Source organism: Rhodococcoides corynebacterioides NBRC 14404, assembly GCF_001894765.1.
Classification (GTDB): domain Bacteria; phylum Actinomycetota; class Actinomycetes; order Mycobacteriales; family Mycobacteriaceae; genus Rhodococcoides; species Rhodococcoides corynebacterioides.
Window position 1 is genome coordinate 1 of sequence record NZ_BCWV01000001.1, and the last position, 115343, is coordinate 115343.

At 69.8% G+C, this 115343-nt stretch carries 110 protein-coding genes and 1 riboswitch; of the genes, 72 read left to right on the forward strand and 38 right to left on the reverse strand.

What is annotated here, in order from left to right; all coding sequences use genetic code 11:
- Nucleotides 1-6: 6 nt before the first annotated feature.
- Nucleotides 7-156 (reverse strand): helix-turn-helix domain-containing protein, encoded by a 150-nt coding sequence (locus tag RC2_RS19325; RefSeq protein ID WP_083529642.1) that lies wholly within the window; start codon nt 154-156, stop codon nt 7-9.
- A gap of 113 nt (nt 157-269) precedes the next feature.
- Nucleotides 270-557, reverse strand: a complete 288-nt coding sequence (locus RC2_RS00010; protein ID WP_068151775.1) for a transposase — start codon at nt 555-557, stop codon at nt 270-272.
- Between the two features lie 86 nt (nt 558-643).
- Here RC2_RS00010 and RC2_RS19330 point away from each other — a divergent pair, with 86 nt between their 5' ends.
- The 6 genes from RC2_RS19330 to RC2_RS19455 all read left to right on the forward strand — a co-directional run bounded on the left by RC2_RS19330 (nt 644) and on the right by RC2_RS19455 (nt 9644).
- Nucleotides 644-1000: a hypothetical protein gene (locus RC2_RS19330; RefSeq protein WP_072680869.1), complete on the forward strand. Its 357-nt coding sequence runs from the start codon at nt 644-646 to the stop codon at nt 998-1000.
- Between the two features lie 82 nt (nt 1001-1082).
- The gene (locus RC2_RS18490; RefSeq protein ID WP_139277199.1) at nt 1083-1595 is read left to right on the forward strand and encodes a hypothetical protein; all 513 of its coding nucleotides are present in this window, start codon (nt 1083-1085) and stop codon (nt 1593-1595) included.
- 2241 nt (nt 1596-3836) lie between these two features.
- Nucleotides 3837-4916 carry a YiiX/YebB-like N1pC/P60 family cysteine hydrolase gene (locus RC2_RS18500; protein WP_281250835.1) on the forward strand — a complete coding sequence of 360 codons (1080 nt, stop codon included), beginning with the start codon at nt 3837-3839 and terminating at the stop codon, nt 4914-4916.
- Nucleotides 4917-5013: 97 nt separating this feature from the next.
- Complete coding sequence (locus RC2_RS18505; RefSeq protein ID WP_139277201.1) at nt 5014-6168, forward strand: hypothetical protein; 1155 nt, start codon at nt 5014-5016, stop codon at nt 6166-6168.
- Between the two features lie 1187 nt (nt 6169-7355).
- On the forward strand, nt 7356-7625 hold the full coding sequence (locus tag RC2_RS19335) for a hypothetical protein (protein ID WP_369406102.1): 270 nt from the start codon (nt 7356-7358) through the stop codon (nt 7623-7625).
- A 24-nt stretch (nt 7626-7649) separates the two neighbouring features.
- Entirely contained in the window at nt 7650-9644 is a 1995-nt protein-coding gene (locus tag RC2_RS19455) for a NucA/NucB deoxyribonuclease domain-containing protein (RefSeq protein WP_082895548.1), read from the forward strand.
- Nucleotides 9645-9699: 55 nt separating this feature from the next.
- Here the strand turns inward: RC2_RS19455 and RC2_RS18520 are convergent, their stop codons facing one another.
- Together RC2_RS18520 and RC2_RS00045 are read right to left on the reverse strand one after the other, a co-directional pair.
- Nucleotides 9700-10230 (reverse strand): hypothetical protein, encoded by a 531-nt coding sequence (locus RC2_RS18520; RefSeq protein WP_139277203.1) that lies wholly within the window; start codon nt 10228-10230, stop codon nt 9700-9702.
- 783 nt (nt 10231-11013) lie between these two features.
- Nucleotides 11014-12678 (reverse strand): relaxase/mobilization nuclease domain-containing protein, encoded by a 1665-nt coding sequence (locus tag RC2_RS00045; RefSeq protein WP_174552276.1) that lies wholly within the window; start codon nt 12676-12678, stop codon nt 11014-11016.
- Nucleotides 12679-12977: 299 nt separating this feature from the next.
- Between RC2_RS00045 and RC2_RS00050 the strand changes: the two genes are divergently transcribed.
- Entirely contained in the window at nt 12978-13184 is a 207-nt protein-coding gene (locus RC2_RS00050; RefSeq protein ID WP_068149356.1) for a hypothetical protein, read from the forward strand.
- Between the two features lie 117 nt (nt 13185-13301).
- On the opposite strand, the gene RC2_RS00055 is transcribed toward RC2_RS00050, so the two are convergent.
- Nucleotides 13302-13658, reverse strand: a complete 357-nt coding sequence (locus tag RC2_RS00055) for a hypothetical protein (protein WP_139277204.1) — start codon at nt 13656-13658, stop codon at nt 13302-13304.
- 136 nt (nt 13659-13794) lie between these two features.
- On the reverse strand, nt 13795-14412 hold the full coding sequence (locus RC2_RS00060; protein WP_068149353.1) for a pyridoxamine 5'-phosphate oxidase family protein: 618 nt from the start codon (nt 14410-14412) through the stop codon (nt 13795-13797).
- A 92-nt stretch (nt 14413-14504) separates the two neighbouring features.
- On the opposite strand from RC2_RS00060, the gene RC2_RS19245 reads away from it, so the two are divergent.
- The 6 genes from RC2_RS19245 to RC2_RS00085 all read left to right on the forward strand — a co-directional run bounded on the left by RC2_RS19245 (nt 14505) and on the right by RC2_RS00085 (nt 22014).
- A complete protein-coding gene (locus RC2_RS19245) occupies nt 14505-14636 on the forward strand; it encodes a hypothetical protein (RefSeq protein ID WP_261773604.1) in 132 nt (43 codons plus the stop codon).
- A gap of 272 nt (nt 14637-14908) precedes the next feature.
- Nucleotides 14909-15007 (forward strand): K(+)-transporting ATPase subunit F, encoded by a 99-nt coding sequence (gene kdpF, locus RC2_RS00065; protein WP_068149352.1) that lies wholly within the window; start codon nt 14909-14911, stop codon nt 15005-15007.
- Nucleotides 15007-16779, forward strand: a complete 1773-nt coding sequence (kdpA, locus tag RC2_RS00070; RefSeq protein WP_068149350.1) for a potassium-transporting ATPase subunit KdpA — start codon at nt 15007-15009, stop codon at nt 16777-16779. Before kdpF ends, kdpA begins: the two co-directional genes overlap by 1 nt.
- A complete protein-coding gene (kdpB, locus tag RC2_RS00075) occupies nt 16776-18860 on the forward strand; it encodes a potassium-transporting ATPase subunit KdpB (protein WP_068149348.1) in 2085 nt (694 codons plus the stop codon). The genes kdpA and kdpB overlap by 4 nt, the downstream gene beginning before the upstream one ends.
- 2 nt (nt 18861-18862) lie before the next feature.
- Nucleotides 18863-19501, forward strand: coding sequence for a potassium-transporting ATPase subunit C (locus tag RC2_RS00080; RefSeq protein WP_068149344.1), 639 nt, complete (start codon nt 18863-18865; stop codon nt 19499-19501).
- A gap of 23 nt (nt 19502-19524) precedes the next feature.
- Nucleotides 19525-22014: a sensor histidine kinase gene (locus RC2_RS00085; RefSeq protein ID WP_068149341.1), complete on the forward strand. Its 2490-nt coding sequence runs from the start codon at nt 19525-19527 to the stop codon at nt 22012-22014.
- Between the two features lie 4 nt (nt 22015-22018).
- On the opposite strand, the gene RC2_RS00090 is transcribed toward RC2_RS00085, so the two are convergent.
- Together RC2_RS00090 and RC2_RS00095 are read right to left on the reverse strand one after the other, a co-directional pair.
- A complete protein-coding gene (locus RC2_RS00090) occupies nt 22019-22735 on the reverse strand; it encodes an aquaporin (protein WP_068149338.1) in 717 nt (238 codons plus the stop codon).
- Nucleotides 22732-23133: an Asp23/Gls24 family envelope stress response protein gene (locus RC2_RS00095; protein ID WP_072680877.1), complete on the reverse strand. Its 402-nt coding sequence runs from the start codon at nt 23131-23133 to the stop codon at nt 22732-22734. The genes RC2_RS00090 and RC2_RS00095 overlap by 4 nt, the downstream gene beginning before the upstream one ends.
- Nucleotides 23134-23343: 210 nt before the next feature.
- Here RC2_RS00095 and RC2_RS00100 point away from each other — a divergent pair, with 210 nt between their 5' ends.
- Genes RC2_RS00100 through RC2_RS00110 form a run of 3 tightly spaced genes read left to right on the forward strand, consistent with a single transcriptional unit; the run spans nt 23344 to nt 25082 of the window.
- Entirely contained in the window at nt 23344-23985 is a 642-nt protein-coding gene (locus RC2_RS00100) for an RNA polymerase sigma factor (RefSeq protein ID WP_245810890.1), read from the forward strand.
- Entirely contained in the window at nt 23982-24392 is a 411-nt protein-coding gene (locus tag RC2_RS00105) for a hypothetical protein (RefSeq protein WP_068149335.1), read from the forward strand. Before RC2_RS00100 ends, RC2_RS00105 begins: the two co-directional genes overlap by 4 nt.
- A gap of 45 nt (nt 24393-24437) precedes the next feature.
- On the forward strand, nt 24438-25082 hold the full coding sequence (locus RC2_RS00110; protein ID WP_068149333.1) for a GAF domain-containing protein: 645 nt from the start codon (nt 24438-24440) through the stop codon (nt 25080-25082).
- An 89-nt stretch (nt 25083-25171) separates the two neighbouring features.
- Here the strand turns inward: RC2_RS00110 and RC2_RS00115 are convergent, their stop codons facing one another.
- The gene (locus RC2_RS00115; protein ID WP_068149331.1) at nt 25172-25594 is read right to left on the reverse strand and encodes a VOC family protein; all 423 of its coding nucleotides are present in this window, start codon (nt 25592-25594) and stop codon (nt 25172-25174) included.
- Nucleotides 25595-25736: 142 nt separating this feature from the next.
- On the opposite strand from RC2_RS00115, the gene RC2_RS00120 reads away from it, so the two are divergent.
- Both RC2_RS00120 and RC2_RS00125 read left to right on the forward strand, forming a co-directional pair.
- Nucleotides 25737-26312 carry a hypothetical protein gene (locus RC2_RS00120; RefSeq protein ID WP_068149325.1) on the forward strand — a complete coding sequence of 192 codons (576 nt, stop codon included), beginning with the start codon at nt 25737-25739 and terminating at the stop codon, nt 26310-26312.
- Between the two features lies 1 nt (nt 26313).
- Nucleotides 26314-27189, forward strand: coding sequence for a polysaccharide deacetylase family protein (locus RC2_RS00125; RefSeq protein ID WP_068149384.1), 876 nt, complete (start codon nt 26314-26316; stop codon nt 27187-27189).
- Nucleotides 27190-27199: 10 nt separating this feature from the next.
- Here the strand turns inward: RC2_RS00125 and RC2_RS00130 are convergent, their stop codons facing one another.
- Nucleotides 27200-27763, reverse strand: a complete 564-nt coding sequence (locus tag RC2_RS00130) for a DUF2231 domain-containing protein (RefSeq protein ID WP_068149321.1) — start codon at nt 27761-27763, stop codon at nt 27200-27202.
- A gap of 110 nt (nt 27764-27873) precedes the next feature.
- Between RC2_RS00130 and RC2_RS00135 the strand changes: the two genes are divergently transcribed.
- Complete coding sequence (locus RC2_RS00135) at nt 27874-28647, forward strand: 3-hydroxybutyrate dehydrogenase (protein WP_068149318.1); 774 nt, start codon at nt 27874-27876, stop codon at nt 28645-28647.
- Nucleotides 28648-28699: 52 nt separating this feature from the next.
- A complete protein-coding gene (locus RC2_RS00140; RefSeq protein ID WP_068149315.1) occupies nt 28700-29422 on the forward strand; it encodes an SGNH/GDSL hydrolase family protein in 723 nt (240 codons plus the stop codon).
- A gap of 17 nt (nt 29423-29439) precedes the next feature.
- Here RC2_RS00140 and RC2_RS00145 read toward each other — a convergent pair whose 3' ends face one another.
- The gene (locus RC2_RS00145; protein WP_068149313.1) at nt 29440-30216 is read right to left on the reverse strand and encodes a GAF and ANTAR domain-containing protein; all 777 of its coding nucleotides are present in this window, start codon (nt 30214-30216) and stop codon (nt 29440-29442) included.
- Between the two features lie 82 nt (nt 30217-30298).
- On the opposite strand from RC2_RS00145, the gene RC2_RS00150 reads away from it, so the two are divergent.
- From RC2_RS00150 to RC2_RS00165, 4 genes are all read left to right on the forward strand, one after another.
- Nucleotides 30299-31135 carry a M23 family metallopeptidase gene (locus RC2_RS00150; RefSeq protein ID WP_068149301.1) on the forward strand — a complete coding sequence of 279 codons (837 nt, stop codon included), beginning with the start codon at nt 30299-30301 and terminating at the stop codon, nt 31133-31135.
- A 32-nt stretch (nt 31136-31167) separates the two neighbouring features.
- The gene (locus tag RC2_RS00155) at nt 31168-32958 is read left to right on the forward strand and encodes an acyl-CoA dehydrogenase (protein ID WP_068149381.1); all 1791 of its coding nucleotides are present in this window, start codon (nt 31168-31170) and stop codon (nt 32956-32958) included.
- Between the two features lie 171 nt (nt 32959-33129).
- Nucleotides 33130-33786, forward strand: a complete 657-nt coding sequence (locus RC2_RS00160) for a GntR family transcriptional regulator (RefSeq protein ID WP_068149299.1) — start codon at nt 33130-33132, stop codon at nt 33784-33786.
- On the forward strand, nt 33783-34997 hold the full coding sequence (locus RC2_RS00165; protein WP_068149297.1) for an MFS transporter: 1215 nt from the start codon (nt 33783-33785) through the stop codon (nt 34995-34997). The genes RC2_RS00160 and RC2_RS00165 overlap by 4 nt, the downstream gene beginning before the upstream one ends.
- 79 nt (nt 34998-35076) lie before the next feature.
- Here the strand turns inward: RC2_RS00165 and RC2_RS00170 are convergent, their stop codons facing one another.
- Nucleotides 35077-36396 carry a M1 family metallopeptidase gene (locus RC2_RS00170; protein WP_068149379.1) on the reverse strand — a complete coding sequence of 440 codons (1320 nt, stop codon included), beginning with the start codon at nt 36394-36396 and terminating at the stop codon, nt 35077-35079.
- Nucleotides 36396-40265: a Pls/PosA family non-ribosomal peptide synthetase gene (locus RC2_RS00175; protein WP_068149294.1), complete on the reverse strand. Its 3870-nt coding sequence runs from the start codon at nt 40263-40265 to the stop codon at nt 36396-36398. The genes RC2_RS00170 and RC2_RS00175 overlap by 1 nt, the downstream gene beginning before the upstream one ends.
- Before the next feature lie 174 nt (nt 40266-40439).
- A riboswitch (SAM riboswitch) is annotated at nt 40440-40554 on the forward strand.
- Nucleotides 40555-40618: 64 nt separating this feature from the next.
- Here RC2_RS00175 and RC2_RS00180 point away from each other — a divergent pair.
- Genes RC2_RS00180 through RC2_RS00185 form a run of 3 tightly spaced genes read left to right on the forward strand, consistent with a single transcriptional unit; the run spans nt 40619 to nt 42419 of the window.
- On the forward strand, nt 40619-41848 hold the full coding sequence (locus RC2_RS00180; RefSeq protein ID WP_068149291.1) for an aminotransferase class V-fold PLP-dependent enzyme: 1230 nt from the start codon (nt 40619-40621) through the stop codon (nt 41846-41848).
- 20 nt (nt 41849-41868) lie between these two features.
- Nucleotides 41869-41943: a putative leader peptide gene (locus tag RC2_RS19345; RefSeq protein WP_369406103.1), complete on the forward strand. Its 75-nt coding sequence runs from the start codon at nt 41869-41871 to the stop codon at nt 41941-41943.
- A 41-nt stretch (nt 41944-41984) separates the two neighbouring features.
- The gene (locus RC2_RS00185) at nt 41985-42419 is read left to right on the forward strand and encodes a hypothetical protein (protein WP_068149288.1); all 435 of its coding nucleotides are present in this window, start codon (nt 41985-41987) and stop codon (nt 42417-42419) included.
- Between the two features lie 9 nt (nt 42420-42428).
- On the opposite strand, the gene RC2_RS00190 is transcribed toward RC2_RS00185, so the two are convergent.
- Nucleotides 42429-42905 (reverse strand): YbaK/EbsC family protein, encoded by a 477-nt coding sequence (locus RC2_RS00190; RefSeq protein WP_068149284.1) that lies wholly within the window; start codon nt 42903-42905, stop codon nt 42429-42431.
- Between the two features lie 62 nt (nt 42906-42967).
- Here RC2_RS00190 and RC2_RS00195 point away from each other — a divergent pair, with 62 nt between their 5' ends.
- Nucleotides 42968-43816 carry a crotonase/enoyl-CoA hydratase family protein gene (locus RC2_RS00195; RefSeq protein WP_068149280.1) on the forward strand — a complete coding sequence of 283 codons (849 nt, stop codon included), beginning with the start codon at nt 42968-42970 and terminating at the stop codon, nt 43814-43816.
- Between the two features lie 36 nt (nt 43817-43852).
- Here RC2_RS00195 and RC2_RS00200 read toward each other — a convergent pair whose 3' ends face one another.
- Both RC2_RS00200 and RC2_RS00205 read right to left on the reverse strand, forming a co-directional pair.
- Complete coding sequence (locus RC2_RS00200; protein ID WP_068103665.1) at nt 43853-44305, reverse strand: nitrogen regulation protein NR(II); 453 nt, start codon at nt 44303-44305, stop codon at nt 43853-43855.
- 144 nt (nt 44306-44449) lie between these two features.
- The gene (locus tag RC2_RS00205) at nt 44450-44941 is read right to left on the reverse strand and encodes an inorganic diphosphatase (RefSeq protein WP_068149376.1); all 492 of its coding nucleotides are present in this window, start codon (nt 44939-44941) and stop codon (nt 44450-44452) included.
- Nucleotides 44942-45080: 139 nt separating this feature from the next.
- On the opposite strand from RC2_RS00205, the gene dacB reads away from it, so the two are divergent.
- The 24 genes from dacB (at nt 45081) to RC2_RS00325 (ending at nt 68784) form a co-directional block, all read left to right on the forward strand.
- On the forward strand, nt 45081-46481 hold the full coding sequence (dacB, locus tag RC2_RS00210) for a D-alanyl-D-alanine carboxypeptidase/D-alanyl-D-alanine endopeptidase (RefSeq protein WP_068149373.1): 1401 nt from the start codon (nt 45081-45083) through the stop codon (nt 46479-46481).
- 53 nt (nt 46482-46534) lie between these two features.
- Nucleotides 46535-47563, forward strand: coding sequence for an Rv3626c family coenzyme F420 biosynthesis-associated protein (locus RC2_RS00215; protein WP_068149278.1), 1029 nt, complete (start codon nt 46535-46537; stop codon nt 47561-47563).
- Nucleotides 47560-48591 (forward strand): tRNA lysidine(34) synthetase TilS, encoded by a 1032-nt coding sequence (gene tilS / locus RC2_RS00220; protein WP_082895554.1) that lies wholly within the window; start codon nt 47560-47562, stop codon nt 48589-48591. The genes RC2_RS00215 and tilS overlap by 4 nt, the downstream gene beginning before the upstream one ends.
- Nucleotides 48592-48617: 26 nt before the next feature.
- Nucleotides 48618-49172, forward strand: a complete 555-nt coding sequence (gene hpt, locus RC2_RS00225) for a hypoxanthine phosphoribosyltransferase (protein ID WP_068149273.1) — start codon at nt 48618-48620, stop codon at nt 49170-49172.
- Nucleotide 49173: 1 nt separating this feature from the next.
- Complete coding sequence (locus RC2_RS00230) at nt 49174-50505, forward strand: amidase (protein WP_068149270.1); 1332 nt, start codon at nt 49174-49176, stop codon at nt 50503-50505.
- 19 nt (nt 50506-50524) lie between these two features.
- Entirely contained in the window at nt 50525-51019 is a 495-nt protein-coding gene (locus RC2_RS00235) for a DUF6328 family protein (RefSeq protein WP_068149269.1), read from the forward strand.
- A 186-nt stretch (nt 51020-51205) separates the two neighbouring features.
- Complete coding sequence (gene ftsH / locus RC2_RS00240) at nt 51206-53878, forward strand: ATP-dependent zinc metalloprotease FtsH (protein WP_068149268.1); 2673 nt, start codon at nt 51206-51208, stop codon at nt 53876-53878.
- 185 nt (nt 53879-54063) lie between these two features.
- Complete coding sequence (folE, locus tag RC2_RS00245) at nt 54064-54651, forward strand: GTP cyclohydrolase I FolE (RefSeq protein WP_245810891.1); 588 nt, start codon at nt 54064-54066, stop codon at nt 54649-54651.
- Between the two features lie 61 nt (nt 54652-54712).
- The gene (gene folP, locus RC2_RS00250; protein WP_068149369.1) at nt 54713-55540 is read left to right on the forward strand and encodes a dihydropteroate synthase; all 828 of its coding nucleotides are present in this window, start codon (nt 54713-54715) and stop codon (nt 55538-55540) included.
- Complete coding sequence (folB, locus tag RC2_RS00255) at nt 55537-55899, forward strand: dihydroneopterin aldolase (RefSeq protein ID WP_068149266.1); 363 nt, start codon at nt 55537-55539, stop codon at nt 55897-55899. The genes folP and folB overlap by 4 nt, the downstream gene beginning before the upstream one ends.
- Nucleotides 55896-56381 carry a 2-amino-4-hydroxy-6-hydroxymethyldihydropteridine diphosphokinase gene (gene folK, locus RC2_RS00260; RefSeq protein ID WP_068149262.1) on the forward strand — a complete coding sequence of 162 codons (486 nt, stop codon included), beginning with the start codon at nt 55896-55898 and terminating at the stop codon, nt 56379-56381. The genes folB and folK overlap by 4 nt, the downstream gene beginning before the upstream one ends.
- Entirely contained in the window at nt 56378-56848 is a 471-nt protein-coding gene (locus tag RC2_RS00265) for a DUF3180 family protein (protein ID WP_068149261.1), read from the forward strand. The genes folK and RC2_RS00265 overlap by 4 nt, the downstream gene beginning before the upstream one ends.
- Nucleotides 56849-56910: 62 nt before the next feature.
- Nucleotides 56911-57951 (forward strand): DUF6779 domain-containing protein, encoded by a 1041-nt coding sequence (locus RC2_RS00270; RefSeq protein ID WP_068149260.1) that lies wholly within the window; start codon nt 56911-56913, stop codon nt 57949-57951.
- A 185-nt stretch (nt 57952-58136) separates the two neighbouring features.
- Complete coding sequence (locus tag RC2_RS00275) at nt 58137-59045, forward strand: Rossmann-like and DUF2520 domain-containing protein (protein WP_068149259.1); 909 nt, start codon at nt 58137-58139, stop codon at nt 59043-59045.
- A 14-nt stretch (nt 59046-59059) separates the two neighbouring features.
- Nucleotides 59060-59953, forward strand: coding sequence for a pantoate--beta-alanine ligase (gene panC / locus RC2_RS00280; protein ID WP_068149368.1), 894 nt, complete (start codon nt 59060-59062; stop codon nt 59951-59953).
- Between the two features lie 32 nt (nt 59954-59985).
- Nucleotides 59986-60420, forward strand: a complete 435-nt coding sequence (panD, locus tag RC2_RS00285; protein ID WP_068149258.1) for an aspartate 1-decarboxylase — start codon at nt 59986-59988, stop codon at nt 60418-60420.
- A complete protein-coding gene (locus tag RC2_RS00290) occupies nt 60420-61217 on the forward strand; it encodes a type III pantothenate kinase (RefSeq protein WP_068149257.1) in 798 nt (265 codons plus the stop codon). The genes panD and RC2_RS00290 overlap by 1 nt, the downstream gene beginning before the upstream one ends.
- 266 nt (nt 61218-61483) lie before the next feature.
- A complete protein-coding gene (locus RC2_RS00295; protein WP_068149255.1) occupies nt 61484-62011 on the forward strand; it encodes a cysteine dioxygenase in 528 nt (175 codons plus the stop codon).
- Nucleotides 62011-62433 carry a rhodanese-like domain-containing protein gene (locus RC2_RS00300; RefSeq protein ID WP_068149253.1) on the forward strand — a complete coding sequence of 141 codons (423 nt, stop codon included), beginning with the start codon at nt 62011-62013 and terminating at the stop codon, nt 62431-62433. The genes RC2_RS00295 and RC2_RS00300 overlap by 1 nt, the downstream gene beginning before the upstream one ends.
- A gap of 32 nt (nt 62434-62465) precedes the next feature.
- Complete coding sequence (gene lysS / locus RC2_RS00305; protein ID WP_068149251.1) at nt 62466-63986, forward strand: lysine--tRNA ligase; 1521 nt, start codon at nt 62466-62468, stop codon at nt 63984-63986.
- A gap of 109 nt (nt 63987-64095) precedes the next feature.
- Nucleotides 64096-64449: a histone-like nucleoid-structuring protein Lsr2 gene (locus RC2_RS00310; protein WP_068149249.1), complete on the forward strand. Its 354-nt coding sequence runs from the start codon at nt 64096-64098 to the stop codon at nt 64447-64449.
- Nucleotides 64450-64832: 383 nt separating this feature from the next.
- On the forward strand, nt 64833-67370 hold the full coding sequence (locus RC2_RS00315) for an ATP-dependent Clp protease ATP-binding subunit (protein WP_068149245.1): 2538 nt from the start codon (nt 64833-64835) through the stop codon (nt 67368-67370).
- Between the two features lie 127 nt (nt 67371-67497).
- Nucleotides 67498-68256 carry a VOC family protein gene (locus RC2_RS00320; protein WP_068149243.1) on the forward strand — a complete coding sequence of 253 codons (759 nt, stop codon included), beginning with the start codon at nt 67498-67500 and terminating at the stop codon, nt 68254-68256.
- A gap of 93 nt (nt 68257-68349) precedes the next feature.
- The gene (locus RC2_RS00325; protein ID WP_068149241.1) at nt 68350-68784 is read left to right on the forward strand and encodes an OsmC family peroxiredoxin; all 435 of its coding nucleotides are present in this window, start codon (nt 68350-68352) and stop codon (nt 68782-68784) included.
- A 66-nt stretch (nt 68785-68850) separates the two neighbouring features.
- On the opposite strand, the gene RC2_RS00330 is transcribed toward RC2_RS00325, so the two are convergent.
- Together RC2_RS00330 and mhuD are read right to left on the reverse strand one after the other, a co-directional pair.
- Entirely contained in the window at nt 68851-70269 is a 1419-nt protein-coding gene (locus RC2_RS00330) for a serine hydrolase (RefSeq protein ID WP_068149239.1), read from the reverse strand.
- Nucleotides 70270-70380: 111 nt separating this feature from the next.
- Nucleotides 70381-70707 carry a mycobilin-forming heme oxygenase MhuD gene (gene mhuD / locus RC2_RS00335; RefSeq protein ID WP_068149236.1) on the reverse strand — a complete coding sequence of 109 codons (327 nt, stop codon included), beginning with the start codon at nt 70705-70707 and terminating at the stop codon, nt 70381-70383.
- 42 nt (nt 70708-70749) lie between these two features.
- Here mhuD and RC2_RS00340 point away from each other — a divergent pair, with 42 nt between their 5' ends.
- Nucleotides 70750-71499, forward strand: coding sequence for an alpha/beta fold hydrolase (locus RC2_RS00340; protein WP_072680924.1), 750 nt, complete (start codon nt 70750-70752; stop codon nt 71497-71499).
- 13 nt (nt 71500-71512) lie between these two features.
- Here the strand turns inward: RC2_RS00340 and RC2_RS00345 are convergent, their stop codons facing one another.
- The gene (locus tag RC2_RS00345) at nt 71513-72412 is read right to left on the reverse strand and encodes an HhH-GPD family protein (RefSeq protein ID WP_068149228.1); all 900 of its coding nucleotides are present in this window, start codon (nt 72410-72412) and stop codon (nt 71513-71515) included.
- An 84-nt stretch (nt 72413-72496) separates the two neighbouring features.
- Between RC2_RS00345 and RC2_RS00350 the strand changes: the two genes are divergently transcribed.
- Nucleotides 72497-73156 carry a carbonic anhydrase gene (locus RC2_RS00350; RefSeq protein WP_068149227.1) on the forward strand — a complete coding sequence of 220 codons (660 nt, stop codon included), beginning with the start codon at nt 72497-72499 and terminating at the stop codon, nt 73154-73156.
- A gap of 71 nt (nt 73157-73227) precedes the next feature.
- Entirely contained in the window at nt 73228-73950 is a 723-nt protein-coding gene (locus RC2_RS00355; protein ID WP_068149226.1) for a hypothetical protein, read from the forward strand.
- A gap of 88 nt (nt 73951-74038) precedes the next feature.
- Here the strand turns inward: RC2_RS00355 and disA are convergent, their stop codons facing one another.
- The 3 genes from disA to RC2_RS00370 all read right to left on the reverse strand — a co-directional run bounded on the left by disA (nt 74039) and on the right by RC2_RS00370 (nt 77302).
- Nucleotides 74039-75109, reverse strand: coding sequence for a DNA integrity scanning diadenylate cyclase DisA (gene disA, locus RC2_RS00360; RefSeq protein ID WP_068149366.1), 1071 nt, complete (start codon nt 75107-75109; stop codon nt 74039-74041).
- A 92-nt stretch (nt 75110-75201) separates the two neighbouring features.
- Nucleotides 75202-76692, reverse strand: coding sequence for a DNA repair protein RadA (radA, locus tag RC2_RS00365; protein WP_082895551.1), 1491 nt, complete (start codon nt 76690-76692; stop codon nt 75202-75204).
- Nucleotides 76693-76744: 52 nt separating this feature from the next.
- Nucleotides 76745-77302 carry a copper chaperone PCu(A)C domain-containing protein gene (locus RC2_RS00370; protein ID WP_068149225.1) on the reverse strand — a complete coding sequence of 186 codons (558 nt, stop codon included), beginning with the start codon at nt 77300-77302 and terminating at the stop codon, nt 76745-76747.
- Nucleotides 77303-77555: 253 nt separating this feature from the next.
- On the opposite strand from RC2_RS00370, the gene carD reads away from it, so the two are divergent.
- The 7 genes from carD (at nt 77556) to RC2_RS00405 (ending at nt 82931) form a co-directional block, all read left to right on the forward strand.
- Nucleotides 77556-78044 (forward strand): RNA polymerase-binding transcription factor CarD, encoded by a 489-nt coding sequence (gene carD, locus RC2_RS00375; protein WP_068103613.1) that lies wholly within the window; start codon nt 77556-77558, stop codon nt 78042-78044.
- Between the two features lie 25 nt (nt 78045-78069).
- Complete coding sequence (gene ispD, locus RC2_RS00380; RefSeq protein ID WP_068149223.1) at nt 78070-78768, forward strand: 2-C-methyl-D-erythritol 4-phosphate cytidylyltransferase; 699 nt, start codon at nt 78070-78072, stop codon at nt 78766-78768.
- Between the two features lies 1 nt (nt 78769).
- Entirely contained in the window at nt 78770-79246 is a 477-nt protein-coding gene (gene ispF, locus RC2_RS00385) for a 2-C-methyl-D-erythritol 2,4-cyclodiphosphate synthase (protein WP_068149220.1), read from the forward strand.
- 11 nt (nt 79247-79257) lie between these two features.
- Nucleotides 79258-80661: a cysteine--tRNA ligase gene (gene cysS / locus RC2_RS00390; protein ID WP_068149218.1), complete on the forward strand. Its 1404-nt coding sequence runs from the start codon at nt 79258-79260 to the stop codon at nt 80659-80661.
- Nucleotides 80661-81632 carry a 23S rRNA (guanosine(2251)-2'-O)-methyltransferase RlmB gene (rlmB, locus tag RC2_RS00395; protein ID WP_068149215.1) on the forward strand — a complete coding sequence of 324 codons (972 nt, stop codon included), beginning with the start codon at nt 80661-80663 and terminating at the stop codon, nt 81630-81632. Before cysS ends, rlmB begins: the two co-directional genes overlap by 1 nt.
- A 33-nt stretch (nt 81633-81665) precedes the next feature.
- Nucleotides 81666-82199 (forward strand): dihydrofolate reductase family protein, encoded by a 534-nt coding sequence (locus RC2_RS00400; RefSeq protein WP_068149213.1) that lies wholly within the window; start codon nt 81666-81668, stop codon nt 82197-82199.
- 102 nt (nt 82200-82301) lie between these two features.
- Nucleotides 82302-82931, forward strand: coding sequence for an SOUL family heme-binding protein (locus RC2_RS00405; RefSeq protein WP_068149365.1), 630 nt, complete (start codon nt 82302-82304; stop codon nt 82929-82931).
- Between the two features lie 64 nt (nt 82932-82995).
- Here the strand turns inward: RC2_RS00405 and RC2_RS00410 are convergent, their stop codons facing one another.
- From RC2_RS00410 to RC2_RS00435, 6 genes are all read right to left on the reverse strand, one after another.
- Entirely contained in the window at nt 82996-83844 is an 849-nt protein-coding gene (locus RC2_RS00410; RefSeq protein ID WP_068149210.1) for a 5-oxoprolinase subunit C family protein, read from the reverse strand.
- A 1-nt stretch (nt 83845) separates the two neighbouring features.
- A complete protein-coding gene (locus RC2_RS00415) occupies nt 83846-84439 on the reverse strand; it encodes a 5-oxoprolinase subunit B family protein (protein WP_068149207.1) in 594 nt (197 codons plus the stop codon).
- Nucleotides 84436-85188, reverse strand: coding sequence for a LamB/YcsF family protein (locus RC2_RS00420; RefSeq protein ID WP_068149205.1), 753 nt, complete (start codon nt 85186-85188; stop codon nt 84436-84438). Before RC2_RS00420 ends, RC2_RS00415 begins: the two co-directional genes overlap by 4 nt.
- A gap of 115 nt (nt 85189-85303) precedes the next feature.
- Entirely contained in the window at nt 85304-86173 is an 870-nt protein-coding gene (locus RC2_RS00425) for a metal ABC transporter permease (RefSeq protein WP_068149202.1), read from the reverse strand.
- Nucleotide 86174: 1 nt separating this feature from the next.
- A complete protein-coding gene (locus RC2_RS00430; RefSeq protein ID WP_068149357.1) occupies nt 86175-86975 on the reverse strand; it encodes a metal ABC transporter ATP-binding protein in 801 nt (266 codons plus the stop codon).
- A gap of 46 nt (nt 86976-87021) precedes the next feature.
- The gene (locus RC2_RS00435; protein WP_068149358.1) at nt 87022-87960 is read right to left on the reverse strand and encodes a metal ABC transporter solute-binding protein, Zn/Mn family; all 939 of its coding nucleotides are present in this window, start codon (nt 87958-87960) and stop codon (nt 87022-87024) included.
- Nucleotides 87961-88127: 167 nt separating this feature from the next.
- Here RC2_RS00435 and RC2_RS00440 point away from each other — a divergent pair, with 167 nt between their 5' ends.
- The gene (locus RC2_RS00440) at nt 88128-89216 is read left to right on the forward strand and encodes a LacI family DNA-binding transcriptional regulator (protein ID WP_068149199.1); all 1089 of its coding nucleotides are present in this window, start codon (nt 88128-88130) and stop codon (nt 89214-89216) included.
- A 4-nt stretch (nt 89217-89220) separates the two neighbouring features.
- On the opposite strand, the gene otsB is transcribed toward RC2_RS00440, so the two are convergent.
- Nucleotides 89221-91779: a trehalose-phosphatase gene (gene otsB, locus RC2_RS00445; RefSeq protein WP_068149197.1), complete on the reverse strand. Its 2559-nt coding sequence runs from the start codon at nt 91777-91779 to the stop codon at nt 89221-89223.
- A gap of 222 nt (nt 91780-92001) precedes the next feature.
- Here otsB and RC2_RS00450 point away from each other — a divergent pair, with 222 nt between their 5' ends.
- Together RC2_RS00450 and RC2_RS00455 are read left to right on the forward strand one after the other, a co-directional pair.
- Nucleotides 92002-92295: a WhiB family transcriptional regulator gene (locus tag RC2_RS00450; RefSeq protein ID WP_072680879.1), complete on the forward strand. Its 294-nt coding sequence runs from the start codon at nt 92002-92004 to the stop codon at nt 92293-92295.
- 186 nt (nt 92296-92481) lie between these two features.
- Nucleotides 92482-92742, forward strand: coding sequence for a DUF2277 domain-containing protein (locus RC2_RS00455; protein ID WP_068149196.1), 261 nt, complete (start codon nt 92482-92484; stop codon nt 92740-92742).
- A 42-nt stretch (nt 92743-92784) separates the two neighbouring features.
- Here the strand turns inward: RC2_RS00455 and RC2_RS00460 are convergent, their stop codons facing one another.
- Complete coding sequence (locus tag RC2_RS00460; protein WP_068149195.1) at nt 92785-93948, reverse strand: globin domain-containing protein; 1164 nt, start codon at nt 93946-93948, stop codon at nt 92785-92787.
- A gap of 195 nt (nt 93949-94143) precedes the next feature.
- On the opposite strand from RC2_RS00460, the gene clpB reads away from it, so the two are divergent.
- Nucleotides 94144-96690: an ATP-dependent chaperone ClpB gene (gene clpB, locus RC2_RS00465; RefSeq protein ID WP_068149194.1), complete on the forward strand. Its 2547-nt coding sequence runs from the start codon at nt 94144-94146 to the stop codon at nt 96688-96690.
- A gap of 35 nt (nt 96691-96725) precedes the next feature.
- Here the strand turns inward: clpB and RC2_RS00470 are convergent, their stop codons facing one another.
- Nucleotides 96726-98459 carry an EAL domain-containing protein gene (locus RC2_RS00470; protein WP_072680881.1) on the reverse strand — a complete coding sequence of 578 codons (1734 nt, stop codon included), beginning with the start codon at nt 98457-98459 and terminating at the stop codon, nt 96726-96728.
- A gap of 59 nt (nt 98460-98518) precedes the next feature.
- The gene (locus RC2_RS00475; protein ID WP_068149191.1) at nt 98519-99931 is read right to left on the reverse strand and encodes an amino acid permease; all 1413 of its coding nucleotides are present in this window, start codon (nt 99929-99931) and stop codon (nt 98519-98521) included.
- A 142-nt stretch (nt 99932-100073) separates the two neighbouring features.
- Between RC2_RS00475 and RC2_RS00480 the strand changes: the two genes are divergently transcribed.
- Nucleotides 100074-100883, forward strand: coding sequence for a DUF3824 domain-containing protein (locus RC2_RS00480; protein ID WP_068149189.1), 810 nt, complete (start codon nt 100074-100076; stop codon nt 100881-100883).
- Nucleotides 100884-100973: 90 nt separating this feature from the next.
- Here RC2_RS00480 and RC2_RS00485 read toward each other — a convergent pair whose 3' ends face one another.
- Nucleotides 100974-106442: an ATP-binding protein gene (locus RC2_RS00485; RefSeq protein WP_068149186.1), complete on the reverse strand. Its 5469-nt coding sequence runs from the start codon at nt 106440-106442 to the stop codon at nt 100974-100976.
- Nucleotides 106443-106704: 262 nt separating this feature from the next.
- Here RC2_RS00485 and RC2_RS00490 point away from each other — a divergent pair, with 262 nt between their 5' ends.
- The 4 genes from RC2_RS00490 to pyrE all read left to right on the forward strand — a co-directional run bounded on the left by RC2_RS00490 (nt 106705) and on the right by pyrE (nt 109423).
- Complete coding sequence (locus tag RC2_RS00490) at nt 106705-107349, forward strand: TtfA family protein (RefSeq protein ID WP_068149184.1); 645 nt, start codon at nt 106705-106707, stop codon at nt 107347-107349.
- 27 nt (nt 107350-107376) lie between these two features.
- Nucleotides 107377-108171, forward strand: coding sequence for an SDR family NAD(P)-dependent oxidoreductase (locus RC2_RS00495; protein WP_068149182.1), 795 nt, complete (start codon nt 107377-107379; stop codon nt 108169-108171).
- Nucleotides 108172-108264: 93 nt separating this feature from the next.
- Nucleotides 108265-108861 (forward strand): hypothetical protein, encoded by a 597-nt coding sequence (locus tag RC2_RS00500; RefSeq protein WP_169818390.1) that lies wholly within the window; start codon nt 108265-108267, stop codon nt 108859-108861.
- Nucleotides 108862-108880: 19 nt separating this feature from the next.
- The gene (gene pyrE, locus RC2_RS00505) at nt 108881-109423 is read left to right on the forward strand and encodes an orotate phosphoribosyltransferase (protein ID WP_068149176.1); all 543 of its coding nucleotides are present in this window, start codon (nt 108881-108883) and stop codon (nt 109421-109423) included.
- A gap of 8 nt (nt 109424-109431) precedes the next feature.
- Here pyrE and RC2_RS00510 read toward each other — a convergent pair whose 3' ends face one another.
- Nucleotides 109432-110811 (reverse strand): sensor histidine kinase, encoded by a 1380-nt coding sequence (locus tag RC2_RS00510; protein WP_068149173.1) that lies wholly within the window; start codon nt 110809-110811, stop codon nt 109432-109434.
- Entirely contained in the window at nt 110808-111509 is a 702-nt protein-coding gene (locus tag RC2_RS00515) for a response regulator transcription factor (protein ID WP_072680883.1), read from the reverse strand. Before RC2_RS00515 ends, RC2_RS00510 begins: the two co-directional genes overlap by 4 nt.
- Nucleotides 111510-111644: 135 nt before the next feature.
- On the opposite strand from RC2_RS00515, the gene RC2_RS19030 reads away from it, so the two are divergent.
- Nucleotides 111645-112094: a hypothetical protein gene (locus RC2_RS19030; protein WP_176579664.1), complete on the forward strand. Its 450-nt coding sequence runs from the start codon at nt 111645-111647 to the stop codon at nt 112092-112094.
- Between the two features lie 271 nt (nt 112095-112365).
- Here the strand turns inward: RC2_RS19030 and thiD are convergent, their stop codons facing one another.
- The 3 genes from thiD to RC2_RS18360 are packed head-to-tail and all read right to left on the reverse strand — an operon-like array spanning nt 112366 to nt 115261.
- Entirely contained in the window at nt 112366-113157 is a 792-nt protein-coding gene (gene thiD / locus RC2_RS00520) for a bifunctional hydroxymethylpyrimidine kinase/phosphomethylpyrimidine kinase (RefSeq protein WP_068147338.1), read from the reverse strand.
- Nucleotides 113158-113203: 46 nt separating this feature from the next.
- Nucleotides 113204-113800 carry a class F sortase gene (locus RC2_RS00525; RefSeq protein WP_068147341.1) on the reverse strand — a complete coding sequence of 199 codons (597 nt, stop codon included), beginning with the start codon at nt 113798-113800 and terminating at the stop codon, nt 113204-113206.
- The gene (locus RC2_RS18360) at nt 113801-115261 is read right to left on the reverse strand and encodes a hypothetical protein (RefSeq protein ID WP_068147344.1); all 1461 of its coding nucleotides are present in this window, start codon (nt 115259-115261) and stop codon (nt 113801-113803) included.
- Nucleotides 115262-115343: the final 82 nt, after the last annotated feature.

A 115343-nucleotide genomic window follows, 5' to 3' on the forward strand; every position in this document is an offset into this window, starting at 1 on the left:
GCGCAATCACCCGTGCAAAACACGCTTGCGTCCTACGCGAACACCTGCACCGAGGCGCAGTTCGGCGTGCACCCGCGGCGCGCCGTAGCACCCTCGTGAGCCTTCGTGGATATCACGGATGCTGTTGGCCAACAGTGCATCCGACATATCACGCATGGACGGTGGTCGATGTCGCCAGTCGTAGAATCCGGATCTCGACACCTCGAGGGTCCGGCAGGTCACCGCGACGGGAAAGCCGTCCGCAGCCAATTCGTGGACCAGCCGGAACCCTATTTTGGGAGGATGTTCTCCCGAGCGAAATACGCACTCGCACGCTTGAGTATCTCGACCTCGGTCTCGAGGCGCTTCTTGTCTCGGCGCAACTGTGCCAGCTCGGCGCGTTCGCTCGTGGACAGACCGTCGACGCGGCCGGCATCGACGTCGTCGAGCTTCATCCACCTGCGCAGACACGACTCACTGATGCCGAGGTCGGACGCGATGCGCATGACACTCGCCCCCGGCTGACGTGTCAGGTCGACCGCCCGGCGGCGGAACTCCTCGGGATGGGCAGCGGGCATAGCTCGGACTCCTCTCCTGCAGCAGCAACGCTACAGATCAGGTGTCCGGGAAACCGGGTCAAGCTCCATTCATCTGCGGCCATTGGGTGGTCGGACTCATCAAACACCGATACGACGAAGTACCGGGGACGCTTGGATGCCCTACGTCAGATGAGCTCACCAATCCCGGGAATACGGGAAAGCGGCAACATTTCGGAGCGCGCGGAAATATTTACTGGAAGAACACTTACGGGTTTGCATACACAATCTGGGGTCAAATATGGCAGTTGTATGCCTCGCAAAATTATGAGGCGGGAAATTTCAGATACCCGTCTGCGAACGAGGGTTGCTGCTCCTCTGACGGTGTTGTGAATAACTATTACTACCAATACTTCGCTGATTACTGCTGGATTTTATTGTGGAGTCCTACCAACGGCTTTGCTGCCAATTTCCGTTGCGATTGACGCAGCGAGGAGCTAGACTCATCACTCCTGCAGGAATCCGCCTGTGCTACTTCGTGCGAGAATCGGATAAAGGAGCTGTGTTGTGAAAAACCGAATGGCGTTCGTTGCCGGAGCGAGCACTCTCCTGATTACTGGCGGGGTAGCGATCGGAACCTATACGGCGGTCAACGCCCAGCCCAACGAAGGTTCGCAGGTACCGTCGATTCAAGACGTTGCTGCAAAGCTGGATGCAGTCAGTAGCGGCAGCAGTGGTGGGTCGATAGCCGCACGGCAAGCACCGAGCGTGTCTGGAGAGGGTCCCGTTCCTCAAGTCCTCGAATCGCAGAATGAGCTCTTCCAAGACACCGAAATCGTCAACACGGTGCTCGGCGTCGCAGCGGATGGGCCGAATCGGGCGGTTGCGACGAGGACGATCAGGTATCTGCTCCCGAATGGCGACACGGTCCAAACGGACCCGGGCACTGTCCCGTTCGTTCTGGAAGCCGATGGAGAATGGCGAGTGGACAGGGAATTTCTCTGCCGACAAGTGCGCATGATCGAGGGCATCAACCAGAAGGATGGTTTCGCCGCCGAACCGGACCCCGGGTGCGCCTGAACCTCAGTCATATATCGATTCAGGGGTGTGGCGATCGGCTAATCGTCGCTGGGTAGCCGTCCCGTACGGAGGTCTGAGTACCGGGCCCCATTCTTCCGCAAGATTCATCGGAACACGCTACAACCGTCGAGCGCGACGTCATGGCTACGTGCGCTGGTGCGGACGCGTCGAGATCCTGACCAAACCGCGTCATATTGATGCCGATAATTTGGGTTCTGCCAGGTAACGGCCTTATTCTCTCGGACTAGGGTGATGCGGGGCGCGCCAGTACGGTCTTCGACCTGCGCAGTCGAGCTTAAGTCATCTCATTCGAGTGATTTTTATTGCCTTTGCATCCCCACGGGACAATGATGGCTGACAATGAACACAGAGCCATGACCGCGTAGGGAACGGCGACCGCCCCCGATTCTCGCGGTTCCAACTGTGGACTCCAGCTACTTGAGTCCCGGAGCCCGGTATCACTGATTGCGTCGGCAATGTAATTGCAAGTCAAAACGAGCGTGAACACGCAGATTAGCAGAAGGCCCATGTTCGTCAACCATTGACCTGTCACTTTCTGGTGCGGCAGGCCGTCTGCCGGACGTTGGCCGGCGAACACGAGCATTACCGACGGAACAAAGACAGCGAGCCCGAAGCCCCCGTTCAAATTCCATGTAGTCAGAAGTATGCCCAGTCTTCCGGAACCAATTCCCAGTGCGCCAAGGATTAACGTGCCGCACCAGAACATCAATGGCAGCAACCCAGCCAGAATAGATACGAAGCGGTGTCGCCTGGTTACTTCTTCAATCGACGCGTCTTCCATCATTAAACCATAACTCGGCCATCCATTGGCTCTACCAAGCCGCTCGGGCGAGCTCTAAGCGATAGCTGTTGCCGAACCGGCGTATCAAGCTAGCGCCTTCGGACTCCGAGATAGGTGCCAAAGGCTTCGACGCGGGTGGGTGGGTGGGTGGGTGGGTGGGTGGGTGGGTTCCCGGGCCCGCACCGTCGAGGTCTAGGTGACACTTGTGCCCCAATCTACCAACGGACCTGTGGACCTGTGGACCTGTGGACCTGTGGACCTGTGGACCGCAGCAATCGCGGAGCGAATCCGAACGCGACCACGTTTGTGCGCCACGGGGGTGGGTCACGGGCCGCCTGCGCGTACCCCGACCATCGCGCCTTCACCCCACCATTAACCGGACTCCGGACACCCGAGGCGGGTAGTCAGATTATTTTGAACCGTACCGGGTCCTAGCGCATGTGGCGTTCCCGGTTCCTCCCGCTAAATAGATCGAGTGGTTCGTTATGAAAGGTTTGCGACAGCGGTGAAGTTGTGTTTCTAGCGCGCCGCCGCAGATGATGCTGTGAGCGCCGGCAATAGGACCGGTCGCCTTATTTGAGGAAGCAGCGTCTATGACGATCCTTGCCCGGCCTACAAGGCCGAAGCCGATGTTCTATGCCATACCGAGGGCGGTAGTGACCGCCGGCATGATAAGTGCGCTGGTCGTTTCCGGCGGGGGAGCTGCAGCCAAAGCGCAGCCGTCCACAACAACACCCACTGCCCCAGGAGCCGTACCCGCCACAACCTTCGAACCGGATGAAACGGCCTCAGCCGATCCGTGTGGGGCTGCCACTGCACAAACCACTTCCACTACGACAACCCCGTCAACATCGGCATCGGAATGCACCACGGTTCCCTCAGCCCCGATTACGACAACGAGCACATCCAGCACCACAGACGCTCCGACATCCACAGTTCCGACTGAAGCCACCCAGGAGGCTCCCTCGGTCGTTGACCCCGGCACGTCCGCTTCGGTAAAGATCCCCTACACGGGCCTGCCGACAGAGAACCCCAACAGCAGCATCGTCACTGGCAAGATGCGTTCCGATCGCGAAGAGTTGCCGGAGGGTTTCACCAAAGCCGAAGCAGACAATGCCGAGATTCGGGAGTACGAGCTGCTACAGCTGAATCTACGGCGAGCTGCCGCACGTGGTCCGGCCCCAGGACCCGACTGCCAGCAGTACTGGCCGTCCGCCAACTGGGTGTGTGGAGCCATCAGGGACAAGTACAACTCGCTCGGTGCACAGTTCAGCTTCTTGCTATTTCCGACTTCCGATGAGCTCGTCAATCCAGATGGCTTCGGGCGCCGTCAGACTTTCGCAAACGGGCCCATCTAGTGGTCCGCCGCAAGCGGAGCTCACCCGGTTGCCAACCATTTCTTTGCCGCATGGCAGCGCAATGGCTGGGAAGGAGGCGTCCTGAAATATCCGACTACGGACGAAATCGTCAATCCCGACGGGGTCGGACGCCGTCAAGAGTTTCAAGGCGGTACAATTCATTGGCGGCTCAACGAGGCTTATTTTGTCGGTGGTGCTATACGAGACAAATGGCACACGGTGGGCGCTGAGCGTGCAGACGGGTTACTCGGCTACCCAATCAGCGATGAAATCTTACTCCCGGATGGTCAGGGACGCATGAACCGCTTTGAGCGGGGCGTGCTCTACTGGCACGGATCTGCGGGCGCACACCCTGTCACAGGTAAGATCCTTGACACTTGGGCTGCTGCAGGATACGAGCAAGGAACATATGGCTATCCCACAGGCGATCAAACAACCACGGACCAAAACGTTACTGTAACTCAGCAGTTTCAACGTGGCGCCATCACCACCGCGGGACCTGCGGCAACCGAGTTAGCCTTCCTGAACCCTGGCACCACTCCCGAACAGCAGATTGCAGAAGCGCAAGCCTGGGCTCAGGAGCAAGCTGCACCAGTCATCGATGTATTGGTGGAGGAACTACGGAAGGCGCAGCTCTACACCACCGTCGCAGATAGCCCCTCCGGCGATGACTGGCAAATACTTCCGTTCGCTCGGGGAGCGGGAGACATTTTCTACGCTGACTCGAGTCCCGAGATAGTATTGATCAACAAAATCGTGAATCATGGACACAATGGGATTTATGTCACGCAATCAAGCACCGTCGAAGCATCAGCGACGTCCCAGTACGGGAATGGAGTGCACGAGGTCGATAACCGAATTGCAAATGACGGCGAACGGCGCGAAGTTCGCAATCCACAACTTGGATGGGTAAATACATCGAGTAGCGTTCGCTCGTCAGCCGTTTCTTTCGCCCTGTCTAAGAAAGGCAAAGGTTACAACAACAACTTCGCCTTCAATCGAAATATCAACGATGAGCAGTACAATTGCTCACAGATCATCTGGGCTGCCTACATGCACGCATCGGGAGGTAGCATAGACATGAAGGACGGGTTCCCGAACCCGACTCCGTCTGTTTACCCGAAAGAACTGTTCGCCTCCAGCTGGGTGACCCAATACTGATCCTGTCCTCAGGTTCCAAGTCATAGCTCAACTCTCGAAATCGAAAGAAATGGCACACAGGATGCTGAGATCTAGTTCGCGACGAATTTCGCACGCTGTGGCTTCGGCGCTCCTCGCCGCATTCGCAGTCTCGTGCGCCAGCGACACCGACCAGGCCTACCCCGGAGGTGACGCGACGGGTTTACCTGATGGCGCTATCGCCGCAGTGTTAGTCGGCCCCCGCGGTCTGGAGTCAATCAGCGACCAGGATCGATCAGTGCTGTTTTTTTTCGACGAGAAGGGCGACGTTAAGGGCCGGGTCGAGGGTGGAGCGCTCACAGGCAACAGGGTGATAACAGGAACAGAAGGCGTCGTAACGGCCGCCGCGGGCTCGGTCACGTCACTGACCGGGCCCGCACGCGACCAATACGACACCGGGTTGGATTCGCCCTTGCAGGCGGCCGCCTCCTCCGCAATAACGGACTCCACGACATTGTGGTTTGACGTAGGGGTTGTTGACCAGTCTTACAGAAGCAATTTCGTTTCTATCAGCGACAGTGCCCAGATGAAAACGGGAAGTGTCGAAGGAATAGTCGGAACTACTGGTTACTGCGGCGATCGAAACGTTGCAGTGGTGCGCCAATCGTTTGTTGGAGGCGATGAAACGCCTACCCGTAATTCACTTTACTCTATGGCACCCAACTCCGAACCGCTTGCGTTATCAGAGTGGGATTTCGACCCAGAATTTCGCCCAGTTACCTCCGTATCACCATGCTCAGGAGATGGCCGTTACCTTTACTCGCTATACGCTTCCGCCGACACCGTAGCGGCCGAGACTCAGGGACCAGGACTAGTCCTCGTCAAATTCGACACCACTGATGGCGCAGTTACGCAAACGCAACTATCCATGCCTGGTTACACATGGAGCACACACCGAAGTTCACTCGCAATTATTGACGACAGATTGTATTGGGTATCTCACGACGAGGACGTTCTATCAATAGCTTTAGATGGGTCTTCCCGCGTGGAGAAGCTTTGGTCTTTACCTAACTCCGCCAGCATAGTTGTTCAAGCTAACAACAATTTGTTATCGACCGTCTCAAGCGATGACGAAATCGTGTTTAATCAGTACGAGTTGAAAACCGGAGAGCCAGTTCGACCACCTATAGTGCTGCCATGGTTGGGTGATGTCGAAGGCAGACAGACCGAGGGCGGCGGTACCATTTACAAGATCGTTGACACTTCGGCATTATCTACAACCGGTAGGAGGTAAGTTAGCGTCTAAGCGTCGCTTCCCGCCTTTCGCTGATCACCACCAATTCGCGGAGGCCACGGCGCTGGAAGTCAATAAGTATGCGTCACGTCGAGGAGTGGTTTGGCCTGCAGAGGTCGTACCTCAAGCCTGGCGAGGCCGCCTGCGTTGGCAGCGTGGGTTCGCCGTGGACTGGCACAGCTCGCTCAGAGGGCGGGCCATACGAAAAAAATTCCTTGCGTAATGGATGTCTGGCAGCGTCAGAAACGTAGGTACACCAACACCGATAATTTATATTATGACATACTGCCTGTTCAGAACCCCTTTGTACTCGACCGCTAGCTAAAGCGGAAGACGCAGTCGATCTGGGACCGGCGACCGGCGCTGCCGGGCCTGAAGGAATCAGTCTGACGGCGTCGAATATCGCTTACCTCGGTGTTCAGAAGCTTTAAGGCCGACCACTGAAAAAAACTCGTGGTCCGTGACGGCGGCGTGGGAACCCTCCCAGGCCAGAGTGTGAGCGAACGATCAGGCACCGACACACTGGCGGTGGCGATCCCCGACACCGAGAAGAAGCCGAACCGGGAGGACTACCTCGCGGCCCGTGACGCGCTCGTCATGGAATGGGACGCCGCCGGAAGAGCATCACAGATCTGGCGACATCGTTTCTCTTACGGCCGCGCGGTAGCGCGGCCGTACATTTCGAGGGAACGCTGCCGACCTCCGCGCCCACCTCGAAGCCGCCGGCGTCGACTCCGACTCCATCACCGCACGCCTGGCAGCGACCGCGACGACGCACTCCCCATCGGCGGCGCCGGAAGCTCATCGTCAGCAGTACGAGCGTCCAACGGAGACCGCAGTACGGACGTAGCCGCGGTCTCGACCGGCGGAGACCGCTGACCAGAAAGCAGGGTTCAAGCCAAACGCATCCAGCGAAGTAATTATATGGCCGGTTTGATATCCCAGTTTCTGAACTTGCAACCCACCGAGGAGTGAATAACGGTGTCGCGGATGCCAATGTGACCTAAGGGGCCCATGCGAGCCCTGTGACAATGATCTGAGCTCATGTAATGATCACGCCTGAATCAATCCGAACTGTAGGTACGAGAACGAGGTGGGGCGTGAGGCTCATTCAACGCGCGAGAACGCTGCGGAAGTTCAGATCAACTCTGACATCCGCGATGGTGCTGACGGCATCAGCTGCCGTGATGGTGTCGACGGCGGGGACGGCAGTCGCCGCCGACCGAGTTATCAACGGCTACAACGTCGGAGGTTCCATTTACGAGGAATATAAGAGGCTCGAGAACGTCGGGCGGTCACCAGGTAACCCCATCAGCGGCGAGCTCGACGATCGGCAAGGCGGGAAGTTTCAGAAGTTCGTCAACAACAATTACATCTACTGGAACCAACGCGTTGACCCCGGCAGAGGTCGCCAAGTAGGCGGAGCTATATGGGACAAATGGGGCAATTACGATTAAGAGAACGGCCCACTCGGCTACCCCATAGAAGCGGAACTCGACGCAGCTCGGAATGGCGGGAAACTCAATCGCTTCGAGGGCGGGTTGGTCTACTGGAGTTCGGGCACGGGCGCCCACCCCATCTGGGGTCAGATTCTTCAGACGTGGGCGGCTCAGGGATACGAACAAAGCAGCTACGGCTTCCCTATCTCCGACGAGGAAGTGATTGGCGCCGGTCGCCGGCAACTTTTCGAGAACGGCCAGTACATCGAGTGGCAGCCGGAAGGCTTCAACGAAGACTGGGAGGGTGACACTCAGCAGGACGATGACACGGCCGACAACAACGACACCTTCCTCGCCGCGTGCGGCAACACCTGTGCCATGGACTCCACTGCGCGCCGCCATGGACCCGTACAAAACAGCACCGGCAGCGCCAACCGCTCAGCGGGGCCGTCCGCAGCCAGCGGGGACACCCAGTTGGAAGACGGGACGCCGTACTGCGACGCTATCGAGCCCGACCCCAACGCGGCCGAAGGCGAAAGCATCCTCTGTGTCGTACGAGAAGGCGCGGAGCCTGGCACCGCAGCGGACCCTGAACCGGAGGGCGATACGCCGCCGGGCACCCCGACAAGCACAGCCGAAGCCGCACCGGGCAGTCCCTCGACGCCACCGTCGGGATCCGTCACGCCCACACAGGCTCCCTCGACGGAAACCACGCCCCAGTCCACTGGAGATACACCCGTACCGCCAGCGATGACGACCACCACCATGCCTCCGCAGACATCCCCGTCCACGAGCACCGAGGCCACCCTGCCGCTATGCCCCACGCCGAACGAGACGACCACCACGTCCCCATCCCCAACGACTACCTCGGTCGCGCCGACTTGCGCACCACGGACCCCTCAAGACTCAGCTCCCGGCAGCTCCTCCAAAGATGAAACGGTGCCAGATAGCGGGTTGTCCAACTTCTTCGGAGGCCCGCAGACCAGGGCCCCGGTCAGAGCTGCGCGACTAGCAAACACTCCGGACTATTGTGATACGACCCCGCCCAACGCAGGTTTCGTTTATGCTCAATGGTTGGGCGACAGAAACTTTCAATGCCGTACCAAGGTTATTCAGATCGGCGTGGCCAACAGGCAAACTGGCGTCTACTTCGGAACCATCTACATCGAAGAACAACGCTCCGTCAAACTAGCGTGGAACAACACAGCCTGGGACGAAGCCTTGAGCGTGCGTGTTCAAAACATCATCGCTACCGCGCCAGGGTCGCAACCACTCCTCGAATCGGTTCAGCTGAAGTGGGAGCTGTCGTGCCAGTACGGGTTCATCATCCCGTGCTACAACAACGGTGGAGCCGCTTCGACCATCGGTCCACAGTCGGCGCTCGCGCTTCGAGCGGGCTTCACCACTACCACCCGTAAGGGCGCGGTTACACCGGGAGGTGGATCGGTGAATGCGCAGTCGGCGTGGCGTTTCACCAGCACGAGCGCGCAAGCGAGCACCGCGACCGGCACGACCGGGTACACCCCGATCATCCGCTGCGATGCCGGCGTTGGCCTACGAAACAGCCAGGGCTGCGCTTACACGCATGTCGCTCCTGAACTGGACTACACCGAACGCACCGACTTGGGCGACTTCCTGAATCATGTTCGAGCGGCCCAAGATTCAGGGCTTCCCGGCGCGTATGGCGGGTCGACGCTGGAGCGCGTGACACCTACGACGACCATCCGACAGAACAGAGCTGGCAGTTGCGGTGGGGTCACAGGGCCTCGAGGAAGCGGCAAGACCTGTGATGAGTACCCGTTTGCGAGCACCAACCAGGGCGCACGCGTCAACGGCCCATTCGCAGGCTCGGGAAGGACGTTCGCCAATTGTGGCATCCAAACCAACAATGTCACCCTGAATGGAAGCGGGTCGACCGGTTACAGCGTCTGCCTGATCGATCGCGGCCAGAACAGTCGCGCCGGAGCGTATCTCGGCTGGTTCTACGCGAAGAACAGAGTCATGGACGGAGACAGTTTCCACGTGACCGTACGGTGAGCTGACTTGGTGGGGCCGGGCACGGATTACGCGACCGTGCCCGGCTCTCGCCGGCTCATGTGTCGGGGTTCCATACGACCGGACCGCGGCGTCGGGCGGTCGCATCTGTTGCGTACCAGTCACCGCGGTCACCGCCCGCCCCGCTTACTTCCGGACGCGTGCCTTTCGGGGTGTCCACCGGCCACACCTCGATCAAGTACTGCTCGGAGGACTCTTCGACTATCGCGTCTGGCCTCTCGCTCCGGCCCCTCGCAGAGATTTGGACCGCTAACCACCCCGTTGTCGGGGGTTGGACCACTTCGTGATCCTCACTGACATCACCGAAATTGGTCATTACCTTCAGAGGTAACGTCACTTTCACTACTGCTCGGCTGACATCCTCCCACTGCTCCGTATGACCGGACGGCTCACCTTCGAGGTAGGACAACGCTACAGACACCGGCCCCGTGGCGATGCCCGTACGAACCACCACAACGTTCGGTGAGGTGCCGATGACGCCGGCGCCATCGGTCGCCGAAGGATCCGCGTCGACCGCAGCCAGGAAGAACTGGTGGTAATCGGCTTCGACTTCCGCCCAAGTAGTCATGGTCCGAACGTAGCAAAACGAAACAAAGGAAGAGCAGTGAGCAAACGAGACGACTTCTCTGTTGGTAATGGCCTTGCGGTGCTCTTACCCGCTGCCCTGGGTCTTAGCCTCGGCCTGCTTGGTGCGCTTGGATGGCGACTAGCTGTGTCGCGCGAGTACGTCGACGTCGGTGCGCCACCCCCCAACGCCCCAGCAACGGACACCGCCTACTTCACGATCTACGACCATCTTCGGTACGTTGGCGGGCCAAGTTGGTGGCCCAGCATTGTGGTCCTTCCACTCTTTGGCATGACCATCGGCGTTCTGACCGGGTTGCTCACATGGGTCTTCACGAGACGACACCGGCAAGCGCTGAGCGTTGCGGGGGCACTGGCGATCACTGGTCTGCTAGGCGGAGCAGGTTGCGCACTCTATGCCGATCATTTGACACCACATATCGCAGTCGCGGCCGCCACCGACCCCACCTACACAGCCGAACCGCCGCCATCCAATGTCTCGTTCGGTGAAACCGTCGTGGGCGGTCCGCCCAAGTTCAACCTGGGGCCACCTGAGGTTCTCTTTCCAGGTACAGGCCTCACGGTCGGTGTGGTCTCTGGCGGAGTGCTCCTACTCCTCTGCCAGAGACGCAATCTCAACTCCCACCCTGCACGGTAGGAGGCGCTGAGTTCTGGAGCTCGAACGGAAGCGTAGTAGCGGTCGAACTCTCGGTGTCCTGCGATGTCACTGAGTAGCCGCGCTACCGCCAAAGGTAAAGCGACGCACCGACAGAATGAGTTGCGCGATTTACAACTCAGGACCGTCTCTGTCCCGATCTTCGGGGAACGAGATCAACGATGCCCCGTCACCCGTCACACCCCGCCGGCTCCCGTCACCGGAACTCCACGCTTGATCTAGGTGCCGCGACGACAACAGCTCGGCGCGCTCGTCATCGGTCAGCTCACCGACCACAGTCCCCTTCAGTGCTGCGGCGGGCTGACCGGCACCTCGGTTCGCGCCAGCCGCCGCGACTCCGCCCTCGATCGACACTGCACTCGCCGCTCGCGCGGGCTCCGTTGCGACGGTCCCAGCAAGGGAGTCCGTGCTCACCCGGACCAGCAGACGTTCGTGCAGAGTCGTCAGTTCTCGTTCTCGCACGAGGGTCAGCGTGTGCGCCTGGTGGATGCGGCCGGCGGCGCGCTCGGCGTCGGCGAACGCTTCTATCGTCCGCATCATCTGACGCAGCAGCAGTGCGTTCGCTGCGGCGCCGCCGCGGGTCGCGAGCGCCGCCTGCATCACGATCGATGCGGCCCCGCCTGCATGCCGGCGTTCCGGGTCCGGGGTGATGTGCTGGTGCGCCGGGATCTGTGCGGACTGCGACAACACCGTCGCCGCTTTCGCCAACGGCCCCGGTGTCGGCTCGGTACGCGATGACCAGGCGGCGAACACCCCTGCGGTGCGGCCGGCGGCGCGCGCCCACTGTGCGGTGTCCTCGACCGGGATCGATGTCAGGTAGGTGTTCCACTTGCCGATGTCTTCTGCTGCGCGCGCGAACAGTTTCGGGTCGAGTGGTGAGCGTTCGCGCCCGGTGGTGATCGTCACCGCCGTGCCCCGGCGGGCTGCGGACCATTCCGCTGCCGCGTCCTGCGGTGCGGTCCCGGTGGTGTCCCACTCGTCGCGCAGTCGCGGCAGGGTCAGGTCTTTCGCCAACCGTCCACCGCCGTACCAGACGGGTTTGGTGCCGGCGGCTCGCTCGGCGGCCGTGGGTGTGGCGGCGACGGAGTACCCGACGACGGTGCCGGTGGTACCGGTGTCGTAGCGGGGGCGCAGGAGCACCTTCTGTGCGCGCAGTCGGCGCACGAACTCCGCTTCCGTCGTCGACGCTGTGGCGCACGCCCGCACTGTGCGTTCCAGCAGTGCCCGCGATGTTTCCGGTGCCCCGGCGCGGGTGGCGCGAGCTGCTTCCGCCGGCTTGATGCCGCGGGTGCCGCGGTCGTTCTCACGAGAGGTCAGCACGACCAGACCGTGGGTGCGTTCGAGGGTGTTGCATGCGGCCTGTGCGCGCGTGAAGTCGTTGAAGGTGTCGGCCTTCGTGCCGTCCTCGCGGACCGCGGACGCGGCGATGTGGATATGGTCACCGCCAGCGGTGGTCTTGCCGTGCCGGATCGCCACCCACCGCGCAGACGGTCGCGGCGACTCCGGATCGTCGAAGCCCATCTCGCGCATGAAGTCGCCCGCGATCGCGCCCCACTTCTCGTCCGACAACTCCCCCTCGTCAGGGTTGAGCGAGAGCGAGCAGTGCCAGACGTTGCGGTCACTGGTGGCGTCGGCGAGCGCCACCGACCGGGGCCTGCCGTCGTCGATCGCTGCGTTCATCTGACGCGGGTTCGCGTACGAGACCCAGAACTCGGCGACCCGCTCGACGCTCCTCTCGATGCCACGACAGTGACACATGTCGGTATGAACGGCCATGAACCGTCGCGAACCTGCTCGGACGGTTGTCGCAGTTCAGGCGGTGTTTCGCAACCTCAGATGAACCCGCCTGAACGTCTATCGTCGTTCTCGTAATGAAAAGGTCTGGGGTTCGATTCCCCAAGGCGGCTCCACGCATCGTTCGTCGTCTCTCGACGGTGTCCCGGTCCGAGACCGGACATCCCCGGCACTCGGGACGGCCCGTCCGAAACCCCATGCGGCACATCGCCCACACTCGTACCGTGGTGTTCGGGCGTCTCGTCCGAGGGGCCCGAACACCACGTTCTCGGAGGTGCACGATGGCCGGAATCGCCGACAAGTTCGACAAGGCGTACGAGGAGAAGCCGATCACAGAGCTCGCCGATGCCCCGGCGGCCTCGCTGCAGGGTGTGAGCGACAGCGACGCCGAGCATCTGAAGGCGGCGTTCAACATCAAGACGGTGCGTGACCTGGGCACCAACAAGTATTTCCTGTGGGCGCAGGCGGTGGCGAAGCTCGCCGAGTAGGCGGTCGCGGGGTCACCTCTGCCCCGATCCGCGCGCCTTCCGGCTGTCCGCGTCAGCTGCAGCCGAAGCGGAACACTGGAACGCGCGCGGATCGGCCGCTCGGAAGTGCCGACGAGTTCAGTGGCGACGGTCCGTCAGCGCCGCGACCGCCGAGAGCAATCCACCCGCGTTGATGGCCGCCCATGCCCAGTTGCCGGGCTTGTTCGTCTCCACGGCGGCGACCGCGTGGTTGATGCCGAACAGCGTCGACAGCACGGCGAGCCCGCGCAGCTGCGAGCGCACCGGGTCCGCGTCGTGGCCCGTGACCAGGGCGGCGCCGGCCACCACGGTGCCGAGGTTCCAGATGGCGATCTCGCGCTGCCACCCGTCGTTGCTGCCCCAGGCAGTGGTGGCGGCGAACTGCCGGGGGAACACACCCTGCACGACCAGAGCAGCGGTGGTGCCGGCCAGCCAGGTCGCGGTGGCGGTCTTCACGGTCGGTCGGTACACGGGGCTCCAGTCGTCGAGGGTCGAGAAACGAGCAGAGGGTAACGCGCACGTGCTGCCCGGACACCGAAGTCGGATGGAGTCTGGACGGACGACAACGGCGCACTGATTCCGGGAACGGGGCTCAGTCCTCCCGCAGCCGCGCGATCTCGGCCTGCAACGCGGCGATCTCGTCGATGTACGGCTGGACCCGCCGCCGCACCTGCTCCTCGGTGTACTGCGGAATCAGGCTGCGGGCGCAGTTCCAGTCGAAGGCCTCGACCTCGATCAGGATGCTGCGCTCGCACGTCGCGCCGACCCGGCTGCCATCGTCGAGGGTGCGCAGCCGCTCGAGCAGGGCCGGATCGTCGGCCTCGTCGACCACGGTGGCGGTGCCGAACACCTTCAGCCGTTGCCGGCGCGGCAGGTCCGCGAGGTAGAGCGCGACACGGCCCGTGGACTCGATGTTGCCGACGCTGGCGTACTGCTGGTTGCCGCGATGGTCGGCGAACCCGAGGGTGCGTCCGCCGAGGTGGCGCAGGAAACCCACTGGCCCGCTGCGATATTGGACGTACGGCCACCCGTGCGGCGTGATCGTGCCGAGGTGGAACTGGAACGCGCCGCGGATCAGCGCGAGTTCACGCTCGATGAGCTCCTGCGGGCCGGGGTCGCCGTCGACCGACCACGCGCCCGAGCGCACGGCCTCGCCCTGACGGCGCCGGGCGTGCTCGCCGAAGATCAACTGCGGGTAGCGGGTTCCCACCTCGTGCCTCCTGGTCCACGGCGCACGCTACGCCCGCGTTTGACCGCGCGGAGGACGGGCACCCCGTTCGACCCCACGAACAGGAGCGCACCATGACCGAACCCCGGCACGAGAACGAGAACGACGGCGGCCTCGGCGAGGACAACACCATCCCCGACACCGACGAGGGCGTGGCCGTCGGCCATTCCGAGGACTCCACCTTCGAACCGGAAGAGGACGCCTGAGCATCCCCCGTCAGCACCGCGTCATGACGAGCCTCCCCGGCGTCAAGGACGCGTAAGGAGCCCTCCCCGGGTCGGCGGTCGGTCGTAGACAGAACACGACCGCCGCGCGACTCGCCGGCGGTGTCGGAGCGAACCCGCTCCGACGGCCGACCGAAAGAGGCATCGACTCCGATGGCCGATCTGGCGTATCTCCTGGTGGCAGCGGGAGGGTTCGGCGTCTGCGTGGCGCTCGTCCGTGCCCTCGCCACCTCCTCCATGACAGGTACCGGACGATGACCGTCGACGGCGCCACCAGCGTGATCCTGGTGGCGGTGTCCGCGGCGCTGGTGATCTACCTGTTGGTCGCCCTGCTCGATCCCGAGCGGTTCTGATGTCGCCCGCACTGGCGGCCGGTCTGCAGATCGCCGCGGTCGTGATCGTGCTCGCCGCGGCCTATGTCCCGCTGGGCGATTACATGGCGCGGGTGTACGCGTCCCCGAGCGACGACGACCCGAGCGACGACGCCGGTTCCGAATCGGACGCGACCGGCGGCGGCACCGCCCTGCGCACCCGGACCCGCACCCGCACCGACTCCCGCGTCGAGTCCCTGATCTACCGCCTCTGCCGTGTCGACCCCCGCGCCGAACAGACGTGGATCGGCTACTCCATGTCGGTGCTCGGCTTCTCCGCCGCCAGTGTGCTCTTCCTCTACGTTCTGCAACGGGTGCAGGGCGTGCTGCCACTGAACGGTGGGCTGTCGGGGGTGAGCCCGTCGGTGGCGTTCAACACCGCGATCTCGTTCGTGGCCAACACCAACTGGCAGTCGTACGTCCCGGAGACGACGATGTCCAACCTCACCCAGCCGGTGGGTCTGGCGGTGCAGAACTTCGTGTCCGCCGCGGTGGGCCTGGCCGTCGCGGCCGCGGTGATCCGGGGGTTCGTCCGGGTGCGCGTGGGCGGAGAGCTGGGCAACTTCTGGGTCGACCTGATCCGCGGCACTCTGCGAATCCTGCTGCCCCTGTCTTTCGTGATCGCTCTGATCCTGTTGACGCAGGGCGTGATTCAGTCCTTCTCTACCGGGTTCGCCTCGACGGGGCTCGACGGGTCGTCCGTGACCAACGCCCTCGCCCCGGTCGCCTCGCAGGAGGCGATCAAGGAGCTGGGCACCAACGGCGGCGGCATCCTCGCGGCCAATTCGGCCCACCCGTTCGAGAACCCGACGCCCGTGAGCAACGTCGTCGAGATCATCGCCATCCTGCTGATCCCGGTGGCCCTGACGCGCACGTTCGGCACGATGGTCGGCGACCGTCGACAGGGCCTGACACTCCTCGCCGTCATGGGCGCCCTGTTCGCGATGCTGCTCGCCGTCACCGCGGCCGCCGAGGCCGGTGCGCGCGGCGTCGCGGCCGAGGCCGCCGGCGCGATGATGGAGGGCAAGGAGGTGCGGTTCGGCATCCCCGGCTCGACGCTCTTCGCCGTCGCCACCACGGGAACGTCCACGGGAGCGGTCAATTCGGCCCACGACAGCATGTCGCCGCTCGGCGGCGGCGCGGTCCTGCTCAACATGCTCGTCGGCGAGATCGCCCCGGGTGGCGTCGGAACCGGTCTCTACGGACTGCTGGTGCTCGCGATCGTCGCCGTCTTCGTCGGCGGTCTGTTGGTCGGTCGGACCCCGGAGTATTTGGGCAAGAAGATCGGCCGACGCCAGATCACCCTCGCTGCGCTGTCGGTGCTCGTCATGCCGGCGCTGGTGTTGATCGGGACCTCCGTCACGGTGCTGCTGCCGTCGACCACCGGATATCAAGGCAATGCAGGAGACCCCGGCACGCCGGGGTCGATCCACGGCTTCACCGAGGTGCTCTACGCGTTCGCCTCGGCCGCCAACAACAACGGCAGCGCCTTCGGTGGCCTCACGGTCACCAGCGACTGGTTCCAGACCTCGCTCGGCCTCGCCATGCTCCTCGGCCGATTCCTGCCGATCGTGCTGGTGCTCGCGCTCGCCGGATCCCTGGTCACCACCAAGCGCACACCGCCCAACCCGGGCACGCTCCCGACGAACGGTCCGCTGTTCGCGACGCTCCTGCTCGGCACCGTGGTCCTCGTGGCCGCCCTCACGTTCTTCCCGGCGCTCGCGCTGGGCCCCATCGCAGAGGCAGTGCAATGACACTCACGCAGCTCGACCCGGTGACTCCCACCGAGGGTGACGCCGTCGCCCCGGTCCGCACCGGCTACTTCAGCCCACGCCGGATGGTGACCTCGCTCCCGACGGCGTGCGCGAAGCTCGACCCGCGCCATCTCGCGCGCAACCCGGTGATGTTCGTGGTCCTGGTGGGCTCGGTGGTCACCACCGTACTGGCAGCGCTGGACCCGTCGGTCTTCGCGTGGGCCGTGGCGGTGTGGCTGTGGTTCACCCTGATCTTCGCCAACCTCGCGGAGTCGGTCGCCGAGGGACGAGGCAAGGCGCAGGCCGCGAGCCTGCGAGCGGTCAAGCGCGACACCGTCGCTCGCCGCCGCGTCGCCGGCGGTGAGATCGAGGAGGTGTCGGCCACCGCGCTCGCCGTCGGTGACGAGGTGGTGGTCGTCGCGGGGGAGACCATTCCCGGCGACGGCGACGTCGTCGAGGGCATCGCCACGGTGGACGAGTCCGCGATCACCGGCGAGTCCGCGCCCGTCGTCCGTGAATCGGGCGGCGATCGCTCCGCGGTGACCGGCGGCACCACCGTGCTGTCGGACCGCATCGTCGTGAGAATCACGGCGGCGCAGGGCCAGACGTTCGTCGACCGCATGATCGCGCTCGTCGAGGGCGCCGCTCGGCAGAAGACGCCCAACGAGATCGCGCTGAGCATCCTGCTGGCCTCGCTCACCATCGTGTTCCTGCTCGCCGTCGTGGCGATCGGACCGATGGGCGCCTACGCCGGCCGTGCCGCGGATCCGATCCAGCTCATCGCGTTGCTGGTCTGCCTGATCCCGACCACCATCGGCGCCCTGCTGTCGGCCATCGGCATCGCGGGCATGGACCGCCTGGTGCAGCGCAACGTCCTGGCCATGTCCGGGCGGGCCGTCGAGGCGGCCGGTGACATCGACACCCTGCTCATGGACAAGACCGGCACCATCACCTACGGCAACCGCCGGGCGACGAGTCTGCATCCGGCACCGGGCGTCGACGTCGCAGCGCTCGCCGCGGCCGCCCGGCTGTCCTCGCTGGCCGACGGCACCCCGGAGGGACGCAGCATCGTCGAGCTCTGCGTGCGGGACCACGAGCTGCCCGCGTCCGCCACCGACGAGGAGACCCGCGGCGAATTCGTGGCATTCACGGCCCAGACCCGTATGAGCGGCGTCGACCTGAACGGCGATCGAGTCCGCAAGGGCGCCAGCGACTCCGTGCTGGGGTGGGTGCGGGAACAGGGCGGCACCGTCGACCCGGCTGTGGACGACACGGCCGAGGAGATCGCCCGCAGGGGCGGTACGCCGCTCGTGGTGGCTACGGCGTCGTCCGGTTCCGCCCGGGTCCTCGGCGTCGTCGAACTCTCCGACGTGGTGAAGCCGAACATCGCCGACCGCTTCGCGCAGTTGCGCGCCATGGGCATTCGCACCGTGATGGTCACCGGCGACAACCCGCTCACCGCGGCATCCATCGCGGCGCAAGCCGGGGTCGACGACTACCTGGCCGAGGCGACGCCGGAGGACAAATTGGCCCTCATCCGGTCCGAGCAGGAGGGCGGACGTCTGGTCGCGATGACCGGCGACGGCACCAACGACGCCCCCGCGCTCGCGCAGGCCGACGTCGGCGTCGCGATGAACACGGGCACCTCGGCGGCGAAGGAAGCCGGGAACATGGTGGATCTGGACTCCGATCCCACCAAGTTGATCGAGATCGTCGAGATCGGCAAGCAGCTGCTCATCACACGCGGCGCGCTGACGACGTTCTCGCTGGCGAACGATCTGGCCAAGTACTTCGCGATCCTGCCCGCCCTGTTCAGCGGTGTCTATCCGCAGCTCGGGGCGCTGAATATCATGGGTCTGGCGACGCCGCAGTCGGCCATTCTCTCCGCCGTGATCTTCAATGCGCTCGTCATCATCGGGTTGATCCCGCTGGCGCTGAAGGGCGTGCGCTACACCCCGGCGGGTGCGTCGGCGTTGCTGCGGCGGAACCTCCTGATCTACGGCGTGGGTGGGGTGGTGACCCCGTTCGTCGGGATCTGGCTCATCGACCTCGTCGTCCGACTCGTTCCCGGAATGGGCTGATCATGCGCTGGACACAACGCTTTCTCGGACAGATCGTCGCCGGACTGTCGGTGCTGCTCGCACTGACGGTGATCCTCGGCATCGCGTATCCCGCTGCGGTGTGGGCGGTCTCGCGTCTCGGCGCCGACAGCGCCGAGGGGTCGCCGCTGCGCGACGCGAACGGCTGCGTCGTCGGCAGCGCGCTCGTGGGGGTCGATCCGCAGGTGCCCGACGGCGAACCGGACCCGTACTTCCACCCTCGCGTCACCGGCTCCGTCGCCGACGACGACGCGTTCGCCCCCGGTGACCCCGCGGCGGCGGTGCCGACCAACCAGGGGCCGAGCAGCGAGATCCTGGCCTCGTTCGTCGAGCAGCGACGCGCCGCCGTCGCCGAGCGGGAGAACGTCGCGCCGGAGGCCGTTCCGGTGGACGCCGTGACCGGCTCCGGGTCCGGAATCGACCCCCACATCAGTCCGGCCTACGCGGCGATCCAGGTGCCGCGGGTCGCCGCGGCCACCGGCCGATCGGAGGACGACGTGCGGGCTCTGGTCGCCGAGCACACCGACGGACGGCAGTTCGGCTTCCTCGGCGCCGAGGCGGTGAACGTGCCCGAGCTCAACGTCGCGCTCGGTCTCACCGCGCCGACCTGCACCCCCTCCTGACAACCGAGACGACACACGGTTCGATGGACGACGTGAGCACCAGGGGCGAACTCCGGATCTACCTCGGTGCCGCCCCCGGCGTCGGCAAGACCTACGCGATGCTGGGGGAGGCGCACCGGCGGAAGGGGCGCGGCTGCGACGTGGTCGTCGGGGTCGTCGAGACCCACGGCCGCGTCCACACCGCGGAGCTGCTCGACGGCATCGAGCAGATCCCGCTGCGGACCGTGCGTTATCGAGGCTCGACGGCGTCCGAACTCGACGTCGACGCCGTGATCGCCCGGGCGCCGGCCCTCGTGTTGGTCGACGAACTGGCCCACACCAACACACCGGGCAGTCGGCGCGAGAAGAGGTGGCAGGACGTCGAGGACATCCTCGCCGCCGGCATCGACGTCGTCAGCACCGTCAACGTCCAGCACCTCGAGAGTCTGAACGACGTCGTCGAACAGATCACCGGGGTCCGGCAGCGCGAGACGGTCCCCGACGCCGTGGTGCGCGGCGCCGAGCAGGTGGAACTGGTCGACGTCGCCCCGGAGGCGTTGCGACGCCGCCTGGTTCACGGCAACGTCTACGCCCCGGACAAGGTCGACGCCGCCCTCTCGAACTACTTCCGGCAGGGCAACCTCACCGCGCTGCGGGAACTGGCTCTGCTGTGGATCGCCGACCAGGTGGACGCAGCCTTGGCGAAATACCGTTCGGCACACCACATCACGGACACCTGGGAGGCACGCGAGCGTGTGGTGGTCGCCGTCACCGGCGGTCCGGAGTCGGAGACCCTGGTGCGTCGGGCGCGCCGCATCGCGGCCAAGTCGAGCGCGGAGCTCATGGTGTTGCACGTGGTGCGCGGCGACGGGCTCGCCGGCGTCTCGGCCCCGCAGATGGGCAAGGTGCGTCGTCTGGCCGCCGCGCTGGGCGCGAGCATGCACAGCGTCGTCGGCGACGACGTCCCGGCCACGCTGCTCGATTTCGCCCGCGGCGCCAACGCGACGCAGCTCGTCATCGGCACGTCGCGACGCTCACGGTGGGCACGCATCCTCGACGAGGGGATCGGTGCGGCCGTCATCGCCGACTCGGGAAAGATCGACGTGCACATGGTCACTCACGCCGAGATGGGCGGCGGATGGCGATGGCGACGCCTTCTGCGTCCGGACACCGCGCGTCGCCGCGTGCTGGCGTGGGTGGCGGCCGTCGTGGTGCCGCTGCTGTCCGCGCTCGCCATGATGCTGGTGGACCCCTACCTCGAACTGGGTGGCGAGAGCGCGCTGTTCTTCGTCGTGGTGCTCGCCGTGGCGTTGCTCGGCGGCGTGATCCCTGCGGCACTGTCCGCCCTGATCGCCGGGCTGCTGCTGAACTTCTTCTTCGCAGAACCCCGCTACAGCTTCACGATCGCCGAGCCCGACAACTTCGTCACCACCGTCGTGCTGCTCATCATGGCCGTCGCCGTGGCAGTGCTCGTCGACGCGGCGACCCGCCGGTCGCGGGAGGCTCGGCGCGCGTCACGGGAGGCGGAACTGTTGGCGCTGTTCGCCGGAACCGTGTTGCGGGGAGCCGATCTGCCGGCGCTGCTCGAACGCGTGCGCGAGACCTACGGTCAGCGGGCCGTGGCCTTCGTCGACGATGACGGCACCGTCGTCGGCTCCGCGGGTGACGCGCCGCCGGTATCGCCGGACGATGCCGACACCGTGGTCGCGACGGTCGACGGTGATTACACGCTGCTCCTGGCCGGCCCGGCGACCCGTGCCCACGATCGACGGGTGCTGACGGCCGTCGCCAACCAGTCGCGCGGCCTGATCCGCCAGGCCGAGCTGGCCGAGGAAGCCAGTGCGGCAGCGGCTCTCGCGGAGGCGGACCGGCTGCGGCGTGCACTGCTGTCGGCAGTCGGTCACGATCTGCGGACCCCGCTCGCGGCCGTCAAGGCGTCCGTGTCGAGTCTGCGGAGCACCGACGTGGAGTTCTCGGCCGAGGACACCGCCGAACTGTTGGCCACGATCGAGGAGTCGACCGATCACCTGACCGCGTTGGTGGGCAACCTGCTCGACTCGTCCCGGCTCGCCGCCGGGGTCGTGCGACCCACGCTCACCGCGGTGCCGGTGGCCGACGTGCTCGAGCGCGCCCTGGCGAGCAGTCGCGTGTCGATCGACCGCGTCGAGACGGGGGTCGACGACGTCGTCGTGGCCGCCGATGCCGGGCTGCTCGAACGGGTGCTCGCCAACCTCGTCGACAACGCGGTGCGTCACGCGCCCGAGTCGACCATCCGGGTGACCGCCGCCGACACCGGGGCCGGCCGCGCCGTGATCACGGTGGCGGACAACGGCCCCGGCATCGCCCCGACCGCGGCCGAGGCGGTCTTCGCGCCGTTCCAGCGGCAGGGCGACCGGGACAACACGACGGGTGTCGGACTGGGTCTGTCGGTGGTACGCGGGTTCGTCGAGGCCATGGGCGGCACCGTGACGGTGTCCGACACCGCGGGCGGCGGGGCGACCATGACGGTGGAGTTGTCGACGCGGGTTCCCTGACGGGTCAGGATCGGCGGGCGGAGAACAACACTCGGTGCACTCCGGCACCGACGAGGCCACCGATCAGCGGGAAGACCACGAACGCCCAGACCTGGCCGAGCGCGTCGCCCCCGGTGAACAGGGCCGGACCGATCGAACGCGCCGGGTTCACCGAGGTGCCGTCGACCCCGATGGCGATCAGGTGCAGCACGGTCAGCGTGAGGCCGATCGGGACGGCGGCGACGACGGTGGCGCTGCGGCCCGCGGTGGTACCCAGGACGACCAGGACCAGGATCGCGGTGGCCACGATCTCGACGATCGCGACGGCCGCGAGGGAGAAGCCGCCGGTCAATGCGTCTCCGAAGCCGTTGGCGCCCAACCCGTCCACGGACCGGTCGTAGGCGGGGGATCCCACGGCGATCGCGTAGACCACGGCGGCGCCGAGGATGCCGCCCACCACCTGGGCGGCGACGTACCCGGCCGCGCGGGCGGCGTCGATGCGTCCGGCGATCAGCGCGCCCAGGGTGACGGCGGGGTTGACGTGGCACCCCGAGATCGGCCCGATGAGGAACGCGAGTGCCAGCAGGGTGAGACCGAACGCGAGGGCGATGCCGACGGTGCCGACCTCGTCGCCGAGGACCGCGGTGCCGACGCCGCCGATCACGAGGATCGCGGTGCCGATCAGTTCGGCCGCGTAGACGGTGACCCGGGCGGGGGTGGTGTCGGATATGTTGTCGCTCATCGATTCTGCTCCTCGAGTGGTTGGTAAGGAAGGGGCGGACGGGAGACGTCGTGCACGGCGACGTCGACGGTGTCGACCCGGACGCCGGCTCGGGCGTACACGGCCGCACCGACGGCGCGTCGGACGTCGGCCGCGACCTCCGGAATGGCGACGCCGTACTCGGCGACGACGTCGAGGCGAATGTCGGCCCGGCCGTGGCTCACTCGCGCGGAGACGCCGCGGCGCGCGGGTGCCGATCGGGTTCGGCGCTCCACCCGGGCGGGGTGGGGCCGCAGCCCCGGCACCTCCGCTGCGGCCAGACCGGCCGTCGTCTCCACCACGGCGGGGGAGACGGTCGTGCGGCCGCGGCTCCCGACAGGGGTGTGGCGGCGGGTGGACTGGGTCCGGGGGGTGGTCACCGAAGTCCTTTCGTGTCGTGGGCGATCGACCCGCGATGCGGATCGTGTGGCCATGAGTCGGACGCCGACGCGAAAAGCGCACGTGGCCGGTGGAGTGAGGTGCGTCATTCGGGTGTAGGGCGGGACCAGACGGGGCATTCTCACGCGTGCCATGTGCCCGTGCCGCGGGTGCATCAGGGGGCTGTCAGGGCGGGGGGCGTGGTCGTGTTCGTGCATCCATCCCGCGTGCCCGGCGTGCAGACCGTGGGGGCCGACGGGTCGTCCGCCCCGGCGCCTGCGCCGAGGGGGAAATTCCCGACGCTGGACCTCGCCTCGTTGCCCGACCGTGCGCTGGCCGCAGCGGCGGCCGTCGGTGACCGGGACGCCTTCGACGAGATCGTGCGCCGATTCGCGCCCTCGATGACGAGGTTCGCCGAGTCGATGCTGGGCGATCACGGTGCCGCGGAGGAGGTGGTGCAGGACAGTTTCGTCGCTGCGTGGAAGGCCATCGCCGGCTATCGGCACGAGTCGGCCCTGCGCACCTGGCTGTTCGGGATCACCTCGCACAAGTCTCTGGACCACCGCCGTCGCCGCATTCCGCGGCCGGCGACCGACCACGTCGTCGACGGCGCCTGCACCGACCCGCACACCGATCCGTCAAGTACCTGCTCCGGGGCGGCGTTTCTCCTCGCCGTGGACGCGGTCCTCGCCAGGATGCCGCCCCGCCAACGGGCGTGCTGGGTCCTGCGGGAGGTCGACGGCATGCGCATCGTCGACATCGCTGACATCCTGTCCACGACCCCCGGTGCGGTGCGCGGCCAGATCGCCCGCGCCCGGGCCACCCTCGAAGCCCGATTGGATGCCTGGTCGTGACGCGCAGCGGCGGACCGGCCGACCGCGCCGCCGACGCGGTTCGGCGCCGCATCGACCGGTCGACGAGGTGGATCGACGTCACCGACCGCGCGATCTCGCGGGTGCGCGGCGTGGGGGTGCGGGCGTGGCCGCTCGACGCCGTGTTCCCGACGGCGGCTGGCGCCGACACCCTGCGCATCACCGACGTGGTGGTGCGCACGGCGCTGGTGCGCACATTGATCGCCGCTGGAACGGAGGTGGTGGCCCTCGAGCTCTACACCGAGGGCCACCGATGTTGCGGCACGCGCGTCACGGTCCACCGCCACGTCGACGAGCGCACCGCCGAGGTGGCGGCGACGGCCCTCTCGTCGATCCTCGGGGAGCCGTCCGCCGCGTACGACGTGGACGTGGTCGCGAGCATCGGATAGGTAGCGTCACCGCCGAGACACTCGCCGGCGGGTTACGGTCGTCCCATGGCGCGTGACCCGCAGTTCGACGACGAGATGGCCGCGCTGCTCGCGGACCAGGCTCGGGCCGCGGGGCAGACGCCCGAGCAGTACATCCACGACGCCGTGCTCGCCCGGTTGCTGCGCACTCCGGCCGGACCCACCGAGGCGGGGCGCCGGGTGCGGGACCCGAACCGGCTGCGCTCGGTGTGGCGGACGGGACTGCTCGACTCGCCCCGAGCGCCGGTGTTCGAGCGTGCGGTGTCCATCACCGTCGAGTCGCTGCGGGTGCCGTCCGCCGCCATCGTGCTCGTCGACCGGGACCGGGTGTTCTACCTCGGCGCGATCGGTCTGGCGGCGGCGTTCGCGGAAGCCCGGGAGGCGTCGCTCGAGGATTCCCTGGCGGCGCAGGTGATCGAGTCGGGCGCCGAGTCGTGGGTGGTCCACGACGCGGCGTCGGACGCGCGCATCGCCACGCATCCCGCGGTGGTCGGCGGAGCGGTCGGGTCCTATCTCGCGCATCCGCTACGCGACGCCGACGACCGTGCGGTCGGGGCACTCGCCGCCTGGCATGCCTGCCCCCACACCTGGACCGCCGGCGAGCAGCGCACGATGGACGACCTGACGTGGGTGGTCCGCGGGCTGATCTTCGGCGAGCACGTCCTCGACTGACGGGTGCGCGAGTTCTCCCACACGATCACGTCGCATCCTGCGATCTCGCGGATTCGTGTCCGATCGTGTGGCAGAACTCGCGCGGGCACTCACATGTCGGGCGGACCGTCACCGGCGGCGACGGCGGGGTCCATCCAGATGACCTCCCACACGTGGCCGTCGAGGTCGCGGAAGGACCGCCCGTACATGAACCCGTGGTCCTGCGGGTCGGTCCAGGCACTGCCACCGTGGCGCAGCGCCGTGTCCGCGAGGGTGTCCACGGCCTCGCGGCTGTCCGCCGACACCGCCAGCAACATCTCGCGGCTCCGGCTCGTGTCGGTCATCTCGTCGAGGATGAACTCCTGGAACTTCGGCCGCGCCAGCAGCATCACCGTGGTGGCGTCGTTCACGATCATGCTCGCGGTGTTCTCGTCGGAGAAGGCGTCGTTGAACTCGAATCCCAGGGCGCCGAAGAAGCTGCGGCTCGAGGCCACGTCCTCGACGTAGGTGTTGACGAACAGCATGCGCGTCATGGTGTCTCCCGAACGATGTCCGGCGTCCCCGAGTGGAACGCTCGAGGAAGTAGACCGCGGTTGCGAGGAAAACTCGTCGCGGGCCCGCCGGGTGTGTGCCCACCGGGGTTAGCCGGCGCAGCTTCCCGGGCATTCACACCGCATGTACCCGACCGGCCACCTGACCTCGGACGAGTTCTGGACCATGCAGCGTGCCATCGAGGACCGGCTCCGAGCGGAAGCGCGGGCCTTCCCGACGTTCGCCCTGCGGGACTGGTCAGGCCCGCGTGTGCTCGGTCCCTGGGAGCGCGAGAACGACGTGCTGACGACGGTGACCCTTCGGCACGGCGAGCTCGAGACCGAACTCGAGACGGGGGACGACGTCTCGTCGCCGTTCCTCGACGTCGTCACCACCTCGAAAGATCCGGCGCGCAAGGCGATGTCGACCATGCTCGCGGCCGTCGGTCTGACTCCGATGTCCCCGGAGTATCGCCGTCGGCGGCAGTCGATCGAGGACGCGCCGACGCGCACGGCGCAGGTCGACGTGGACGGCGACGCGGTGCGGCTCGACGTCCGCGGCGGCGACGATCGATGGTGGGCCTGGGGAACGCACGACGGCCGGGGCCTGGTTCTCGAAGGTCGTCACACCTCGATCGACGACGCGACGCTGGTCTCCGCCGACCTCGACCCCTACTTCGAGGGCCTGCGGTCCTCCATCGCCGCGGCTCGGGGTGAGTGAGATGCTGCCGTCCCACGACCGGTTCGACTACTCCCCGATCGTCGAGCGCCCGCAGTTCACCTGGCCGGGTGGCGGCACGCTGGCGGTGTACGTGGCGGTGAACTGCGAGCACTTCGCCTACGGCGCCACCGATCTGGGATACACACCAGGCGGGCAGTCACCGGACACGTACAACTGGGCGTGGCGCGAGTGGGGCAACCGGGTGGGCGTGTTCCGGCTCGCGGACACCCTCCGCGAGGTCGGTATCCGTCCGACGGTGCTGGTGAACGCCGAGATCTACGACCACGCTCCCCGGGTGGTGGAGGCACTGCGGGTGCTCGGCGGCGAGGTCGTCGCCCACGGCCGCACCAATTCACGCATCCCGGTGGTGCAGGACGAGGACGAGGAGCGGCGCACCATCGAGCACGTCCGCGCGGTGATCGAGCGGCACGAGGGTGCCGCACCCCGGGGGTGGATGAGCCCCGGCGCCGCGCCGAGTGCGGTGACCGAGGATCTGTTGGCGGAGAACGGTTTCGACTACACCCTGGACTGGCCGATCGACGATCGCCCGGTCTGGCTGCGCACCCGGTCCCGGCCGATCCTGTCGGTACCGTATCCCCACGAGATCAACGACCTGCCGGTGATCGTGCACCACCACGGCACCGGTCGCGACTTCGCCGACCGCATCGTCGACACCATCGACGAGCTCGCGGAGCAGTCGCGACAGCAGTCGGTGGTCCTGTCGATCTCGACCCACACGTTCCTCACCGGGCAGCCGGATCGGCTGCGGCACTTCCGCCGCGCGCTGCATCACGTGGCGGAGACGGCCGGGGTGTGGTTGACGACGCCGGGCGACATCGCCGATCACCACCGCACTATCGAGCCGCCGCCCACGTGACGACGACCGGTCACACGCCGGCCGCCACGGCGCGAGTGGAGACTCCGGCACCCATGTTGTAGCCGAGGTGACCACCCAGGGCGCCGCCGAGACCGGCCACCGCGAACCCGGCCAACGCCAGGGCCTTCGCGGTGGCGTCGGGCGCCGTCTCGACCTCGGTGCTCGCGGCCGCGGCCGCGGCCCGGCGCTTGTACGACGCCGCGAACAGCCCGATCGCGACGGCGTTGGTGCTCGCGTGCACCAACCCGACGCGCCGCTGCTCGCGGGTCAGTGTCGACCACGTGGCCCAGCCCGTGACCAGGGCAGTCGGTGCCGTCACCAGGCCCGCGCCGAGGAGGGTTCGGGCGGCGTCGGGACTGCGGCCGGTCACGTCCAGGAACACCGCGCTGCTCCACAGACCCACCGACGAGTACGCCATGATCGGGTGCATCGGATGCCCCACGAACGTGCCCCGCAGCAGACCGTCGACAGGAGTGTCCGAGAGGACGGAGCGCAGACGGGCCGCGACGGGGTCGCTCACCCGGTCGAGCAGCGACGCCTTCTCGAACGGTCGGAACAGCGCAGTGAGATCCATGTCACGCGAGTACCCGGGTCGATCGGCGGTAACCGGGTGTGCAGAAAAGCAGGTGGCGGGTGCGGAAGGCGTCATCGACACCCGGGCCTCGGCCACCGACACTGAACCGCATGAGCGACGACGCGACGCGGCCGGGGACGACGGATCTGACCGGTAGAACGGCCCTGGTCACCGGCGCGGCGAGTGGAATCGGGGCCGCCGTGGCCGCGACCCTGGCCGGGCGCGGAGCGCAGGTGACGGTGGCGGACGTCGACGGCGACGCGGCGGAGCGGGTGGCCCGCGAGGTCGGCGGTCGGGCGTGGACGGTGGACTTCACCGACGTCGACGCGCTGGCCGACCTGCGCCTCGAGACGGACATCCTGGTGAACAACGCCGGGATCCAACACGTCTCGCCGATCGACGAGTTCGACCCCGCGGCGTTCCGGCGGATTCTCACCCTCATGGTGGAGGCGCCCTTCCTGCTGATCCGCGCCGCCCTGCCCCACATGTACGCGTCGGGGTACGGCCGGATCGTCAACATGTCCTCGGTGCACGGCATCCGGGCATCGGCCCACAAGAGCGCGTACGTCACCGCGAAGCACGCCCTCGAGGGGCTGTCGAAGGTGACGGCCCTCGAAGGTGCCGAGCGCGGTGTGCGGAGCAACTGCGTCAACCCCGGTTATGTTCGAACGCCGTTGGTGGAGAAGCAGATCGCGGACCAGGCTCGCGTGCACGGCATCGACGAGGCCGAGGTGCTGGAGCGGGTGCTGCTCGCCGAGAGTGCCGTCAAACGGCTCGTCGAACCCACCGAGGTGGCAGCCTTGGTGGGGTTCCTCGTCTCCGACGAGGCCTCCATGGTCACCGGGAGCTCCTACGTCATGGACGGGGGATGGAGCGCGAGCTGACCGTTCGCGAAATCCGGGCGGCATCGCCCGCTCGGTCTCTACGATCACCGACGTGCCCAGTCGGAATCGCCCGCTCCGGTCGGTCGCGCTCGCGCTGACGATCGTCGCCGTGATCGCGGCGGCCGTCCTCGTCACCACCCTGCGCGGGGAGGTCCCGCCGCGCCACCCCTACGTGGCCGCGGCCGCCGACCGTGCCGCCCCGCTCCGGGTGACCTTCGTGGGCGACTCCTTCGCCGCCGGGGTCGGAGCCGACGACCCGACCGACGGTTACGCGTACGTGGCCGCCGCACGGGGCTGTTGGCGGCCGACGCTGGTGGCGTCGTCGGGAACCGGGTACGCGCGGGTGCGCTTCCCCGGCACCGTGCCCTTCACCGACCCGACCCGCCTGGCCGCGGTGGCCGCGTCGAATCCCGACGTCGTCGTGGTGCAGGGGAGTGGCAACGACGTCGGTGACGACGGATTGCGTGCGGCGGCGACCGCGATGTACGCGGCCCTCGCCGTGATCGTGCCCCGCGCACGCGTCGTCGTCGTCGGTCCGACGGACGCGCCGGCGGCCGAGCACGAGAACATCGCACGCATCCGCGGGATCCTCGGCGAGGTCACCCGGACCGCGGGAGTGCCGTTCGTCGACCCCGCCGGTGCCCGGTGGCTGGACTGGGCGGGCGACTACGTGCCCGACGGCATCCATCCGAACGAGCAGGGCCACCGCACGATGGGCGAGCGGCTGCAGGCCGAGATCGTGGCTCTCGGCGTACCGCGCGCGGCCGGCTGCTGACCGGGCGACCGGCCGCGTCAGCTACCGGCCACCTCGCCGCCGGACACCTGGCCGCCGGACACCTTGTCGACGAACTCGCGGGCGATGTCGCGCAGCTTCCGGTTCGTGCGTTGCGATTCGCGGGACAACATGGCGAACGCGCCGTCCTCGTCGACACCGTGCAGGGCCATGAGGATGCCCTTGGCCTGCTCGATCGGGGCCCGGTGGTCCAGTGCGTCCCGCAGTCCCGTCGCCACCTCGCGGGCACCGCGCACGCGGGCGTAATCGCCGATGGCCGTGGCCACGGTGTCGGTGACCACCTGCAGCACCGCTTCGTCCTCGGCGTCGAACGCGTCCGGCACCGTGCCGTAGAGATTGATCGCGCCGAGTTCCACGCCGTCCGCCCGCAGCGGGACCGCGAGGAACGACACCACGCCCTCGCGCTCGGCGAGGCGGGCGAAGGTCGGCCAGTTCCGGGCGACGTCGTCGAGGCCCATCCGGACCGTCTCGCCGGTGCGCGCCGCCTCGAGACACGGCCCCTCGCCGACCTCGTATTGGTGCGCGTCGACCCGCAGGGTGAGGTCGTCGGTGTGGACGGCCGTGTAGGTCATGCCGCCGAACACGATGCTGATGCCGCAGGCCGTCGCGCCCGCGATGGCGTCCTGCGCCAACTCGGCGGTGCGCTGCAGGAGTGTCGCCAGATGGTCGTCGTCGCGCACGCTGCCGCCCACGGCCGCCACGATGGCGGCCAGGCGCGCACCCGACGTGCGACCGGAGGTGTCGTCGGCCAGTGGGCCGGCGCCGTTGTGTGCCACGGTCGACAACTATCGCACGGACGCGCGCGTGCTCGACCGAAACCCGACTCGAGGGCCGCTACCGACCGGTAGCGTTCCTACGGTGGTCCAGCTGCTCCCGCGTCGTCCCGATCGGCCGGGCGACTCCCCCGAGGGGGAGGTCGTCGCGCCGGGGGACACGGCGGCTCCGTCGCGTTCGGACGCGGCGTCGACCGACACCGTTCCCGTGCGGACCGTGTCGGTGCAGGCCCTGGCGATCGTCCTGGTCCTCGCCGTCGTGGTGTTCGTCGTGCAGGTGACGCGCCCGGGTCCGACCACGGAGCCGACCGCCGCGCCGGTCGCGGCCGGTGACCTGCGCCCGTCGTTCCTGGTCGAGACCGAGCGCAATCTGGGACCCCTGCGGCAGATCGCGAAGGCCAACCGCGCCACCGCGGAGGAGGAGTACGCAGCGGCGCTCGCCGTGCTCGCCACTGCCGCCAGCGCGTCGGAGAAGGATCGGCGTCTCGCCGAGTTGCCCCCGGCCGCCGTGGGTCTGCGGGTCGGGTCGTACTCCCTACCCGCCCGCGGCACCTACACCTCGCCCTTCGGTCCGCGCTGGGGGACGATGCACCGCGGGATCGACATCGCCGGTCCCATCGGGACGCCGATCGTGTCGGTCGCGGACGGTCAGGTGATCGAGGCCGGCCCCGCCAGCGGATTCGGGCTGTGGGTGCGAGTGCGCCACGACGACGGCACGGTGTCCATCTACGGCCACGTCGACACTCTCGTCGCGGTGGCCGGCCAGCGGGTCTCCGCCGGCCAGCAGATTGCCACCATGGGCAATCGGGGCGATTCCACGGGTCCGCACCTGCATTTCGAGACCGTGGTGGACGGCACCCATGTCGACCCCGAGTTGTGGCTCATCGGCCGGGGGATCTCGCTCGGGCCGACGGGGGACTGACCTGCACGGTCGTCGGTACTACCCTCGGAGGAATGTCGTCCTCAGCCGATATTCCCGCCTCTCTGATCCTGTCGCGTCGGGACCTCGAGTTCCTGCTCTACGAATGGCTCGACGTCGAATCCCTGACCGAGCGGAAACGGTTCGCCGAGCATTCCCGCGAGACGTTCGACGCGGTGCTCGAGCTCAGCGAGCAGATCGCTGTCAAGCACTTCGCGCCGCACAACAAGAAGGCCGACGCGAACGAACCGCGGGTGGGCGACGACGGCAAGGTCGTCCTCATCCCCGAGGTCGAGAAGGCCCTGCAGGTCTTCACCGAGGCCGGCCTGATCGCCGGGCAGTTCGACGAGTCGCTCGGCGGGATGCAGCTGCCGACGACGGTGTCGAAGGCGTCGCTCGCGTGGTTCCAGGCCGCGAACACCGGCACCGCCACCTACCCGTTCCTCACCATCGGCAACGCCAACCTGCTGATCGAGTACGGCGGCGAGGATCTGATCGACCGGTACGTCCGGCCGATGCTCGAGGGCCGCTTCCACGGCACCATGTGTCTGTCGGAGCCGGGGGCGGGATCGTCGCTGGCCTACATCACCACCAAGGCCACCCCGCGTGACGACGGCACCTACTCGGTCACGGGGACCAAGATGTGGATCTCGGGTGGCGACCACGAGCTGGGCGAGAACATCGTCCACCTGGTGCTGGCGAAGCTGCCCGACGCACCCGCAGGGGTGAAGGGCATCTCGCTCTTCGTCGTCCCGAAGCATCTCGTGAACGAGGACGGCTCGCTCGGCGAGCGCAACGACGTGAACCTGGTCGGCCTGAACCACAAGATGGGCTACCGCGGCACCACCAACACCCTGCTCGCCTTCGGTGAGAAGGGCGGCGCGACAGGCTATCTGGTGGGCGAGCCGCACAAGGGCCTGGCGTACATGTTCAAGATGATGAACGAGGCCCGCATCGGCGTCGGCATGGGTGCGACCGCGCTCGGCTACACCGGTTACCTGCACTCGCTCGAGTACGCGCGGGAACGGACGCAGGGTCGTCCGGTGGGGGACAAGGATCCGGCCGCTCCGCAGGTCCCGATCGTCGACCATCCCGACGTCCGGCGGATGCTGTTGGCCCAGAAGGCCTACGCCGAGGGTGGTCTGGCGCTGGGGCTGTACTGCTCGCGGCTGGTCGACGAGCAGATCACCGGCGAGCCCGACGCCGCCGAGCGCGCGGGGTTCCTGCTGGACGTGCTGACGCCGATCGCCAAGGCCTGGCCGTCGCAGTGGTGCCTGGAGGCGAACAACCTGGCCATCCAGGTCCACGGCGGATACGGCTACACCCGCGACTACAACGTCGAGCAGTTCTACCGCGACAATCGACTGAACCCGATTCACGAGGGCACCAACGGTATTCAGGGTCTCGACCTGCTCGGCCGCAAGGTGGTGGCGCAGAACGGTCGTGGTCTCCAATTGCTCGTGGAGGCGATCACCACCACCCTCGACGCGTCGACCGGCGAGACTGCCCGCGACTACGCCGAAGCCCTGCGTGCCGCGGTGAACCGACTGGTGGAGGTCACCGGCACGGTCTGGGGCCAGGGCGATCCCGACCTGGCCCTGGCCAACTCCACGGCGTACCTCGAGGCCACCGGGCACCTGGTGGTCGCGTGGCTCTGGCTCGAGCAGCTGAATGCCGTGGGCGACAGGACCGGCGCGTTCTACGACGGCAAGCGGGCCGCCGCGCAGTACTTCTTCCGGTACGAGCTGCCCAAGGTCGGTCCGCAGTTCGACCTGGTGGCGTCTCTCGATCGCACTCTGCTCGATCTCGACCCCTCCGTGCTCTGACCCGACGCCGCCCGCCGGGCTCCGTTTCGGGGCCGGCGGGCGGGCTGGGTGAGCTCGGGCGAGCGTCTCGCGGTCGGCCTCGGTTCACGGTCGGCAGTGTTCGGAGCCTGCGCTGTCGGGTCGGTCACACGCTGCTGCGGTCGACGTCTCGCATCTGCTTAGATACAAGTTGTGCGCAACACGGAACCGACGTCGGCCGATCGGGCCTACACGACCGTGAAAGAACTCATCGTCTCGGGCGAACTGCCCGGCGGTGAGCTCATCAGCGAAGGACAGATCGCCGCGCGCACCGGCACCAGCCGCACCCCCGTACGGGAGGCGTTCCTGCGCCTCGCCGCGGAGGGCTGGATGCGGCTCTACCCCAAGCGAGGGGCGCTGATCGTGCCCATCGCACCCGACGAGGCGGCCCACATCGTGGACGCCCGTCGGCTCGTGGAAACCGGCAGCCTCGCCGCGTTCGCCGACGACGCCGCCACCCGCAGCGCCGTCGCGGACCTCATGCGGGCCAGTCTCGACCGACAGCGCGCCCTCGCCGACGACGGCGACGCGCACCGGTTCGCGGCCGAGGATGCCGACTTCCACACGCTCGTCGTGACTCACGGGGCGAACCCCCTGCTGTCGACGTTCTATTCGGGCCTGCGCGACCGGCAACGACGGATGACGTCGAACTCCGTGGCGCGCAACCCGGAAGCGTGGGCGTCGATCGTCGACGACCACACGCGTCTGACCGCACTCGTCGAGCAGGGTGACGTGGCCGGCTTCGAGGTGGCGCTGAGCCGCCACATGGCCGCCACGCATTCCCTGCCGTACAGCAGAGGACTTTCATGACCACCACCGCTCCGGCCTCGTCCACCACCGGGACCAGGCCCTGGTTACCGGTTGCCCTCGGCATGCTCGCCGTCGCCTGGGGCGGCAACGAGTTCACGCCGCTCCTGGTGATGTACCGCGAGGGATACGGCTTCTCGCCCGTCGTCGTCGACGTCTTCCTCTTCGCGTACGTTGTCGGCATCGTGCCGGCGCTGCTCGTCGGCGGACCGCTGTCCGACCGATACGGACGACGTCCGCTCATGCTGCCCGCACCGCTGATCGCCGCGGCCGGATCCCTGCTCATCGCCCTCGGATCCCACACGGCCGCACTGCTGTCCGCGGGCCGCGTCCTCAGCGGCGTCGCGCTCGGGCTCGGCATGGCCGTCGGCGGCAGCTGGGTGAAAGAGCTGTCCGCCGACTCGCCCACGGCCGGCGCGCGTCGAGCGGCGATGTCCCTGACCGCGGGCTTCGCCACCGGTGCCGGGGTGGCGGGACTGCTCGCCCAGTGGGCGCCCTGGCCCGACGTGCTGCCCTACGCGGTGCACGTCGGTCTCGCCGTGCTCGCGACGCTCGCGCTCGCCGGCGTGCGGGAGACCGTCGTCGACGGGGATCGCACCACCCCGCTGCGCGACGACCTGCGCATCCCGAAGGCCGGGCACGCCCGCTTCCTCACCGTCGTTCTTCCCGTGGCGCCGTGGGTGTTCGGTGCGGCGAGCGTGGCCTACGCGGTGCTGCCCGGGTTGATGGCAGACCACGCCGGGGCCTTCCCCGTCGCGTTCTCGGCGCTGCTCGGCGTCGTCGCGCTGTCGTCGGGCTTCGCGATCCAGGCGCTCGGCCGACGCATCGACACGCCGTCGAGCGCACGGGCCGTCCTGGTCGCTCTGGCCATCGTGGTCGTCGGCATGGTGCTGGTGGCCGTCGCCGCGGACGTGCTGGTGGTGCCGATGGCGCTGCTCGCGGCCGCCGTTCTCGGCGGCGGGTACGGCATGGCGATGGTGTCGGGTCTGCAGGAGGTGCAGCGCATCGCCGGTCCCCGCGACCTCGCGGGCCTGACCGCCGTCTTCTACTCGGTGACCTACCTCGGGTTCGCGGTGCCCGCCCTGCTGGCGCTGCTGGTCGAGGAGACGTCACTCACTTACCCCGAATTGTTCGGTGCCGGAGTGCTTCTGGCGATGGCGTCGTTCGCGGTGGTGGCTCGGAACTCCCGTCGCCACCTCCCCGCGTCGCGCTGACGCCGGGTGCAACTGCGGACGGTGCACCGCCCGCAGCTGCAGGAGCGATCCGCGGGAAGCCGAAGCGGGGGTGGAGAACTCAGGGCAACTGGGGGAGCGCCGTCTGCTCGAGCCACGGCCCGAAGAACCCCGGGTCGACCCCGTGCCGCTCCGCGAGCTCCACGAAGTCGGACGTGGCCACCACCGAATGCCGGTGGCCGGCGGTCCATTCGCGCAGGAGCGTGAAGAACGGCTCGTCGCCCACGGTGCGCCGCAGGGCGTGCAGGGTCAGGGCGCCGCGCTTGTAGACGCGGTCGTCGAACATGTCCGCGGGGCCGGGATCGCCCAGCAGGAGGTCCTGCGGCAGACCGGCCAGCCGGGCGCGCGTGCGGGTGGCGAGTTGGTGCGCGCTGGAGGACCCCGACGCCTCCGACCACAGCCATTCGGCGTAGCAGGCGAACCCCTCGTGCAGCCAGATGTCCTGCCACCGACCGATGGTCAGGCTGTTGCCGAACCACTGGTGGGCCAGTTCGTGGGCGACCAGTCGCTCGTAGCCGCGACGCCCGTCGCAGTGGTTGGCGCCGAACACCGACAGCGTCTGTGCCTCCACGGGGATCTCGAGATCGTCGTCGGTGATCACCACGCCGTAGGACGAGTAGGGGTACGGCCCGAACCGCTCGACGAAGGCCGACATCATCTGCTGCTGCCGCCCGAAATCGTGGTCGATCAGTGCCCGCAGCCGCGGCGGGGCGATGGCGTCGACGGGAACCGGGGTGTCGCAGAGACGACGCTTCTCGTAGAGCCCGATCTGCACCGTCGCCAGGTACGTCGCCATCGGCTCGGGCTGATGATAGGTCCACGTGGTGCGCGACGATCGGACCCGCGTGTGCAGCAGCGTGCCGTTGGAGATGACGTGGTACGGCGAATCGGTGGTGATCGAGATGCGGTACGCCGCTTTGGAACTCGGGTGATCGTCGCACGGGAACCACGACGACGCGCCGTTGGGTTGGCTGGCGACGATGACACCGTCGGTCAGCTCTTCCCAGCCGACCTCGCCCCACTGCCCGGCGATGGGAGAGGGGTTGCCGGCGTACGTGACCGTGACGGTGAACGACGTCCCGGCGGTGAGGGGCGTCTGCGGGGTCACGACGAGTTTGCCGCCGCGGTGGGTGAACTTGGCGCGACGCGACCCGCTGACGCTCACCTTGCTCGGCGACAGTGCCGGGCCCAGATCGAGGGTCACGGTGGGCGCCGACTGCGCGGCGACGGCATGGACGACGGCGGTGCCGCTCAAGCGATTCGAGGGGACCTTGTATTCGAGATCGAGCTCGTAGCGTTCGACCGTGTAGCCACGGTTCCCGTGGCCGGGGATGTAGGGGTCGAGCGGCTCGGCGGACGCCGGCGGAGTGGGCCGCCCCATCAGGCGGACCACGGCGCGATGGGATTGCCCTGCCACCGGCTCGAGTCCGGAACCGTGTCACCGCGCATGACCAGCGACGCCGGGCCGACCGTCGCGCCCGCGCCGATCCCGGCGGCGGGAAGGGCGACGCAGTGCGGCCCGAGTGTCGCTCCGGGGCCGAGGGTGACGGTGTCCATGCTCATGATCCGATCATGGAAGAGATGGGTCTGCACAACGCACCCTCGGTTCACGGTCGCGCCGTCGCCGAGGGTGATGAGATCCGCCTCCGGCAGCCAGTACGTCTCGCACCAGACGCCCCGCCCGATATGGGCGCCGAGCCACCGCAGCCACACGTTGAGCACCGGCGTGCCCTCGGCGGCGCGGGCGAACCACGGTGCCGCGACCACCTCGACGAACGTGTCGGCCACCTCGTTGCGCCACACGAACGAGCTCCACAGCGGATGCTCGACCGCGTCGATCCGGCCGACCAGGGCCCACTTGGCGACGGCCGACACCGCGGCGGCGACGGCGCCCGCCACCAGGAGGACGACACCGGACAGCAGCGCGGCGATGCCGTAGCCGACGGTGCCGGCGATCCCCGTGAGGGCGGCGATCACGCCGAAGCCGATACCGAACGAGACGATCACGGGCACCAGACGGCACGTCTCGACGAGGGCGCGGGCGACCTTGAGGCGTTGCGGCGGGTCGAAGGTGCGACTGCTGTCGGTCGACGCGGGCGCCCGACGCAGACGGACGGGCGGGCTGCCGAGCCAGGACGTGCCGGCCTTGGACTTCGCCGGCGCGGCCGATAGGACGGCGACCAGACCGTTCTTCGGCACCCGTCGTCCCGCCGCGGCCATGCCGGAGTTGCCGAGGAAGGCGCGCTTGCCCACCTTGGCCTGGCCGATCATCATCCACCCGCCGCCGAGTTCGTAGCTCGCGACCATGGTGTCGTCGGCCAGGAACGCGCCGTCGCCGACGGTCGTGAACTTCGGAACCATGAGCACCGTGGAGGCCTCGACGTCCTTGCCGATGTCGGCGCCGAGCAACCGCAGCCACCCCGGGGTGAGCAGCGAGGCATAGAGCGGGAAGAGGAACGTGCGGGCGCTGTCGAGCAACCGTTCGGTGGTCCAGACCTGCCAGCCGACCCGACTGCGGACCGGATGATGACCGGGGGTCATCCCGATCGCGAGGAGCCGCACGGCGACCAGGGTGATCAGCGCGAACACGCCGAGCGAGAGCAGGGTGGCGGGAGCGAGGACCAGCGCGCCGCGACCGATCGCGCCGGCGAGCGTGCGGGCGCCGGCGGCAGCCCAGCCGACCACCAGCAACCCGACCGCGATGGCGAACAGCGGTAGCCCCGACAGCAGCAGCGACGTCACGCCGTAGACCGGCACCCAGGCGCGGCTGCGCGGGGGCCGGGACGACGGCCAGGGGCGGGTGGCCTTGCCGACCTTGCCCGCCGGGGAGCCCGACCACTGCTGGTTGGCCTTGACCTTGCCGGCGACGGCGGACCCCGCTGTGACCTCGGCGTTCTTGCCGACCTTGGCCCCGGGCAGGAGCGTCGACCGCGCGCCGACCGTGGCGCCGGGACCGACCTCGACGTGCCCGACGTGCACGACGTCGCCGTCGATCCAGTACCCGGTCAGATCGACCTCCGGCTCGATGGAACAGCCGTCGCCGAGGGTCAGCATGCCGGTGACCGGGGGGAGCGTGTGCAGGTCCACGTCGTGGCCCACCCGGGCACCGAGAGCGCGGGCGTAGTCGACCATCCACGGTGCGCCGGACAGGTTGGTCGCGCCCGAGGCGTCGGCCAGGCGGTTGGCCATCCACAGGCGCAGGTGGACGCTGCCGCCGCGGGGGTAGCTGCCCGGCCGGACACCGCGCAGCAGGACGCGGGCGCCGATCACCGAGACGGCCATGCGTCCGAGGGGGGACACCACGAGGACGAAACCGAGCAGCGGCCACCACCAGGAGACCGTCGGCAACCAAGGAATCGGGCGAATCCACGACGCGAGGTTCGCGGCGATGGTGAGCCACGTGACCCATTGCAGTCCGGTCAGGGTCGTCAGGGGCAGAGTCGCCGCCACCTGGATCAGTTGCGCTCGACGGGGTGTCGGCTCGACCGACCGGGTCTCCTGCCGGGTGGTGGGATCCATGTCCTCGAGCAGTGCGACGAGGGAGCCGAGGCGCGGCCGGTCGTAGAGGTCGGCGACGGTGATCAGCGGGTACCGCTCGCGCAGCCGGGTCACCAGCTGTGCGGCGGTGAGCGAGCCGCCGCCCGCGGCGAAGAAGTCGGCGTCGAGCGAGGTGATCTCGGCCCCGAGAACGTCGGTCCACACCTCGGCGACCCAGGCGGCGGTCTCGTCGAGATCGACGATGGGTGTGGCGCCGTCGGGAGTGGGGGCCCGGCCGGGCAGGGGCCACGGCAGGGCGTTCCGGTCGACCTTGCCCGACGTCCGGGTGGGCAGATCGTCGACGAGTGCCAGGCGAGGCACCATGGCGGCCGGAAGCTGTTCGGCCAGAATCTCTCTCGCTCGGACAAGATCGAACTCGGGGTCCGTGCTCACCAGGTAGCCGACGAGAACCGGTGTGCCCGACCCGGTCGTGCGGACCGCCGCGGCCGCCCCGCCGACGCCGGGCAGGTTCTGCAGCGCCGTGTCGACCTCGCCGAGTTCGATGCGTCGTCCGCCCACCTTGACCTGATCGTCGGCCCGGCCCTGGAAGAGCAGTCCCTCGACCTCGAGTCGCACCAGATCGCCACTGCGATAGGCACGGTCCCATCCGAGACTCGGCATGGGCGCGTATTTCTCGGCGTCCTTGGCCGGATCGAGGTAGCGCGCCAGGCCGACGCCCCCGATCACCAGTTCGCCGACCTCGCCGACGGGGACCGGCTGTTCGTCCGGGCCGACCACCGCGAGATCCCATCCGTCGAGCGGCAATCCGATACGCACCGGCCCGCGACCGTCCATCAGCGCCGCGCAGGCCACCACGGTGGCCTCGGTGGGGCCGTAGGTGTTCCACACTTCCCGGCCCGGAACCGCCAGGCGCTCCGCCAGATCCGGCGGGCAGGCCTCGCCGCCGAAGATCAACAGTCGCACGTCCTCGAGCGCTTCGCGGGGCCAGAGCGACGCGAGCGTGGGCACCGTGGAGACCACGGTGATGTCGCGTGCGACCAGCCACGGCCCGAGGTCCATGCCGGAGCGGACGAGCGAGCGCGGGGCCGGCACCAGGCACGCCCCGGACGCCCAGGCGAGCCACATCTCCTCGCACGACGCGTCGAACGCCACCGACAGTCCCGCGAGCACCCGGTCGCCCGGGCCGAGCGGACGATCCTGCAGGAACAGTCGGGACTCGGCGTCGACGAACGCCGCCGCATTGCGGTTGCTCACCGCGACGCCCTTCGGGGTGCCGGTGGAGCCGGAGGTGAAGATCACCCACGCGTCGTCGTCGATCGTCGGGTGCCCCACCGGGCGTCCCGTCCCGACGCGCCCGGTGCCGGTGATGCCGCTCTCGGTCACGATCGCGGTGACCCCGGCCTCGGAGAACACCAGATCCGCGCGCTCGTCGGGATCGTCGACGTCGACCGGGACGTACGCCGCTCCCGCGGCGATCACCGACAGGATGGCCGCGTACAGGCCGTAGGCGCCCGACGGCATGCGCACCCCGACGCGGTCACCGGCGCTGACCCCGTGCTCGGCCAGCCACTGCGCACCCTCCTCGATGTTCACCATCAGCTCCGCGTAGGAGACGATGCTCTCGCCGTCGTCCACCGCCGGTGCGTCCGGGAACCGCTCGGCGGTGTCGGTGAGGACGTCGACGAGCGTGCGCGGCGGTGCAGCGGCCGGCGAGCGCAGGAACGCCTCGGGTATCGCGGGGTGCGGGGACATCTGCCGGGCGGCCTCTTTCGATGAGCAGGGACGTCTCGTCGCAGAAGGTTATGACACCCGCAGTTTGCGAGCAGATGAACAGCGGCGGGGCGGTGATTCTGCGACGGGGTCGGCGCCCGCGGAACGGCGCCCACCGAGTTGACAGCCTCGACGGTCTTTGCCATTCTGCTGGCAGGTCACGAGTACCAGCATCAAGCCCCGGCTCGCTGGTCGGCAACCCTCCTTCCGCGGTGGGGTGCTCCGGGTGACGACCTGGCCGAGTTCCGACCGGAACCGGCAAGCGCGGATCGTCTCACGCCGCCACGGGGAGTACTCGTGCGTCGTCTGCGGTCCCGGGACCGAAGGGTATCGCCATGACTGTCACCACCCCTCTCGCCGCCGTCCTCGGCTCCGATCACACCGTGCGCTGTTCCGACGGGATGGTCCGCTGCACAGTCGATCTCGACTACGCGGCCAGTGCGGCGGCGTTGGCCGCGGTGGTCGAGCGCGTCCAGGAGGTGGTGCCGTTCTCGGCCAGTGTCCATCGCGGCGCCGGGCACAAGTCGGCGGTCTGCACCGAGGCCTACGAGGCGGCTCGCCGGACCGTGCACGCGTTCTGCGGGGCGGACGACGAGGACGTCGTCGTCTTCGGGCGCAACACCACCGACGCGCTGAATCTGTTGGCGCACAGCGTTCCCGGCGACGTCGTGGTCCTCGACGTCGAGCACCATGCGAACCTGCTGCCCTGGCGTCGTCGTCGGGTGGTGCGTACCGAACGCACCATTACCGCGACGCTCGCTCGCCTGGACGCGGTGTTGTCCGCGAAACCCGCTGCGCTGCTGGCGGTCACGGGTGCATCGAACGTGACCGGTGAGGTGCTGCCGATCGCGGACCTCGCGGCGCTGGCGCACCGCCACGGTGCGCGCATCCTGGTGGACGGCGCGCAACTGGTGCCGCATCGTCGCGTCGACATCACCGCCGCGGGGGTGGACTACCTCGCGTTCAGCGGCCACAAGCTCTACGCGCCCTTCGGTGCCGGTGTTCTGGTGGGCCGGCGCGACTGGCTCGACGCGGCCGACCCGTACCTCGCCGGAGGCGGTGCGACGTCGGGAGTGTCGGTCCTGGCCGACGGGGACGTGGACGCCCGCTGGTTCCCCGCGCCCGCCCGGCACGAGGGCGGCACCCCGAACCTGCTCGGCGCGGTCGCGCTCGCGGCGGCGTGCGACGAGATCGCCCGGCTGGACCCGGCGGCCGTCGCGGCGCACGACCGCGCCGCCACCGACGCCGTCGTGCGCGGGCTGACGCGACTCGGCGGCGTCCGGGTGCTGCGGGTCTGGGACGACTCGGACGACGTCGTCGGCATCGTCTCCTTCACCGTCGACGGCGTGGCCCCGACCGTCGTCGCCGACGTCCTGGCTCGCGACCACGCCGTGGCCGTGCGCGCCGGGAAGTTCTGCGCGCATCCGTTGCTTGCGCGCCTCGGCGCCGACGACGGTGCGGTCCGCGTGTCCGTCGGACTCGGCACCACGTCGGCGCACGTCGAGGCGTTCCTCGACGCGCTGACTGTGACCTGCCTCTCACTGTGCGCCGGTGTCGCGGCGTGATCGATAGCATGACGAACGTGATGGGGGACCGGCTCTGGACTCGACGACACGTCGATCTGTGCCGTTCCACGTCCAGCGCGTGTCGGATCCGGTGATTGCCTCGGCCCCGTAGTTCCCGCCGTCGACTGGACCCCTCATGACCCTCGTCTTTCTCGATCCCACCCTCGCTCTCGACGTCGTCGAGTCCCCGCACGACGTCACCGGTGACGTTCCCGGCGTCGTCCGATTCGGTGGCGTCGACCTCTCCACCGCACAGGCGCGCTACCGACGCCTGCGGACCGAGCATCCCGACGCGCGCATCCTCGTCGACCTCGACGTGCACCTCGCGCACGACGCGCGTACCGCCCGTGGCGAGGTCCTCGCCGCCGCGGTCGCTCCCCGCCCGGACACCCTGCGCTACGTGGGAACGCCGGCCGGGCTGGCCGGATTGATCGCGGACATCGTCGCCGCCGGCGTGGCCGACGGCGTCACCGTGCGGCCCGTGCTCGACCGTGCCCGTGACCGCGTCGTCCGGACCGTCACCACCGAGGTGGCGTCGCTCCTCGATTCGCGGACCGCCCGCGCGTCCTGACCGGGCCGGTCAGGGGCCGACGTCGACGGCCAGACCCGCTGTGATGCGGAGCAATTCGCGGTACGACGTCCGGAAGGTGACGTCGGGGTGCCCGGCCGACGCCCACAGTCGGTCGTGCTCACCGAGCATCTCGTCGACGTAGGTCGGCAGGTTGGTCGGATGGCCGACGGGAGAGACCGAACCGACGGATTGCCCCGTCGCGTGCCGGATCACCTCCGGCGTCGCGTGGGTCAGCGTGCCGCCGATCCGTGGCCCGGTCGCGGCGAGGTCCACGTTGTGGGCACCGGAGACGAGCAGGAGTACCGGATCGTCGTCGAGCAGATGAACCAACGACTTGACGACGGCGCCCACCTCGACCCCGTGCGCCGCAGCGACGGCGCGTGCGGTCGGCACGGGCGACTCGTGGGTGACCAGAACGCCGTGGTGGCCACGGGAGATGAGGACGTCCGCGACGTGCGCGGCGGCGGGGTGCGGAGTCCTGGCCATGACCGAAGAATAGGGCGGAAACCGCTGTCGTGCCCTCGGGTCGGCCCGGCTAGGGTGAGCCGATGACGACCCCCGAGCCCGCGCAGCCGAGCACCTCCTGGACCGCGTTCACGGTCGAGACCGCCGACCACGTCGCCACCGTCACCCTCACCGGGCCCGGCAAGGGCAACGCGATGGGCCCCGACTTCTGGTCCGAGCTCCCGCTGATCTTCCGCGGTCTCGACGCGGACCCGGACGTACGGGCCGTCGTCCTCGCCGGATCCGGCCGCAACTTCAGCTACGGACTCGATCTTCCCGCCATGGCCGGCGAATTCGGTGCCGTTCTCGCCGACAAGGCGCAGGCGGGGCCGCGCAGCACGTTCCACGATCTGATCCTGCGGATGCAGTCGGCGATCACCGCCGTGGCCGAGTGCCGCAAGCCCGTGATCGCGGCCGTGCAGGGCTGGTGCATCGGCGGTGGAGTGGACCTGATCTCGGCCGCCGACATCCGCTACGCCTCCGCGGACGCCCAGTTCAGCGTGCGGGAGGTCAAGGTGGCGATCGTCGCGGACATGGGCTCGTTCGCCCGCCTGCCAGCGATCATCGGCGACGGGCATCTGCGTGAGTTGGCGTTGACCGGCAAGGACGTCGACGCGGAGTACGCGCACCGCATCGGCCTGGTCAACGACGTCCTGCCCGACGCCGACGCCGTCCTCGCCCGGGCCTACGAGACCGCGGCCCAGATCGCCGCGAACCCGCCCCTGGTGGTGCACGGCATCAAGACCGTGCTCGATCACGGGCGTCGCGCCGCGGCCGACGAGTCGCTGCGCTACGTCGCGGCGTGGAACTCGGCGTTCCTACCGTCGGAGGACCTGACGGAAGCCATCACGGCCGTGTTCGAGAAGCGGCCGCCGCAGTTCCGGGGTGCGTGAGAGTCGCCGCGTCGCCTCACCGCGGGAACGGCCCGATCAGCGGAAGGCGCTCTTCGGGTCGTTCCACAACTGGTCGGTGAAGTCCTCGAGAACCACGAGCACCACGGAATCCTCCGCGCGCCGCAGAATCGACTTGCTGGCGCGAACCTGGAGGATGTCGCCCTTGGCGTCGGTCATGCGCCACAACGAATCCGCGCGCGTGGCCACCGTGGTCAGGAACGTCTCCGCGATGTTCACGCCGAGCGGCTCGTTGGCCGGGAAGATGTCCTGCAGATGCAGCGCGTCGTCCGACCGCGGCGTCTGCTCGTCGAACCCCATGAGCTGGTCGAAGGCCTCGTTGGCGAACACCACGGTGCCGCCCGGCTCGACCGCGAGCACGGGCAGCGGGATCCGGTCCAGCACGACCGACACCGGAAGTGCCGGGAACTGAGCAGGATCGGAGATGCCTGCGGACGACGGGTTGCGACGATCGCCGACAGCTTCGCTCATGGGTACCGCGTCCTTACGTTCTCGCTCGGCTGTCACGGGCGCCGCCCCGCCCCGGCCGGACCGGGGTCGAACGGAGCGATGGTAGCAGCGCACCTGGCGGCCGGGAGGCGACAACGCATCTCCCGGCCGACGGTGGACCTTCGCTCAGTGCGTGGCGTCGTTCTTCAGCCGCTCGACCGACGCGGTGATCTCCGCCTCGGCCTCGGCGCGACCGACCCAGTTCGAGCCCGTCACATGCTTGTTCGGCTCGAGGTCCTTGTAGTGGACGAAGAAGTGCTCGATGGCGTCGAGCTCGAACTGCGAGACGTCGCCGAGGTCCTGGATGTGGTCCCACCGCGGGTCGCCGGCCGGGACGCAGAGCACCTTGTCGTCGCCGCCGGCCTCGTCGGTCATCTTGAACATGGCCACGGGACGGGCCTCGACGATCACGCCGGGGAACACCGATTCCGGCAGGAGAACGAACGCGTCCAGCGGGTCGCCGTCCTCGCCGAGGGTGTCCTCGATGAAGCCGTAGTCCGCCGGGTAGCCCATCGCGGTGTAGAGGTAGCGGTCCAGACGCACCCGTCCGGACTCGTGGTCGACCTCGTACTTGTTGCGCTGACCCTTGGGGATCTCGATGGTCACGTCGAACTTCACGTCCACTGTCCTTTGCTCGGTGGCCACGTACGGTGCACGCAGACAGTAGCGGTCGCGGAACGTCGGGTCGGCCGGAAGGGTCGATAGGGTGGTCGGGACACCGGGCGACGGCATCCGGACGGGCGGCGTGAGGAGTGACGTGGGCAAGGCCAGGGGCTCGGTGCGCTCGCGTCTGCGCAGTCGCTGGGGCATCGCCGTCGCCGTCGTGGTCCTGATCGCCGGAATCGTCGGCGTCGCCGCCGTGACGCCGACGTTCACCGAGCCGGACGCGCCCGTGGTGTCGGCGCCCGAGCCGAGTCCCGTCGTCGCGACCCCGGCGGTCGCGCCCGTGCCCGCCGACGCGCCGCGTCCGGACCCGGCGGCACTCGCCGCGACGCTGGCCGCGCCGCTGCGCAATCCGGATCTGGGCCGCTTCACCGGGTCGGTCGCGGACGCGATCACCGGTGAGGTCCTGTGGAGCGCCGACCCCGACGCCGCCATGACGCCCGCCTCGACCACCAAGATCCTCACGGCGGCGGCGGCGATGCTCGCGCTGCCGTCCGACCACCGGGTCACCACCAAGGTGGTCCAGGGCGACGGTCCCGGCCAGGTCGTCCTGGTCGGAGAGGGCGATCCCACGCTGACGGCGCAGCCGGTCGGGACGCCGGGGTTCTACGAGGGCGGCGCCCGCATCGACGACCTCGCGGACCAGATCCGTCGCTCGGGAGCGCAGGTGAGTTCGATCGGCGTCGACCTCGGTGCGTACAGCGGACCGTCGTCGGCCGACGGATGGTTCCCCGGTGACGTCGCCGCGGGGTACATCGCGCCCATCGAGCCGGTGACCCTCGACGGCGGCCGCTCGGTCCCGACGGTCGACGAATCGCCCCGCAGCGCCACCCCCGGACTCGACACCGGTCGCGCGCTCGCCCGTGCCCTGGGCCTCGATCCGGCCGTCGTGACCACCGAGTCCGCGCCGAGCGGGGCGGGATCGCTCGCCACCGTGCAATCCGCTCCGCTGCGCCAGCGGCTCGGACAGATGCTCGGCTTCTCCGACAACGTGCTGGCCGAGGCGGTCGGCCGTGAGGTCGCGGCGGCGACGGGCGCGCCCGCGTCGTTCGACGGCGCCACCGAGGCGGTGCTCACCACACTGCGGGACAACGGTGTCGACGTGGACGGCGTGCGACTCGCGGACACCAGCGGATTGTCGGTGGACAATCGCATTCCCGCGCGGGTGCTGTCGTCGATCGTCACCGCGGCCGCCGGTCCGGTGAACGATCGCACGCACGCCGACGCCCTCCGGCCGATGCTGGACTACCTGCCGGTGGCCGGGGCGACGGGCACCCTCGCGGCGCGCTACGCCTCGGGGGATCGCACCGCGGCGGGGTGGCTGCGGGCCAAGACGGGAACGCTCTCGAACGCCAGCGCGTTGGCCGGATACGTGGTCGACCAGAGCGGACGAGTCCTGACGTTCGCGCTGATGTCCAACGACCGACCGCCCGAAGTGGGCCGACCGGCCCTGGACGCCGTGGCGTCGACGCTGCGGTCGTGCGGCTGCACGTGAGAGATGCCTCCGGTGCCCACCGGGGACGCTCGTGATCGAAAGCAGGTGCCCGGATGGGTGACGCAGGAGTGATCGATTGGGACTTCGCGGCCCGCACCGGCGCTCGGCTGGCGCCGCGGGGACCCCGGACGTCCCGCTACACCGCCGAGGCCGTCACGGCCGAACTCGCCGACGCCTCGGTCCGCGCCGAGGCGCCCGTCAGGGAGGTCACCGGCCTCGCCGACGGACTTCCCGTGCCGGCCGCCCGCGTGCTGGACCGGCCGGAGTGGATCGCGGCGGCGTCGTCGTCCATGCGGGAGCTGATGGCCGAGCGGAGCGGCGACGGTGACGGTGACGGCGGGGCCTTCCTGGGCGGTAAGCCCGGCGGCCTGCAGGCCGGAGCCATGCTCGCCTTCCTCTCGACGGCCATCCTCGGCCAGTACGACCCCTTCACCGGTCCGAACGGCACGTTGCTGCTGGTGGCGCCCAACGTGGTGGCGGTGGAGCGATCACTGCGAGTGCGGCCGTCCGACTTCCGGCTGTGGGTGTGTCTGCACGAGGTCACCCATCGGGTGCAGTTCTCCTCCTCGCCCTGGCTCGCGGGCTACATGAAGGACTGCGTGAGCACGCTCGGCGACGGCGCGGACGAGCCGTTGTCCGCGCTGGTGTCCCGTGTGTCGGAGGCGTTGCGGAACCGAGAGGAGCTGGGCGACGGCATCGTCGGCCTGCTCCGGGCGACGCAGGCGCCCGCCCAACGGGAGGCCCTGGACCGGTTGCTGATGCTGGGGACGTTGCTCGAGGGGCACGCCGATCACGTCATGGACGCGGTCGGGCCGGCGGTGGTGCCGACGGTGGGGCGCATCCGAGAAGCGTTCGACGCCAGGCGTACTCGCAAACAGAACCCCGTACAGCGCATCCTGCGGGCGCTGCTCGGCATGGACGCGAAGATGGCGCAGTACGTGCGGGGCAAGGCCTTCGTCGACGCCGTCGTGGCGCAGGTGGGCATGGCGCAGTTCAACGCGATCTGGACCGACGCGGACACGTTGCCACGCACCGACGAGATCGAGGCTCCCGAGCGGTGGACCGCGCGCGTCCTCGGATGAAGTTTCCGGAAACCCCTGCCCTGCAGCGCGTTCGACTGGTTGTGCGGGCGTGGTGCACGGAGTTCTCGCCCCCGGGCGCCGTCGTGGTGGGGTGCTCCGGCGGCGCGGACTCGACAGCGCTGGTGGCCGGTTGCCGCGCGGAGGGCCTGACGGTGCGCGCCGTGGCGGTCGACCACGGCCTGCAGGTCGGATCCGCGGACGTGGCCGCCGAGGCCGCCGCCCGTGCCGAGACGTTCGGAGCGACGGCGGTCGTGGTCCGCGCCGAGGTGGCCGGCCCCGGCGGTACCGAGGCAGCGGCTCGCCGGGCACGGCAGGCAGCGCTGCGTGAGGCGGCCGGCGGTCGACCGGTTCTGCTGGGCCATACGCTCGACGACCAGGCGGAGACGGTCCTGCTCGGGCTCGGCAGGGGTGCCGGGGCGGGGTCGCTGCAGGCGATGGCCGCGTGGTCGGAACCCTGGGGTCGCCCGCTCCTCGGCATTCGCCGGGCCGACACCCTGGCGGCGTGCGCCGACCTCGGCATCGAGCCCTGGGCCGACCCCCACAACGTCGACCCCCGTTTCGCGCGCGTGCGTGTCCGCAACGAGGTGCTGCCTCTGCTCGAGGACGTCCTGCAGGGCGGAGTCGCCGAGGCACTCGCGCGCACCGCGCGGCGCCTGCGGGAGGACGAGGACGTCCTCGGCGCGCTGGCCGACGAGCTGCTGGCGCGGGCACGCCGCGGGTCGACGGTCGACGCCGAGACCCTCGCGGGCGCTCCGGTCGCCCTGCGCCGCCGCGCGCTGCTGGCGTGGTTGCGTGACCGCGGCGCCGACGTGCGGACCGACGCCACCCTCCGTGCGGTCGACGACCTCGTCGTCCGTTGGCGGGGGCAGGGTGCCGTCGCACTCGCCGAACCGCCCGGTACGCGACCGGAACTCGGGGGCGGACGGTTGGTCGCGGTCCGCCGACGTGGCAAGCTCGAGGTGGCCGGACACTCGCGCGACGGGCGTCCACTCGACCTGCTCGACCCGCTGGACCCACCCGAGAACTGACGGCGCGACCGAAGGGACACCCACCCGTGTACGAGGGCGACATCGCATCGATCCTGATCTCCCGCGAGGAGATCGACAAGCGTATCGCCGAGCTGGCCGAGGAGATCGCCGCTCGCTACCCGGTGGGAGAACCCGAGGGCGATCTCCTGCTCGTCGGCGTCCTCAAGGGCGCCATCATGTTCATGACGGATTTCGCTCGCGCACTGCCGATTCCGAGCCAGCTCGAGTTCATGGCCGTCAGTTCCTACGGCTCGTCGACGTCGTCGTCCGGGGTGGTCCGCATCCTCAAGGACCTCGACCGCGACATCGCCGGCCGCCACGTCCTGATCGTCGAGGACATCATCGACTCCGGCCTGACCCTGTCCTGGCTGATGAAGAACCTCACCACCCGCCAGCCCGCGTCGCTCGAGGTGGTGACGCTGCTGCGCAAGCCGGAGGCGGTGAAGGTGGACGTCGAGGTGGCCAACGTCGGCTTCGACATCCCCAACGAGTTCGTCGTCGGCTACGGCCTGGACTTCGACGAGCGCTACCGCGACCTGCCCTACATCGGCACGCTCGCCCCGCACGTCTACGGCGGCTGACGTGCGGACCGCCACCGCGATCGCCGAGGACGTCCGCGCGGGGCGTCGTCAGCCCGCCGCCGTCGCACAGGAGTCGCTCGACCGCATCGCCGCCGCAGCACATCTGAACGCGTTCGCCGTCGTGCGTCCCGACGAGGTACTGCGCGAGGCGGACGCGGTGGCCACCCGCGCGGACCTCGCGACACTGCCGTTGGCGGGCGTGCCCGTCGCGGTGAAGGACAACGTGCCCGTCGCCGGGTACCCGATGCGCACCGGGTCGCGGGCGACACCCACGGCACCCTCGACCGCCGACCATGCCGTCGTCACGCGGTTGCGCGATGCCGGGGCCGTGGTGATCGGGCTGACGACCGTGCCGGAACTGTGCCTGTGGGCCGCGACGGACGGCGCCGACGGCATCACCCGCAACCCGTGGAACACCGACCTCACCGCGGGCGGTTCGTCCGGCGGCGCGGCGGCGGCCGTGGCGGCGGGTCTGGTCCCGATCGCCCACGGCAACGACGGGCTCGGGTCCATCCGGATCCCGTCCGCCGACTGCGGTCTGGTGGGCATCAAGCCCGGCCGCGGCGTCGTGCCGTCGGATCTGGGCGCGAACTCGTGGTTCGGCATGGCCGAGAACGGTCCGCTGGCGACCACGGTCGCCGACGCCGCTCTGGTGCTGTCGGTGATGGCGGGAAACCGGTCCCTGGCCGTCGTCGACGCGCCTCGCGCGCTGCGGGTCGGCCTCGCGCTCGGCTCGCCGTCGCCCGTCGTGCGCGTCGACGGATCCTTCCGGCAGGCCGCCCGGGACACCGCCGACGCGCTCGCGGGATGTGGCCATCGCGTCGAGTCCGCCGAGTTGCCGTATCCCGCGAGCCCGGTGGGCCAACTCGCCCGCTGGACCGCGGGCGCGGCCGCCGATGCCGCCGGCCTGGACCGATCGGCGCTGCAGAAGCGCACTCGTCGTCACGTCGCCGCAGGTCGACTCGCGGGGCGATGGGTGCGGTCGTCGCAGATCGACGCACTCGAGCGGCGTGCGACGGCGTACTTCGCCGACGTCGACGTGGTGGTGACGCCGATGCTCGCCCAGCCGCCCATCGCCGCCGACCGGTGGAGCGAGAGGAGTTGGGCGAGCAACCTGGCGGCCAACATCCGGTACGCGCCGTTCGCCGCGCTGTGGAACCTGCTGGGCTGGCCCGCCCTGAGCGTGCCGGTGCCGGGGACGCATCCGCGTTCCGGGACTCCGTTGGCCGCACAGATCGCCGGACCGCCCGGGTCCGAATCGGTGTTGTTGGCGCTCGCCGCTCAGCTCGAGCGCGAGCGTCCCTGGACGCGGACGGCCACCGACCGCGCCTGAGCAGCCGGAGGCGGTACCGATGTCGATCGAGGACGACGACCACGTCGAATGGAACCGCGAGGTGCGCGGCGAGACCCCGATCCAACAGCTCGACCGCAACTGGCTCGCGCTGCTCCAGGAGCTCCGCGTCGTGCAGACGGGTGTGCAACTGCTCACGGGCTTCCTGCTGACCCTGCCGTTCCAGGGCCGGTTCACCGACCTCTCCACGGTCGGTCATGCCGTCTACCTGGTCACGGTGTCGGCCTCGACGATGGCGACGATCCTGCTGGTCGCTCCGGTGGGTATGCACCGCCTGCTGTTCCGGCAGCGCGCGATCGGTGTCCTGGTCACCACGGGTAATCGGCTCGCGATCGGGGGCATCGCGATGCTCGGGGTGACGCTGGTCGGGGCCGCGGCCCTGACGTTCGAGATCGTGGTCGGTGAACTCGCGTCGCTCGTCGCCGCGGCGGTGGTGGCGTTGCTCCTGGTCGGGTTCTGGTACCTGCTGCCGCGCGCGAATCGTCCTCGCGACTGACCACGGGCCGCCGCGGCCGGGGAACCATCGTCGGTCCGTCGTCGTTGGGCCGATTGTGTGCATCGGCGGGCGGGACCACCTTCGCGGTAACCTGACCCTTTCCGGTGCGGTGCCGTGGAGCGGGTGTCCCCGCCCCCGACCCACGCACGAGACGACGAGCCCGACGGCCCCAGAAGGCGACGCTGTATGAACCGCAAGACACTGTTCCGCAACCTGGCGATCGTCGCTGCCATCCTGTTGGTGATCTTCGCCTTCAGCTACTTCGGCGACGACACGCGCGGGTGGACGCGCGTGGACACGTCCACCGCGGTGTCCCAGTTGGACGACCGGAACGTGAAGACCGCCCAGATCGACGACCGCGAGCAGCAGGTCCGACTGGAGCTGAACCAGGGCAACGACGCCACCGACGGCGCCACGCAGATCATCGCGCAGTACCCCGATTCGGTGGCCGGTCAGATCTACGAGAAGGTCGCGGCGTCCGGCGCCGAGAGCTTCGACACCCGCGTCACCCGCGACAGCTGGTTCAGCTCGATCCTGCTGTTCCTGCTGCCGATGATCATCCTGCTCGGCCTGTTCGTCTTCGTGATGGCGCGCATGCAGGGCGGTGGCCGCGGCGGCGCACTGGGATTCGGCAAGTCCAAGGCCAAGCAGCTCAGCAAGGACATGCCCAAGACCACGTTCTCCGACGTCGCGGGCTCCGACGAGGCGGTCGAGGAGCTCTACGAGATCAAGGACTTCCTGCAGAACCCGGTCCGGTACCAGTCGCTGGGCGCGAAGATTCCCCGCGGTGTGCTGCTGTACGGCCCGCCCGGCACCGGCAAGACGCTGCTCGCCCGCGCGGTCGCCGGCGAAGCGGGCGTGCCGTTCTTCACCATCTCCGGCTCGGACTTCGTCGAGATGTTCGTGGGCGTCGGCGCCTCCCGCGTCCGCGACCTGTTCGAGCAGGCCAAGCAGAACAGCCCCTGCATCATCTTCGTGGACGAGATCGACGCTGTCGGACGTCAGCGCGGCGCGGGCCTCGGCGGTGGCCACGACGAGCGGGAGCAGACGCTGAACCAGCTGCTGGTCGAGATGGACGGCTTCGGTGACCGCACCGGCGTCATCCTCATCGCGGCGACCAACCGTCCCGACATCCTCGACCCCGCGCTGCTGCGTCCCGGCCGCTTCGACCGGCAGATCCCCGTCGGCGCCCCTGATCTCGCCGGTCGCCGCGCCATCCTGGCGGTGCACTCCAAGGGCAAGCCGATCGATCGGAACGCCGACCTCGAGGGTCTCGCCAAGCGCACCGTCGGCATGTCCGGCGCCGACCTCGCCAACGTCATCAACGAGGCCGCACTGCTCACCGCTCGCGAGAACGGCACGGTCATCACCGAGGCCGCGCTGGAGGAATCGGTGGACCGCGTCGTCGGCGGGCCGCGCCGCAAGAGCCGCATCATCAGTGAGCACGAGCGCAAGATCACCGCGTACCACGAGGGCGGACACACGCTCGCCGCGTGGGCGATGCCCGACATCGAGCCGATCTACAAGGTCACCATCCTCGCCCGCGGTCGCACCGGCGGCCACGCCATGACGGTGCCGGAGGACGACAAGGGCCTGATGACCCGGTCCGAGATGATCGCGCGCCTGGTGATGGCGATGGGCGGTCGCGCTGCGGAGGAACTGGTGTTCCACGAGCCGACCACGGGCGCGTCGTCGGACATCGATCAGGCCACGAAGATCGCGCGCGCGATGGTCACCGAGTACGGCATGAGCAGCAAGCTCGGCGCGGTCCGCTACGGCCAGGAACAGGGCGATCCGTTCCTCGGTCGGTCGATGGGACAGCAGTCCGACTACTCGCACGAGGTGGCGCGCGAGATCGACGGCGAGGTCCGCAACCTCATCGAGGCCGCGCACACCGAGGCCTGGTCGATCCTGGACGAGTACCGCGACGTGCTCGACGAGCTCGCCACCCAGCTGCTCGAACGCGAGACGCTGACCCGCAAGGATCTCGAGCAGATCTTCACGGGCGTCGAGAAGCGGCCCCGCATCACCACGTTCAACGACTTCGGTGATCGCACTCCGTCCACCAAGCCGCCCGTGAAGACGCCCCGCGAACTCGCCGCCGAGCGAGGCGAGCCCTGGCCGCCGGTGTCCGTGGTCAAGGAGCCCAGCCTGGTCGGGTCCGGCCGCGACGACGGCTCCGCGGGATGGAACGGCGGTGCTCACAACGGCGGCGCCCCCCACGGCAGCACCCCCAATGGCAGCACCCCCAACGGATCGAACGGGAGCCTGCCGTACGGCGGCACCCCGAACGGTGGCGGCAACCAGCACGGATCGGGTCAGAACGGTCCGCGTGGGTGGAGCGACGGCCGGAACGTCACCGGCGGTGGCGCCCACCGCGGAGGCCGCCCGGGCATGTCGGTGCCCGACTACGGTGCCCCCGCCGGCTGGTCCGCCCCCGGGTGGCCGCCGCGCGAGGAGGACGTCCCGCGGTACCCCGGCCAGTACGGTCCGGGCGCCGGCCAGCCGCAGGGTTACGGCCAGCCGCAGGGTTACGGGCAGCCGCAGGGTTACGGGCAGCCGCAGGGTTACGGCCAGCCGCAGGGTTACGGGCAGCCGGACGGTTACGGGCAGCCGGACGGTTACGGCCAGCCGCAGGGCTACGGCCGGCCGCAGGGTGAGTCGCAGCCGTATCCCGAGCCGCAGCCCTACCGCGAGCCGCAGTCCGAGCCGGAGCCGTACGTGGAGCCGTACCCCGAGCCGCAGCCCGAGGGTCGGTACGACCCGCCCGGTGAGGCGGACGGTCCGACCGCGCCCGACCGCGAACCGCCGTCCGGACCGCCGCCCACCCAGCGGTGGGAAGGTCCCGACTCCCGCTAGAGTCTGGCCGTCGCCGCTGGTGGCGACGCAGGTGTTCCCGCTCCACCCGTCGAGGTCCGCTCGACGTTCCCCGCCGCAGCGGCGGCACCGTCCTCGCGACGGTGCCGCCCCTCGCCCGCAGTGCCTCATCGGAAGGGGCCGAATCCGTGTCTCTCAGTCGTGTCGACGAGTCCTACGATCAGCCGGTGTCCGTCTCCAACGGTCGTCCGTTCGATCGCGAGCGCGCCGAGGCCGCCGTCCGTGAGCTGCTGCTCGCCGTGGGCGAGGATCCCGATCGGGAGGGTCTCAAGGACACCCCCGCGCGGGTGGCGCGGGCCTACGAGGAGGTGTTCGGAGGACTGTTCGTCGACCCGGACTCGGTGCTGGACACCACCTTCGACGAGTCCCATCGCGAACTGGTGATGGTGCGGGACATCCCGATGTACTCCACCTGCGAGCACCACCTGGTCTCGTTCCACGGCGTCGCACACGTCGGGTACATCCCCGGGCCCTCCGGTCGGGTGACCGGGTTGTCGAAGCTCGCCCGCGTGGTCGATCTCTACGCGAAGCGACCGCAGGTCCAGGAGCGGCTCACCACGCAGGTGGCGGACGCTCTGATGCGCAAGCTCGAACCCCGCGGGGTGATCGTCGTGATGGAGGCGGAACACCTCTGCATGGCGATGCGCGGCATTCGCAAGCCCGGCGCGCGGACCACCACCTCCGCCGTGCGCGGGGTGTTCCAGTCCAGCGCGGTGTCCCGGTCCGAGGCGCTGGACCTCATCCTGCGTGGATAGTGCCGCCGTGACCGATCTCGAGCCGGCCTCGTCCGCCCGACTCGGCCGCCCGCCCGTCGTGATGGGGGTGGTCAACGTGACCACCGATTCGTTCTCCGACGGCGGTCGTTTTCTCGACGTCGACCGCGCCGTCGCCCGCGGGATGGACCTGATCGACGACGGCGCCGACATCGTCGACGTCGGTGGGGAGTCGACCCGTCCGGGTGCGGATCGCGTCGATCCCGCCGTCGAGACGGCACGCGTCGTCCCCGTGGTGCGGGCGTTGGCGGAGCGCGGCGTGGTGGTCAGTGTCGACACGATGCGCGCCTCCGTCGCCGCGGCGGCGGTCGAGGCGGGGGCGAGCTGGATCAACGACGTCTCCGCGGGGCTGGCCGACCCGGCGATGTCGCGCACCGTCGCCGACGCCGGTGTCGGGTGGATGCTCATGCACTGGTCGGCGACCCCGGACTGGACGCATCGCCCCGGTTCCCCGAGCGCGCTCGACTACGACGACATCGTCGACGACGTGCGGACGGGTCTGCTCCGCCAGGTCGATGCCGCGGTCGGCGCCGGTGTGAGCGCGGACCGCATCGTGCTCGATCCCGGTCTCGGCTTCGCCAAGAACGCCGATCACAACTGGGCGTTGCTGCGTGGACTCGGCCGCCTGGTCGACACCGGGCTTCCGGTCCTGGTCGGCGCGTCGCGCAAACGATTCCTCGGCACGCTCCTGGCCCGCGACGGGGTTCCTCGGCCGCCGGGGGAACGAGACGTGGCGACGGCGACGATTTCGGTGCTCGCGGCCGCGGCGGGCGCCTGGGGTGTGCGGGTGCACGACGTCCGCAGCACCGTCGACGCACTCGCCGTCCACCGACGGTGGACGGTTCCCGACGACGACGGAGGACGCCCGTGACGGACCGCATCGAACTTCGGGGGCTGACCGTTCGCGGGCACCACGGCGTCTTCGAGCACGAGCGTCGCGACGGCCAGGACTTCGTCGTCGATCTCGTCGTCCACCTCGATCTCGCGCCCGCGGCCGCGTCGGACGATCTCGCCGACACCGTGCATTACGGCGAACTGGCCGAGGCAGCGGCCGCCGTGATCGCCGGCCCACCTCGCGACCTCATCGAGACCGTGGCGGGCGAGATCGCCGACGGCGTTCTCGTCGACCCGCGGGTGTCGCGCGTCGAGGTCACCGTGCACAAGCCGTCCGCCCCGATTCCGCTCACCTTCGCCGACGTCGCCGTCGTGGTGACGCGCGAGCGACCGTGAGCCGCGCCGTGCTGTCGCTCGGGAGCAACCTGGGCGACTCGCGATCGTTGCTCGGCGCCGCCGTCGACGGACTCGGCGACACCGTCGTCGCCGTCTCGCCCACGTACGCGACTCCGCCGTGGGGCGGTGTCGAGCAGGACGAGTTCCTGAACCTGGTCGTGGTGGCGGAGGACGCCGACGCGGACGCGCAGGAATGGCTGCTGCGAGCCCAGCGGCTCGAGCAGGTGGCCGAGCGCATCCGCGCGGTGCGGTGGGGACCGCGCACGCTCGACGTGGACGTGATCGTCTGCGACGACGTCGTCAGCGACGACCCGCACCTCACCCTGCCCCATCCGCGCGCGCACCTGCGGGCCTTCGTGCTGCGGCCGTGGCTCGACGTCGATCCCGACGCGGTCCTCGGCGGCGTGCCGGTTCGCGACCACCTGGCCGCGCTGAGTCCCGCCGAACGGGACGGTCTGCGACGTGTGGACGCCGTGCGATGACGGCGACCCGACTGCGCGACCTCGCGGTGATCGCGCTGACCGCGGCCGTCGCGGCCTGGCTGTTGATCAGGACGTTCTACGGCACCGTCCCGCCGATCTCTCCCTTCGCCGGGGCGTCGCTCTATCCGGTGGCGGTGGTGCTCGTGGTGGTCGGCGTTCTCGTGCGATCGCGGTTGCGCACGCGACGAATCGGGTCCGGCCCCGGGCAGCTGCACCCGATCACGGTCGCGCGGGCTGCGGCGTTGGCCAAGGCAGCAGCGTTGGTGGGTGCGGCCGCTGCCGGAGTCTGGGCCGGTGTCCTGGTCCACCTCGTCCCGCTCCGCGGGGTTCTGCGGGCCGCGAGCGAGGACCTGCCGGGCGTCGTCGTCGGGGCCGTCGCCGGCGTCGTGACCGTGGGCGCGGCGTTGTGGGTCGAGCACTGCTGCCGCACACCCGACGAGCCCGGTGACGATCCGGCCCCGTCCTGACCTCGTCGTTCCGGGCGGGTTGGTGACAGGCAACAGACCGCCCTGCCGTTACCCTGGACAACATGACGGAGACCGGGCGTGGCAAGGCGAACCGTCGCACGAAACGTGGCGGCGATCACACCATTCTTGCTGGTCTGGTGCTTCTCGGCGTCGTCGCGAGCGTGGTCCTGATCCTCAGTGACAGCGTCCCGCTGCTGCGGGTGGGCATCGTCGCTGCGTTGTGGGCGGCCATCGTCGGAGCCTTCGCGATGACCAAGTATCGACGCGACGCGGCGGCCGACCGCGTGAAGGCGCGTGACCTCCAGACCGTCTACGAGCTCCAACTCGAGCGTGAGATCGCCGCTCGGCGGGAGTACGAACTGGGTGTCGAGAACCGGGTGCGCGCCGAGGTGGGGGAGAGCTCGGACGAGGTGCGTGCGCTGCGGGCCGAGCTCGTCGCGCTGCGTCGCAGCCTCGAGATGCTGTTCGACGGGGAGCTGCCGGACGATCGCGCGGCCCTCGCCGAGGCGCATCGGATGCGTGAGATCGCCGACCGCGCGCACGGCTACGAGGCAGCCCCGTCCGGCTTGTACGTGCCGGGGAACTCGCGGGGGCGCGCTCCCGCCTACAGCCCGGAGCCCTCGTACGGTCACACCGGCTTCGCGAGTCCGTACGACGATCCGGTGACCGCCGAGACCTCGATCATCGGCGGCGAGTTCGACGCCGACGGCACCTTCCGCCCGGCCCCGTCACGCGCCTCCGTCAGCGCAGAGACCGTGCCGACGCCGCCCGAACCCGGCCCGTTGCCCGAGCCGACGCCGGTTCCGGAGCCCGAGCCGACACCCGAGCCCGAGCCGACGCCGGTTCCGGAGCCCGAGCCGACACCCGAGCCGGAGCCGACGCCCGTGCCGGAGCCGAACCCGATCCCGGACGTCGCCCCACCGTCGCGGGTGACGCGCGATACCCCCACCGACGAGCACGCCCCTGCCCCGGACGACTCCACGCCCGACTCCCGGCCCGGCTCGCACAGTCAGGGGCGATCGGTCGCGGAGATCCTCGCCGCGGTGGGATCTGCGGACACGGCATCGGGTGGGGGTCGGCGCCGCCGTCGCGCTGCCGACTGATCGACACCGTCGCGCTGCCGACCGATAGATGCCGTCGCGCCGACGACTGATCGCCGACGTCGCGCCGCTGGTGTGTGACGTGCATCGCATGGCGTCCGTACGGCCCGCGGCACTACTGTGGCGCTCGATCACTCACGAGTAGTCCGGTACCCGCCAGGCGGGACTGGAACGAACGGAGATTATCGGTGACCACCGATCCTGCGTCGGCGCGTCTGTCCGTCGGCATCGTCTCGGCGGGGCGCGTCGGTGCCGCGCTCGGGGAAGCTCTGGACCGCGTGGGTCACGTCGTCTTCGGCTGCGCCGCCGTGTCGGACGCCTCGCGCGAGCGGGCGCGGACTCGTCTCCCGGACGCCGCCGTTCTTCCCGCCGCCGAGGTCGCGGCCCGCAGCGAACTGCTGGTGCTCGCCGTTCCGGACGTCGAACTGCCCGCTCTCGTCCACGGACTCGCCCGCACCGGCGCCGTCAACCCGGGCACCCTCGTCCTGCACACGTCCGGGGCCAACGGCGTCGGAGTTCTCGCGCCGCTCGCGGGCCACGGTGTCGTCACCATGGCCGTTCACCCGGCGATGACGTTCAGCGGCAAGCCGGAGGACACCGATCGACTCTCGTCGGCCTGTTTCGGCATCACGGCCGCCGACGAGATCGGGTTCGCCATCGCTCAGTCGCTCGTCCTCGAGATCGGCGGCGAACCGGTCGGGGTTCGCGAGGATGCCCGCACGCTCTATCACGCCGCCTTGGCGCACGGCAGCAACCACCTGGTGACCGTGGTCAACGATGCTCTCGACGCGCTTCGCACCGCCCTCGCCGACACGGAGCTGACGGGTCAGCAGCCGGTGGAGTCGCGCCCCGGCGGCGTGGCGGAACGGGTGCTCGCGCCGCTGTTGTCGGCGGCGCTCGACAACGTGCTTCGCAGCGGACCGGCTGCCTTGACGGGTCCGGTGGCTCGAGGTGACGCCGATACGGTCGACGCGCACCTGCGGGCGCTGACGGCCCTCGACGACGATCTCGCCGAGGGGTACCGCGCGCTGTCCCTGCGCAGCGCGCAACGCACGGGTGCCACCCACATCGTCGATCGCCTGAGGAGGCAGTCGTGACCGGAGAGCACGGCATGTTCGTGCCGAGGGAGCTGACGACGCATCATGCGCCGCAGGCGATTCGGACGGTGACGCGGGTTCTGCGGACGTCCGGCCGGCGAGTGGTCCTGGTGCCGACGATGGGTGCGCTGCACGCGGGGCACGTCCAGTTGATGGAGATGGCGCGCCGGACGGGCGCCGTCGTGGTGGTCTCGATCTTCGTCAACCCGCTGCAGTTCGGCGCGGGGGAGGATCTCGACGCCTATCCGCGGACCCTCGAGGCGGACCTCGGCGTCCTTCGCGAGGCCGGGGTGGAGCTGGCCTTCGTGCCGTCGGTGTCCGACATGTACCCGGACGGCCCGCGCACCACGGTGCACCCGGGGCCGCTGGGTGCCGAGCTCGAAGGTGCCTCTCGCCCCGGTCATGTCGCGGGCATGCTGACGGTGGTGGCGAAGCTGCTGTCCATCGTCGGTCCGGACGCCGCGTACTTCGGTGAGAAGGACTACCAGCAGCTGGTGCTGATCCACCAGATGGTGCGCGACCTGAACCTCGACGTCGAGATCGTCGGCGTCCCGACGGTGCGGGAGTCCGACGGACTGGCCCTGTCCTCACGCAACCGCTATCTGACACCGGAGCAGCGGGAGGCCGCCGTCGTGCTGTCGGCGGCGCTGGTGGCCGGCCAGCACGCGGGTGAGCGTGGTGCGGATGCCGTGCTGTCCACCGCGACCGCCGTGCTCGCAGCCGCGCCCGACGTGGACGTCGACTATCTGGAACTGCGCGGTGCCGATCTCCGCGACCCACCCGACGAGGGGCGGGGTCGCCTTCTGGTCGCCGCCCGCGTCGGCACGACCCGCCTCATCGACAACGTCGGCGTGGCTCTCGGTTCGCCCGTGGACCCCACCGGCGACCGTCATCTCGGCCACTCCTGAACCCCCCAACCCCACACCCCGAGGACCACGCCATGCTCCGCACCATGATGACGTCGAAGATCCACCGCGCCACCGTGACCCACGCCGACCTGCACTACGTCGGGTCCGTCACCGTCGACCAGGACCTGCTGGACGCGGCGGGTCTGCTCGAGGGCGAGCAGGTGACCATCGTCGACATCGACAACGGCGCCCGGCTCGAGACCTACGCGATCGCCGGCACCCGCGGGTCCGGTGTGATCGGAATCAACGGAGCCGCAGCACATCTGGTGCATCCCGGCGATCTGGTCATCATCATCGCCTATGGCATCCTGAACGAGCAGGAGGTCCTCGACTACGCGCCGCGCGTCGTCTTCGTCGACGCCGACAACCGCCCCGTTCACCTGGGCGCGGACCCGGCCGACGTGCCGGCCGACTCCGGACTGATCTCGCCGCGCACCCTGGAGCGCGACGTCGCGGTGTCCTACTGATGTTGCTGGCCGTCGACGTTCGGAACACCACGACGGTCCTGGGCGTCTTCACCGGCAGCGGTGATCACGCGAGTCTGACGGTCCAGCGCCGGCTCCGGACGGATCCGGCGATGACGGCGGACGAGATCGCCCTCGCGTTCCGCGGTCTCATGGGCCCCGACGTCGACCGGATCACCGCCGTCGCGGCTCTGTCCACGGTGCCGTCGGTACTGCGCGAGCTGCGAACGATGTTGGCGCGCTACTGGTCCCACGTTCCGCAGGTCGTCGTCGAGCCCGGAGTCCGCACCGGCGTGCCGTTGCTGGTCGACAACCCCAAGGAGGTCGGCGCCGACCGCATCGTCAACTGTCTGGCCGCGTACGAGAAGTTCCGAACCCCGTGCATCGTGGTCGATTTCGGCACCTCGACGTGTGTGGACGTGGTCTCCGGCAAAGGTGAGTTCCTCGGCGGCGTCATCGCCCCGGGACTCGAGATCTCGATGGACGCCCTGGCGTCGCGGTCGGCCGCGCTGCGCAAGGTGGAGCTGGTCAGCCCCCGGCACGTGCTGGGCAAGAACACCGTCGAAGCCATGCAGTCCGGCGCGGTCATCGGATTCGCCGGCCTGGTCGACGGCGTGGTCGCCCGTATCCGATCCGAGGTGCCGGGAATGGATTCACCGGGCGTCGTCGTGGTGGCGACGGGCGACAGTGCGTCCCTGGTCGCTCCGGAGTCGACCGCCGTCGATCGGGTCGAGCCGACCCTCACCCTGGACGGACTGCAGCTGGTTCACGAGCGGAACCGCGCTCGGCGCCGTCCGTGAGCGGCAGGAGTCGTCGGTAGCCAGGCAATGGTCGTCGGTGGCGGATCCCGGTGGGGTGGCGCGGTGCCGAGGTCTCTGCCACACTTGTCGCCGTGACCTACTGCGCGAACCGGGAGTGTTGTCGGGGCTGACGTCTGCCCCGACTCGTCGTCACACCTCCCTGGAGTTCCGCTGTGCTGTCCCTTCCTGCGCGTACGCGCACCTCTTCTCGTCGTTCCCTCACCCGCTCGGCCTCGTCTCGGCCCGGTGCAAGTGCCCCCGCCGCGATGCCGACCACGGTGGCGCCCACCTCGCTGCGGCCGGCGGACCTGCTCCGGTTGACCGATCAGAGCGCCGCCGACGTCCTCGACGGGCGTCACGACGCGCTGCTGCCCGTGGGCGGTTTCCCGCTCGACGAGCGGTGGTCCGCGCGCATCCATTCCGACGACATCGTCGACCTGTGGCTCATCAGTTGGGTCCCCGACCGGTCGACCGAACTGCACGACCATGCCGGGTCCCTGGGCGCGTTGACCGTGCTCTCCGGTGCGCTGAGCGAGTACCGCTGGAACGGAACCGCGTTGCAGCACAGGCTACTTGGTGCCGGCGACCAGGCGTCGTTCCCGCTCGGATGGGTGCACGACGTGACGCACGCACCGACGGACGAGGGGTCCCCCGCAGCGCAGTTCTCCCCGACCCTCAGCGTGCACGCCTACTCACCGCCGCTCACGGCGATGTCGTACTACGACATCGGAGCCGGCGGCGGCCTGCGCCGCACGCGCACCGAACTCACCGACGTGCCGGAGGGGACCGCGTGATGACCATCGACGAGATGCTCGAGCGGGCCCGCGCGACGTACCGCCGCATGCCGGTGGAGGATCTGCCCGCGGCCGTCGCCCGCGGGGCGATTCTGGTGGACATCAGGCCGCAGGCGCAGCGCGCCGCGGAGGGCACGATGCCCGGTGCGCTCGCCGTCGAACGCAACGTCCTGGAGTGGCGCCTCGACCCGTTGTCCTCCGCACGCCTCGCGGCGGCGGTCGATCACGACGTCGAGTGGATCGTGTTGTGCTCGGAGGGGTACACCTCGTCGCTCGCCGCCGCCGCGCTGCAGGAGCTCGGTCTGCACCGAGCGACGGACGTCGTCGGCGGGTACCGGGCGATCCGTGCGGCCGGCTTGCTGGGCGTCGTCGGCCGGGCGCGGCATTGCATCCGGGAGGGGCGTGCGCTGGTCGCGCACTAGGCCGGGTGACCGGCGCACTAGGCTGGACGTCCGTGACCGACGCACAGCCGACCCCCGCGCCCGACGACACCCCGGAGCAGTTGCGCATCCGTCGCGAGAAGCGCACGCGCCTGCTGGAGTCCGGGCGGGAGGCGTATCCGGTGTCCGTGGACCGCACCCACTCGCTCGCCGAGGTGCGCGCGTCGCATCCGGACCTCGCGCCCGACACCCACACGGGTGACCGGGTGGGGGTGGCGGGCCGTGTCATCTTCCTGCGCAACACCGGAAAGCTGTGCTTCGCGACCCTGCAGGACGGTGACGGGACCCAGCTGCAGGCGATGATCTCGCTGGCCGGAGTCGGCGAGAACGAGCTGGCGCAGTGGAAGTCGGACGTGGATCTCGGCGACATCGTGTTCGTCGGCGGCGAGGTGATCTCGTCTCGGCGCGGAGAGCTGTCCGTGATGGCGGATCGATGGGCGATGGCGTCGAAGTCGTTGCGACCCTTGCCGGTCGCGCACAAGGACATGTCCGAGGAGTCGCGGGTTCGCCAGCGTTACGTCGACCTCATCGTTCGGCCGGAGGCTCGGGAGAACGCGCGGCGGCGAGTCCGGGCGCTGCGTGCGCTGCGGGACGGCCTCGAACGGCGGGGCTTCCTCGAGATCGAGACTCCGATGCTGCAGACGCTCCACGGCGGGGCCGCGGCGCGGCCCTTCGTGACGCACTCGAACGCGCTCGACATCGACCTGTACCTCCGTATCGCGCCGGAACTCTTCCTCAAGCGCGCGGTGGTCGGCGGCATCGACCGGGTCTTCGAGATCAATCGGAACTTCCGCAACGAGGGTGTGGATTCCACGCACTCGCCGGAGTTCGCGATGCTCGAGACCTACGAGGCCTACGGCACGTACGACGACTCGGCGGTCATGACCCGCGAGTTGATCCAGGAAGTGGTGCAGGCGGTGTACGGCGGCCTCCAGGTCACCCTCGCCGACGGGACCGAGTACGACTTCGCCGGTGAGTGGCGGGCCATCGAGATGTACCCGTCGTTGTCCGAGGCGGTCGGGGTCTCGGTGACTCCCGAGACGACCGTCGACGAGCTGCGAGCCCTGGCCGACCGGGTCGGTCTCGACGTGCCGGAGGGCAAGGGGTGGGGCCACGGCAAGCTCGTCGAGGAGCTGTGGGAGCACAGCTGCCGCGACCAGTTGACGGTCCCGACGTTCGTTCGCGACTTTCCCGTCGAGACGTCGCCGCTGGTCCGCGCGCATCGATCGACGCCGGGCGTCGTCGAGAAGTGGGACCTCTACGTTCGCGGATTCGAGCTCGCGACCGGGTATTCCGAGCTGGTCGACCCGGTGGTGCAGCGGGAGCGCTTCGCGGACCAGGCACGGTTGGCCTCGGCCGGCGACGACGAGGCGATGGTGCTCGACGAGGACTTCCTGGCCGCGATGGAGTACGGAATGCCGCCCACCACGGGTACCGGAATGGGGATCGACCGACTGTTGATGGCTCTCACGGGGCACGGTATTCGCGAGACCATCCTCTTCCCACTCGTTCGTCCGGACCGCGGACGGAACTGACTCGAAACGGGCTTTCCGGTCCGAGAGGTGCCGTCGATCGGGCTTTTCGCGTAATATGGGTGGGCACGGTACACAAAGCCGCCGTGGTCGGGATCGGGGGAATGTGAGAATGGTCAAAAAGGTCACTGTCACGTTGGTGGACGACATGGACGACGTCCCGGCCGACGAGACGGTTTCGATCGGGTTGGACGGCACCTGGTACGAGATCGATCTGTCCGAGCGCAACGCAGCCGACCTGCGAGAGCACATGGACAAGTGGATCCACCACGCCCGTCGGGTGACGTCGCGAGGAAGCTCGGAACCCGGAACGGCGCCGACGGCGGGACGGTCGCGTCCGCGCGGTGCGGCGGATCGCGCCCGCAGCGCGGCGATTCGGGAATGGGCCAAGGAGCAGGGTTTCGAGATCAGCGAGCGGGGCCGCATTTCGTCGGAGATCGTGCGCGCCTGGGAACGACGGAACTGATCGGTCGACCGGAATGAGTCTCGGTGTCGCTCGTCATTCGAACGAATGACACCGACTCCAATCTTTCGACACATTCTTTATTCGCGGTCACGAATGCGCGTCGTGACCGTTCGCTGTGGGCGGACGGTCACGAGCGAGGTCGTGCCCGCCGATCGGTAACGAACCGCCCGCCTCGTGCGTTGTGCTCGGTACGAGGGTTCGCCGCGGGGTGGATCGTCGCCGGCGGTCTCGGGCGAGTGCGGAACGCGCGTCGTTCGCCGTCGGCGGAACTTCCCCGCTGATCGGCACCCTCCCGGTCACGACAACTAGAGTGAGTCGTGGGGGACCGGGGTTCGATGCACCAGAGCGTCGGAACCTGCCCGCCATGAGTGTGAGGGAGAGCGATGTTCGAGAGGTTCACCGACCGCGCGCGGCGCGTCGTCGTCCTGGCCCAAGAAGAGGCCCGGATGCTCAACCACAACTACATCGGCACGGAACACATCCTGCTGGGCCTCATCCACGAGGGTGAAGGTGTGGCGGCGAAGTCCCTGGAGTCGCTCGGGATCTCCCTCGAAGGTGTCCGCAGCCAGGTCGAGGAGATCATCGGCCAGGGCCAGCAGGCACCCTCCGGGCACATCCCGTTCACGCCCCGTGCCAAGAAGGTCCTCGAGCTCAGCCTCCGCGAGGCGCTGCAGCTCGGACACAACTACATCGGCACCGAGCACATCCTGCTCGGCCTCATTCGCGAGGGCGAGGGCGTCGCCGCCCAGGTTCTGGTGAAGCTGGGAGCCGATCTCAACCGCGTGCGCCAGCAGGTCATCCAGCTGCTGTCCGGCTACCAGGGCAAGGAGCCCAGTGAGTCGGGAACCGGCGGCCGCGGCGAGGCCGGTACGCCGTCCACGTCGCTGGTGCTCGACCAGTTCGGTCGGAACCTGACGCAGGCAGCCCTCGAGGGCAAGCTCGATCCGGTCATCGGGCGCTCGAAGGAGATCGAGCGCGTGATGCAGGTGCTGAGCCGCCGCACTAAGAACAACCCGGTGCTCATCGGTGAGCCCGGCGTCGGCAAGACCGCCGTCGTCGAGGGTCTCGCGCAGGCCATCGTCAACGGCGAGGTCCCCGAGACGCTGAAGGACAAGCAGCTGTACACCCTCGACCTCGGGTCGTTGGTCGCCGGCAGCCGGTACCGCGGTGACTTCGAAGAGCGCCTGAAGAAGGTGCTCAAGGAGATCAACACTCGCGGCGACATCATCCTGTTCATCGACGAGCTGCACACGCTCGTCGGCGCGGGTGCCGCCGAGGGCGCGATCGACGCCGCGTCGATCCTCAAGCCGAAGCTGGCTCGTGGCGAGCTGCAGACCATCGGCGCCACCACGCTCGACGAGTACCGCAAGTACATCGAGAAGGACGCGGCGCTCGAGCGTCGTTTCCAGCCGGTTCAGGTGGGCGAGCCGTCCGTCGACCACACCATCGAGATCCTCAAGGGTCTGCGCGACCGGTACGAGGCGCACCACCGCGTCTCCATCACCGACAGCGCGTTGGTCGCCGCCGCCACCCTCGCGGATCGGTACATCAACGACCGGTTCCTGCCGGACAAGGCGATCGACCTCATCGACGAGGCGGGCGCGCGCATGCGCATCCGCCGGATGACCGCGCCGCCGGACCTGCGCGAGTTCGACGACAAGATCGCCGACGCGCGTCGGGAGAAGGAGTCCGCGATCGACGCGCAGGACTTCGAGAAGGCCGCGAATCTGCGCGACAAGGAGAAGCAGCTCGTCGCTCAGCGCGCCGAGCGCGAGAAGCAGTGGCGGTCCGGTGACCTGGACGTCATCGCCGAGGTCGACGACAACGAGATCGCCGAGGTCCTGGGCAACTGGACCGGCATCCCGGTGTTCAAGTTGACCGAGGAGGAGACCACCCGCCTGCTGCGCATGGAGGACGAACTCCACAAGCGCATCATCGGTCAGGTCGAGGCCGTCAAGGCCGTGTCCAAGGCCATCCGTCGCACGCGCGCCGGGTTGAAGGACCCGAAGCGTCCGTCGGGCTCGTTCATCTTCGCCGGCCCCTCGGGTGTCGGTAAGACCGAGCTGTCGAAGGCGCTGGCGAACTTCCTCTTCGGCGAGGACGACGCGCTCATCCAGATCGACATGGGCGAGTTCCACGACCGGTTCACCGCCTCGCGTCTGTTCGGTGCGCCTCCCGGATACGTGGGTTACGAAGAGGGCGGGCAGCTCACCGAGAAGGTGCGCCGCAAGCCGTTCTCCGTGGTGTTGTTCGACGAGATCGAGAAGGCCCACCAGGAGATCTACAACACCCTCCTGCAGGTTCTCGAGGACGGCCGTCTCACCGACGGTCAGGGACGCACGGTCGACTTCAAGAACACCGTGCTGATCTTCACCTCGAACCTCGGCACGTCGGACATCTCCAAGGCCGTCGGCCTCGGCTTCAGCTCGGGTGAGGGAAACAGCTCGAACTACGAGCGCATGAAGCTCAAGGTGCACGACGAGCTGAAGAAGCACTTCCGGCCCGAGTTCCTCAACCGCATCGACGACATCGTCGTGTTCCACCAGCTCACGCAGGACGAGATCATTCGCATGGTCGACCTCATGCTGGGCCGCGTGGAGGTGGCGCTGAAGAACAAGGACATGGCCATCGAGGTCACCGACAAGGCCAAGTCGCTGCTGGCCAAGCGCGGCTTCGACCCGGTCCTCGGTGCCCGCCCGTTGCGTCGGACCATCCAGCGCGAGATCGAGGACCAGCTGTCGGAGAAGATCCTCTTCGGCGAGGTCGAGCCCGGTCAGATCGTGCTGGTGGACGTCGACAACTGGGACGGCGAAGGCCAAGGCGAGGACGCCGTGTTCACCTTCCGAGGCGAGAAGAAGCCGATCACGCTTCCGGACGACCTCACGGTGGATCTGGCGAAGTCGGGCGAGAGCTCGGAATAGGAACCACGAGAACGGGCCGCACCTCGTCGGAGGTGCGGCCCGTTCGTCGTTCTCGGGTGTCGGTGACGGGACAGCAGGCGGGGCGGTGGTGCGATGAGTTCCCCGCACCACCCGAGTCGGTACGGGTATGGCTACCGCAACCGTGAACAGCATGCTTCTGTCCAGCGAGAACCCCGACGCGCTCGCCGAGTGGTACGGCGCCGTGTTCGACGCGCCCGTGTACCGCGAGATGGGGCCGTACGCCGTGCTCGATCTCGACGGATTCTTCGTCATGTTCGACAAGCGTGACGACGTCACCGGTCCCAACCGGGACGGTGCCCGGGCCATCCTCAACCTCGAGCCCGACGACCCGGCGGCCGTGGCGGCGCGGATCGACGACCTCGGTGGCACCTGGGTGAGTCCCCTGGAGAACCGTGACGGCCACCTGTTCGCCACCGCGCAGGACCCCGACGGCAACTGGATCCAGCTGATCCGTCTGAGCGACGAGGCGGAGGCGCAGATGGGCGCGCCGACCACCCCGTTCTGCGGGATCGCGGTCCGGGACATCGAGGAGGCCGCCGTGTTCTACCGCGAGGTGCTGGGCATGCGCGTCCTACCGACCGAGATGGGTACGGCCTGGCTGCGCATCGACCGACGGACGACGGTGCTGCTCTATCCGAAGCCGGACCACGTGCCGGCCGAGTACACGGTGCTCAACCTGCCGGTCGCCGACGTTGCGAGCGCCGTGGCGGACCTCGCGGACAAGGGAGTCGACTTCCTGCGCTACGACGGCTTCCCGCAGGACGAGCACGGTGTCATGCGGGGGCGTGGACCCGACATCGCGTGGTTCACCGACCCGTCCGGCAACGTCGTCTCCGTTCTCGCGGCGGGGCCGCCCCCGGCGTGACGGACGGGTCCTGCGGAGGAGTGAAAAACGGCCCGTTCGGGCATCCCGATATCGTCGGATCCGTTGTCACCCGATCGAAAGGTTCACCCGCAGATGCCTACTCGTACCGCACGTACCGCCTGGAACGGCACCCTGGAGCAGGGCTCCGGCCAGGTGGAGTTGTCCAGCAGCAAGGCCGGGACGTTCGACGTCTCGTTCCCCAAGCGCGCCGCCGAGGACGCCGGGGGCACCACCAGCCCCGAGGAACTGATCGCCGCGGCCCACACGTCGTGCTACGCCATGCAGCTCTCGGCCCTCATCGCCGAGGCCGGCGGCACGCCGCAGAGCCTGGAGGTCAGCGCGGACGTCTCCCTCGGACCGGACACTCAGGGCTTCAAGCTGACGGGCATCGCGCTCACCGTGCGCGGTGAGGTCGAGGGTCTGGACGCCGACGGGTTCGCCAAGGCCGCGCAGGACGCCAAGGACACCTGCCCGGTCAGCAAGGCGCTCACCGGCGTCGAGATCACGCTGGACGCCGCGCTCGACTGACCGTCACCGTCACCGACACCGACGCCCCGCCCGCATCGCGACGATGTGGTGCGGGGCGTTCGCGTGTCAGAGGAACGCGCTGCTGCGCGTCACCAGCTCGAACGCGGCGGCGTTGTCCAGCGGCCCGATCGGGGTGTCGGAGGCGAGCTGAGTCGAGATCACCCAGTCCTGCCCCGCCGTGTCGGTCAGCAGCCACGCCCCGGCGACCTCGCCGGGGGCGTTGCCGTTCTTGTACCCCGCATAGGTCCACCGAGTCGGGTCGAACTCCCCGCCCGGGTTCTGCGCGAGGATCTGCCGAACGACGTCGTTCTGCGGTCCGACGGCCAGCGACGCGAGGGCGGCGCACAGGTCGGACCCGTTGGCGTACCACCCGATGCCGTCCGCGGTGGCCGGTCGCGTCGCGATACCGACGTAGTCGAGGTCGGCCGTCGCCGGGTCCACCGGGTTGCTGTCGATGGTGCGCTCGGCGAGCCCGGCGAGGATCTGTCGGCGTTCGGCGACGTCCGCGTCGCGCCACTGCGCCCGGCCGTCGGGGCGGCCCCACCCGAGCAGGAAGAACTCGCGGGTGGTGAGGAACGGCGTGAGCGCGGCGACGTCGGAACTGCCCGTCGCGGCCACCTCGGCCTCGACCGCGGCCCGGCCCAGGCGATCGATCAGCAGGTCGGTGGCGGTGTTGTCGCTGATCGCGATCATGGCGTCCGCGGCCTCGCGCACGGTGACGACGGTGCCTTCGGGCGCGAGCTGCAGCTGTCCCGAGGGCGCCGATTTGCGGGCGTCGGTGACCGTGAGCGGCTCGTCCCAGGTCAGCGTGCCGGAGTCGACCGCGCGGGCCACGGCGCCCAGGACGTACAGCTTGGCGACGGACGCGAGGGGGAGCGTCTCGGAGGAATTCAGGTCGTGGACCGCGGTGCAGCGTCCGGCGTCGAGACGCGAGACGGTGAAGGAGGTCCGGGCACCCAGCGCGAGCAGCGCGGCGTCGACGTCGGCGAACGTCGCCACGTCGGGGGTGTCGGGCAGCGCCTGGATGCCGGCCAGTCGGCCGCCCGCGGCGGCGAGTCGCAGGGTCACCGGGGTCCCGCGGCCCGTCTCCAGGGTCACGGTGGACTGCGCACCCTCGTCGACGCGGTCGGTCACCGTGATCGGTGCGCTCTGCTGAATCTGTGCGATCGGGCCGAGCAACCCGCCGATGGGGGCCAGCTGACCGGTGAGTTCCGGTGTCGCGAGGGCGTCGACGGCGGCGGGGTCGATGGACGACGGATCGGTCGTGGTGATCCAGCCGAGCAGGGTGTCGGCGACGGGAGTGACCGCGGCGGCCGGGGTGTCGGCGGGCTCCGGCTCGGTGGAGGCGTCGGCTCCGCCGCGGGCCGCGCCCGACTCGAGCAGGGGGTCGACACTGCCGCAGGCGGTCAGGCCGACGGTGGTGACGACGGCGACCGCGGCGACGATCGTGCGACGGGCGCCGTTCCGGGATAGTGCCAGCCGCATGCGCGCCGCCTCGTCCGTCGGGAGATCGGGGCGGGTGCCCCGACCGAGATGTCGCCGTCGACCCTAGCGATTCCGTCCCGCGGGACCGTCCCGAGGCCCGGTATCGCCGCGTTATCCGGGTGTGTCGCCCGTTCGGGTGGCGGGCACGTCGAGGACCACGTCGAACTCGAGCAACGACGCTCCCGACGCGACCGGCTTCGCCCGCTCACCGGAGTGGGCGGCGCGGGCGGGTCCACCCGACCAGGCCTGGAACGACTCCTCGTCCTCCCACTGGGTGACGACGAAATAGCGATCCTCGCCCTTGACCGGACGCAGCAGCTGGAACCCGAGGAAGCCCGGCGAGCCCTCGACCGCGCCGGCGCGCGCCGCGAAGCGCTTCTCGAGTTCCGGCCCCGCGCCGTCGGGAACCTCGATGGCATTGATCTTCACCACTGGCATACCCGCGAGGCTACCGGCGCGAGCGGCGATACGGTGGGCGTCGTGGTGGCCGTACTGACCGACGTCGGGGGAACGGGCGAGCCGATCGTGCTGCTGCACGGGCTCATGGGAAGCGGACGAACCTGGCGTCGTCAGGTGCCCTGGCTGCGCGACGTCGGGCAGGTGTCCGTCGTCGACGCCGAGGGGCATCGCGGACCCCGGGACTCTCGTACGGCGCCGACCACGGACGACTTCGTCGACGATCTCGTCGAGGTGCTGGGCGACGTCGGACCCGCGACCGTCATCGGTCATTCGATGGGCGGGCTGCACGGGTGGTGCCTCGCGGCGCGACGTCCGGATCTGGTGCGCGCGTTGGTCGTCGAGGACATGGCACCCGATTTCCGCGGACTCACGTCGGCCGGGTGGGCGGCGTCCATCGAGGCGTGGCCGCTGCCGTTTCCCGACGCCGACGCGGTCCGGTCCTGGTTCGGAGACGTCGCCGGACGGTACTTTCTCGACTCGTTCGAGCAGCGGGACGACGGCTGGTGGCTGCACGGCGAGGTGGCGACCTTCCGGGCGATCGCGGACGAGTGGGGACGCCGCGACTTCTGGTCGGAGTGGACGTCCGTCCGCGCCCCGGCGCTGCTGATCGAGGCCGAGCATTCCGTGACACCGTCGGGTCAGATGGCGAGAATGCATGCGGTGCAGCCGTCGTCGACCCACGTGGTGGTGGCCGGCGCCGGCCACCTGGTCCACGACGACCGACCCGAGGACTACCGGCGAATCGTCACGAATTTTCTTCGATCGCTCTGACCGGTGTCGCGCGTCAGGATCCGGATTCGCCGGCGAGGGCGAAGTCGCCGTGCGCCGTCTGCTCGACCAACCCGTCGTCGAGCAGGGACGCGAGGGCCCGCTCCCGTTGGCCGGGATCGGCGGTCCACACCTGGTCGAGGCGCGGCTTGGCCACCGGAGAATCGCTGCCGCGCAACACGTCCATGAGCAGGCCTCGCACCTGCCGATCGGTCCCGGCGAACTTCTGCACCGTGCGCGCGGGGCCCTCCAGGGGCGGCCGACCGGCCGCGACCCACGCGCACTCCGAGAGCGGGCAGCGGGCGCAGTCCGGCGTCCGGGCCTTGCAGATCACCGCACCGAGTTCCATCAGCGCGGCCGAGAACGTCACCGCGGTGGGAACGTCCGTCGGCAACAAGGCCTGCGCATCGGCGAGATCCCTGGTGGTGCTCGGGTTCCCGGCATCGGCACGGCCGTGGATCGCGCGGGCGATCACGCGGCGAACGTTGGTGTCCACGACCGGAACTCGCTGCCCGTAGGCGAAGCAGGCCACGGCTCGGGCGGTGTACGCACCGACGCCCGGCAGCGTCAACAGCGTCTCGACGTCCTCGGGCGTCCGGTCACCGTGCTGTTCGGCGAGCACCGCGGCGCAGTCGTGCAGGCGCATCGCCCGGCGTGGGTAGCCGAGCTTGCCCCATGCCCGCAGGACCTCACCGCGTCCGGCGGCCGCCATGGCCGACGGCACCGGCCACCGTGCGATCCAGTCCTCCCAGATCGGGGCGACCCGCGCGACGGGCGTCTGCTGCAACATGACCTCGCTGACGAGGATCTGCCAGCCCGTGACCCCGGGACGACGCCACGGCAGGTCGCGCGCGTCGGTACGGAACCAGTCGACGAGTGTCTCCGTGAGGTCGCCGGACGGGCCGGAATCGGTCACCGAAAGACCTCCCCTGGACAGTGGCGGTGTCGAATGCGCCGATGGCTACGTGCGAGTAACCCATGCGTCCGTCACACTGTAAACATGTCGAACACGAGTCCCCGCGAAGCCTGGACCGCACTCGTCGAAGGGAACCGGCGCTTCGTCGCCGACACCCCCGAGCATCCCAGTCAGGGAATCGACCACCGCGCATCGTTGGTCGGCGGTCAGCATCCCTCCGCCATCGTCTTCGGGTGCGCCGATTCCCGTGTCGCCGCCGAGATCATCTTCGATCAGGGCCTCGGCGACATGTTCGTCGTGCGTACCGCCGGCCACGTCGTCGACTCCGCGGTGCTCGGCTCCATCGAGTTCGGCGTCGAGGTGCTGAACACCCCGCTGATCGTCGTGCTCGGTCACGACAGCTGCGGCGCCGTGAAGGCCACCATCGACGCGCTCGAAGCCGGCACCGTGCCGGGCGGATTCATTCGCGACATCGTCGAGCGCGTCACCCCGTCGGTGCTCGAGGCGCGCCGCGAGGGCATCGACGGCGTCGACGAGGTGGTCGCCCGCCACGTCCTCGAGACCGGCAACCTGCTCACGCAGCGTTCTCCGATCATCGAGCGCCGCATCGAATCCGGGGCGCTCGCGATCGTGGGCGCCACCTACAAGCTGTCCGACGGACGCATCGAGCTCCAGGGCGCGATCGGTGACATCGGGGAGACCGGCGTCGGCGGGTTCGAGCGGCGGGCCACGGCCGACGCCTGACGGGAAGGGCGGACCCCGACACGCCGCGCCGGTTTCGCTGTTCGTCGCGGCGCTGCACCTACGGTTGTAATGTGCTCGAGCCCAATGGACCTTTGCCCCCCGAGATCTACTGGCGCCGTCGCGCGCTGGCGATCGGCGGCGCGGTGGTGGTCATCGGGCTCGTCGTCTGGCTCGTCGTCTCGCTGACCGGAGGCGGGTCGTCGGACACGCAGTCCGCGGCCGCGTCCGCCTCGCTGGCCCCGTCCGCTGCCACCACCTACCGCCCCGACGCCTCGGCCACCGGATCCAACCAGGGTTCCGGCGGTTCGGGCGGCGGCGGTGGTGGTGGGGCCGCCGCGGCCGGCGACGCATCGTCCAGCGGCGCCACGACGACCACCACGACGTCGTCCACTCCCGTTCCGCCCGGCCAGTGCCCCGATTCCTCGCTGGCGGTCCGCGCGACGCCCGACCAGCCGTCGTACGCCGCGGGGCAGGAACCGGGATTCACCGTCGTGGTCACCAACATCGGAACCACTGCGTGCGAGCGGGATCTGGGGTCGGGGCTGCAGCAGGTCCTCGTGTACACCCTCGAGGGGCGTCGGCTCTGGTCCAACACCGACTGCTTCCCCGCCGGCGCCGCCGACCTGCGCACCCTGCGCCCCGGCGAGCAGGCCCCCTTCACGGTGAAGTGGTCCGGCACCACGTCCGAGCCGGGCTGCACCGCGCCCCGCGAACCCGTCGGCGCCGGCGCCTACTCGGTGGTGGGTCAGCTGGGTCAGCTGCGCAGCGCCCCGGAGCCGTTCAACCTCACCTGAGTTCGCTCGCGGTGCGCAGCGCAGCGGGATCCGTCGTGTGGTGCAGCGCGCGCGGAGCGAGGTGCGCTGCGCAGCGGGGCAGGACGGGTCAGTCGAAGGGGCCGGAGATGCTGGCTTCGGCCATGCGCGACAAGCCTTCTCGAATGTGGCGGGCCCAGAGCCCACCGATCCCCTCCACCGACTGCAGGTCCGCCGCCGTGGCCGCGAGCAGGGTCTGCAGCGTGCCGAACGACGTCACCAGTCGGTGGATCTGACCGAACTGCAGCCGGGGAACGCGGGTCAGCAGCCGATAGCCGCGGGGGCTCATCGGCGCGTCGAGAGCCTCGATGGTGTTGGGGTACCCCAGGGCTCGCGCGAGCACGGTCAGGTCGAGGAGGTCGACGTCGGTGAGGCGGTCGAGGGCGGCCAGTGCTCGCTCCACGGCGGCCGTAGTGGGCGGCTCGGTTCCGGCCAGGTAGTCACGCACCACGAGTTGACGCGCGATGTCGTTGTCGCCCACCAACTCCTCGAGCTGGAGCGCCAACTGCCGTCCGTCCGTCCCGAGTTCGAGGACGTTCTGCTCGATCTCCACCGACACCCGGCGCACCATCTCGAGTCGTTGCGCCACGGTGAGGGCGTCGCGGAGGGTCACCGAGTCCTCGATCTCGACGACGGAGAGCTGACGGCTCACCTCGTCCAGGCGGGCCTTGTAGCGCTCGAGCGTGGCGACGGCCTGATTGGCGCGCGAAAGGATCGTCGCGGACCCCTCGATGACGTGCCGAGTCCCACCGACGTAGACGCTGAGAATGCTCATCGACTGGCTCACCGACACCACGGGATAGCCGGTGTGAATGGCCGTGCGCTCCGCGGCACGGTGCCGGGTGCCCGACTCCACCGTGGGGATGGTGTGGTCCGGCACGAGCTGCACGTTGGCGCGCACGATGCGGGTCCCGTCGGTGGACAGCACCACCGCCCCGTCCATCTTGGACAGCTCGCGCAGACGGGTGGGGGCGAACTCGACGTCGAGCACGAAGCCGCCGTCGCAGATGGACTCCACTTCGGCGTCGTATCCCAACACGATGAGGCCGCCGGTACGGCCTCGGAGGATGCGTTCTAGTCCGTCGCGGAGAGCGGTGCCCGGCGCGAGGTCGGCGATGGCGTCCCGCAGGGTGGCGGACACGCGTGGTCGATCGTCGTCGCTCGAGCCCGCGAACGGAGGAACGGACACGGTCTCGGTCACCGCACTCCCTCCTGACCCCGGCTTTCTCCCGATCAGGGTACCGCCACGCTGTCGCTGCCCTCCGCGCGACGGTCCGACGGCCGGTCGGCATCCGTCGACGAGTCGGCTCGGCCGCGCCGTGAGCGAACCGTGGCGGCGAGGGCCTCGGCCACGGTGCCCACCGGCAGCAGGCGCATCCCGCGGGGCGCGGTGGTGGGACGCTCGCCGCCCGCGGTGTCGCGTGGCACGACCGCTCGGGTGAAGCCGAGGCGCGCGGCCTCGGCCAACCGTCGATCGACGCCCGACACCCGGCGGACCTCCCCGGCCAAACCGACCTCGCCGAGCACCACGGTGTCCGGGGGCAGGGCGACGTCGAGAACCGCGGAGGCCACGGCGAGGGTGACCGCGAGATCGACGACCGGCTCGGTGGTCCGCATGCCGCCCACCGTGGCGGCGTAGACCTCGTGGTTCCCGACCTTGATGCCGCATCGTCGCTCCAGCACGGCGAGGTTCATCGCCACCCGCGCCGCGTCGAGACCGCTGACCGCGCGGCGGGGCGTCGGCATCTGGGTGGGGGCGACCAACGCCTGGACCTCGGCGAGGAGGGCGCGCTTGCCGTCCATCGTGACCGTCACCGCCGTGCCGGGAACCGAATCGGAGCGGTGGTGGAGGAACAGACCGGACGGATCGCCGATGCCCTCGATGCCGCCCTCGCGCAGCTCGAAACACCCCACCTCGTCGGCAGCGCCGAAGCGGTTCTTCACCCCGCGGACCATGCGCAGCGTCGAGTGCTTGTCGCCTTCGAAGTGGAGCACTACGTCCACGAGGTGCTCGAGCGACCGTGGTCCGGCCACCGCGCCGTCCTTGGTGACGTGGCCGACCAGGATCACCGCCACCCCGTGCCCCTTGGCCAGCGACGTGAGCGCCGACGTGATGGCCCGCACCTGCGTGACGCCGCCGATCACCCCGTCGACGTCCGACGCCTGCATGGTCTGCACCGAGTCGACGATCACCAGGGTGGGGGACACCTGCTCGACGTGGCCGAAGATCGTCGCCAGATCGTTCTCCGCGGCGAGGAATACCCGCTCGTGGACCGCCCCGGTACGGTCCGCACGCAGGCGCACCTGGCCCGCGGACTCCTCGCCGGTGACGTAGAGCGCCACGTCCTCGGGGCTGCGCTCGGCCCACCGTCGGACGACCTCGAGCAGCAGCGTCGACTTGCCGACGCCGGGCTCACCGGCCAGCAACACCACCGAGCCGGGCACGATGCCACCGCCGAGCACGCGGTCGAGTTCCGCGACGCCGGTGGGGCGCGCGATCGACGACGTACTGGAGATCTCGGTCATCCGGCGAGCCGGCGACGTCGGGATCATCGATCCCGCACCGACTTTCGCCGCGCTGGACCCGGCGCGGCCGGTCACCGGGACGGCGAGCGTGACCTCGTCCATCGAACCCCAGGTCTCGCACTCGGGGCAGCGGCCGACCCACTTCGCGACGACGTGCGAGCAGTGAGAACAGCGATAGCTGGTGCGAGTCTTGGCCACGGGACGCACAGTAGAGGGCCGGTCCGACAGGACCGGCTCGAGGAACCGCGGATTACTCCGCGCGCGGGGTGACCGGGCCCGCGTCGACCGGCACGTCGACGCGAACCTCGCCGGCGTTCTCGAAGACGAAGGTGGCGGGCACGGTGAGGCCGGGGCGCACCTGGTCGCTCAGGTCCTCGAGGATCACGGTGAGCTCGTCGCTCTCGGGATCGGTGATCTGGCCGGCCGGGACGCCGCCGGTGACCGAGGCCTGCGGGGCGATCTCGACGCCGGACGCGGGTGCGCCCTCGAGGACGACGTCGGCAGCGTCCTCGGTCTCGATGGACACCAGGCGGTCGGCCTCGGTGGCGCTGGTGTTGATCGCGGTGAAGACCAACTCGGCGCGGCCGCCCTCTTCGAGGCGGAACTCCGAGCTGGTGGGGAAGAGCACGTGCACGTTGCGCAACTGGATGTTCGCCTGGTCCGCGCCGTTGCCGTTGATGGCGGCGACCTGCGTCGCGGTCTGGGCGATCTGTCCGGCGCCGCACGCGGACAGCGACAGGGCGGCACCGACGGCCACGGCGGCGGCCGCGACGCGAGCCGGGCGGAAGGGGCGAAGCGTTGCGGTCACTGGGTTCGTCCTCCATGTATGAGCACCGTCGGCCGATACTCGCCGACGCGGCGCTGCGCGTCCACTACGAGAGAGCGTAGTAGCCGAACCCCCCGGGTTTCCCGCTGGGGCACTCCCGGGCCCCCTCGATACACGGATCCGAAGTGGTGTCAACCCCGACGGTAAACCCCCTGCATGCTCTGACCTGCACCGTTGGCCGGAAGCCCATCGGAGGGCGTGTTAAACTGGCCATATCGAAAGGGGCTACGAACACATGATTTTCAAGGTCGGAGACACCGTCGTCTACCCGCACCACGGAGCGGCGTTGATCGAAGCTATCGAAACACGAACCATCAAGGGCGAGCAGAAGGAATACCTCGTTCTCAAGGTTGCACAGGGTGATCTGACCGTTCGAGTCCCGGCCGACAACGCCGAGTACGTCGGTGTTCGGGACGTCGTGGGCCAGGAGGGTCTGGACAAGGTGTTCCAGGTTCTGCGTGCGCCCCACACCGAGGAGCCGACCAACTGGTCGCGTCGGTACAAGGCCAACCTCGAGAAGCTGGCGTCGGGTGACGTGAACAAGGTCGCGGAGGTCGTGCGCGATCTGTGGCGTCGCGAGCAGGACCGCGGTCTGTCCGCGGGCGAGAAGCGCATGCTCGCCAAGGCCCGTCAGATCCTGGTGGGCGAGTTGGCTCTGGCCGAGGGAACGGATCAGGTCAAGGCCGACACCATTCTCGACGAGGTCCTGGCCGCGGCCTCCTGATCGCGAGCTGCACCGAGTACCGCTGATGGCGTCCGTCGCTGCTCTGGTCCCGGCTGCGGGGATGGGGCTCCGCCTCGGCGAGACCCTCCCCAAGGCGTTCGTGGACCTGGGTGGACGCACTCTTCTCGACTGGGCGCTGGACGGCCTGCTGGCCTCCGGCGCCCTGTCGCATGTGGTGGTCGTGGTCCCCGAGTTGCTGGTGGACCGCACGCGGGAGATCTGCGCCCGCACGGCCGGGGATCTGCCGATCGAGGTCGTCGTCGGCGGTGCCGAGCGCGCCGACTCGGTGCGCGCCGGTCTGCAGGCCGCCGCGCGGGCCGACGTGATCCTGGTGCACGACGCCGCCCGGTGTCTGACGCCGCCCGAGACCGTCGCCCGCGTCGTCGACGCCGTGATCGCCGGGTCGCCCGCCGTGGTGCCCGTCCTCCCGGTGGTCGACACCATGAAGTCCGTCGATGCGGACGGCGTCGTCACCGGCACCGTCGACCGCGCGTCGCTGCGGTCGGTGCAGACGCCGCAGGGCTTCGACGCCGACGTGCTTCGCCGCGCCCATGCCGCCGCCGACCACGCGACCGACGACGCCGGCCTCGTCGAGCGGCTGGGCGTCCCGGTGACCACCGTCGCCGGTCACCCCGAGGCCTTCAAGATCACCACCCCGATGGACCTGGTGCTGGCGCGTGCGGTGCTCGCGGCACGGCATCCGGTCGGAAGCGAGAGTCGCTGAGATGCGCGTGGGAATCGGTTCGGACGTCCACCCGATCGAGGTGGGCCGAGACTGCTGGATGGCCGGCCTGCGGTTCGACGACGCCGACGGGTGTTCGGGCCATTCGGACGGCGATGTCGCCGCGCACGCGCTGTGCGATGCGCTGCTGTCCGCCGCGGGGCTCGGCGACCTGGGCTCGGTGTTCGGCACGGGCAAGCCCGAGTGGGACGGGGTGAGCGGCGCGACGATGCTCACGCACGTGCGCGAGCTGTTGCTCGAGCACGGGTTCCGGGTGGGCAATGCCGCGGTCCAGATCATCGGCAACCGCCCCAAGATCGGCCCCCGACGCGCGGAGGCGCAGCAGGTGCTCTCGGCGGTGCTGGGAGCGCCGGTGTCGGTCTCGGCCACCACGACGGACGGCTTGGGACTCACCGGCCGCGGCGAGGGCATCGCGGCCGTGGCCACCGCCCTGGTCCTGGACGGACCGGTTTCCCGGTAGAATCGGCCGTCGTGACCCTGCGCCTCTACGACACCGCGACCAGGGCCGTACGGGATTTCGTTCCGTTGGCCGACGGACATGCCTCGGTGTACCTGTGTGGCGCGACGGTGCAGGGACATCCGCACATCGGCCACGTTCGGAGCGGTGTGGCGTTCGACGTCCTTCGGAGATGGCTGACGGCAACGGGTTTCGACGTGGCCTTCGTTCGCAACGTCACCGACATCGACGACAAGATCCTCGCCAAGGCCGCGGCCGCCGGCCGGCCGTGGTGGGAGTGGGCGGCCACGTTCGAGCGCTCGTTCACCTCCGCGTACGACGCACTGGGGGTGCTTCCGCCGTCCGCCGAGCCGCGCGCGACCGGGCACGTCACGCAGATGGTGGAACTGATCCAGCGCCTGATCGACGCGGGACACGCCTACGCCGCCGCCGGTGACGTCTACTTCGACGTGCAGAGTTACGCCGCCTACGGCGCGTTGTCCGGGCACAAGCTCGACGACGTCCACCAGGGCGAGTCGGTCGCCGAGGGCAAGCGGGATCCACGGGACTTCACGCTGTGGAAGGCCGCGAAGCCGGGTGAGCCGTCGTGGCCGACGCCGTGGGGGCCGGGCCGCCCGGGCTGGCACCTCGAGTGCTCGGCGATGGCCGAGGCGTATCTCGGCCGAGCGTTCGACATCCATTGCGGCGGACTCGATCTGGTGTTCCCGCACCACGAGAACGAGCTGGCTCAATCGCGGGGCGCGGGCAGCGATTTCGCCCAGTACTGGTTGCACAACGGCTGGGTCACGATGAGCGGCGAGAAGATGTCGAAGTCGCTGGGCAACGTGGTCTCGATTCCCACGATGCTCGAATCCGTTCGTCCGCAGGAACTTCGGTACTACCTCGGCAGCGCGCACTACCGGTCCATGCTCGAGTACTCGTTCGAGGCCCTGCAGGAAGCGGCGTCGGCGTATCGGAGCGTGGAGGCCTTCGTCACCCGCACCGCCGAGCGCGCCGGCGACGTCCCGGTGGGCACGTGGACGGACGCGTTCGCCGAGGCGCTCGACGACGATCTCGCGGTCCCGCGCGCCCTCGCGGAGATCCACCGTCTCCGCCGCGAGGGCAACACGGCGCTGGCCGCCGGCGACCTCCCCGCGGCCGTCGCCGCGGCGTCGTCGGTACGCGCCATGGCGGCCGTGCTCGGCGTCGATCCTCTCGATCCGCACTGGCGCGGTTCCAGCACCGACACCTCGGCGGAGCATGCCGCGCTGGGTGCGCTCGTGGCCGACGACCTCGACCTGCGTGCGACGGCCAAGGCCGCGAAGGACTGGGCGACCGCGGATCGGATCCGGGACCGTCTGGCCGGCGCGGGCGTGCAGATCACCGACACCCCCGACGGCCCCGAGTGGTCGATCGCGGCGAAGGATGTGGAGAAGTAATGGCAGGCAATTCGGCTCGACGTGGCGCCGTCCGCAAGTCGGGAACCAAGAAGGGCCAGGTCGTCGGCTCCGGCGGCAAGCGCCGCAAGGGGCTCGAGGGTCGCGGCGCGACGCCTCCCGCGTCCGAGCGCACCAAGCATCCCGCGGCGCGCCGCGCCCGCGCCGCCGCCAACGCCGGCGGGCCGTCGTCGGGTGGGCGTGGACGTCCGCCGGTACGCAAGACCGAGGACGGACCGGAGAACGTGCTCGGCCGCAACCCGGTTCTCGAGTGCCTGCGGGCCGGGGTGCCGGCCACCGCGCTGTACGTGGCGTCGGGCACCGAGGCGGACGATCGACTCAAGGAGAGCGTGCAGATCGCCGCGGACAACGGCATCTCCATCCTCGAGGTCTCCCGCACCGACCTCGACCGGATGAGCGCCAACGGCATGCACCAGGGCATCGCCCTGCAGGTGCCGCCGTACCGCTACGCCCATCCCGACGACCTGCTGGCGCAGGCCCGGAGTCGTCAGGAACCCGCGCTGCTCGTGGCGCTGGACAACATCTCCGACCCGCGCAACCTCGGTGCCGTCGTGCGGTCCGTCGCCGCGTTCGGTGGCCACGGTGTGGTCATCCCGCAGCGGCGCAGCGCCAGCGTCACGGCCGTCGCGTGGCGTACCAGCGCCGGTGCGGCCGCACGGCTGCCGATCGCCCGCGCGACCAACCTGACCCGCACGTTGAAGAGCTGGGCCGATCAGGGCGTCCAGGTGGTCGGACTCGACGCGGGCGGCGACACCACGCTGGACGCGTACGACGGCTCGGGTCCGGTGGTCGTGGTGGTCGGGTCCGAGGGCAAGGGGCTCTCGCGCCTGGTCCGCGAGACCTGCGACCACGTGCTGTCCATTCCGATGGCCGGCGAGGTGGAATCGCTGAATGCGTCCGTCGCGGCGGGTGTCGTGCTCGCGGACATCGCGCGGCAGCGCCGGGGGCTGTAGCGCGGTGTCGGACCCCCGTCGCACACTGGCGGGATGAGCCGCGCCACGTACTACACCGCCTGTTCCCTGGACGGATTCCTCGCGACGGAGGACGACTCGCTCGACTGGCTGTTCCGACAGCGAATCGACGAGGACGGCCCCATGAATCACGGTGCCTTCATGGCCGGGGTGGGCGCCCTGGTGATGGGCGCCACCACCTACGCGTGGGTGGTCGATCACGGTGAGCGCACCGGTGAACCGTGGGCGTACACGGTGCCGACGTGGGTGGTCACCCACCGGCAGTTCCCGCCGACCGAGAACGACGTGCGGTTCGTGTCCGGGGACGTCGAGTCCTGGTGGCCCGGCGTCGTCGACTCGGCCGGTGATCGCGAGATCTGGGTGGTGGGTGGTGGTGACCTGGCCGGGCAGATCGCCGACGCGGGTCACCTCGACCGGATGCTGGTCCAGTACGCCCCGGTGACCCTCGGATCCGGGCGTCCACTGCTGCCGCGGGTGCAGGATTTCGCGCTGGTCGACGTGGTGCGGAACCAGGACTTCGTGTGCGCGGAGTTCGCGGTGGTGCGGTAGGGGCCGAGCGGCGCCCCGGTTTCGATCGGGCGCCTCCGATCGGGGGAGCCGCTGCAGAACGGGGGAGCCGCTCGCATCCGGTCCGCGCGTACCGTGGGCGACATGCTGCAACGCGTGACGACGGTGGCGACGCAGGTGGCCGAATCGGTGCTGGGAATCGTGGGGGTCCGAGTGGGGACGGAGGAGCCGCCGCACACGTCGGAGGCGCTGACCGACGCGGTGGAGATCCGGCGCTACGAGGCGCGGATCGCCGCGGAAACCACGGTCGAGGGGGACGAGGAGCAGGCCCGGAACGAGGGGTTCCGCCGTCTCGCCGGCTACATCTTCGGTCGGAACCGGGCGTCGGAGAGCATTGCCATGACCGCGCCCGTGGCACAGTCGTCGTCCCGGTCGCAGACCATCGCGATGACAGCGCCGGTGTCGCGCGCGGCCACGGACGCCGGATGGGTGATCCGGTTCTTCATGCCGTCGCGGTGGACCATGGCGACGTTGCCCGTTCCGGAGGACGACCGGGTGCGGCTGGTCGAGGTGCCGCCCGAGACGGTGGCCGTCGTCCGATTCAGCGGTGATCGCGGGGCCGATGCGGTGGCAACCCGCACCGACGAGCTGCTGTCGACACTGCGGGAGCGCGGCATCGAGACCACGGGTGAGCCGATGTCGTGGTTCTACGACCCGCCGTGGACGGTGCCGTTCCGTCGTCGCAACGAGGTAGCCGTGCCCATCGCACGGTGAGCGGCTCCCCGGTTCCGATCGGGCACCTCCGATCGGGGGAGCCGCTGCGCAACCGGGGAGCCGCTCAGCGGGTGAAGCGCAGGGTGCTGCCGGGCCGGGCCTGCGCGGCGAGGTTCACGTCCGCGGCCACGACCACCGCGATCACGGGGTAGCCGCCGGTCACGGGGTGATCGGCGAGGAACAGCACGGGCAGGCCCGACGGCGGGACCTGCAGTGCGCCCGGCACCATGCCTTCGCTGGGGAGTTCGTCGTCGCGGCTGCGGCGGAGGGGCTCGTCGGCGGTCAGCCGGACGCCGACGCGGTTGCTGTCGGGTGTGACCGCCCAGGCCGTGCCGAGCAGGTGGTCGAGGGCGTCGGGTGCGAACCAGTCGGCGCGCGGACCGGGGACGACGCGGAGCGGCCGGTCGGGCAGCTGGTACGGGTTCAGGTCGGTGGCGGGCTCGTCGCCGTACTCGGACCCGACGCCGAGGACGTCGCCGTCGGCGAGCGGGGGCGGCCCGATGCCCGACAGCGCGTCGGTGGCGCGGCTGCCCAGCACACGCGGGACGTCGATGCCGCCGCGCACGGCGAGGTAGGCGCGCAGGCCGGTGGGGGCGACGTCGAGTCGGATCTCGGCGCCGGCCGTGACGACGACCGCCGTGCCCGGCCCCTGGCGGACGCCGTCGACGAACCACGGGACGGGTGCGCCGGTGAGCGCGACGAGGAGGGCGCTGTCGGTGCGGACGACGAGCCCACCGAGGGTGACCTCCAGGGTGGCGGCGTGAACGTCGTTGCCCACCAACCGGTTCGCGGCGTCGTGCGACCAGCGGTCGGCAGCGCCGGACCGACCGACCCCGAGCGACGCCCACCCGGGGCGCCCGCGGTCCTGCACCGTCGTGGACGGGCCGGTGGCGACCACGGTCAGCGTCCCCATGTCAGCCCACCTGCCGGAACTGCACCCGCGTACCGGGGACGATCAGCGCGGGCGGGTCGCGGTCGACGGACCACAGCGCGGCGTCGGTGCGTCCGATGAGCTGCCACCCGCCGGGTGACGACGACGGGTAGACGGCCGAATAGTTCCCGGCCAGGGCGACGGAGCCGGCCGGGACGGAGGTGCGGGGGTCGCGTCGTCGGGGAACGTCGAGCGCGAGATCGCTGACCAGGTAGGCGAATCCGGGGGAGAAGCCGCAGAAGGCCGCCGTCCAGACGCTGCCGGTGTGGTCGGCGACGACGTCCCGTCCGGTGGCGTCGCGGACGGCCTCGAGGTCGGGTCCGTCGTACACCACGTCGAGGGTCACCAGGTCGCCGCTCGTGTCGGACGGGTCCGCGGGTGGGGTCGAGCGCAGCCATCGTGCGACGGCCTCGGGGTCGGCGTCGTCGGTGAGGACGGCGAGCACCGTGGTGGCGGCGGGCACCAGCTCGGCGATGCCCGCGTGACCGGCGGCCCACCCGGCGTGGTGCCCGGCGACGTCCCGGGTGTCGTCGAGGTCCACCAGCAGTGCGCGGTCACCGACGCGATGGATCTTCATGTGAACGGAACCGGCTCGATACCGTGGCGCTGCAACAGTTCTCGGACTGCGTGCGCCATGTCCACGGAGGCGGGGGTGTCTCCGTGCAGGCAGACCGAGTCGGCGTGCACCGTGACCTCGGAGCCGTCGATCGCGGTGACCGTGCCCTCGGTGACCAGTCGTAGGACGCGGCGGGCGACGTCGTCGACGTCGTGCAGGACGGCGCCCGGTTCGCGCCGGGACACCAGGGTGCCCTCCGGGGTGTAGGCGCGGTCGGCGAAGGCCTCGGGGACTGCGCGCAACCCGGCCGCCTCGGCCCGGCGCAGGAACTCCGAGCCCGGCAGGCCCAGGACCGGGAGGGACGCGTCGTACTCCGTCACGGCGTCGACCACCGCCTGCGCCTGCGCGTCGTGGTGGACGATCGTGTTGTAGAGCGCCCCATGTGGTTTGACGTAGGACGCCCGTCCGCCCGCCACCCGTGCGAGTCCGTCCAGCGCGCCGAGCTGGTAGATCACGTCGGCGGTGAGGTCCTCGGCGGTGACGTCGACGAACCGCCGCCCGAACCCCACCAGGTCGTGATAGCCCACCTGGGCGCCGATCCGCACTCCGGCCGACACCGCCTCGCGGCAGGTCCGCAGGAGAGTCGTCGGGTCCCCGGCGTGGAAGCCGCACGCGATGTTGGCGCTGGTGACGACGGCGAGCATGGCGGCGTCGTCACCGAGGGTCCAGGTGCCGTAGCCCTCACCGAGATCCGCATTGAGGTCCACCATGATCCGAGCCTAGAGGGTCCCGCGCTGCCGGTGTGCTCGCGCGCTGCCTGCGGTCAGCGCGGGAACGTACTCGCAGCGCGGGAGGGGAGGGGCGGGCGCGGGAAGGAAGGGAGAGTCAGGCCGCTGCCGGCACCCGCGCCGGTGTCCGACGCCCGACGGCCCGGCAGACGAGGTAGATCACGAAGGAGATGGTGGTGACGAAGGTGGAGACGGGCACCCCCGGCGCCAGGGACAGCAGGATCCCGCCCACCGCGGCGACCTCGGCGAAGACGACCGACAGGACGGTGGCGGTGACGGGGTTGGCGGTGACGCGGGAGGCCGCGGCGGCCGGGGTGATGAGGAGGGAGAGCACCAGCAGTGCCCCGACGATCTGCACGCCCAGCGCGCAGGCCACGCCCACGAGCACCGCGAACACGATCGACAGCGCGCGCATGGGGACGCCGCGGGCCTCGGCGCCCTCCGGGTCCGTACTGGCGAACAGCAGCGGCCGGTAGACGACCAGCAGCACCAGCAGAACCACCACGGCGACACCGAGGAGCAGCCCCAGGCCGGTGCTGCCGACGCCGACGATCTGGCCCACGAGCAGCGAGAACGACGTGCCGGTGCGGCCCGGGTAGGCCCAGAGGAACAGCACGGACAGGCCCAGGCCGAAGCTCATGATGACGCCGATGACGGAGTCGCGTTCGCGCGCGCGGCGCCCGAGCAGCGCGAACAGTACGGCCGCGATCACCGAGCCCAGGATCGCGCCGACGCCGACGGCGAGGCCGGCGAGCAGCGCCGCCGATGCGCCCGTCAGGGACAGCTCGGACGAGCCGTGGACGGCGAAGGACCACTGCCGGCTCACGATGAGCGGACCGAGGACCCCGGCCAGCACGCCGAGCACGGCCGCGGCGAGGAGAGCCTGCTGGACGAAGTCGTAGGTCAGCAGGTCGGCCGTCGTGCCGAAGTCGAGCGCCTTGCTCAGCGCGTCGAGGACCTTGTCCACGTCAGATCTCTTCCGTCGGGTGGTGGGCTCCCGCGGCGCCGAGCGCGTCCATCGCGTCGCCCGTGCCGACGACCACCAGGCGGCCGCGGACCCGGAGCACGTCGACGTCGGTGTCGTAGAGCTCGGAGAGCACCTCGGAGGTCATGACCTCGTCGGTGGTGCCGATGCGGAACTTGCCGTCCACGAGGTAGACGATGCGGTCGACGATCGGCAGGATCGGGTTGATCTCGTGCGTCACGAACACCACGGCCGTGCCGTGGGCGCGTCGTCGCCGGTCGATGAGGTGGGCCACCACCTGCTGGTTGGCGAGGTCGAGGCTGAGCAGCGGCTCGTCGCACAGGAGGACCGCGGGGTCGCCGACCAGCGCCTGGGCGACGCGCAGACGCTGCTGCTCGCCGCCGCTCAGCTGTCCCAGCGGGGCGTCGGCGAACTGCTCGGCGCCGACGGATGCGATGGCGGCGTCGACCGCGTCCCGACGCGCGGCGCGGCCGCGCAGGCCGATGCCCCAGCGATGACCGTCCCAGCCCAGCCCCACGAAGTCGCGTCCACGCAGGGGCACGCCCTCGTCGATCGCCTTCTGCTGCGGGACGTACCCGACCGACGCGCGTCCGCCCACGATCTCGGCGGTCCCGGACGAAAGTCGGTTCTGCCCGAGCAGCACCTTCAGCAGCGACGTCTTGCCCGAGCCGTTGGGTCCGAGCACCGCCACGAACTCCCCGGGGGCGACCTCCAGGTCCAGATCGGACCACAGCACCCGCTCCCCGTAGGCCAGCGTGGCGCCCTGGAGTCGAACCGCGGTCACCGGGCCTCCGTCGTCGAGCACGAGCGTGTCACCGATACAGAGTGCCCTACGCGACGCCGAGCGCGTCGGCGAGGCTCTGCGCGGCGTCGCGCTGCCACTCCAGGTAGGTGACGCCCTCGGGCAGGGTCTCGGTCACCTCGACCACGGGGACGTCGTTCTCCTCCGCGACGCGGCGCACGTCGGCGGTCACGTTGTCCTCGGTCTGCACGTTGTAGACGAGCACGTCGACGGACCGTGAGGTGAACAGGTCGCGGGTCGCGGCGATGGCGGCGGGCGACGGATCGTTGCCGTCCTCGATCGCGTTCTCGAAGTCCTCCGGGGTCCGGTCGTCCAGGCCGGCGAGCTCGAGCAGATAGTGCGCGATGGGCTCGGTCTGCGCGACGGGGGCATCGGGGCGCTGCTGCGCGATGCGGTCCGTGATGTCGGTGACCTCGTGGACCTGCTCGTGGAAGGCCTCGGCGTTGTCCGCGTAGTACGACGCGTTGTCCGGGTCGATCGTGCCGAGCTGCTCGGCGACGGCCTCGGCGGTGGCGGCGGCGATCTCGGGGTCGTACCAGACGTGCTCGTTCTCGCCGGCATGGTCGTGACCGGCGTGATCACCGTCGGCGTGGGCAGTGTCCGCCTCCCCACCGTCGGCGTGGTCGTGGCCGTGATCGCCGAGGAACGAATAGGCGTCCACGCTGGGCACGTCGGAGGCCGAGGCCAGGACGTCGTCGACGAACTCGTCGTACCCGCCGCCGTTGTAGACCACCAGCGACGCCTCGGACAGTGCTGCGGCGTCGCCGGGGCTGGCCTCGTAGGAGTGCGGGTCGGCGGACGGGTCCGCGATGATGGCCCGCACGTCGGCCCGGTCGCCGGCGACGGCTTCGGCCACGGATCCCCACACGTTGGTCGAGGCGACGACGATGGGCCGGCCCCCGCTCTCGCCGCCGGGGGAGTCCGACGTGCCGCATCCGGCCAGGACGGTGGCGGCGGCTGCGGTCATCGCGATCGCGGCGATGCCGGTACGGGGCGAGAATGCGGACACGGGGGTACTCCTGAAGGGCTCAGTTGTTAACGGTAATCGTTGTCGCAACTGTAACCCCGACCCCGGTCGGATCACGAATCCGCGCCCCTGGTGACGAGGGCTCGGGCACCGGATACCGTCGCATCATGGCGAGGTCGAAGGAACCGCGACGGGTGGCGACCCTCGCGTCGTTGGCCGCCGAGCTCAACGTCTCGCGGACCACGGTGTCCAACGCCTACAACCGGCCCGATCAGCTCTCGCCCGAGATGCGCGAACGGGTTCTGCACGCCGCCCGTGCCCGCGGGTATCCCGGTCCGGACCCGGTCGCGCGATCGCTGCGCACCCGGCGGGCCGGGGCCGTCGGCCTGGTGCTCACCGAGGCGCTGAGCTACTCCTTCAGCGACCCCGCCGCCGTGCGGTTCCTGACCGGCCTCGCCGAGGAGTGCGAATCGGCGGGCCGCGGGTTGCTCCTCATCCCCGCGGGCCCGGCGGCCACACCCGAGGACGCGGCGGCCGTGGTGCAGCAGGCGGGCGTCGACGCCTTCGTCGTCTACTCGGTGTCCGACGACGATCCGCATCTCACCGCCGTCCGGGAGCGACATCTGCCGACCGTGGTGTGCGACCAACCGCGCGATGCGGCCGACACCTCGCTCGTGGGGATCGACGACCGGACGGCGATGCGCGAACTCGCGGAACAGGTGTTCGCGCAGGGCCATCGGAGCATCGTGGTGCTGTGCATGCGGTTGCGGCGCGACCGCCACGACGGCGTGGTCGACGCGAACCGCCTGTCCGCCATCACGTTCCACGTCCAGCGCGAGCGCATCGCCGGGGTGCGCGACGCCGCCGTCGCCGCGGGCGTGCCCGATGCGTTCACCGTGGTCGAACGCTTCGAGAACACCCGCCCGGCCGGCCGGTCCGCCGCGGCCGAGGCGCTCGGCGCCGTTCCCGGCGCCACCGCCGTGATCTGCACGTCGGACGTGCTCGCCCTCGGCGCGCTCGATCACTGTGCCGCGCAGGGCATCTCGATACCGGACGCGCTCTCGGTGACCGGGTTCGACGGCGTCGACGACGCCGAACGGGCCGGCCTGACGACGGTCCGTCAGCCCGTCGTCGAGAAGGGTCGGCTGGTCGGCGAGATCGTGCTGGGCGTCAGCCATTCCGGCGTCGATCGCACCGAGCACCTGCCCACCACGCTGGTGCCGGGGCGCACGCTGGGCCCGCCGCGGCAGAACTGATCGGTTACCGCTCCGCCGACAGCAACTGCGCGCACCGCAGCAACCCGAGGTGCGAGTAGGCCTGCGGGTGATTGCCCAGGGACCGCTCGGCCACGGGGTCGTATTCCTCGCTGAGCAGTCCGGTGGGCCCGGCGGCGGCGACCAGCTGGGTGAAGAGGGCCTCCGCCGGCTGTCGCTGGCCGATCAGCAGGTACGCCTCGACCAGCCACGCCGCGCAGAGGTGGAAGCCGCCCTCGCCGCCGGGCAGGCCGTCGTCGTGGTGGTAGCGGTAGACCGTGGCGCCACTGCGCAGTTCGGCCTCGGTGGCGAGCACGGTGGCCTGGAAACGCGGGTCGTCCGGGTCGATCAGGCCGGACAGGCCGATGTGCAGGGTGGCGGCGTCGAGGTCGGTGCCGTCGTAGGCCGCGGTGTAGGACTGCGCCTCGTCGTTCCATCCCTGCTCGCGCACCTGCTGGGCGATGACGTCGCGCAGCGTGGTCCACCCGAGCTGGGCCTCGCGGCCGTACGTCTCGGCCAGCGTGAGGGCGCGGTCCACGGTCAACCAGCACATGACCTTCGAGTAGACGTGGTGGCGCGGGTTTCCGCGGATCTCCCAGATGCCGTGATCCGGCTCGGCCCACCGTCGTTCGACGGCGTCGACCATGGCCCGCACCAACTCCCAGTCCCGGTCGGGCAGTGCCACGGCGGGGTCGGTGACGCCCGCCGCGGTGCGGGTGGCCGCGAGCGTGTGGATCAGGTCGACGATCGGGCCGAAGACGTCGAGCTGCACCTGCTGGTTGGCCGCGTTGCCGACGCGCACGGGTCGCGACCCGGCGTACCCGGGCAGGACGTCGATGACGGCCTCGGGCGGCAGCGTCTGCCCCCACAGCGTGTACAGCGGGTGCAGGCGCTCGGGGCCGGGGACGGTGGCGAGCACGTCGTGCACCCAGCCGAGGTAGGCCTCGGCCTCGGACGTCGATCCGAGCGAGACCAGAGCGGAGGCGGTGAGGGCGGCGTCGCGGAGCCAGCAGTAGCGGTAGTCCCAGTTGCGGACGCCGCCGATCTCCTCGGGCAGCGAGGTGGTGGCCGCCGCCATGATGGAACCGGAGTCGGCGTGGACCAGGCCGCGCAGCGTGAGAGCCGAGCGCTTCATCAGGTCCGGCTTGAGCGGCGGCAGGGACAGGCCCGCGGCCCACTCGCTCCAGTAGGCCTCGGCCTGCGCGCGACGCTCCGGCTCCGGCACTGCCGACGGCCCCAGATCCTCGGTGCCACAGCGTAGTTCGAGTACGACGGGCCCGGCCGACGGATCGATCTCCGCGCGCGCGGTCTCCTGCCCGTGTTCGATGGTGATGGACCAGTCGAGTCCCGGCGCCCGCAGCACCATCGGATCGTTGGTGCCGTGGATGCGCAGGCCTTCGTCCTCCGGTTCGAGACGCATGCGCGCCTGACCGAACTCCGGCCGCGGTGCGAACGTCACGACGGCCTTCGCCGTCCCGGTGACGACGCGGGTGAAGTCGGTGCGTCCGGGCGCGACGTCGTGCGCGAGGTAGTCGGTGACCTGCAGGCTCGCCCACCGGGTCTGCACCGTCATCGTGCTGTCGAGGTACTGCTGGCTGAGCGGCAACGAGGGCCGCGCCGGGCCCACGGTGAAGTGGCCGGCCTCGTCCCCGCCGAGCAGGTGCGCGAACACCGCGGCCGAATCGGGCTCCGGGTGACAGAGCCAGGTGAGGGACGCGTCGGGAGTGAGCAGGGCGACCGACCGCGGGCTCGCCACCATCGTCAGCCGTTCGATGCGCGGGGCGTCGGCGCCGGAGAGCCACCGACGACGCTCCTCGGTGAGGAAGGCCAGGGCGGCCGCGACGTCCTCGGTGCTCTCGACGCGGTATTCCGCGAGCGAGTCGCCCGGACCGACCTTGACGCCGATGTCGGGTCCGTGCAGGCGGCGGAACGCCTTCTCGTCGGTGACGTCGTCGCCGAAGAACAGCGCCGCCGACGCGCCCCCGCGGTGGCGGAGGATGTCGAGCGCCTGCCCCTTGTCGGTGACGATGACGGCGAGTTCGATCACGGACTTGCCCTCGGTGACCTGCACTCCGTCCCACTGTGCGACGCCGTCGCGCACGGCGGTCAGGGCGCGCTCGCCTACCTCCGGGTCGGCGTTGCGGACATGCAGGGCGACGCTGGCGGGCTTGGTCTCGACGGTGATGTGCTCGCCCTGCGCGGCAATGCTGCGGAGCTCGGCGATCAGCCGCTCGAGGAGTGCCTTCGCGTCGTCGCCGAGTTCGGTGACGAACCCCGCGTCGAACTCGGAGCCGTGGCTGCCGACCAGCTGCACCTCGACGGGGAGGCGCGACAGAATGGCGAGGTCGCGCAGGGCGCGGCCGGAGATGACGGCGGCGTCGGTGTGGTCGAGCCCGGCGAGCGTGCGCAACGCACGGACCGACTCGGGGTGGGGGAACGCCTTCTGCGGGTCCGAGACGAGTGGGGCCATGGTGCCGTCGTAGTCCGAGGCGACCAGCAGTCGCGGCACCCTCGCGATGCTCACGAGGGCGCGGCGCAGTGTCAGGGGCAGATCGGCGGCGCTCACCGGACAGAATCTAGGCCACCGGGGGGCGCGACGACGCATCGGGAGAGACGGTTCCCGCCCCGTCGTGGGCCCGCGAGGCCGCCGCGCCCGGCGCCGGGACCGGCGAATGCGGCACGCGTGATTGTTTCGGAGAATTCTCCGTTAACTTCGGAGTTGTTTCTTCGTAATGTCATACTGCCACCGTGACGAGCGCGTCGACGTAATCGGAGTTCGAGGAGTGTCATGTCCAAGCCCGTTCGTTTGCCGGAGCCGGTGACCACCACGTGGGAGTGGCAGATGCACGGCCTCTGTCGAGGCATGGATTCGGCGGTCTTCTTTCACCCCGAAGGTGAACGCGGACACAAGCGTGCTGCACGAGAAGAGCAGGCCAAGCGGGTGTGCGCCCAGTGCCCCGTGCTGCAGCGATGCCGCGAGTACGCCGTGACCGCGGGTGAGCCGTACGGAGTCTGGGGCGGAATGTCGGCACCGGAGCGAATGCTCGCGGAGAGTATTCAGGACAATCGCGCAATAGGCTGAACGAGCGACACGGAAGCGTCGTCGCCCGGATGTCGACCGCAAGAATCGGGAGAAAAACCGAATTGCGGAGCGGATCATCGGGAATTCGACCGCAGTGCCGTTCGCGGCGGAATCGAAGGGGATTCGCGGGAATCCGCTGATTCTCGGGTGTTCCCTCCGTGGGGTCGTGGGTCTACCGTCGAGACCATGTGCAGGAACATCACCGAGCTGCGCGGACTCGAACCGGCGGCGACGGAGGACGAGATCGAAGCCGCGGCGCGGCAGTACGTGCGGAAGGTCAGCGGACTGCGCACGCTGTCCGAGGCCAACCGTGAGCCGTTCGAGGCTGCCGTGGCCGAGGTCACGGCGTCGACCCGTCGGCTGCTCGCGACGTTGCCGCCGCGCCGACAGCCGCCGAAGACCGAACCCCCGCTTCGACGCCTGGCCCAGAGCGCCGCGACGGCCTAGCCGGGGAGACCGGTACCGGTGCCGACCGGTGTGCGGGGCCGGCTAGTACCCCAGCGGATCGTGCTGGACGTTCGTCATCGGCGTGCCGGCCTTGCGCAGTGCGTAGAGGGTGCTGCGCACCATCGACGGTGACCCGCACACCTGGATCTGCCGGTCGGCCCACGACCCGAAGCGGGTGACCACGGGTCCCACCTTGCCCACGAGCATGCGGTGGACGCCGACGGGCAGGTCGCGGCCGGTCGGCGGACGCCACCAGGGTTCCTCGGTGTTCTCGACCACGGGCACGACGGTGAGCCACGGATTGGTGCGCGCCAGCGCCAGCAGGGTGTCCAGGTCGTAGAGGTCGCTGGGGTGGGCGCCGCCGACGAAGAGGTGGACCCGCGGCGGACTGCTCTGCATCGCGAGCGCCATCAGCTGGGCGCGGAGTGGGGCGATGCCCGTGCCGCTCGCGATCATGAGCACGTCCTCCGCGCCCGGTGACGTGTCGACGCGCAGGCCGCCGAGCGGTGGCCCGAGCAGCCAGCGATCGCCCACCGTCGTCTCCGTGACCGCGGCCGGACTGACCCAACCGGCGGAGACCCGCCGGACGTGGAACTCGATGCCGCGATACGTGTTCGGGGCGATGGCGGGCGAGAAGTACCGCCACAGCCGAGGGCGCTGGGGAATCTGCACGCTCAGGTACTGGCCGGCCTCGAAGGGGATGTCGCCGTCGGTCTCGAGGCGCACGATCGCGAGGTCGTCGAGCACACGGTGATGTTCGACGACCGTCGCGCTCCAGTACGGGGGCAGCTCCTCCGAGTCGGCTCCCACGGCCATCGCGTTGCACACGGCCGACACCACGCGTCGCCACGCGGCGTCGATCTCGGGAGTCCAGGTGTCGGCGTTCTCGCGCACGGCGGCGGTGAGGGAGTTCGACGCGGCCAGGAAGTGCGCCCCGGTCAGTCCGTGTTTGCGGTGGTCGCGGCCGAGCTGGTGGAGGAAGGGGACGAACGCCCCGTCCTCGACGTGGTCGACGACGTGGGCGATCGCCCGCATCAGTCGGTGTCGTTGCTGATCCATGCCGGCAGGGAAGAAGGCCCGGAAGTCGGGGTACTCGGCGAACAGCCGCGCGTAGAAGGTCCGGGCGACGGCGTCGCGTCGGTACTCGTCGTCGAGGACGCACGACAGCCCGCCACGCACGGCCGCGAGCGCGCGGGCGTCGAGCATGGAGCAACCCCCCGACGGTGGCCGGATGTGACGGATGTGGCGAACCACGATGCTATCGGGCGTCGGACTCGCGGGCCACCACGTGCGCGGATGCACCGGTCTGCGCGTCAGGGCGGCAGGAAAGTTGAGTGGAATGGACTCAGGTGCGGTAGTGTTGCATCCGTCGACGGAACACGACACGAAGGAAGGTGACCGGTGGACTCGTTCACTCCCACCACCAAGACCCAGGCGGCACTCACCGCTGCCCTGCAGTCGGCCTCCGCAGCGGGCAACCCGGACATCCGACCGGCTCACCTGCTCGTGGCCCTGCTCGACCAGACGGACGGCATCGCCGGTCCGTTGTTGAAGGCCGTCGGGGTCGATCCCGGCGTCGTGCGCAAGGAAGCACAGAAATTGGTCGATCGCCTGCCGACCGCCACCGGCTCCACCACGCAGCCGCAGCTCGGCCGCGAGGCGCTCGCGGCGATCACCGCGGCGCAGCACCTCGCCACCGAACTCGACGACGAGTACGTCTCCACCGAACACCTCGTGGTCGGCCTGTCGAGCGCGGAGTCCGACGTCGCCCGGATGCTGCGGAACCAGGGCGCGACCGAGGAGGCGCTGCGGGACGCGTTCACGGCGGTCCGCGGCAGCGCCCGCGTGACGAGTCCCGATCCCGAGGGCACGTACCAGGCGCTCGAGAAGTACTCGACCGACCTCACCGAGGCCGCCCGCAGCGGCAAACTCGATCCGGTCATCGGGCGCGACACCGAGATTCGCCGCGTCGTGCAGGTGCTCAGCCGTCGGACCAAGAACAACCCGGTCCTCATCGGTGAGCCGGGTGTCGGCAAGACGGCCATCGTCGAGGGCCTCGCTCAGCGGATCGTCGCCGGCGACGTGCCGGAGAGTTTGCGCGGCAAGACCGTGGTCTCGCTGGATCTCGGATCCATGGTCGCGGGCGCGAAGTATCGCGGCGAGTTCGAGGAACGGCTCAAGGCCGTGCTCGACGACATCAAGAATTCCGCCGGTCAGGTGATCACGTTCATCGACGAGCTGCACACCATCGTCGGCGCGGGCGCCACCGGGGAGTCCGCGATGGACGCGGGCAACATGATCAAGCCCATGCTGGCCCGCGGCGAGTTGCGACTGGTCGGTGCGACCACGCTCGACGAGTACCGCAAGTACATCGAGAAGGACGCCGCCCTGGAGCGCCGATTCCAGCAGGTGGTGGTCGGGGAGCCGTCCGTCGAGGACGCCGTCGGCATCCTGCGCGGACTCAAGGAGCGGTACGAGGTGCACCACGGCGTGCGCATCACCGACTCCGCCCTGGTCGCGGCGGCCACGCTGTCCGACCGATACATCACCTCGCGTTTCCTGCCGGACAAGGCGATCGACCTGGTCGACGAGGCCGCGTCCCGTCTCCGCATGGAGATCGACTCGCGGCCGGTGGAGATCGACGAGATCGAGCGCGTCGTTCGACGCCTCGAGATCGAGGAGATGGCGCTCGCCAAGGAGACCGACGACGCGTCCCGGTCGCGGCTCGAGAAGCTGCGGTCCGAGTTGGCCGACAGCAAGGAGAAGCTGGCCGAGCTCAGCACGCGGTGGCAGAACGAGAAGAACGCCATCGACTCGGTGCGCGACCTCAAGGAGCAGCTCGAGGCGCTGCGCGGCGAGTCCGAGCGCGCCGAACGCGACGGCGACCTCGGCCGGGCCGCCGAGCTGCGGTACGGCCGCATCCCGGTGCTCGAGAAGGAGCTCGCGGAGAAGACCGCCGAGAGCGCCCCGCAGGGGGACGTCATGCTCAAGGAGGAGGTCGGACCCGACGACGTCGCCGACGTCGTGGCGTCGTGGACCGGCATCCCCGCGGGACGCATGCTCGAGGGCGAGACAGCGAAGCTGTTGCGCATGGAGGAGGAGCTCGGCCGCCGAGTCGTCGGACAGGACGAGGCGGTGCAGGCGGTGTCCGACGCGGTGCGTCGGGCGCGGGCCGGCGTGGCCGACCCCAACCGGCCGACGGGATCGTTCCTCTTCCTCGGCCCCACCGGCGTCGGCAAGACGGAGTTGGCGAAGTCGCTCGCGCACTTCCTGTTCGACGACGAGCGGGCGATGATCCGCATCGACATGAGTGAGTACAGCGAGAAGCATTCGGTGGCTCGCCTGGTCGGTGCGCCTCCCGGCTACGTCGGATACGACGCGGGTGGTCAGCTCACCGAGGCCGTGCGGCGTCGGCCGTACACCGTGGTCCTGTTCGACGAGGTGGAGAAGGCCCATCCCGACGTCTTCGACATCCTGCTGGCGGTGCTCGACGAGGGTCGACTCACCGACGGTCAGGGTCGCACGGTGGACTTCCGCAACACCCTGCTGATCCTCACCTCCAACCTGGGGGCCGGCGGCGACCGTGACCACGTCATGGCCGCGGTGCGGGCGGCGTTCAAGCCGGAGTTCGTCAACCGCCTCGACGACGTCGTGATCTTCGACCCGCTGTCGGAGGAACAGCTGCAGTCCATCGTCGACATCCAGCTCGACCAGTTGCAGCACCGCCTGGCGGCGCGGCGGCTCGAGCTCGACGTGTCGCCGTCGGCGCGGTTCTGGCTGGCGGTGCGCGGCTACGACCCGCAGTACGGTGCACGCCCGCTGCGTCGACTTATCCAGCAGTCCATCGGCGACCAGCTGGCCAAGGCGTTGTTGGCCGGCCGGATCACCGACGGGGACACGGTGCACGTGAACGTCGACACCGATGCCGACTCGTTGGTGGTGTCGTGACGCTCGGCCGGTAGACCGGATGCCGCCGTCGTCGCTCAGCGAAGTGACGGCGGCGGTGCAGGTCGGCCCAGCAGGTAGCCCTGCACCATGTCGGCGCCGACTTCTGCGGCGACGGCCAGCTCCGCCTCGGTCTCGACGCCCTCGAACACCGACCGCGCCCCGATCTCCCTCGTGAAGGTGGTGATGGACACCGCCGCCGCGCGTCGCATGGGGTCACGGTCGACCCCGCGGACGATCGAGGCGTCCAGCTTGACCACCGCCGGTTCCAACTCGACCAGCTGACGCAGGCCGGAGTATCCGGATCCGACGTCGTCCACCGAGATCAGTACCCCCGCCGCGCGCAGAGCCGCGATCGCGGCCCGCACGGACGCGTAGTCCTCGATGCGATCGTGCTCGGTGATCTCGAGGATCAGCCGTCGCACCGGGAGATGGGCGGTCAGCGCCGCCGCCAACTCGCTGGAGACGAGCGTGGCCGACGAGGCGTTCACCGACAGGAAGGCGTCGGCCGGCAACGCGGTCGAGTCGCGGAGGGCGTTGGTGATCGCGGCCATCTCCAGTTGCACCCGCAGGCCGACCGTCTCGGCGTCGGCGAACCACGTCACCGGCGATCCGCTGCCGGCGGGAAAGCGTGACAGCGCCTCGTAGCCGACGATCGCGAGATCCTTCGTGGCGCAGATGGGTTGGAAGACGATGCGCGGGCCACCGTCGGCCACCAGCGTCGACACGGCGCGGTGGACGTCGCCGTCGAATCGGGACGGCGTCGTCCGCTGCATCGCCGCCTGCGCCCGCGACAGACCGCGGTGCAGCAGGGTGCCGGGATCCTCGGCCGCGGAGAAGGGCTCGACGACCGATCCGACGCGGACCCCGGCGGGTGCGCTGCGCAGCGGCGTCGTCGTCACCGTCGCTGCGACGTGCTGAACGGCGGACTCGGCGCGATCCTCGGGCACCGGAAAGACCGAGAGAAGGTGGTCGGAGTCGAGGCGCGAGATCAGGGCGTCGTCGGGTGACGACGCCGTGAGCCGCTCGGCCAACTCCACCACGACGTCGTCGACGACGGCGTGTCCGTAGCGTTCCTCGAGGTCGGACAGGGCGACGATCTCCGTCGTCACGACGCCCAACGCCCGTCCGGGCGGGACCGCGCGGGCGAGGGCGGTGACCCGGTTGTAGATCCCACGCCGGGTGAGCAGGCCGGTCACCGGGTCGCGCTGCGACTCGTCCACCTGTCGCCGCAGGAACGCCACGTAGTACCGCATCACGAACGGGGCGGCGAAGAGCGCCGCCACCGAGAGGAGATGGGTCACGACCATCCATCTGTCGACGGCCGACGTCAGGGCACCCGCCGCGAAGGTCGTCAGCACGGCGGCCGAGACCGCCACCTGGATCAGCAGGATGCGCGGCGAGGTGAACGCCGACGCGTACAGCGAGATCAGCACCAGCGCCGAGCACGACGGGATCGCGGCGAACGGCGAGGAATACACCGCGAGCACCGACACCACGCCCACCGTGGCGTAGGCGACGAAGGCCGTCTCGAACCACGGCGGCCGGCGGCCGGCGATCCAGAACGCGGCCACCGGGACCGTGGTCGCGGAGGCGACGATCACCACGACGTTCCCACCCGGCCGCAGTGCGTCCGCCGGGAGCAGGGTCAGGCCGGACGCACCGACCAGGAGGGTCACCAGGGAGATGATCAGTCGCGACCGCTCGGCGGGCTTCGGTGTCATCACCAGGAACGACAGAACCGGATCGGGGCTGATCCGTTGACTGATCACGTCGGACTCGCTTCGGGTGGCCTGACCTCGACGCGGGCTGCGCAGGTGGTGCGACGAAACTACCGCGCCGCCGTCGTTTCGCCGCTCTTGTCGACGGCCGCGGACGAGGTTCCGTGCCGTTGCCGGAGAACACCCGCCGCGACCGTGGCGGCGGCCAGAATGCCGGAGAACAGGATGGCCGTTCGCTGATCCGGAAGGACCGCCATCATCACCAGGACCACCACGATGAATCCCATCGCGAGATACGTCAGCCACGGGTACAGCCACATGCGGACCGGCGGCCGACGTCCCTCGCTGTCGAGGGTGCGGCGCAACACCAACTGGCTGGCCGCGATGGTGAGGTAGACGAACAGCGCGACCGCCCCGGTGGTGGCGAGCAGGTAGCCGAAGAGCTTCTCCGGCAACACGTAATTGCCCACCACGGCAACGAAACCCAACGCCGTCGACGCCAACACCGAGACGTAGGGCACGCCGCGGCCGGACACCCTGCGGACCACCGCGGGGGCGTCGCCGCGCTCGGACAGCGAGAACAGCATGCGGCTGGCGGTGTAGAGGGCCGAGTTCAGGCACGAGGCGACGGCGGTGAGGATGACGACGTCCATGATGCGATCCGCATGCGGAATGTTCATGGCGCCCAACACGTACTGGTACGAGCCGGTGCTCGCGTCGAGTTCCTGCGACGGCACCAACGCGACGACGACGAAGATCGACCCCAGGTAGAAGATCATGATCCGCCAGATCACGGAATTGACGGCGCGCGTGATGCCCTTCTTCGGATCCGGGGACTCCGCCGCGGCGATGGTGACGATCTCGGTGCCCATGAACGAGAACATCGTCGTCAGCATCGCCGCGATCACGGCGCCGAAGCCGAACGGCATGAAACCGCCGTTGTCCCACAGATTGGACACGCCACTGACGCTGCTGCCCGGCAGCAGACCCAGGATCGCGAGGACGCCCAGCGCGATGAACGCGACGATCGCCACCACCTTGATCAGCGCGAACCAGAACTCGAACTCGCCGTAGTTGCCGACGCTGAGCAGATTGGTCACGGTCAACGCCAGCGTGATCGCCAGAGCCCAGATCCACTGCTCGCCGCCGAGCCACGAGTTCAGGATCAACGCCCCCGCCGTCGCCTCCACCGGAATGACCAGCACCCAGAACCACCAGTACAGCCAGCCGACCGAGAACCCGGCCCAGTGACCCAACGCGCGGTGCGCGTAGGTGGAGAACGAGCCGGTGTCGGGATTGGCCGTCGCCATTTCCCCGAGCATGCGCATCACGAGGACGACGAGGATTCCGGCGAAGAGGTAGGACAGCAGGACCGCGGGCCCGGCGAGGTTGATGGCCGTCGCGGAACCGACGAACAGTCCCGCGCCGATCACCCCCGCGATCGAGATCATCGTGACGTGACGGGGCTTCAGCGAGGTCCCGAGCGATCCGGCGTGGGGATCGAGGCTCCGGTCCGTGGACATGGCACTCCTGGTGAGAGGTGAGAATCCGAGTCGATCACACCGGCCCCGGCCGTGGCGACACGGTCGGCGAAGTCGTCCCATTTGCCCCGATTCCCGTCCGGGCACGTGGTTGTCGGGCCGTCGGCTCCCTACCCTCGTTCCTATGAGCAGCACATCCGACGGCCGCGACGGACGCGAGGGACGGGGCGATCAGCCCACCGAGTACCTCGGTCACACCTCCGACCCGACCCGGGCGTACGGGTCGCAGGGAACGGGCCGGGCCTGGGGCGAGACCGGCTACCGACCCACCGAGGCCCTGCCCGCAGGGCAGTACCCACCCGATCCTTATGCGACGGGCCAGTACCCGCCGGATCCCTACGCGACGGGGCAGTACCCGTCCGGCCAGTACCCGCCGGATCCCTACGCGACAGGGCAGTACCCGCCCGGGGGCGATCGGTACGGCGAAGCGCCGCCGCTCGACGGCCCCGGTGGGGGCGGTCGAGGACCGAACAAGGGACTGATCGTCGGCGTCGTCGCCGCCCTCGTCATCGCCCTGGTCGGACTGGGCGCCTGGCTGCTCTACGACTCGCAGTCGTCGTCGACCACCGCCGCACCCGCCATCACGCCGCGGTCCACGGCGCCGGCCACCACGACCACGCCGCCGCCGAGCACCACACCGGAGACGACGCCGTCGTTGCCGGGGCTGGACCAGATTCCCGGCGGTGTGGGGGAGGCGCTCGGAACGCAGGGGGCGACGGTCGGTCGGATCGTCTCCAACGACGGGACCACGCTGGTCCTCGAGGCCATCGGGGGATCGACGGTGACCGTCACGACGACGCCGCAGACGCGGGTGCTCGCCCTCGGGGCCGGATCGGTGGCCGATCTGCGGACCGGGACGTCCGTGGTGGTGCAGGGCTCCCCGCTCGAGAACGGCACCATCACCGCGGAGGTCATCGTCAGCGGCGGGTTCTGACCGCTCTGCCGACCTGCTCCGACGGCGCGCAGCGCCTCCCGATCTGCTCCGAGGGCGCTGCGCACCGGGACGGGCGGGGTCGGGCCGGGATCAGCTCCGGGCCATCCCCCGCTCGATCGCGGCGACGATCTGCGGACGGAGTTCGGCGGCGGCCACGATGTGGTGGACCGACCCGACCTCGCGGGCACGCTCGATGTTGTGCACCGCCTCGAACTCCGCGGCCACCTCACCCAGCTTCTGCGACCGCACGGCGGTGCGGGTCGCGGACAGCTCCACCTGCAGTCGCGCCCGCTCCGCGTCGTCCTCGGCGTCGTTCATCCGCGTCTCGAGATCGCGCACCGACGGGTCGCCGGCGGTCCGCTTGTTGACGTCGCGGGTGAACACCACGGCCGCGGCCGGGGCGCCGCCCAGCACCGAGGCGAAGGAGCCCTCGACCGCGAGCACCTCCATGTTCTCGTTGAGCGCTCCGGAGAACACCACGAACGCACCGCCGTGGTAGCGCGAGACGACGCAGAAGACGATCGGGCCGTCGAAGTTGACGATGGCGCGGCCGATCTCGGCGCCGTACTCGAGCTGCAGGTTGCGCAGGGATTCCGGTGACCCGTCGAAGCCGGAGAGGTTGGCCAGCACCACCAGCGGACGGTTGCCGCTGGCCGCGTTGATCGCTCGCGCCGTCTTCTTCGACGAGCGCGGGAAGAGCGTTCCCGACGTCCACTGATCCGGTCCGTCCGTCGGGAACCACCCCTTGCGGGCGATGGCGCGGGACTCGATGCCGATGACCGTCACCGGGTAGCCGGCGAGGTGGGCGTCGAAGACGACGGAGGTGTCGGCGTCGGCCATGTCGGCCCACCGCTCGAGCACCGCGTGGTCCTGGTCGACGACCGAGCGCATCACCGTGCGGATGTCGAAGGGCTTCTTGCGCTCCGGGTTCCGTTCGGCGGAGAAGATGTCGCCGACGGTCTCGAAGTCGCTCGACGGGTGCACGTGCGGGTACGTCCGCACGTCGCGGTCGACGGGATCGGAGGTGGCGGCACGACGCGGGAAGCGTTCTCCCGGTGCGCGATACGCGTGCTCGTAGTGGGCGAAGAGCACGTCGCACGCGGCGCCGAGGTTCGGGGCCCAGTACTGCGCCTGGCCGTTCGGCCCCATGACGCGGTCGTAACCACCGATGCCGAAGTTGTCCTCGGCGGAGACGCCACCGGAGTAGTCGAGCGACTGCTTGCCGGTCAGCACCATCGCGCTCTCCGGCGTCATCACCAGAATGCCCTTGGTGTGCATGAGCATCGTGGCCTCGGCGTTCCAGTACGGCTGGGCACCGACGTTGATCCCCGCGACCACCACGTTGATCTCGTGGCCGGCCTGGGTGAACGTGATGATGCGGCGCAGGGCGCGCGAGACCCAGTCCATGTTCTCGGTGCCCGAGTCCATCGAGATGGTGGCACCGGAGGACAGCGCGAACCATTCGACGGGGACGTCCATCTCCTCGGCGAGGTCGATGGCGGCGACGACGCGGGCGCACTCGGCCTCCGCGACGGTGCCGAGGGCCTTGGTCGGGTCGCCGAACAGCGCGACGCGGGTCATGCCCTCGGGGTACAGCGCGGTCGGCGTGGAGATCAGGCCGACGATGATGCCCGCCGTGTTCTGCCCGTACGGCCGGGCGATGGGCTGCAGAGCACCGGTCTCGTCGAGGTCGTACTCGGTGAACGATCCGTCGCGCTTGGTGAGCACGGGGATCAACTCGTACGGGTAGACGGTGCCGCGGGCCTGGGACCGCTGCACGTTCTGGGTGTAGGTGTCCAGCGGGCGCATCGGCTCGGTGGGCGGCTCGGTGATGCGGGTGACGACGCCGGTGCCGGGGCGGTAGGAGAACCGCAGTGCCTGGCGGGTGGGCTCGGCGCCGGGACGCACCGACACTCGCGCCATCATGGTGATCTCCTCGAGTCCGGCCGCGACCGTCAGCGGCGCGAGATGCCGTGCGACGGTGCGCAACTTCTCGAGCGGCAGGTTCAGCACCGGCCAGACGTAGAGCACCACGCGGTTGTGGTCGAGACGGCGATTGCCGCGACGGGACTGCGCCCGCCGGATGCCGTCGAGGCACGCGGACAGCGTGCGCTCGATCGCCGGCACCGACACCACGTTGCCCGCGTCGTCGAACTGCACCGTGGCGTCGCGGATCTCGGCGAGCGCGATGAGGCGCTCGTCCTTCGGGTTGTCCTTGGCGACGACGTCGAAGAGGAACGTGCCCGGCGTCGACGGGATGCGGACGCCGTCGAAGTTCTTCAGGCGCCACAGATCCAGACGCTGTCCGGTGAGCGGGTGCAGATCGCGCAGCGAGGAGTCCTCGGCCAGCGCGGAGCGGTCCGCGGTGGGACGGAAGGTGACCTGGTGCGTGATGCCGGTGCCGCGACCGAAGACGGTGACGGTGACCCGGCGCCATCCGGTGACCGCGGTGTGCGCGCCCAGGGCGGTCTGCAGGTCGGCCGCGAGGGCGTCGCCGTCCTCCGGGGCGTCGGCCCACGACAGGTACAGGTCGACGGCGAGGTTCTGCGGCTCGGGTCCGGCGGTGACCGCGACGGCGTCGAGCGTGTCGACGAGTCCGGCGCGATCGGTCATCGTGGCGAGCAGGGAGACCTTGCCGCCGACGAGCGTGAACGTGCCCGAGACGTAGTGCCGCCCTTCACGATCGAACGCCTTGACGTCCTCGAAGTCACGGATCTCGTAGTACTGCCGGGTGATGACCTCGAGCAGCGCGCCCGGATCCGAGACCCGCTGGGACAGCAGCTCCACCAGCGGTTCCTCGGTGGCCACCAGGGCGTCGATGCGCTCCTGGTGATCGTCCGCGTCGGGACGCTCGGCGAGGTACTGCAGCGAGCCCCGCACACCGTCGTACACCTGCTCACGGGCCTTGCGGATCTGCGGCTCGTCGAACAGCTGGAAGCGCAGGTTCCGGGCGACGTCGCCGATCACGGGGTAGCGCACCTGGGTGGCGACGACCAGCCGGTCCAGCACCTCGGCCACGTCCCGCGTGGCGTCCGGCGCGACGGACGGATCGGTGATCCAGCGGTCGAGCAGGGCGGCGATGACCGGGACCTGGTTCTCGATGCGCTGCTGGGCGAGGAAGAGCCGGTAGACGGCTTCCTCGAGGTCGCGCCCGCGTTCGAGATCGGTCTTGTCGTAGTGGCGCAGCGCGCGAGTCAGCTTGTCGCGGAACGAGTCCGGCAGCGCGTGCACGTCGGGATCGAGCGAGCCGAGGAAGGCGTGGAAGTGCTCGCGCGGGCTGTGCACGCGCTCGTCGGTGCCTTCCTCGTCCATCGTCGGCCGGTTGCGCGTCAGCTCGCAGACGTCGGCGAACGTGGTCAGCAGGTCGAGCTCGGCCCGCACCAGATCGGCGTCGCGTCGCGGCAGGGCGCCGCGCAGCGCGTCGTACTCGCCGAGCACGGCGTGGGCCCGCGCGGCGGAGACGTCGAAGCCGCCGATCAGCGCGCGCACCTCGTCGAGCAGGGCCAGAGCCGCGGCGCGGTCGTCGCGGTCGACGTCGCTGCACGGGGTACGGAACTCCACCCGCGCGGTCGTGGACGCCGCGGCCTGCTCGCCGACGGGCTCGACCCGCAGCAGCGCCGCACCGTTGTCCACCTGAGCGTTGACCGTGGCCAGCACCTCGGTGACCCGACCGGCCGTCGTCGCGCGGACGGCGGTCTCCATCTTCATGGCCTCGAGCACCACCAGCGTGGCGCCTGCCTCGACCTCGTCGCCCACGGCGACCGGGACGGCGACGACCACGGCGGGCGCGGGAGCGCGGACCAGGCCGGCCTCGTCCTGCGTGATCTGGTGGCTGACACCGTCGACCTCGACGAGGTAACCGGCCGGGCCGGGCACCGTGACCAGCGAGTACCGCGTGCCGTCGACCTCGGCGCGACGCTCGAACTCGCCGAGCCGCTCGACATCGATGGTGAGGTCCTGGCCGTCGACCTCGGCGAGGTAGCGGTGCGGACCGATCTGGCCGACGGTGACGCGGTAGCCCTGGCCCTGGTAGTTCAGCTCGACCGTGCGGCCGATGTCGTGGCTCGCGCGGGGGCGTCCACCGCGGGCGGAGAGCAGGAACTTGGCGCGCTCGCGGGCCTCGTCGGCGTCGTACGCGTCGACGGCCGCCGCGACCAGTGCGATGTCGGCGACGCGGGTCGGCCCGTCGGCCGTGCCGGCGCCGGTGCGGTCCAGCCAGCCGGTGTCGGCGGTGGCCTCGATCAGTTCCTCACGGTCGAGGAGATCGAGCAGGAAGGACTTGGTGGTGGTGCCGCCGTCGATGACGACGGTGGTCTCGCGCAGAGCCGTCCGCAGGCGGGCGAGAGCCTCGCTGCGATCGCGTCCCCAGGCGATGACCTTGGCGACCATGGAGTCGTAATCCGGTGGGATGACGTCGTTCTGGGCGATTCCGGTGTCGACGCGCAGGCCGGAGCCGAGCGGGAACTTCAGCAGCTGCACGCTGCCCGGGGCCGGAGCGAAGCCGTTGTCGGCGTCCTCGGCGTTCAGGCGAGCCTCCACCGCGTGGCCGAACTCGCCCGGGCACTCGCCCTCGAGCTGCTCGCCGCGGGCGGTGCGGATCTGCAGTTTCACCAGGTCGATACCCGTGGTGACCTCGGTGATGGGGTGCTCGACCTGCAGGCGCGTGTTGACCTCGAGGAACGTGAAGATCTTCTGTTCCGGCTGGTAGAGGTACTCGACCGTGCCGGCGCCGTGGTAGCCCGCCGCGCGGACCAGATCGGCGGAGACGGACCGGAGGTGATCGGCCTGCTCGGCGGTGAGGACGGCCGAGCTGGACTCCTCGATGACCTTCTGGTTGCGACGCTGGATCGAGCAGTCGCGGACACCCGGCGCCCACACGTTGCCGTGCTGGTCGGCGATCACCTGCACCTCGACGTGGCGGGCCTCGGTGACCAGCCGCTCGAGGAAGACCACCGGGTCGCCGAAGGAGCGCTCGGCTTCGCCCTGGGTGCGCTCGAGCGCCAGCTCGAGCTCGTCCTCCGCGTAGACCTTGCGGATACCGCGACCGCCACCACCGCTGCGCGCCTTGATGATCAGCGGATAGCCGATCGCCGCCGCGTGACGACGCGCGTCGGCACGCGTCTCGACGGGACCACCACTCCACGGCGCGACGGGGACGCCCACCTTCTCGGCGAGGATCTTCGCCTCGACCTTGTCGCCGAGCAGACGCATCGCCTCGGCCGTCGGGCCGATGAAGGTGATGCCGAGTCGGTCGCACACCTCGCGGAAGGCGGGGTCCTCGGCGACGAAGCCCCAGCCGACCCACACCGCGTCGGCGCGCGCCTCGACGAGGGCGCGCTCGAGCTCGGCGTGGTCGAGATAGGGGTTGCCGGGGCCGGACTTGCGGAGAGTGACCGCCTCGTCCGCCTGGCGCACGAACATCGCCCGACGCTCGGCATCGGTGTGCAGCGCGATCACCGTGAGGGGGTGCTCCGGCGCGTCGGCGTTCAGTTCGCGTACGGCTCGGATGAGGCGCACTGCGGCCTCGCCTCGGTTGACAACTGCAATACGTGTGAACATGCGCTCCGCCGGGTGTCAGGGGATGGGTCTCGGTGTGGTCTGGCCGACGCTCTCTCGATGTGGTCTCGTCGACTCTCGCGGACCAGTGTGACGGCCTCGAACCGTACTGGCGAGTACAACCAACGACCCCGCCGGGAGGTCATGATCGGTCACTGACCTCGAAGAATGCGTTACCGGCGGGTATACCGGCGGGTAGAGAACGCCCGTGCCACCAGCGCCCGGCGGGACGGGGGAGTGCCGCCCGGGCGTTAGACTGCGGGCGATGACAGCTGTGTGGTTCGGCCTCGCTCTGATCGCGCTCGCGGGTGCGATCGCGCTGCTGTACATCGACCACGCCCGCCGCGGGCAGCTCGGTCGAGTGCGGCAGATGTGGGCCAAGGCGCAGGGCTACCGCTACACCCCGGCCGATCGTGCACTGCCCGGACGGTTCTCCCGCGCGGCTCTCGCGAACCAGGAATTCCTCACCGCCGTCGACGTCGTCGAGGGGGTGCGTCGGGGCGAGAAGTTCCTGCTGTTCGACCTCGAGGACACGGTCACGGTGGTGGCGGTGCGCCGCGAGGTGGGGTCCGACGTCGACCTCGATCTGCGCTCGCGCACCGATCCGCCGCCCAAGGACGCCGACCTCGCGCTGCTCGGCGCGCTCGGTCCCCGCATCGTCTTCGCGACGGATCTGGACGTCGCGCGTCGGGTGTGCGATCGCCGGATGGCGGCGTTCACGGAGTCGGTCCCGAGCGCGGTGCAGTTGCTCTGGAGCGAGGGCGAATGGACCCTCGGGACCCTGCCGCTGCAGAGCTCCGGACGCGACTGGGACGCGGCGATCGACACCGTCACTCGGTTGTCCGGGCTCCTGCACGTCCTGCCGCCCCGTCGGGTGATCTCCGACAGCCGTTCCGCCGCCGACGAGTGAGCAACCTCACCGATTAGGGTCGTGCACATGACGCGTCCCTCTCGGTCCGGAAAGCCCGTCGCCCTCGTCACCGGCCCCACGTCGGGCATCGGTGACGGATTCGCCCGCCGCTTCGCCGCTCGGGGCCACGATCTGGTGCTCGTCGCCCGCGACGAGCACCGGTTGCACGCCCTCGCCGCGGAGTTGAAGGACCGGCACGGCGCCGAGTCCGAAGTGCTGGTGGCCGACCTCGCCACCGCCGACGGCCGGGACGCGACCGTCGACCGCGCCGCCGCCGGCGTCGACGTCCTCGTCAACAACGCCGGTTTCGGGACCTCCGGCGAATTCTGGAGCGCCGACCCCGCACTGCTGCAGTCGCAGCTCGACGTCAACGTCACCGCCGTCGTGCAGCTCACGCGCGCTGCGCTGCCGTCGATGGTGGCGGCGGCGTCGGGAACCGTCGTGAACGTCGCCAGCGTGGCGGGACTGCTCTCGGGGCGTGGCTCGACCTACTCGGCGTCCAAGGCGTACGTCGTGTCCCTCACCGAGGGGTTGGCCGGGGGCCTCGCGGGAACCGGGGTGCGCATCCAGGCGCTGTGCCCCGGCTTCGTTCGTACGGAGTTCCACCAGCGTGCGGGTATCGAGATGTCGTCGATTCCGTCGTTCATGTATCTGACGGTGGACCAGGTGGTCGACGCCTCGCTCGCCGACCTCGACAAGGGTCGGGTGCTCAGTGTGCCCGGGCTGCAGTACAAGGCGCTGACCTCCGCGTCCCGGCTGATCCCACGGTCGTTGGCACGGCGGGCGGCGTCCGGCGTGGGCAGTGCGCGGGGGCGGACGTAGGTCGACGGGGTGGTTCCCGGCGTGTCTCGGTAGATCTCACTGAGTCTCGACCTCAGGTCGACGGTTGGGGTTCGGCCGGTTTATGTTCGTCGTGTGACTTCTGTGGCTCCTGTGGTGTTGACGGTGGTGGCGACGACGCTGGTCGTGACGCTCGCCTGGTTGGTGGCCGTGGTGCGTCGTGCGCGCCGCACGGTGGACACGGTGGTGGCCGGCCTCCACCTGCTCGAGGTGGCGCTCGACCACCGCCGCCTGCTGGTCCCCGAGCTCGCCCGCGCCGCCGTCGGGGCCGAACTGGACCGCGACGCGATCAATCAGGCCGTCGGAGCCCGGTCCTGGTCCGCGATCGTGCGAGAACGGCGCGCGGACCTCGGCGACCGCGCCGCCGCCGAGAACGCCCTGTCGGCCGCGGTGCACCACCTGGTGTGTGCGGGCCGGGAATCGGGCCGCGTGCGGTGGGACTTCACCGCCGCCGTCACCGAACTCGATCACCTGGAGCGGCGAGTGGCCGGCGCCGTGCGCGTCTACAACACGCATGCAGCGGCCCTGGCCGGTCTGGTGCGCTCGCCGCTCACCGGCCCGGTGGTGCGGACTCTCGGCATCGGCGCGCCCGAACTGTTCGTCGAGACGGCCTCGGCTCCGGTCGTCGCCCCCGGCGTCACCGATGTCCCCGCTCCGGCGCTGGCCGCCTGAGTCGGTAGATTGACCGCTCGTGACCCACGATTCCGCCGACCGTGCCGAACTGGCTCGACTGGTCCGTGACCTGGCCGTCGTGCACGGCGAGGTGACGCTCTCCTCCGGCAAGAAGGCCGACTACTACGTCGACCTGCGCCGCGCGACACTGCACAATCGAGCAGGCGCTCTCATCGGCGTGCTCATGCGAGAGTTGGTGTCCGACTGGGACTTCGCGTCCGTCGGTGGACTCACCATGGGTGCCGATCCGGTCGCACTCGCCGTCATGCACGCCCCCGGACGGCCGATCGACGCCTTCGTCGTGCGCAAGGCGGCCAAGGCGCACGGCATGCAGCGGCAGATCGAGGGGCCGAACGTCGTCGGCACGCGGGTGCTGGTGGTCGAGGACACCACCACCACCGGCAACTCGCCGCTGACCGCCGTCCGCGCGTTGCGGGATGCCGGCGCCGAGGTGGTCGGCGTGGCCACCGTGGTCGACCGCGACACCGGCGCCGACGCCGTCATCGCCGCCGAGGGACTCGAGTACCGCTCCCTGCTCGGCCTCGGAGACCTGGGTCTGTAGCCGACCGACTATCGGTCCCCGACCGGGAGGGTGACGACGAACGCCGACCCGTCGTAGCGCACGTCGCCGCCGTGGGCGCGCGCGAATCGCCGCGCGATGGTCAGCCCCAGCCCCGACCCCGCCGTCGATCGCGCACTCTCGAGGCGAACCAGCCGATCGAAGATGCGCTCCCGGTCCGCCTCGCCGAGCGGGGGGCCGTCGTCGTGCACGCGGATGCGGGCGTCGGGTCCGTCACGGTCGACCGTGATCGTCACTGGCCCGTCGGGCGGCCCGTAGCGGACCGCATTGTCGGTGAGGTTGGCCAGGATTCGCGCGACGCGGGGGGCGTCGACCATCGCGGTCGTGGGCTGCCCGGTGACGACCACCGTCGTCCCCGGTCGCCCGATCCGGACCCGCTCGGCGTCCGCGCGGGCGATCTCGAGCAGATCGTGCGGGCGCCGGTCCAAGGTCACCTCGTCCGCCGACCGGGCGACCGTCAACAGGTCGTCGATCAACGCGGACGCCCGACGAGATTCCCGAATCATCGCGGTCAGCAGACGTTCTCGTGTCTCGCGGTCCGCGTCGGACGCGCGGAGCAGCGTCTCGGCTGCGGCCGACATCCCCGCCACCGGCGTGCGGAGATCGTGCGCCGCGTCGTCGACGAATCGTCGGGTGCGCTCGGCTTCGGCACGCTCGCGGGCCTCCGCCCCCTCGAGCTCGTCGAGCATCTCGTCGAACGCCAGCGCGGTTTCGCCGAGCTCGGTGTCCGTCCGGGTGGGGGAGAGCCGCTCACCGCGACGACCGCGGGTGATCGATCGGGCGAGAGAGGTCATGCCGCGCAACGGTTTCAACGATGCGCCCACCACCACCGTCAGGAGGGCGGCCGCGACCAGCGCCGCCACCGTGACGAGGGGGATCAGGACCACCAGGAGCTGCCGCTGCACCGCGGCGATGCCCGACGCGTCGACGGCGACGGTGAGGACCGACCCGTCCGACAGCGTCGTCGTCGACACGCGCGTGGCGACCGTCCGCGGCACGTCGTCACCCGGCGGCGGCGGACCCGGCGGACCGCCGTTCGGTGGCCGCAGGGCGGGCGGCGGCGTCGTCGCCCGGAGCGTGAGGTCGCCCACGACGCGACCGTCGGTGGTGACCAGCTGTGCGGCGACGTTCTCGCCCTGGGTCGCCGAGACGATCTCCGCCGCGTCGGCGCCGTTGTCCAGGAGGCGCTGCGCGGTCTGCGCCCGTCCGGCGAGGCTGTCCCCTGCCGACGCCTCGAGCTGGTGACGCAGCAGGAGCGTTGCCGCCGCGGCGATTCCGACGAGCAGTGCGAGCACCACCGCCATCACCGACAGGACGAGTCGGCGGCGCAGGGACGGGGTGCGCAGGCCGGTCGTGTCGGGTCCGGTCATGTCGGGTCCGATCGTGTCGGGTCCGCACTGAGGACGTAGCCGATGCCGCGGCGCGTGTGCAGGATGCGACCGCCGTGTTCCTCGAGCTTGCGTCGGAGAGCGCTGACGTGGACCTCGACGAGGTTCTCGTCGTATGCGTCGTAGCCCCATACCTGCGTGAGAATCTGGGTCTTGCTGACCGTGCGCCCTCGTTGAGAGATCAGGTACGACAACAGCTTCCACTCCGTCGCCGTCAGGTCCAGGGTGTGGCCCGCCCGCGTCGCGTCACCGGATTCGGTGTCCACCACCAGGTCCCCGCACTCGAGCGTCGTGGCCACCGCGTCGTAGCGGCGCAGAACCGAGGAGACCCGCGCGAGAAGTTCGGCCATGGCGAAGGGCTTGACCACGTAGTCGTCCGCACCGGCCGTCAGCCCGGCGACTCGGTCGTCCACCGTGTCCCGTGCGGTCAGCAGGATCACCGCGACGTCCCGCCGCGAGCGCGCCACCCGGAGCAGCTCGACCCCGCTCCGGCCCGGCAGCATCACGTCGAGCACCAGCAGGTGCGGCGTGAACTCCGTGAGGTGCCGCTCCAGGTCCGCGCCGTCCGCCGCCGCGAGCACCCGCGCCCCGGTGCTCTCGAGGGCCGTGGCCACGGACAGGCGCAGGGCGTCGTTGTCCTCGACCACCAGGATGCGGGGAGCGGGGCGCGGTTCGGTCACTCCACCAGTGTGCGGGTGCGCTCCTGAAGCCTCGCTGAAGACCGTGCCGATTTCAGGGCCGCTTCAGGTTCACCGCCGATCGTCGGTTCTCGACAGCGGCGCCCGTCCGGGTGCCCGATCGAGAAGGAGAAGCGTGTGAAGTTGTCACTGCGTTCCCGCCGTGTCGTCGTGGGTGCCGCCCTCGCGGGGGGCCTCGCCCTCGGAGTGACCGGCACCGCCCTGGCCGACGGACCCGGCCAGGCGCCGCCCGCCCCCACCACGACCGAGCAAGCCCCGAGCACCGATCAGGCGCCGAGCACGGACCAGCCCACACCCCAGTCCGGGGAGCACCCCGCTCCGCCCGCTCCGCCCGCGCCGGGGCAGTGCGGACCCGGTGGGCCGGGTGGGCCCGGTGGGCCGGGTGGGCCGGGCAAGGGTCAGCCGCCCGCACCTCCGGAGGGTGCGCCGGCTCCGCCCGAGGGTGCGCCGACCCCGCCGGAGGGTGCTCCCACCCCGCCCGAGGGTGCTCCCACCCCGCCCGAGGGTGCTCCCACCCCGCCGGCACCGCCTGCACCGTCCGAGGGTGCCCCCACCCCGCCGGCCTGATCCGCGCTGCGCACGGAGCTAACGGACCCGCCGCCCCCGATCCGCGCGACTTTCAGGGATCCGCCGGAGCTGTAACCGACGCGGACCACTGGAACTCGCGCGGATCGGGTCGGGGTGGCGGATTGCGGCGCGCTGCGCATAGGTTCACCGGACTCGCCGCCCCCGATCCGCGTGACTTTCAGGGATCCGCCGGAGCTGCAACCAGCGCGGACCGCTGGAACTCGCGCGGATCGGGGTAAGGCCGGAGCGGGAAACCGCCCGAACCGAACCCCTACCCCTGCCACCCGACGGCGGTGAAGGGGGCGGCGGTGGTGACCCGGCCGACGATCCCGGCGTGGGCGAAGTCCTTGGCCACCCGCACGGCGTCGTACACCGACGATCCCTTGGCCAGCTCGGCCGTGATGGCGGCGGCGAAGATGCAGCCGGCGCCGGAGACTCGCTCCTCGCCGACCTTGGGCGCGCGGAAGACGTGCACGTCGCTGCCGTCCCAGAGCACGTCGACGGCCTCGTCGCCGGGGAGGCCGGCCCCACCCTTGACGACGACGTACTGCGGGCCGAGGTCTGCGATCCGTCGTGCTGCTTCGGCGAGGTCGTCGACGGTGGTGATGCTGTCCATGCCGGACAGGGTCTGCGCCTCGAAGAGGTTGGGGGTGACCACGGTGGCGCGGGGGAGGATGTCGGCACGCAGGGCGTTGTCGGTGTCGAGGGCGGCGCCTGGCTCCTGCCCCTTGCAGATGAGCACCGGGTCGACCACGACGTGCCGCCAGCTCTGCTTGCCCAGCGAATCGGCAACCACGTCAACGGTGTTCGGCGTCCCGAGCATGCCGATCTTCACGACGTCGAGTGCGTGCGCTGTGGTGGCCGCCTCGATCTGGTCGGCGATCACACCGCCGTCGACGGGTACGAAGCGGTGGCCCCAGTCGGCCTTCGGGTCGAACGAGACGATGCAGGTGATGGTGCCGACGCCGTAGACCCCGAGCCGCTCGAAGGTCTTCAGGTCCGCCTGCAGACCGGCCCCACCGGTCGCTTCGGATCCGGCGATGACGTAGGCGAGTGTCGGCATGAGGAACTCCTGGTCGTGGCTGAGGCGGACACTCCAGTATGCCCCCTCAGTCGACGACGGCCTGGGCCACCACCAGGTAGTTGTCGTCGGTGGGCCGACCGTCCCGCACGTCGCAGTTGGCCAGGACCAGCCGGCCGGGTACCTGGGCGCGAAGAGCGTTGTCGGACAACAGTGCTCCCTTGGCGACGGGCCCCACCGACTCGACGCGGTAGGTGTGCGTCCCCGCCGGGGTGGCCAGGAGGGCGAGATCCCCGGTCCGCACCACCCGCAAGGCGCGGAACGGCGCCTCGCTCTGCGAATAGTTGTGTCCCGCAACCACGACGGTCTCCGCCGAACCGGGCAGGCCGCTCTCGCCCCACCAGGCCGGCCTTTCGTCGACGGGGTTCAGCACCGCGTCGGCGTCACGGACGACGGGGTCGGGATGCAGCGGGGTGCTCAGGTACGTGGCACCGTCGGCGCCCCGCAGTTCCAGGTAGGTCGGGGGAGCCGGCTGCGTCGGTGGCGCCGCCGTCACCTGCGACGCCACCGGTGACCGGTCCGGTGGGGGAACGGAGCCGGACGACGTGTCGGGCTCCGCTGCGCCACAACCGACCAGCGCGACGAACGCGAGCGCCGCGACCGTCGCGCCGGCCGGTCGGTTCATCTACTGCGCCGAGCGACGACGACGCATCAGCAGCGTGCCACCGGCGGCTGCGGCACCGACGACCACGACGCCGGCGACGACGGCCGGAACGACGGACGAATCCGAGTCGGACGAGCCTGCCGCGGATGTCGAGGTTCCATCGCCGAGCGCGAGGCTGACGGCCGGAAGCTGTCCCGCCACAGCGGGATTACCGTCGGCATCGGTGGTGAAGTAGTCGACCGTGCGGAAGGTACGGCCGGCGTCGGATTCGGTGAAGACGCCGATGAGCTGGGTGCCCGTGGCGTCGACCGAGACGGTGTTCTCGTCCACGACGGTGACCGGCACGTTCTCGGTGGTCTCCTCACCGATCTCGACGGCTGTCTCGTTCTTCTCGCCGTTCTCCACGGCCTCGTCCTGCTCGGCCTTGGCGTCGTCGGCGTCCTTCTGCGCCTTGTCGGCGGCGGCCTTGGCGTCGGCCGCTTCCTTCTCGGCGGCGGCCTTCTCCTCGGCGCTCGCGGTGGCTTCGAGGGCCTTCGCGCGCTCCTCGGCGACGGTGGCGGCGATCTGCGCGGATGCGGCCTTCACCGCGGCGGAGACCACGGCGGCGACCTTGGCGCGAGCGGACTGCAGCGCCTCGGTGATCTTGGCGGTATCGAGGGTGGCGAGCGCGTCACCCACGGCGGCCGCGGCGTCCTGGACCTCCTTCACGGCTTCGTCGGCCTTCGTGCGGGCCTCCTCGGCTGCAGCGGCCTTGGCGTCGGCGTCGGCGCGGGCGGCCTCGGCGGCGGTGGGATCACCGGTGCCGGCCTCGGCGTCGGACTCCTTCTCGTCCGCGTCCTTCGCGGCGGCCTCGGCGGCGGCAGCGGCCTTGTCGGCCTCGTCCTTGGCGGCGGCGGCCTTCTCGTCGGCTGCCTTCTTGTCGGCTTCGGCCTGTGCGGCAAGCCCTTCGGCGACGATCGCTTCCTGCTCCGCGATGGACTTCGCTTCCTCGGTCTCCGCCTTCTCGACCTCGGCCTTCGCGTCGTCCGCCTTGGCCTCGGCGGCCGGGTCGGCGGCGTCACGCAGGGCGGCGACGGCCTCCTCGAACGCGGCGCGCGCCTTGGCCAGTGCCTCGGCGGCGGCCTTGGTGGCCTTTCCTGCGTTGTCGAGGGCAGCCTTCTGCTCGTCGGTGAGCTGCGGGCGGATGTCGATGGTGATGGTGGTGTTGCCGTCCTCGTCGACGACGACGGCACCCGTGACCGGCGGCGTCGGAGCGGCCTCGGTGGTGGTGGGCGTGGTGGTCTCGGCGGGCGCCTCGTCGGTCGGTGCCGGGGCCTCGTTCGAGGTGCTCTCCGGGACGGGAGCGACGGACGTCGTGGTGGTCTCCGATCCCGAAGGCTCCTGCGCTGCAGCGACACTGGGCGCGGCGAGAGCGATCGAGACGGCGAGAGCGCCGGCCGCGGCGAGGCGGCGACGCCGTGAGCGGAGTGTCGACTGCGACATGAAGTGGGTCCTCGGTTCTACGGGCACGGTGCGTGCGTGGTCCCCCGACCACGAGGAAACGTACCTTTCGGTCGGGGTGAAC

Excerpts from the sequence above, each read along its gene's own strand:
- kdpB (WP_068149348.1), top strand. The coding sequence starts at position 16,776 with ATGACACTCACGCAGCTCGACCCGGTGACTCCCACCGAGGGTGACGCC.
- RC2_RS00085 (WP_068149341.1), top strand. The coding sequence starts at position 19,525 with ATGGACGACGTGAGCACCAGGGGCGAACTCCGGATCTACCTCGGTGCC.
- RC2_RS00315 (WP_068149245.1), top strand. The coding sequence starts at position 64,833 with ATGTTCGAGAGGTTCACCGACCGCGCGCGGCGCGTCGTCGTCCTGGCC.
- RC2_RS00165 (WP_068149297.1), top strand. The coding sequence starts at position 33,783 with ATGACCACCACCGCTCCGGCCTCGTCCACCACCGGGACCAGGCCCTGG.
- RC2_RS00090 (WP_068149338.1), bottom strand. The coding sequence starts at position 22,735 with ATGAGCGACAACATATCCGACACCACCCCCGCCCGGGTCACCGTCTAC.
- RC2_RS00110 (WP_068149333.1), top strand. The coding sequence starts at position 24,438 with ATGGCGCGTGACCCGCAGTTCGACGACGAGATGGCCGCGCTGCTCGCG.
- RC2_RS00050 (WP_068149356.1), top strand. The coding sequence starts at position 12,978 with ATGGCCGGAATCGCCGACAAGTTCGACAAGGCGTACGAGGAGAAGCCG.
- RC2_RS00475 (WP_068149191.1), bottom strand. The coding sequence starts at position 99,931 with ATGTCCACGGACCGGAGCCTCGATCCCCACGCCGGATCGCTCGGGACC.
- RC2_RS19335 (WP_369406102.1), top strand. The coding sequence starts at position 7,356 with ATGGTGTCGACGGCGGGGACGGCAGTCGCCGCCGACCGAGTTATCAAC.
- ispF (WP_068149220.1), top strand. The coding sequence starts at position 78,770 with ATGCGCGTGGGAATCGGTTCGGACGTCCACCCGATCGAGGTGGGCCGA.
- RC2_RS00330 (WP_068149239.1), bottom strand. The coding sequence starts at position 70,269 with ATGCGGCTGGCACTATCCCGGAACGGCGCCCGTCGCACGATCGTCGCC.
- RC2_RS00410 (WP_068149210.1), bottom strand. The coding sequence starts at position 83,844 with ATGGGGACGCTGACCGTGGTCGCCACCGGCCCGTCCACGACGGTGCAG.
- rlmB (WP_068149215.1), top strand. The coding sequence starts at position 80,661 with ATGGCAGGCAATTCGGCTCGACGTGGCGCCGTCCGCAAGTCGGGAACC.
- RC2_RS00155 (WP_068149381.1), top strand. The coding sequence starts at position 31,168 with ATGTCGTCCTCAGCCGATATTCCCGCCTCTCTGATCCTGTCGCGTCGG.
- RC2_RS00490 (WP_068149184.1), top strand. The coding sequence starts at position 106,705 with ATGACAGCTGTGTGGTTCGGCCTCGCTCTGATCGCGCTCGCGGGTGCG.
- RC2_RS00045 (WP_174552276.1), bottom strand. The coding sequence starts at position 12,678 with ATGGCCGTTCATACCGACATGTGTCACTGTCGTGGCATCGAGAGGAGC.
- RC2_RS00120 (WP_068149325.1), top strand. The coding sequence starts at position 25,737 with ATGTACCCGACCGGCCACCTGACCTCGGACGAGTTCTGGACCATGCAG.
- RC2_RS00455 (WP_068149196.1), top strand. The coding sequence starts at position 92,482 with ATGTGCAGGAACATCACCGAGCTGCGCGGACTCGAACCGGCGGCGACG.
- RC2_RS18520 (WP_139277203.1), bottom strand. The coding sequence starts at position 10,230 with ATGACTACTTGGGCGGAAGTCGAAGCCGATTACCACCAGTTCTTCCTG.
- RC2_RS00350 (WP_068149227.1), top strand. The coding sequence starts at position 72,497 with ATGTCGAACACGAGTCCCCGCGAAGCCTGGACCGCACTCGTCGAAGGG.
- RC2_RS00290 (WP_068149257.1), top strand. The coding sequence starts at position 60,420 with ATGTTGCTGGCCGTCGACGTTCGGAACACCACGACGGTCCTGGGCGTC.
- RC2_RS00320 (WP_068149243.1), top strand. The coding sequence starts at position 67,498 with ATGGCTACCGCAACCGTGAACAGCATGCTTCTGTCCAGCGAGAACCCC.
- RC2_RS00195 (WP_068149280.1), top strand. The coding sequence starts at position 42,968 with ATGACGACCCCCGAGCCCGCGCAGCCGAGCACCTCCTGGACCGCGTTC.
- RC2_RS00175 (WP_068149294.1), bottom strand. The coding sequence starts at position 40,265 with ATGTCCCCGCACCCCGCGATACCCGAGGCGTTCCTGCGCTCGCCGGCC.
- RC2_RS00525 (WP_068147341.1), bottom strand. The coding sequence starts at position 113,800 with ATGAACCGACCGGCCGGCGCGACGGTCGCGGCGCTCGCGTTCGTCGCG.
- RC2_RS00180 (WP_068149291.1), top strand. The coding sequence starts at position 40,619 with ATGACTGTCACCACCCCTCTCGCCGCCGTCCTCGGCTCCGATCACACC.
- RC2_RS00135 (WP_068149318.1), top strand. The coding sequence starts at position 27,874 with ATGAGCGACGACGCGACGCGGCCGGGGACGACGGATCTGACCGGTAGA.
- RC2_RS00435 (WP_068149358.1), bottom strand. The coding sequence starts at position 87,960 with ATGACCGCAGCCGCCGCCACCGTCCTGGCCGGATGCGGCACGTCGGAC.
- RC2_RS00300 (WP_068149253.1), top strand. The coding sequence starts at position 62,011 with ATGACCATCGACGAGATGCTCGAGCGGGCCCGCGCGACGTACCGCCGC.
- panD (WP_068149258.1), top strand. The coding sequence starts at position 59,986 with ATGCTCCGCACCATGATGACGTCGAAGATCCACCGCGCCACCGTGACC.
- RC2_RS00440 (WP_068149199.1), top strand. The coding sequence starts at position 88,128 with ATGGCGAGGTCGAAGGAACCGCGACGGGTGGCGACCCTCGCGTCGTTG.
- ftsH (WP_068149268.1), top strand. The coding sequence starts at position 51,206 with ATGAACCGCAAGACACTGTTCCGCAACCTGGCGATCGTCGCTGCCATC.
- RC2_RS00190 (WP_068149284.1), bottom strand. The coding sequence starts at position 42,905 with ATGGCCAGGACTCCGCACCCCGCCGCCGCGCACGTCGCGGACGTCCTC.
- RC2_RS00125 (WP_068149384.1), top strand. The coding sequence starts at position 26,314 with ATGCTGCCGTCCCACGACCGGTTCGACTACTCCCCGATCGTCGAGCGC.
- RC2_RS00235 (WP_068149269.1), top strand. The coding sequence starts at position 50,525 with ATGTCGATCGAGGACGACGACCACGTCGAATGGAACCGCGAGGTGCGC.
- mhuD (WP_068149236.1), bottom strand. The coding sequence starts at position 70,707 with ATGCCAGTGGTGAAGATCAATGCCATCGAGGTTCCCGACGGCGCGGGG.
- RC2_RS00265 (WP_068149261.1), top strand. The coding sequence starts at position 56,378 with ATGACGGCGACCCGACTGCGCGACCTCGCGGTGATCGCGCTGACCGCG.
- RC2_RS00460 (WP_068149195.1), bottom strand. The coding sequence starts at position 93,948 with ATGCTCGACGCCCGCGCGCTCGCGGCCGTGCGTGGCGGGCTGTCGTGC.
- RC2_RS00170 (WP_068149379.1), bottom strand. The coding sequence starts at position 36,396 with ATGGGGCGGCCCACTCCGCCGGCGTCCGCCGAGCCGCTCGACCCCTAC.
- RC2_RS00130 (WP_068149321.1), bottom strand. The coding sequence starts at position 27,763 with ATGGATCTCACTGCGCTGTTCCGACCGTTCGAGAAGGCGTCGCTGCTC.
- carD (WP_068103613.1), top strand. The coding sequence starts at position 77,556 with ATGATTTTCAAGGTCGGAGACACCGTCGTCTACCCGCACCACGGAGCG.
- RC2_RS18360 (WP_068147344.1), bottom strand. The coding sequence starts at position 115,261 with ATGTCGCAGTCGACACTCCGCTCACGGCGTCGCCGCCTCGCCGCGGCC.
- RC2_RS00270 (WP_068149260.1), top strand. The coding sequence starts at position 56,911 with ATGACGGAGACCGGGCGTGGCAAGGCGAACCGTCGCACGAAACGTGGC.
- RC2_RS00200 (WP_068103665.1), bottom strand. The coding sequence starts at position 44,305 with ATGAGCGAAGCTGTCGGCGATCGTCGCAACCCGTCGTCCGCAGGCATC.
- RC2_RS00485 (WP_068149186.1), bottom strand. The coding sequence starts at position 106,442 with ATGTTCACACGTATTGCAGTTGTCAACCGAGGCGAGGCCGCAGTGCGC.
- tilS (WP_082895554.1), top strand. The coding sequence starts at position 47,560 with ATGAAGTTTCCGGAAACCCCTGCCCTGCAGCGCGTTCGACTGGTTGTG.
- folP (WP_068149369.1), top strand. The coding sequence starts at position 54,713 with ATGGGGGTGGTCAACGTGACCACCGATTCGTTCTCCGACGGCGGTCGT.
- RC2_RS00510 (WP_068149173.1), bottom strand. The coding sequence starts at position 110,811 with ATGACCGGACCCGACACGACCGGCCTGCGCACCCCGTCCCTGCGCCGC.
- RC2_RS00325 (WP_068149241.1), top strand. The coding sequence starts at position 68,350 with ATGCCTACTCGTACCGCACGTACCGCCTGGAACGGCACCCTGGAGCAG.
- RC2_RS19325 (WP_083529642.1), bottom strand. The coding sequence starts at position 156 with ATGCGTGATATGTCGGATGCACTGTTGGCCAACAGCATCCGTGATATC.
- ispD (WP_068149223.1), top strand. The coding sequence starts at position 78,070 with ATGGCGTCCGTCGCTGCTCTGGTCCCGGCTGCGGGGATGGGGCTCCGC.
- RC2_RS00400 (WP_068149213.1), top strand. The coding sequence starts at position 81,666 with ATGAGCCGCGCCACGTACTACACCGCCTGTTCCCTGGACGGATTCCTC.
- RC2_RS00415 (WP_068149207.1), bottom strand. The coding sequence starts at position 84,439 with ATGAAGATCCATCGCGTCGGTGACCGCGCACTGCTGGTGGACCTCGAC.
- RC2_RS00450 (WP_072680879.1), top strand. The coding sequence starts at position 92,002 with ATGTCCAAGCCCGTTCGTTTGCCGGAGCCGGTGACCACCACGTGGGAG.
- RC2_RS00215 (WP_068149278.1), top strand. The coding sequence starts at position 46,535 with ATGGGTGACGCAGGAGTGATCGATTGGGACTTCGCGGCCCGCACCGGC.
- RC2_RS00295 (WP_068149255.1), top strand. The coding sequence starts at position 61,484 with ATGCCGACCACGGTGGCGCCCACCTCGCTGCGGCCGGCGGACCTGCTC.
- RC2_RS00480 (WP_068149189.1), top strand. The coding sequence starts at position 100,074 with ATGAGCAGCACATCCGACGGCCGCGACGGACGCGAGGGACGGGGCGAT.
- panC (WP_068149368.1), top strand. The coding sequence starts at position 59,060 with ATGTTCGTGCCGAGGGAGCTGACGACGCATCATGCGCCGCAGGCGATT.
- thiD (WP_068147338.1), bottom strand. The coding sequence starts at position 113,157 with ATGCCGACACTCGCCTACGTCATCGCCGGATCCGAAGCGACCGGTGGG.
- RC2_RS00010 (WP_068151775.1), bottom strand. The coding sequence starts at position 557 with ATGCCCGCTGCCCATCCCGAGGAGTTCCGCCGCCGGGCGGTCGACCTG.
- RC2_RS00185 (WP_068149288.1), top strand. The coding sequence starts at position 41,985 with ATGACCCTCGTCTTTCTCGATCCCACCCTCGCTCTCGACGTCGTCGAG.
- kdpF (WP_068149352.1), top strand. The coding sequence starts at position 14,909 with ATGACCGTCGACGGCGCCACCAGCGTGATCCTGGTGGCGGTGTCCGCG.
- RC2_RS00080 (WP_068149344.1), top strand. The coding sequence starts at position 18,863 with ATGCGCTGGACACAACGCTTTCTCGGACAGATCGTCGCCGGACTGTCG.
- kdpA (WP_068149350.1), top strand. The coding sequence starts at position 15,007 with ATGTCGCCCGCACTGGCGGCCGGTCTGCAGATCGCCGCGGTCGTGATC.
- RC2_RS00115 (WP_068149331.1), bottom strand. The coding sequence starts at position 25,594 with ATGACGCGCATGCTGTTCGTCAACACCTACGTCGAGGACGTGGCCTCG.
- RC2_RS00495 (WP_068149182.1), top strand. The coding sequence starts at position 107,377 with ATGACGCGTCCCTCTCGGTCCGGAAAGCCCGTCGCCCTCGTCACCGGC.
- RC2_RS00420 (WP_068149205.1), bottom strand. The coding sequence starts at position 85,188 with ATGGTGGACCTCAATGCGGATCTCGGTGAGGGCTACGGCACCTGGACC.
- RC2_RS19245 (WP_261773604.1), top strand. The coding sequence starts at position 14,505 with ATGACCGAACCCCGGCACGAGAACGAGAACGACGGCGGCCTCGGCGAG.
- RC2_RS00405 (WP_068149365.1), top strand. The coding sequence starts at position 82,302 with ATGCTGCAACGCGTGACGACGGTGGCGACGCAGGTGGCCGAATCGGTG.
- RC2_RS00310 (WP_068149249.1), top strand. The coding sequence starts at position 64,096 with ATGGTCAAAAAGGTCACTGTCACGTTGGTGGACGACATGGACGACGTC.